Genomic DNA, 115,343 nt, shown 5'->3' with positions numbered 1-115,343 from the left:
CATCTAAATCATAGATTGCATGAATAATTTGACCGAATTGAGAATAGCACATATGCGTGTGAATTTGTGTTTCATCAGCGACTGAAGATGTTGAGAGTTTGAATGAACGAACGGCTTTATCTAGATAGTCTGCATGGTATTCTGAACGAAGTGGTAAGCCTTCTCTTAATGCTGGCTCATCAACTTGTATGATCTGAATACCTTCACTTTCAAGCGCTAATACTTCTTCATTAATTGCTAATGCAATTTGGTCTTGAACCTCTTCACGTGGTAAGTCAACACGTTCAAATGACCAGTTTAAAATAGTGACAGGACCAGTAAGCATACCTTTAACTGGTTTATCAGTTAAACTTTGTGCGTATAATGTTTCTTTGACAGTAAGTGGCTCTGTCCATTTAACATCACCATAAATAACAGGTGGTTTAACCGCACGTGAACCGTATGATTGTACCCAGCCATATTTTGTAACTAGGAAACCTTGAAGTTTTTCACCAAAGAACTCTACCATGTCGTTACGTTCAAATTCACCATGTACCAGAACATCTAAACCGATATCTTCTTGAATTTTTATCCAACGTGCAATTTCATTTTTTAGAAATGTTTTATATGCTTCATCAGTGATACGGTTATTTTTCCAATCAGCACGGTATTTACGTACTTCTTGAGATTGTGGGAATGAACCGATCGTAGTTGTTGGTAAATCAGGTAAATTTAGGCGTGCGTCTTGTGCTTTTTTACGTTCTTTAAATGCTGATTGTCTAGAAGTTCTGACGCTATCAAAGTCGTATTCAAGATTTTTAAATGATTGGTTTTGAAAGCGTTCATAGCGGGCTTTCAATTCATTGTATTTTTGATCATCGTCGTTGTTGAATAAACGTTTTAACGCATCGAGTTCATCTAGTTTTTCAGTAGCAAAACTTAATCCTTCTGCAATAGAAGTATCAAGTGTTTCATCATCAAGTGATACTGGAACGTGTAATAATGAAGATGAAGGTTGAATGACAAGGTCATCTGTATAATTTTGTAATGTTTCGATAAGCTCTTTTTTAGCTTCTATATCAGCAGCCCATACATTACGACCATCAATAATACCTGCATAGAGTGTCTTCGTACGATCAAATTGGCCGTCTTCAATTTGTTTAAGATTAAAGCCGTGGTCGTGTACGAAATCTAGACCGATACCTCTGATTGGTAGGCTGTTTAAGAATGATAAGTTTACGCGTTCAAAGTAAGTTTGAACGACTAGGTAATCACCTAAGTTTGCTTCAGAAAAATAATTATATGCCGTTTTTGTGATGTCTTCGTAATCTGCGCTATCGTCCGTAACAAGTGCAGGTTCATCAATTTGAATATACTCTGCGCCTGCATCAACGAGTGATTGTAAGACTTCTTTATATAATGGAAATAATGTTTGTACTTTTTCTTCAAATGATTGGTCGCCACCTTTAGATAACTTAACAAACGTAATTGGACCAACGATCACAGGGTGTGCGTTGACGTTTAATGATTTTGCATAGTTAAAGCGTTCTAATAATACATTTTTATTTAATTTTGGTTCAGCATTGTCCCATTCAGGTACAATATAATGATAATTTGTGTTGAACCATTTAATTAAGGCACTTGCAACATGTTCTTTGTTACCTCTGGCAATATCAAATAGTAAGTCATCATCGATATCTCTACCTTGGAAACGTTCAGGAATGATATTGAAAAGTAATGATGTATCAAGAATATGGTCATATAAAGAAAAATCGCCAACCGGAATACTAGATAAATTATAATTTTTTTGTAGTAATAAATTCTCTTTGTGCAAATCTGTTAATTGTTGATGTAATGTTTCTAAATCATATTTATTTGCCCAGTAGCCCTCGATGGCTTTTTTCCATTCTCTCTTTCTACCTAATCTCGGAAAACCTAAGTTTGATGTTTGAATTGTCATAATATTGCCTCCTGTTTAGTTGAAGTAATTGATTTTGAATAATTTGCAAGTTCCAGTGTATAATCGACCTTTTGGAATGGTGTAATTAAATACAAGCCATTAAAATATTCATGCACTGTGTCGATCAATGCTTTTGATAATTCAATGCTCAATGATTTTGTTTTTGCTCTATCATCTTTAACAGCTTCAAATTGTTCGAGAATGGCTTCTGACAATTTAATGCCTGGTACTTCATTGTGTAAAAATAATGCGTCGTTATAACTAGTGACAGGCATAATGCCAATAAACAATGGCACATCTAAATGTTTGGTTGCTTCATAGACTTCTTTAATTTTCTCTTTGCTATAGACCGGTTGGGTTATAAAGTAGTGGGTACCACTTTCTAATTTTTTCTCTAACCGTCGTACAGCCCCGTCTAATTTTCTTACATTTGGATCAAATGCCCCTGCGATGTTGAAGTTCGTCTGCGTCTTCAGCGCATCACCGTCTGTGTTAATACCTTGGTTGAAGCGTAAAGCAATTTCAGTTAACCCTTTAGAATTCACATCGTATACATTGGTTGCGCCTGGAAGGTGCCCAATCTTTGAAGGGTCACCTGTAATGGTCAAAATTTCATTAATACCTAAGAGTGATAGGCCAAGTAAATGTGATTGTAAGCCAATCAAATTGCGATCACGACAAGTGATATGGACTAAAGGTTCGATGTCATATTGTTGTTTAATGATACTCGCTGCGGCAACATTACTGATTCTTACTGTGGCTAACGAATTATCAGCTAAGGTTACGGCATCAATCTTGGCATCGTCGAGTTTTTTGATATTTCTGAAAAATAAGTCTGTGTCAAGATGTTTCGGTGTATCTAGTTCAACGATAATTGTAGGTCTGTGTTTAACCTTTGATGTTAGATTTTGTTTTTGTGTTGGTTTCTCCGAATGACCCGTATATTTAGCGATAGGAATGACATTTTTTTGGTTTACCGGTTTTAAATCTGAGACCGATGATTTGATGTATTGAATATGCTCAGGTGTCGTGCCACAACAGCCGCCAATTAAACGAACGCCTTCATTGATGAGTTGCTCAGCTACTTTTCCAAAATAAGCTGCATTATCACTATATTTAAATTGACTATTTTCAATATCTAATAAGCTTGCGTTTGGATAACATGATAGATAAGCACCATCGGGCAGTTCAATATGTGAAAACGATTGTTGCATATGGTGGGGACCGTGATGACAATTCAGTCCAACAATATCAGCACCGCTCTTAACAACTTGTTGCAAGGCTGTATTGATTTCAGTACCATTTCTTAAATAGTTTGTATTTAAAGCCGTGAGTTGAGCAATAATCGGAATATCATATTTACGTTTAGTAGCTTTGATAATGGTTGTAAGCTCTTCTAAATCGTAATATGTTTCAAATAGAATGCCATCAACACCTGCATCGATTAATGTCTCAATTTGTATTTCTGTATGATATTGAATCGATGATAATTCTAAATCTTCTTGTTTGATACCCCTGAATCCACCTACTGTGCCTAAAATAAAGGTGTCGTCGTTTGCAGCTTGTTTAGCAATTTCTACTGCTGCGTAGTGAATGTCTTTAACTTTATGCTCAAGACCAAAAGGTTTTAACTTTTCAAAATTAGCACCATACGTATTGGTTTGAATAATATCGGCACCAGCGTCTATATAAGAACGATGAATGCGCGCCACTTTATCTGGATGTGTAATATTATAGGCTTCTGGGCATGTATCTAGACCTTCTGAATATAGAATGGTTCCAATCGCACCATCAGCTACTAATATGTTGTGCTTTAGTTTGTCGAGTAGTTGACTCATTGAAGGCCTCCTTAAATGCATAATTTAGATCAGAGATTAATTCATCTGCAGTTTCTAATCCAACGCTTAATCTAAATAATCCAAAAGTGATATTTCTGGCTTCTCTTACTTCTTTAGGTACAGCTGCATGTGACATCGTAGCAGGGTGTGAAAGTATTGTTTCAACACCACCTAGGCTGACGGAAACTAAAGGTAAGGAAAGGGCATCTACAAAATCTTGCGCCTTTGTCTCATCTTTTAAGCGGAAACCTAATACAGCACCGCCATGACTTGCTTGAGATAAATGTAAATCGCTATTTCCTGGGTAATAGACTTCTGCAATTTCATCACGTTGTGCTAGATACTCATAAAGTTTTTTAGTGTTTTCAACTGATTGATTAAAACGTACAGGTAATGTTTTTAAGTGTTTAGCCAGTGTCCAACTATCTTGAGCAGATAGGGCAGTACCTGTACCGTTTTGTAATAAATATAATTCATCGGCAATCGTTTGATCGTTTGTTATTGCTACGCCTGCAATAATATCAGTATGTCCACTTAAGAATTTGGTAGCACTATGCACGACAATATCAGCGCCGAGAGCTAAGGGTGATTGTCCTAGTGGTGTCATAAACGTATTGTCTACGGCGAGTTTGAGATGATGTTTTTTAGCAATATCGGCTGCGCCTCTAATGTCTGTAATTTTAAACAATGGATTAGAAGGTGTTTCAATATATATCAGTTTAGTATTATCTTGAATAGCCTCTTCAATTTCATTTAAATGCGTCGTATCAATAGTTGAAAATTGTATATTAAAACGAGTTAGAATTTGTTCTGTTAATCTAAACGTACCTCCATAAACATCATCAGGTAAGATGACATGATCACCTGCATTTAAAGTTAATAACACAGCTGAAATGGCTGCGATACCTGATGCGTATGCAAAGGCATGACTTCCGCCTTCCAATTTAGCTAATTTTTCTTCTAATAAGGCACGGTTTGGATTACCACTTCTGGCATAATCATATTGTGCACCGCCGCCAAGCGTTTTTTGATGGAAAGTTGAAGAATCATATAAAGGAGGATTTGCAGAATCGTAATCTACACCTCTATGTGAATCGAATATTACTTCAGTTTCTTTTGATAAACTCATGAAATCACTCCTTGTTTAGATTTTTCTAATGCTTGAATAATGTCTTGTTCGATATCTTCATAGTCTTCGATACCGATGGATAACCTAATCAAATATTCATCGATGCCCCGTTTGTCTTTCTCTGCGTCTGGCATATCTACATGTGTTTGTGTATATGGAAATGTGATAAATGTTTCTGTACCGCCAAGACTTTCTGCAAAAATACAGACGTTTAAATGTTCTAAGAATTTATCCACTTTATAATCTTTATTTAAACGTAAACTCAACATACCTGTACGTCCGCTATAAAGCACTTTGTCGATGGCCTCTAAGTCACTACATCGTTCTGAGAGTAATTTCGCATTATATTCTGAACGATCCATTCTCAAATGGAGTGTCTTTAAACCACGTTGGAGTAGGTAGCTATCGAATGGTGACAAAGTAGCACCAATCATGTTGTGTAACTGTCCTAATTGTTCTGCAAGTAGATTATCTTTAACGGTTACCACACCAGCAAGTACGTCGTTATGTCCGCCAATATATTTTGTAGCTGAATGTAAGACGATATCTGCACCATCTTCTAATGGCGTAGAAAGGTATGGTGTTAAAAATGTATTATCTATAATAGTCAATAAATTAAATTTTTTGCTTAAGATATAGAACGGGTCTACATCTACTTCAATCATTTGTGGGTTTGAGATTGGTTCAATGAACAATGCTTTAGTATGTTCTGTAATACTTTGTTCCACTTCTTCATAATTGAGGAAGTCAACATATTTGAAATGGATACCATACTGTTGTTCATAAAAATCGAAAAGTCTAAAGGTACCACCATATAAATCGAAAGATACCAATATTTCGTCACCAGATTTGAACAGATTACATATTAATTGAATAGCAGACATGCCACTTGATGTTGCAAATGAAGCTGTGCCGTGTTCCAATTTGGCAAATGCCTCCTCAAATGCTGAGCGTGTTGGGTTCTTAGTTCGTGTGTAATCATATCCTGTTGACTCACCGAGATGTGGGTGTTGATATGCTGTTGATAAGTAAATTGGATTGGCTATGGCCCCTGTATGATCATGTGACAATGCGATTTGTGCTAGTTCAGTATTTTTCATAATTGTTAACCTCCTTGTAAAAATAAAAAAAGCTCCCGTCCTTTAAACCCGAAAATTCGGATGTAAAGGACGAAAGCTTAGCTCGCGGTACCACCTTTGTTTGTTACATTATCACTAAAGTAACCTTATCCAGTACGCTAAATTGTTGTATATGTAACGTTGACTGAATCGTGCTATCATTTTTCGTAAATAAAAAACCCATTCTATAAATAAAATGAGTATTAACGAGAAGATAACGTGTGGAATAATCCAGTACGCCATTTAACAAAATGTTAATACTGTAGCGCTATAACGGGCGCGCCCGTTGATACCTCATATTGGCATCAACACTCAAAGGCCATTTTCAAACTTTCTTTCTGTATCTTCTTTCAGCGTTACGAAGACTCTCTGTGTCAGCAGTGTAAGTTCTACTTTCCTTGTTACTGTGTTTCTGTTATTTCGAATTTGATATACCCAAGATTACACATTAAAATTACTTTTGTCAACAACTTATCTGAAAATTTCGATTAAACTAATTATTTGTCCTATATTCTTTGGTAGATGAGTGATGATATAATAGGCACATCTAATAATAAATCAAATTAAACGAGCTAGAGAAAATAGAAAGTAGGTGTTTGACAATCGAAAATCATCAAGATGAGCGATTAACCATAGAAGATAACGAAAATATTCAAAAAATATCTATGACTACCGTGAAGGCAAATCCATATCAACCACGTAAAACATTTGATGAGGAACGATTAAATGATCTTGCCAAATCAATTAAACTTCACGGCATATTACAACCCATCGTTTTGAGAAAAACGATTTCTGGCTATCATATCGTTGTCGGCGAAAGGCGATTTCGTGCTGCAACAATTGCGGGATTGACTGAAATACCTGCGATTGTTAAATCACTTACGGATGAAGATATGATGGAACTTGCAATCATTGAAAATTTACAGCGTGAGGATTTAAATGCAATTGAAGAAGCGGAAAGTTATCGTAAATTGATGGATGACTTAAATTTAACGCAGCAAGATGTTGCGCAACGTCTAAGTAAATCTAGACCTTACATTGCGAATATGTTGCGTTTATTAAACTTGCCACAGACTGTTTCAAATATGGTGAGAGATGGTGCGTTATCAAGCGCTCATGGCCGCACATTACTAAGTGTTAAGGACAAACAAAAAATGCAACAAATTGCCAAACAAGCTTCCCGTGAGGCATGGAGTGTAAGAGAATTAGAACATTATGTCACTACACATTATAGTGATAATAAAGATAAAGTAGAGGCTACACAAAAGGCAACAAAACCAAAGTTTATTAGACAACAAGAACGTCAACTTAAAGCGCAATATGGTGCAAATGTAGCTATTTCCACTAAAAATAAAAAAGGCCAAATTACGTTTGAATTTAAATCAGAGGATGAATTTAAACGATTAATTCATCAGTTAAATGCTAAATATCAGCATGACGAATAAAAATTTAAAAGAGGTATGACTATGATATTTGTTTTTGATATAGATGGCACAATTTGTTTTAATGGCAAATTTATAGAATCACGGTTAAATCAAGTGATACAGCAATTGAATCGGCAACACGATATCATATTTGCGTCAGCACGACCTATACGTGATTTGTTACCAGTTGTTAGAGATTACAGTAATCATTGGCTCATTGGTGGAAATGGCTCTATAATTTCAAAAGATGGAGAAATTCAAACCATGGCTTATATCCCGAATGATTTATTTGAAAAGATTGTGAAGTTAATCAGCGATTATGATTTAAAATATATTATCGATGGAGATTTTGACTATGCTGCTAACGTAAGTGAAAGCCATCCAATTTATAGACAATTAAATCCAGATGGTTTAGCAAAGAATGTGAAGGTTGCTCATATTCAACATCCAATTAAGGTGATTCTATTCGCGACTGAAGAAAAAACATTTAAAGCACTTAAACAATGGTTTCAAAGTTACGAGAATGTGTTATCAATCCATATACACGAAGTGGATCATAGCATAGATATTACAGCCAAAAACATTAATAAGTACTCGACCTTAAAGCACATGATTGGTGCACAAAACTATATTGCCTTTGGAAATGATGTGAACGATACGCAATTATTAAACCATGCCCAACAATCTTTTTATGAGACTAGTACATCAGGCTACTCTGAGGCTTATGATGTGTATATTCAAAATAATGCTGAATCCGTAGCAACAGTCATAGAAGATTTATACTTAAGTGAAAAATAAGAATAAAAACACGCTAAAAAGTAGTGAAGCACAGACTTTTTAGCGTGTTTTTAGTTGACTAATCATAGTGGATTAAAGTTTTAGATCATACAATATACGATTTCAATTTATAAAATGTGAGCAAATCAATACATACCAAAGAATTTGAATTTATATTTTTTTAATTAGTTAACATTTTGTGAACTATGCATTTAGAAAATGTTTGGATTAATTGTTAATGATTGTAAGTTATATTATTTCGTACAATAATAGTGGTGAGAAGTAATTAGGAGGTATAATATGTTAACAGAAAGAGAAATTCAAACAATTAGAGATACAGTGCCATTACTTAAAGAAAAAGGACAAACTATTACGGAAATTTTCTATAAAAGGTTATTTGAAGTGCATCCAGAATTAAAAAATGTATTTAACCAAACAAATCAAAAAAAGGGACTGCAATCATCAGCACTTGCTATGGCAGTACTGGCAGCAGCGGAAAACATTGAAGATTTAACACCTATCGTACCAGCAATAATGCCTGTAGTTTATAAACATTGTGCTTTACAAGTGCAACCGGAACATTATGATATTGTTGGAGAAAATTTAATTTGGGCAATCCAAGAAGTGACAGGTTTAGAAAATAATGATCCTATTATTCAAACATGGATAAAAGCTTATGGAGCTATCGCTGATGCCTTTATTGGCTTAGAAAAAGATATTTATAAACAAATGGCATGGGAAGGTTTTAAACCATTTGAAGTTACAAATATCACTGAGGAGACAGAACTTATTAAATCATTTACTGTCACATCAAATCGCATTGATTTAAGTCAATTTATACCAGGACAATATATAACTGTAGATATTTCTAGTGAAAAATTACCTTATCGTGCAAAAAGACACTATTCCATTGTTGATGGAGATGAAAGTTACTTAACATTTGGTGTAAGAAGAGATGTTACTGAAGCGCACGAAGGTGAAGTTTCTACTGTGTTACACGATGAAGTAACTGAAGGTGACATTTTAAATATATCTGCACCAGTAGGTGGATTTAAATTAGAAAATACAGAAAACAAACAATTATTTTTGGGTTCAGGTGTAGGGGTTACACCGCTTGTCTCAATGTTTAATGAAGCCGTTAACATAGGTACACCAGCTATTTTCTTACAATCAACATCTAACGCACAAAATGTTGCTTTTGAAGAAAAATTAACTACAATTGCAAATCAATCAGACCATGCCCAGTTTGATATTCATTTTCGTGATGAAGATGGTTTTATCGAATCAGAACAACTGCGTCAATATGTGGACAATGAGACGGAGATCTATGTGTGTGGCGGTAACTCATTCTTAAAAGCAATGATTGCTGAATTACAAACATTAGGTATTTCTATGAATCATGTTCATTTTGAAACATTTATACCAAGACTCAGTTTTTCAGTATAATATAAAAGGATTAAAGATTTAAGGTATTAGAGATTTAATCATTTTTGCAACGCAGGTATATAACATCAAATATTTAATTTGATGTTATATACCTGCGCTTTTTGTTTCTAGATTAGAATTATTATTAAAATTTAAAAAATTTTTAAAAAAAATTTAAAACATGATAACCATAGGCTTTAGGGCGATTTGAAAGTAACTAGATTATTATGACTATTTTGTGAAAATAATTATTATAAAACGTTTTAACTTCGCTTTTTAAAGCGGTTTCAAAGGTGTATTTTGTCAAAAAATTAATATATTTATTTTAATAAACACAAACTTGACATAAAAAATTTCAATGAGTAAAGTGTGTAGCATAATTATTTTCAAATAATTCAAAAAACGAAGTATAACTTGAATTTAAGTAAGCGTACATTAGAAGAAAAGGGGTGACCCGTTAATGTCAGAAACAAAAATTACGTATGATGATTTCAATCCACACGCTTTTGAAACACTGGATATCACTGATGAAACTAAAGGTGCACGTGAAGTGATTAGATGGGCTTACGATGTATATGGTGATTCTATTATTTATTCATGTAGTTTCGGTGCAGAAGGCATGATTTTAATTGATTTAATTTCTAGTGTGAAGAAAGATGCGGAAATTGTATTTTTAGATACGAACCTCCACTTTCAAGAGACATACGATTTGATAGACCGTGTTAAAGCACGTTATCCGGAATTAAACATTAAGCTTAAACAACCGAGTCTTACTTTAGAAGAACAAGCGGATCAAGTTGCGCCAGCTTTATGGAAACAAGATCCAAATCAATGTTGTTATATTCGTAAAATTAAACCGCTTGAAGAAGTATTATCTGGGGCGACAGCTTGGGTTTCAGGTTTAAGAAGAGAACAATCACCGAGTCGACAGGCAACTAATTTTATTAATAAAGATGAACGATTCAAATCAGTAAAAGTGTGTCCTCTGATTCATTGGACTTGGGATGATGTGTGGGATTATATTAAAACGCATGATTTACATTATAACGAACTACATGATTTCAATTTTCCAAGTATTGGTTGTATTCCATGTACTGAGGCCGTTTCTGGTAATGGTGATTCAAGAGCAGGTAGATGGACGAATTCTACTAAGACGGAATGTGGTCTACATACGACGAATAAACCATAAATTAAGTAGATTCTTTTTTTTACACTAATAACCTAGTATTCGTATCGGAAATGTAATGAATGTTGTGGAAGATATAAAATTCGATTGCTATATCGTTGATATGGCAAGAAATAAAATTGATTAAACCTACTTAGACAATAATTATAATTTATCAAATAAATATCGGGGTGAACGCATTGTGAATTTATCAGTATCAAATAGTCCTTTTGACCAAGAACAAGCAGCACAGTTAAATCAAATTTTTCAGACGTTAACTGCTGAACAGCAAATATGGTTAACCGGTTACCTTACAGCGCAACAAGGGTCTGTAGCACAAACAACTGAGGCGCCACAACAGGTGGCAGAATATGTTTTAAATAATGAATCCGAAAGCCAAAATAACAACGATCGTCACATTACCGTGGTTTATGGTTCAGAAACAGGTAATGCACAAAGTTTAGCTGAAATATTTGCAGATCGACTGGTCGAACATAATTACACTGTAAAGTTAACGGCGATGGACGAAATTAAACAAAAGGAATTTAAAAAAGTAGAGGATTTATTTGTCATTACTGCCACGCATGGTGAAGGTGATCCGCCAGACAACGCACTTACATTTCATGAATTTATACATAGTCGTAAGGCACCAAAATTAGAAAATGTAAGGTTCTCCGTGCTTGCATTAGGAGACGAGTCATACGAGTATTTCTGCCAAACAGGTAAAGACTTCGATGCAAAATTATTAGAATTAGGTGCTGAACGCCTTGCGGATAGACAAGATTGTGATTTAGATTTTGATGATTTAGCTGAAAAGTGGATGAATAAGAATATTGAAATTCTAAATCAATCTACAGGTCATGGTTCAACGCCGACTTCTACCGAAACAGTACAATCTGCCAAAGAAAAACGTTACTCAAAATCGAATCCCTACCAAGCCGAAGTATTAGAGAATATCAATTTGAATGGTCGAGGTTCTAACAAAGAAGTTAGACATGTTGAATTGCTATTAGATAATTACGGTGAATCATTTGAACCTGGAGACTGCGTGGTAGTCTTACCTCAAAATGAACCAGAAATTGTGACACTACTGATTGAGACACTGGGTTGGGATAAAGATATTGAAATTCCAATCAATGATGATGGCGATACATTGCCATTGGAAAAAGCGTTAACTGAACACTTTGAGATTACTAAGCTGACAAAACCATTACTTCAAAAAGCAGCGGAGTTATTTGGCAATACGGAGTTACTTAGTCAAATAGACAATGCAGAATGGATACAACAATATGTTGATGGTCGCGATGTCATAGATTTATTAACAGAATTTCCAACTTCAGAACTGAAGCCAGAAACATTTTATAAATTACTAAGGAAATTGCCAGCAAGAGAATATTCTATCGCTAGTAGTTATGAGGCCACACCAGATGAAGTGCATATAACCGTTGGCGCCGTTAGATATGAAGCGCACGAACGCACGCGTAAAGGTGTGTGCTCTGTCCAACTAGCAGAACGGATTCAACCTGGAGACACATTACCGATTTACCTTAAAAAAAATCCAAACTTTAAGTTTCCATTTGATGAAGAAACGCCAGTCATTATGATAGGGCCAGGCACAGGCGTAGCACCATTTAGATCTTATATGCAAGAACGTGAAGAGCTTGGGTTATCTGGCAATACGTGGTTGTTTTTCGGAGAACAACATTTTACTACAGACTTTTTATATCAAACAGAATGGCAGGCATGGCTGAAAGATGAAACATTAGCTAAACTGGATCTCGCTTTTTCACGAGATACAGAAGAAAAAATTTATGTTCAGCATCGTATTGCCCAACAAAGTGAGCTATTTTATGAATGGCTACAAGATGGTGCAGCAATATATGTTTGTGGTGATGAAAAACACATGGCAAAAGATGTGCATGACACCATTCGTAGTGTTATAGAGCAAGAAGGTGACATGTCAGAAGCAGATGCAGAAGCTTATCTTACTCAAATGAAACAAGAAAAACGTTACCAAAGAGATGTTTACTAAGAAAGGAATGATTACATGGCTGAAACAAAAGTCAATTTTTCAGACAAACTGGATGAAATGGAACGTATCAAAGCACATAGTGATTATCTTCGAGGATCGATTGTTCAAGGTTTGGCAGATAGAGTAACAGGCGCTATCGCAGAAGAAGATACAAAACTTTTAAAATTCCATGGTAGTTACATGCAAGATGATAGAGATATACGTGATGAACGTAGAAGACAAAAGCTAGAACCTGCGTATAGCTTCATGATTAGAGTGCGTGCGCCAGGAGGTGCATCAACAGCAGAGCAATGGATAGCAATGGATGATATTGCTAATACATATGCGAACGGCACAATCAAACTAACTACAAGACAGGCATTTCAATTTCACGGTATTTTAAAACGCAATTTAAAACAAACGATGAAAGATATTAACCAGTCCTTATTAGATACACTTGCGGCTTGTGGTGATGTGAATCGTAACGTTATGTGTAACCCTAATCCATATCAATCCGATGTGCACAGTGAAATCAATCAAATTGCTAGTGATATTAGTAGACATTTATCACCGAAAACGCAAGCCTATCATGAGATTTGGTTAGACGGAGAAAAAGTCTTAGATACCAGCGATGAAGAACCAGAGCCAATTTATGGCAAAACATATCTTCCGCGTAAATTTAAGATTGGTATCGCAGTACCCCCGTCCAATGATATAGATGTTTATTCTCAAGATATTGGATTAATCGCTATTTTAGAAAATGAACAACTTGTTGGCTTTAATGTCGCTGTAGGTGGCGGTATGGGTATGAAACATGGTAATACAGCAACCTATCCACAAGTTGGCAGATTGATTGGTTACATTCCTAAGGAAGAAGTCGTCGATGTATGTGAAAAGATTTTAACGGTTCAAAGAGATTATGGTAATCGTGAAGACCGTACGAATGCACGCTTTAAATATACAGTAGATAGACTTGGCGTTGATTGGATTAGAAATGAAATCAACAATCGCTTAGGTTGGCAATTAGAAAACAAGCGTCCTTATCATTTTGAACATAATGGTGATCGCTATGGGTGGACTGAAGGTAGTGGTAAATGGCACTATACACTCTTTGTTCAAAACGGACGTGTAAAAGATACGGAAGATTATAAATTAAAAACAGCATTAAGAACGATTGCAGAAGTTCACACAGGTGATTTTAGGTTAACACCGAATCAAAACCTTGTGATTGCGAATGTAGCTGCACATAAAAAGAATGAAATTGAAAAAATTATCACAGATTTTGGTATTACAGATGGTCAATATTATACAGGTTTAAGACGTAATTCTATGGCTTGTGTTGCTTTCCCAACATGCGGACTGGCGATGGCAGAGTCAGAGAGATATTTACCATCGTTGATTACGAAGATTGAAGATTTACTTGATGAAGCAGGTCTAAAAGAAGAAGAAATTACGATCAGAATGACAGGTTGTCCAAATGGCTGTGCAAGACCAGCGTTAGCAGAAGTTGCATTTATTGGAAAAGGCCCAGGTAAATACAATATGTATTTAGGCGGTGGCTTTATAGGTGATAGATTAAACAAAATCTACAAAGAAAATATCGGTGAAGCAGAAATTTTAGAAAGTTTAAGACCTATTTTATTACAGTATGCAAAAGAAAGAACAGAAGGCGAACATTTTGGTGATTTCGTTGTACGTGCTGGCATCGTTGAAGAAGTCAGAGATGGGCAAACATTCCATAGTTAAAAATTGAGAAAGTGGTGACAGGATGGGGAAAGTATTTTTAGTAGGCGCAGGGCCTGGAGACCCTGATCTAATTACAGTTAAAGGGTTAAAAGCAATTGAACAAGCAGATGTCATCTTATATGACCGATTGGTGAACAAGGCGTTGTTAAATCATGCATCGCCTTCAGCGAAATTTATGTATTGTGGGAAAGATCCGAATCGTCATTCATTACCACAAGAAGATACGAATAAATTACTCGTCAATCTAGCAAAGAAAGGACAAACCATCACAAGATTAAAGGGTGGAGATCCATTTATCTTTGGTAGAGGTGGAGAAGAAGCAGAAATATTAGCCGAACATCATATACCATTCGAAATCGTTCCTGGCATCACTTCAGGTGTTGCAGCACCAGCATATGCAGGTATTCCAGTGACACATCGTGACTATAGTTCATCTGTTGCGTTTGTAACAGGTGTGATTAATAAAAACATAGATAAAGAAAGTTACTGGAAACATCTTGCACTTGGACCGGAAACGTTATGTATTTATATGGGTGTTAAAAAATTACCTGAAATTAGTGAATTATTGATGAAACATGGTCGTTCATCTGAGACACCTGTCGCTTTAATTCATCTGGGAACATCTGAATTTCAAAAAACTGTGGTAGGCACATTGTCAAACATCGTCGAAGTAGCAAAGGATATTGAAAATCCAGCGATGATTGTTGTCGGAGAAGTAGTCAAACTAAGAGAACGTATTAGTTGGTTTGAAGAAATGCCTGTTGAATCAGCAGTAGCGAAATTAACATATCAATAGAAAGTAAAACAGGTGAGTTTATCGCTATAAATAAGGAGGGGTAACTATGCGAGGTGTCTTATATGTGAGTCATGGTAGTAGGGTTCCAGATGCAGTGAACGAAGCGACAGACTTTATTGATTTAGTCAAAGCGCAGGTCAATGTGCCATTACAGGAAACATGTTTTTTAGAATTAACCAGCCCGAATTTGGCACAAGGATTTCAGCGTCTAGTAGATAAAGGTGCGACAGAGATTTCAGTCGTGCCAGTGTTGTTATTAAGTGCAGGGCATTACTACAAAGATATTCCAGCAGAAATTGAACATAGTCAGCAAAGATACCCTAATGTACATGTGTCCTATGGCAGACCGTTAGGCGTACAACCGAGACTGACTGAGATATTAAAGCAGAGAATTGAAGAATCTGGCGTGACGCCTAATTCGGATGCAAAAGTGCTCATTATCGGTAGAGGCAGCTATAATCCCCAAACACAAAAAGATATTTCTACAATCAAGACACAGTTGTATGAACAAACTGAAATTGAAGATATCGAGACTTGCTACTTAGCAGCTTGTAAGCCTGCATTCAAAGATGCACTACACAGCGCAGTACAAACGGAATGTTCCCAAATATATATTGTGCCTTATTTATGGTTTACAGGTATTTTAGATCAACAAATCATTGATACGGTTACAGAATATCAAAATGATAAAGAGATTATATTGTGTAAACGATTGGGTAAACATCAACATTTACAAGATGCATTGAAAGCACGTGTTGAAGAGACTTTTGAATATGTGACACAGTAATTCATTTTAACAAGGAAGTGATGGTATGCCATTCATACCACTTATGATAGATATTTCTAATAAACGCGTCGTGATTGTGGGCGGTGGACAGGTTGCTGAACGTCGTATTGGCACATTAGTTAACTATACAACCCATATTAAAGTCATTAGTCCTTCGCTTACGGTTGCACTATATCATCGCTACGAACAGGGTGAGATGAGTTGGTGTGCTAAATCATTTGAAGTAACTGATATCGCGGAAGCAGATTTAATCATTGCTGCCACGAATGATAATCGCGTAAATCAACAAATCGCTGCTTCTAAACCGCAACACGCATTACTAAACATGACGACTAAAGCACATGCTGGTGATGTTGTATTTCCAAGCATATTAAGAAGAGGCCGATTAACGCTGAGTATTTCTACAAATGGTGCAAGTCCAACGCTCACTGCACAAATTTTAGAAGAGTTTAAAGCGCGCTTCGATCTCAGTTATGAAGCGTATGTGGATTTTTTATATGAATGCAGACAGCGTATCAAACGAAGTAATTTAACGACACAAGAAAAACAAGATTTTTTGAAACATGTGTTAGATCCATCCTATAGAGATAAAAATAAACAAATCAAAATGATAAAGAAACTTGAATCACTAAACTAAAGTCGGAAGGGGCACGACAAATGCATAAATTATTTATCTTTGCACTTGCAGGATTCCTTGCTCAGCTCATTGATGGATCACTAGGTATGGGTTTTGGTGCTTCATCATCATCAATATTACTCACATTTGGTATCGCACCAGCAATTGCATCCGCGACAATACATTTTTCAGAAATTGCAACAACGGCTGCTTCTGGTACCTCACATCTGAAATTTGAAAATGTACATAAACCTACCATGATTAAGTTAGCAATACCAGGTGCGATTACATCATTTATTGGCGCAGCGTTTTTAAGTCATATACATAGTGACTTGATTAAACCTTTTATAGCAATATTTCTATTAACAATGGGCATTTATATTTTATATCAATTTTTATATAAACGTAATCAAACAGTTGTTAAAGATCCTTCGACGATCGGGCGTTACGCCATGATTCCCCAAGGTGCAGTTGCAGGATTTTTAGATGCCATTGGTGGTGGCGGCTGGGGTCCAGTCAACACACCTTTATTATTAGCACAGAAAAAGCTAGAACCGAGATATGCCATAGGTACAGTATCTGCAAGTGAATTTTTTGTCACTATTTCAGCATCCATCAGTTTCATTATCTTCTTGGGATGGAGCCAGATTAACTGGGGGTTAGTGATTGCGCTAAGTATTGGTGGTTTGATTGCTGCACCTTTTGCAGCATGGTTAGTTAAAATTTTGCCGATGAATATATTAGCAGTCTGTGTTGGTGGGCTGATTATTTTTACAAATAGCAGTTCACTAATTAGTGTTTTTCAATTAAATGCAACAACTTCCATAGTGATAAAAATTGCAGTCATACTGCTTTGGATAGGCTTAATTATTTTCGCTTTATATCAAAATAAAAAGCTACCCATAGATTTTTCTAAAAAGAAAGTGAATGTTAACGCAAATGAGATAGATTAAAAGGAGTGAATCAATATGGCATTAACAAAAGAGATTATTGAAAATACGATTCAACCACATGGTGGTACATTAATTAATAGAGAAGTTAACGCTGAGCTTAAGGAAACAATGTTGGAAGTATCGCATTCCATGCCAGCCATTACACTGAACCCTTGGAGTTTATCAGATTTAGAACTGATTGGCATTGGTGGTTTTAGTCCACTTACAGGTTTTATGAATGAAGCGGATTATAATGAAGTCGTCGAAAATCTCCATTTGAAAAACGGTCTAGTGTGGAGTATACCGATTACGTTGCCGGTTACGGAAGATAAAGCAAATGAGCTTGAAATTGGTGAAAGCATTGCGTTATATGGTGAAGATAATCATTTATATGGTGTGCTTGAACTTGAGGAAAAATATACCTATGACAAGGAGAAAGAAGCAGCATTCGTTTATGGTACTACGGATATTGAACATCCAGGTGTATTGAAGGTATATGAAAAAGGCAGTGTCTATCTTGCTGGACCCATTCACCTAGTAGATCGACCGAAACATGATGAATTTGTCGATTATCATTTGGACCCATCTGAGACGAGACAATTGTTTTATGACTTAAATTGGAAAACGGTTGTTGGGTTTCAAACGCGTAATCCTGTACACCGTGCACATGAATATATTCAAAAAGCAGCTTTAGAATCTGTAGATGGTTTATTACTGAATCCTTTAGTAGGTGAAACAAAATCAGATGATATTCCTGCAGCCGTTCGCATGGAAAGTTATGAAGTGATATTAAAAAATTATTACCCGGAAAATAGAACGAGATTAGTTATTTATCCAGCTGCGATGCGTTATGCAGGTCCACGTGAAGCGATATTACATGCCACAGTACGAAAAAATTATGGTTGCACGCATTTTATTGTAGGACGTGATCACGCGGGTGTCGGTGATTATTATGGAACTTACGATGCGCAAACACTCATCGCACAATATGAAGATGAATTGGGCATACAAATTTTGAAATTTGAACATGCTTTTTACTGCAATGTTTGTGAAAATATGGCAACAGCCAAAACATGTCCACACGATGCTTCAGAACATTTACATTTGAGTGGCACGAAAGTTCGTGAAAAATTAAAAAACGGAGAGTCCTTGCCGAAAGCTTTTTCAAGACCAGAGGTAGCGGATGTACTTATCAAAGGATTACAAGAAAAATAAGATCAAAGGAGTTTGAACATGGCCACTTCAAATCATATTACATGGCATGAATCAGCAGTTACGAAAGTAGAAAGACAACAACGTAATCAACATCGCAGTGTTGTCATCTGGTTTACGGGTTTATCAGGTTCTGGTAAATCTACGATATCAGTAGCATTAGAAAAAGCATTATATCAACAACAAGTACATACGTACCGACTAGATGGAGATAATGTCAGACATGGCTTAAATAACAATCTTGGCTTTAGTCCGGAAGATCGAAAAGAGAATATACGTCGTATTGGCGAAGTAAGTAAACTCATGGTCGATGCAGGATTAATTACGATTACAGCGTTTATATCGCCCTATCAAGCTGACCGAGATGAAGTACGAAACTTATTAGACGACAAAGAATTTATCGAAATATACACGTCTTGTAGTATAGAAACGTGTGAATCTAGAGATCCTAAAGGATTGTATCAAAAAGCAAGAAACGGAGAAATTAAAGGATTTACTGGAATCAATGCGCCTTATGAAGAGCCTAATAATCCAGAAATTATTATAGATACAGAGCAAGACAGTATTGAAACAGTTGTTAATCAAATTATTGACTATTTAAAAGTACATGACTATCTTGATGTGAAACCAGTATAGGTTAAGCATTGATGTTTGGGAGAATGTGATAGAGATGTGCGAAATAACTGATGCATACAGAAGGTCAACATGTGAATCGTACGCAAAGGGGCATTGATATGGGCATTTTAAATATAATTGCATATTGTTTGATTATAATTTTTGTACTCGTCGTGGTTTTAGGTGTTTGGCATGTAAATAAAGGACAAGATAGAAAATATTTTTTGACTGAATTGAAAATTATTGTCACGCTACTCATTATGAGTTATGTTGGTTTAGGTATTTCCCTAGTCATATTAGGTTACTTAGGTGAAATATGATGTCTATTTTTAATCAATGTTATCAAGCTATGTAGATAATGTTTATTGTATAATAATGGGGAGTGATACATCAACCCCAGAAAAAGAAGCGCTCAGGTGATTTAATTCAATGGATCTGAGCGCTTCTTCTTTATTTAATTTTTCGTATGGTTGGCTCACTTTCTAAGGATCCAGCTTCAGTCTGAGGTCTTTAGCTTGTCCTGTTCCTTCAAGCGTCTCGCCCAAAATACATTGTATTTATATGACTATACATCATCAGACACTGCTTTTTGGTTATACTTAACTTAAAATGAGTTGATTAAAAATGATGGCTCAACGTTATGTCGACATGTAATTTGAGTCGTAGCAAAGTTAAATGCATCATGATATAGTAAATAGATAAATTTTAAACATAATCAAATGTAGGTAGAGGTAGGTTCTAAGCATGAATAAGTCCATAGAAGAAATTGCCAAGGTTGAATTACATTGTCACCTAGACGGTTCAACAAGTGTTGAATTGATTAGACAACTTGCAGATGAACAAGGCGTTAACTTAGATGAATCAAAATTATTTGTCAATAGTCAGTGTGATAGTTTAGATGACTATTTACAGTGTTTCGATGAAATATTAAAAGTACTTCAGACAAAAGATAGTTTGAAACGTGCGGTTGTAGATGTTGCCAAGCAAGCATATAACGATAATGTGAAATATATTGAAATTCGTTTCGCACCATTATTTCATATGGATCAAGGGTTAACGATGACAGAGGTGTTGGAAGCAGTAGAGTTAGGTGTTAATGAAGCGGTTAATACATTAGGGATAGGCGTTAATTTGTTAATATGTGCGATGCGCCAACATCATACTGAACAAAACCAAGCACTTTTTGATTTTATTCATCAACATCATCATGAAGCAATTTGCGGCATTGACTTTGCAGGTCCTGAAGTAGGATTTCCTACTGTAGCGATTGAAGATACAATAAAATATGGCTTAGATAAAGGTTTCAATCTTACGCTACACGCTGGAGAGTGCGGTTGTATGCATAATGTGATAGAAGGTATTAAATTAGGCTCGAAACGTATTGGACATGGTGTTGCTATAAATCAAGATAAACAATCATTGCAGTTTGTTAAAGAAAATGACGTACTCTTAGAGATGTGTCCAAAAAGTAATATTCAAACCAAAGCCATTACAGGGTTAGAAGCATTAAATTTACCTTATTTGCTAGAACAAGATATACCTTTTTTAATTAATACAGATAATAGAACCGTTACACAGACATCATTAAATGAAGAATATACTTTACTTATAGAAAATAAAATGATGACATTAGAACAAGTTCAATATATTAATGAAAGAGCAGTAGACTATGCATTTTTAAGTGACGAAGAGAGAAAGCAGTTACACTTAAAAATGTAAAAATTATTTAAAACCCGAAGCAATAAATACACTAGCATGTTGATTCATAAAAAGATGATCACCAGCATAAAATGTATAAGCCTGTGTTTGTGATAAACCTATTTGAGCAAAGGTTTCTAGAATATCAGATTGCTTAAAGCCATTGTAAACTTTTGGATGCTGAACATTTTCATTTTTATCAAAATCAACTAAAATCAGCATGCCTCCTGGATTGAGGTGCGTGTAAAGTTTATGCAATAAAGCTTTATAGTCACCACTATGAAGTAAGACTAAAGATAAGAAAATGGCATCATAGGTTGATTGGTTTAATGGATGATCATCAGCCAAAATATCGCCGACAAGTGTTTGAATAGAAGTCTTTTCTAATGCTGATATTTTTTCATCAAAAATATTTACCATTTGAGTTGAGGCATCCATAAGTGTGACTTGTTCAAAGTGATGATCTATATTTAATGTTACGAGTCCAGTGCCACCACCGTAATCTAATAACGAATGGTAAGTTGTATGATTGAGCAATTGATTTGTTGCTTGGGCAATGATTTGTGCTAGGTAAATTCTGTCAGGGTGGTCATACTTGTGAGCCATTTGTTCAAACTGGTCTTTATTCAAGGTAAAACTCCTTTAGTATTTAATGGTTATTATAGATACATTAAGTCTTTAATTGATTTTAGCATAAGACCATGCAAGGATACAAATCGTTTTATTCAAAATCATATACATTATAAATCTTATGATTTTATCATATTAACATTTATAAGCCTAAAGTAGGATTGAGTAAATTTAAAATACTTGGTTTACTATTATATATAGAAGAATGTGTAATGGAAGGAACAGTCAACGTGAATAATTATTTAAAAATGACGGTAGGCAGTCTGTGTCTCATCATGCTAATTATATGCATTGCGTTTAATTTAACGGAAAATATGGATGCCAGCATATATCAATTACTACATCGTACGATGTCTTCAGAGATAATCGTTCAATATTTAACAATGATTTCAACAGTATTTTCACCTATATCTTGTTTATGTATGGTGTTAATCATATTACTAGGTTTACTGATTTATGATAGATTTAAATGTGTTTGGTATGGATTTTGGTGTTTTAGTGTCTTTGCTATTGGAACTTTTTTAAAATATGCTATCCAACGTCCAAGACCGAGTGCGGCCATCGATGGTTATAGTTTTCCTAGTATGCATGTGTTAAGTGTATGTATCTTAGTTAGTTTGATTGTATTATTAGTGAAACATAAGTCTGTCATCTTTATAGGCGCGATATTAATCTTATCAATTATGATATCTAGAATTTATTTACAAGCACATTATTTCACAGATACGATAGCTAGTTTATGTGTATTGTATATATTAATACAAACACTATATATTGAATTTGAAACTAAAGGTATTTTTAGTGTGATTTTTAAAAAAAGTAATAACACTTGAATTTTAAATTGCTTGATATATAATAGAATTATAAGTAAATGAAAGCTATAACTCATTACTTTGTGAAGAAGGTGAGTCAAATAGAATCACATAAAAAAGAACAACAATTTTCAAATTTGATTCGTTCTTATCGTAAACAACATGTAGGTAAAGGGCCTGAGAAAGTACAAGTTTCGTTTAAAGGAAACTGGGCTATTGCCTATATGACGGGCGCGTTAAGTAAAGTTGAACAGTTTTATTTAGGCGATAAACAAAATGAAGTCATGCTTCACTATAACCGCACTGAAAAGATAAAACAGTTATACAGCGATATTAAATTAGATGAAATGGAAACGCTCGTTGGAGCTAAATTTGTTAAATTATTTACAGATATTGATTTAGCCGATGATGAGGTTGTATCAATATTTGTATTCGATAAATCAATTGAATAAATACGGAATGGTGTAAGGTACTCGGTGCTGTTTGCTAACTACGTTTTGAATGATTCATTCAAGGAGGTGGTATGTGCAAATCGTATCGAGTATTTTTTTGCTTCGAAGATGCACATAAGTTCAGTAACATTGCACAGTTTTAAAAATAAATTATTAGGAGAGATAAGCATGAAAATCGTAGCATTATTCCCAGAATCCGTAGCAGGCGAAGATAATCAATTATTAAATACTGAAAGAGCAATTGGTTTGAAACCATTTTTAGAAGAAAAAGGACACGAATTCGTTATATTAACAGATAATGAAGCTGATTTAGATAAACATTTAGCAGATATGGATATCGTTATTAGTGCGCCATTTTATCCAGCATATATGACGAAAGAACGTATTGAAAAAGCACCTAATTTAAAATTAGCAATCACTGCAGGAGTAGGTTCAGACCACGTCGATTTACAAGCGGCAAGTGAACACAATATTGGTGTAGTAGAAGTCACTGGTAGTAATACAATCAGTGTTGCAGAACATGCAGTTATGGATTTACTCATCTTATTGAGAAATTACGAAGAAGGTCATAGACAAGCTAAAGATGGCGAATGGAACTTATCAAAAGTTGGTAACCATGCGCATGAATTACAAAATAAAACAATTGGTATCTTTGGCTTCGGTAGAATTGGCCAACTTGTAGCCGAAAGATTGGCGCCATTTAATGTAACAATCCAACACTATGACCCAATCAATCAAAAAGATAATGAGCATTCTACTTTTGTTAATTTTGATGAATTAGTATCAACAAGTGATGCGGTTACAATCCATACGCCTTTAACACCTGAAACAGATAACTTATTTGATTATGATGTGTTAAGCCGTATGAAAGTTGGCAGCTATTTAGTAAATACTGCACGTGGTAAAATTGTAAACACAAACGATTTAGTGGAACTCTTAAATGCGAAACATATTCAAGGTTACGCAGGTGATGTTTGGTATCCACAACCAGCACCAGCAGATCACCCATGGAGAACGATGCCTAGAAATGGTATGACAGTGCATTATTCAGGTATGACTTTAGAAGCACAAGCGCGTATTGAAGAAGGCGTCAAAGATATCTTAACGCGTTTTTTCAATAACGAAGGTTATTTATGATTTTTCTAATCTTTTCTTTGTATGAATTATTTTCGCTTATCTTTAAACAACCTTGAATTGTCAATTTACTTGCTATATGAGAATTTTTTAACTTTATAAATAAGAAAGAGAAGTACTACTATTTCTTATTTATAAAACAATTTGAATAATCGCAATAATAATTAAAATACTGATGATCCACTTTTGTACAAAACTAGGGACTTTTTTACCTAATTTTAAACCTAACGGAGCGAAAATAATACTCCCTATTATTAAAAATAACGCATCTTCTAAAGGAATGTAACCTTGTATAAGTTTAATGATAAAGGCGCCAATTGAAGATATAAAAGCAATTACTATACTATTAGCAACTACCGTATTCATTGGTAATTTGAATAAAACTAGCAATATAGGAATAATAATAAAGGCGCCGCCTGCGCCTACTATACCCGAAATAATACCAACGAAAAGACCAACCATAACTAATAATGGTTTGTTAAAGGAAGACTGATTTAAATTCGGTTTTACGTTAATAAACATTAAAATTAATGCGATTAAAGCAATGATAATATATATTGCATTTACAAATTCAGCATTAAATAAATTTGCTAGGAGTGCGCCTAACATGCTCCCTGTAATCATACCTCCACTCATATAAATAACTAATGGTGGGGAGAATTCGGTTTTTTTTCGCGCTTTTAATGACCCACTTAAAGTACTGAAAAAGACTTGACTGGAAGTAAGTCCTGAAGCGATGTATGCACTGTATGCAGGAACACCAAATAGTGGCGGTAATAATAAAATAGCTGGATAAATAATGATAGCACCACCGATACCTACTAGACCCGAAATAAAGCCTCCGAATACCCCAATAAGTAACATCATAATAACATTTGAAATATCCATTATTTACTTTTTACCAATAAGTTAACGGCTTCATTAATCAATTCTTCAGAATTTTCACCATTATCCTCTGCTGTCTTTACACATTCTATTAAATTTTCACTAATGATAATCCCCATCAAACGTTGGATTGAACTTTTTGATGCACTGATTTGAGTAATGACATCTTTACAATCTTTTTCTTCTTCCATCATTTTAATAACGCCATTGAGTTGACCTTGTATTCTATTAATACGATTAATCATTTTTTTATCATAATGCATAGTTATTTCCTCCACTTTTAATTGAATAAAGTCATAATAATAGATAGAGCCAAAAATGTCAAATACCCCATTGGGTATTTGACATGCTATAAACAATCAGTTAACATACCCCTATAGGTATTTATAAGGAGGGTATTATGAAACAATATAACGAAAAGCATATCAACAAATTTAGTAAACAAGAATTAGAGAAATTAGGTGCACAAGGTCAACTGATTGACGTAAGAACAGAAGAAGAATATGAGCTAGCACACATAAATGGTGCGACATTACATCCTGTAGATAAGATTGAATCGTTCAATAAAGATAAAAACACAACCTATTTTGTACACTGTAAAAGTGGTACCAGAAGTGCTAAAGCGAGCGAATATTTAGCTAAACAAGGCTACGACATTGTTAATTTAGACGGTGGCTATAAAGCATATGAAGAAAAAAACGAAGATAATAATACATTAGAAGAAAATACAAATGTAGAAATTAAAGCAGAGCGTAAACAACTTAACTATAGTGGTCTTCAATGTCCAGGGCCAATTGTAAATATCAGTAAAGAAATGAAAAATATTGAAGTAGGCGAGCAAATTGAAGTTACAGTGACTGACCCTGGTTTCCTTAGCGACATTAAAAGCTGGGTGAAACAAACAGGACATACGTTAGTTGAATTGGATGAAAGTAATAATGGAATTAATGCTATCATTCAAAAAGAAAAACCAAAAGACTTACAAGTGAATCATACTGCTAAAGGTACGACAATTGTACTATTTAGTGGAGAGTTAGATAAAGCAGTGGCAGCAATGATTATTGCAAATGGCGCTAGAGCTGCAGGAAGAGATGTAACTATCTTCTTTACTTTTTGGGGACTTAACGCGTTAAAAAAAGAGCAAACAGTTAACGTTAAAAAGAAAGGCATTGCAAAAATGTTTGATTGGATGTTGCCGAAAACACCTTTACGCATGCCGCTTTCTAAAATGAATATGTTTGGTTTAGGTAATATCATGATGCGCTATGTAATGAAGAAGAAAAATGTTGATTCATTACCATCGCTTATCAATCAAGCTATCGAACAAGATATCAAATTAATCGCTTGCACGATGAGCATGGATGTTATGGGAATTCAGAAAGAAGAGCTCAGAGACGAAGTTGAGTACGGTGGAGTAGGTACTTATATTGGTGATACAGAAAATGCGAATCATAATTTATTCATCTAATTAAATCTATTAAAAAAGGAGTTTTATCATGTTTTTCAAACAATTTTACGATAATCATTTATCTCAAGCATCTTATTTAGTTGGCTGTCAACGTACAGGAGAGGCAATAGTAATTGATCCTGTTCGTGATTTAACAAAATATATGGAAGTTGCAGATAGCGAAGGTTTTAAAATTACACAAGCTGCAGAAACACATATTCACGCTGATTTTGCTTCTGGAATTCGGGACGTGGCAGAACGTTTAAACGCCAATATATATGTATCTGGCGAAGGTGATGAACAGTTAAGTTATAAAAATATGCCGGAACATACAAATTTTGTTAAAAATCAAGATATTATTCAAGTAGGTAATATTAAATTAGAAGTCTTGCATACACCTGGTCATACCCCAGAGAGTATTAGTTTCTTACTCACAGATGAAGGTGGCGGCTCAAGTGTTCCAATGGGTTTATTTAGTGGTGACTTTATTTTTGTTGGTGATATCGGTAGACCTGATTTACTAGAAAAATCAGTACAAATGGAAGGTACTACAGAGATTGGTGCAAAACAGATGTATCATTCTATAGAAGGTGTTAAAGATTTACCAGATTATATTCAAATATGGCCTGGACACGGTGCTGGCAGCCCATGTGGTAAAGCATTAGGTGCTATACCAATGTCTACGCTAGGTTACGAAAAAATAAATAACTGGGCATTTAATGTGACAGATGAATCTAAATTTGTTGAAACGTTAACATCAAATCAACCAGCGCCACCCCATCACTTTGCACAGATGAAAAAAATTAATCAGTTTGGTATGAACATGTATCAACCATACAATGTTTTTCCTAGTTTAGATAATGTAAGAATAGCCTTTGATCTTCGTAGTAAAGAAGACTTTCATGGCGGTCATACTGAAGGTACAATCAATATTCCTTACAACAAAAACTTCATTAACCAAATCGGTTGGTATTTAGACTATGAAAACAGTATAGATTTAATTGGTGATAAATCTACCGTTGAGCAAGCAACACATACTTTACAATTAATTGGCTTTGATAATGTAGCAGGTTATCGTTTACCAAAATCAGAAATTGTAACCCAATCCATCCATAGCATTGATATGACTGGTAAAGAAGAATATATACTTGACGTACGTAATGAAGAAGAGTGGAATAATGGGCACTTAGATCAAGCAGTCAATATTCCGCATGGTAAATTATTAAATGAAAATATTCCATTTAATAAAAAGGATAAAATATACGTACATTGTCAGTCAGGTGTTAGAAGTTCAATAGCAGTGGGTATATTAGAAAATAAAGGCTTTGAAAATGTTGTAAATATTAGAGAAGGCTATCAAGATTTCCTAGAATCATTAAAATAATTTAAAGATGTGGAAATGTAGTGAGCCCAAAAAGTTTTACTTTTTGGGCTCACTACATAATTAATGGTTTTTTACTATCTTTTACATTGAGATAAAGTACTATAATTATACGAAATCAATTATTTTAATTTATAATGGTTACTTTAATAACTATACTTATAAAATTTATTCTTTGATTATGAATGAGAAAGATTAGTAAAACATTATACCTATTATAATGCCTATTAGTACAATAGACCAGGAAGGTAATTTATAATACACCAGGAATACGAATAATGAGCTAGCTAAAGCAAAATCTAATTCTGATTTAATCGTTGAAGTCCAAATCGGGTTATAAAAAGCAGCAATAAGAATACCGACTACACCTGCACTTATTCCTTTTAAAAATCCTTCAGCATAAATATTAGATTTAATATTATCCCAGAATGGCAAAATTCCAAATAACAAAAGAAACGCTGGTAGGAAAATAGCAATAGTAGCCAGTATTGCTCCTCCAACACCTTCTATAGACATCCCAATATATGAAGCAAACGTAAATAACGGTCCGGGTACAGCTTGAGCAGCAGCATAACCTGTTATGAAGTTATCGGGTGATATTAATCCTGATGGTACAAACTCATTTTTCAATAAAGGCAAAACAACATGTCCTCCCCCAAAAACTAAAGAACCTGACCTATAAAAACTATCAAACATTTTTAACCATAGATTATTTGTCATAGAACTAGCTATAGGTAAAACAGTTAATAGTAAAAAGAATAATGATAAAGAAATAAAACCTAACTTTTTAGGTAACTTAAATGATTTGTTTTTTGTTTTAGTTCTATCTGTTGAAGTTTGTTTTAGAAAGATGAGACCATATATACCAGTTATTGATAGTGCAATGACTTGTATATAAAGATTATTTATTACTAATGATAATATAAGAACAAATAATGCCAATGCAATAGTGGTTTTAGTATTTGTTAATTTTTTTCCCATTCCTATAATTGCTTGGGCAACAATAGCAACAGCTACTAGTTTTAAACCTTGCATCCAAGTGAAATTCGCATCACTATTTGTAAATAACGTTGAAAAAATCATCAGTATAATTACAGAAGGGATTGTAAATCCGATAAATGAGATAATACCTCCGCCGATGCCTCCTCTTATAGTTCCTATACCAATACCAACTTGGCTACTAGCTGGCCCAGGTAAAAACTGACACAGTGCTACCAAATCAGAGTACTCTTTTTCATCAAGCCATTTTCTTTTTTTTACGTATTCATCATAAAAATAGCCTAAATGGGCTGTAGGTCCACCAAATGATAATAAACCAAGTTTTAATGCAACAAAAAAAATATTTATATATTTATACATAAAGATCTCCTTATATTTCGTTAGTTAACTCTTTTAATTTTTCTCTAGATTCTTCTAAAAACTTTTCACCTTCTGGAGTTATTGAATAGTATTTTCTACTTTTTCCATTTACAGTTTTCGTTGTACTTTTTAAAAAGTTCTCGTTTTCTAGTGTATGGAATATTGGATAAAGGGTACCAGGACTCATATCATATCCATGGTCTTCTAATTCTTTAATCATCCAAGCCCCATATATTTTATCTTCACTTGCATGATGTAATATATGGATATAGATAAATCCTAAAAATATTTTTCGTTGTATTTTACTTTTCAATATATCTCTCCTTAGTTAAAATCGAATTACGATATCGTAATTCGATTTTAATGTGTGTAAATATTCTTGTCAATTAATTTATTAAGTTTAAAAACAGTGAACTAGTAGTAAAAAACATCAAGTATCTACTTGATGTTTTTACTAAAATCTTTAATTGTATTACCTATTTCATTTCTAACACGTTGGAATTCTGACCATTCTTTACCTGCTGGATCATCAAAACCCCAATGCTCTTTTTTAACGTTTGGTGGTAAAATAGGACAATTATTGTCTGCATCGCTACATAACGTTACGACCAAATCTGATTGTTTTAAAATGTCATTATCAATTAAGTCTGACGTATGGTTTGATATATCAATATCTACTTCTTTCATAGCTTCTATTGCTTTAGGATTAACACCATGCGTTTCAATACCAGCAGAATAGACATTCCAATCTTCACCCAATATTTCCTTTCCCCAACCTTCAGCCATTTGGCTACGACAAGAGTTACCAGTACATATAAAATAAATTGTTTTCTTATCCATAATTAAAGCCTCTTTTCTTAAAATATGATTAGTGTAAGGTATAAACCTAAGAGTGTTACAAATAGGACTGGAATAGTAATGATAATTCCAGTTTTAAAGTATGTTCCCCACGAAATCTTCACACCTTTTTGTGTTAAGACATGTAGCCACAATAATGTTGCTAAAGAACCAATCGGTGTTATTTTAGGTCCTAAATCAGAACCTATGACATTCGCATAAACCATACCTTCTTTAATTGTTCCAACTACATTCGATTGTCCGATAGCAATTGCATCTATTAAAACTGTAGGCATATTATTCATAATTGATGATAACAAAGCAGATATAAAGCCCATGCCCATAACACTACTGAATAGTCCATAACTTGAAATATTGGATAATGCATCAGCTAAAATTGTGGTGATGCCTACGTTTTTCAAGCCGAATACGACTAAATACATACCAATTGAAAATAGGACAATATTCCATGGTGCACCTTTAATTACTTGTTTCGTATGCACAGCTTCGGAATTGCGAGCTAACAGTACAAAGATAATAGCAATAATACCAGCAATGATTGATACAGGTATTTGTATAAACTCACTAACAAGATAACCCACAAGTAGTATTGCTAATACAATCCATGAAATCTTAAATAATTTAGAATCTTTAATTGCATTTTTAGGATGTGAAAGATTTTCTGTATAGAACGTTTTAGGTATAGATTTTCTGAAATATAACCATAAAACGAGAATACTAGCAATCAGAGAGAATATATTAGGAATAATCATTCGACTAAAATATTCAATAAATCCAATATCGAAGTAATCTGCAGAAACGATATTAACTAAGTTACTTACAATTAAGGGTAGTGATGTAGTATCAGCGATAAAGCCACTGGCAATGATGAATGGGAAAATAACTTTTTTATTAAACCCTAGATTTCTTACCATCGCTAATACAATAGGAGTTAAGATTAAAGCTGCACCATCATTTGCGAAAAATGCTGCTACAATAGCGCCTAACAACATAATGTAGACAAACATTTTAAACCCATGACCATTTGAAGCTCTGACCATATGTATAGCTGCCCATTCGAAAAATCCAATTTCATCTAAAATTAATGAAATGAGTATAACAGCGACAAAGGTTAACGTCGCATTCCAAACAATCCCTGTAACTTCAATAACATCCGAGAGACTGACAACGCCTGTAATAATAGCGATGATAGCACCAAACAATGCTGTAATACCAATATCTAACCCCTTAGGTTGCCAAATAACAAACATGAGAGTTAAAAGAAAAATAATAATCGCTAGAATAGTCATTATGTACATTCACCTGTCTTTATCTTTTTACACATACATTGTTGAGTAGGAGAGCTAATATAAGTTAATTCATTGTTGATTGAATCTAAGGACTTATGATTAAGTCGGTACATGCGCTTAGTACCGTCTTTTCGTGTAGATACTAATTCATTATCTACTAGAATTTTCATATGATGACTTAATGTAGGTTGTGAAAATTGAAAATACGCTAATAAATCACAAGCACATAATTCACCGCAAGATAATAAGTCTAATATTTCTAATCGACTTGGATCCGATAAAATTTTTAATTGTAATGATAGTTCCTTATAAGACATATGGATGTCATCCCTCCTTTATTATAGATTATCATCTATATAGACAATTATCTATATAGATAATGCTTTTTGCAATAATACATTTAATTAAAACCTTGTTTTAAACATCGATGACAAGGTCTAATGTAGGACGTGGAGACATCATTTTCGGAATGATATAAATAAATCCATAAATGGAGATAAATCGAAAACATTTATACCCCTAGGAGGTATGTGTTATAGTATAAGTATAGCTAATATAATATTTTCATAAATAGGAGGGGTTAATTTGAATAATAATGGTGAAGAGCATAATCATCAAAATCACATGAATCATTCCAATCACATGCATCATGATAACCATGCCTCACATCATCATAGTGGCCATGCACATCATCATGGAAATTTTAAAGTTAAGTTTTTTGTTTCATTAATTTTTGCAATACCTATCATTCTTTTATCGCCAATGATGGGTGTTAACTTACCTTTTCAATTCACATTTCCAGGTTCTGAATGGGTAGTGTTAATATTAAGTACAATTTTATTCTTTTATGGTGGTAAACCGTTCTTGTCTGGTGGTAAAGATGAAATTGCTACAAAAAAACCAGGCATGATGACCTTAGTTGCCCTAGGTATTTCAGTAGCTTATATTTATAGCTTGTATGCTTTTTATATGAATAACTTTAGTAGTGCAACTGGTCATACAATGGACTTTTTTTGGGAATTAGCAACCTTAATTTTAATTATGCTATTAGGATATTGGATAGAAATGAATGCTGTCGGAAATGCTGGAGATGCTTTAAAGAAAATGGCAGAACTGTTACCTAATAGTGCTATTAAAGTTATGGATAATGGCCAACGCGAAGAAGTTAAAATATCAGACATCATGACTGATGATATCGTCGAAGTAAAAGCCGGAGAAAGCATTCCAACAGATGGTATTATCGTTCAAGGACAAACATCTATAGATGAATCCCTAGTCACTGGAGAATCTAAAAAAGTACAAAAAAATCAAAATGACAACGTCATCGGGGGTTCTATTAATGGGTCTGGAACAATACAAGTCAAGGTTACAGCTGTGGGAGAAGATGGATATCTTTCTCAAGTTATGGGACTTGTTAATCAAGCACAAAATGATAAATCTAGTGCTGAATTGTTATCTGATAAAGTGGCGGGTTATTTATTCTACTTTGCTGTAAGTGTTGGCGTGATTTCTTTTATTGTCTGGATGCTCATTCAAAATGATGTTGATTTTGCACTCGAACGTCTTGTAACTGTGTTAGTCATTGCTTGTCCACATGCTTTAGGCTTGGCAATACCTTTAGTCACTGCACGTTCTACTTCAATTGGTGCACATAATGGTTTAATTATTAAAAATAGAGAGTCTGTAGAAATAGCTCAACATATCGATTATGTAATGATGGACAAAACTGGTACTTTAACTGAGGGTAACTTTTCTGTGAATCATTATGAGAGCTTTAAAAATGATTTGAGTAATGATACAATATTAAGCCTTTTCGCCTCATTAGAAAGTCAATCTAATCACCCATTAGCTATAAGTATTGTTGATTTTGCGAAAAGTAAAAATGTTTCATTTACTAACCCACAAGACGTTAATAATATTCCAGGTGTCGGATTAGAAGGTCTAATTGATAATAAAACATATAAAATAACAAATGTCTCTTATCTTGATAAACATAAACTTAATTATGACGATGACTTGTTTACTAAATTAGCTCAACAAGGTAATTCAATCAGTTATTTAATTGAGGATCAACAAGTCATTGGCATGATTGCTCAAGGAGATCAAATTAAAGAAAGCTCAAAACAAATGGTAGCTGATTTACTATCAAGAAATATTACACCAGTCATGCTTACAGGTGACAATAATGAAGTGGCACACGCTGTCGCAAAAGAATTAGGTATTAGTGATGTCCACGCACAACTCATGCCAGAAGATAAGGAAAGCATTATAAAAGATTATCAAAGTGGCGGTAATAAAGTCATGATGGTCGGAGACGGTATCAACGATGCGCCGAGTCTTATAAGAGCGGATATTGGTATAGCAATTGGTGCAGGTACAGATGTAGCAGTTGAGTCAGCTGATATTATACTCGTTAAAAGTAATCCATCAGATATTATCCATTTCTTGACCCTCTCAAATAATACTATGAGAAAAATGGTGCAAAACTTATGGTGGGGTGCAGGTTATAATATTGTTGCTGTACCTTTAGCAGCTGGTATTTTAGCATTTATCGGCTTGATTTTATCACCTGCAATAGGTGCTATTTTAATGTCGCTAAGTACGGTTATTGTTGCAATTAATGCCTTTACATTAAAATTAAAATAAAAGATAGGAGTTTTATTATGATTAAAAAATTATTTTTTATGATATTAGGATCATTACTAATATTATCAGCTTGCTCCAATAATGATGAAAAAGATAAAGACACTAATGACCAAAAAAGTGAGAGCCATATGAAGCATAATGATGAAAGTAAAGTTCCTGAAGGTATGAAATCGACTAATGAGGGTGAATTTAAAGTAGGAGATAAAGTAACGATTACAGCAGGGCATATGCCAGGTATGAAAGGTGCAGAAGCTACTGTAAAAGGTGCGTATAAAACATATGCTTATGTTGTAAGTTATAAACCCACAAATGGAAATGAAAAAGTAAACAATCATAAATGGGTCGTAAACGAAGAGATCAAAGATGCACCTAAAGATGGATTTAGTAAGGGCGATACTGTTAAATTAGAAGCAAGTCATATGTCTGGTATGAAAGGTGCTACAGCCAATATAGATAACGTGAAAAAGACTACTGTTTACGTAGTTGATTACAAATCCAAAGATAATGGTAAAATCATTAAAAATCATAAATGGATGACAGGAAATGAACTGAAAGCACGATAAAAATCTAGTTCTAGATTGAGAAATAAATAGATATAAAGTTATCCTCCTTAATCAATAATTTAAATAACTTATTATTGTTAAGGAGGATATTTTTTAGTGTGTAAATTAAAAAGAATTTTAGAAGAATAACATTTATCAAAAAACTGTTCATTACCTTATTAAATGAAATTATATAATTAAAAACCGCATCATTAACCGATACGCAGAAGCATATCACAAGTGATGCGGTTTTTTCAGTGCCTCTGCTAATGGATTTTGAACGCATCATATAGTCTGCGGTTTTAATAAGAGTATTTATGTTTGCTTGAGAGTTATAATAAATAAAACTAAAATGATTTGTAAAGACCATGATAAAACTATTGAGGTTAAAATGAAATTTAAAGATATGAAAACCATAGACATTAAATCGATTCATGTTCTAATTTATTTTTGAATATAAAATTAAATCAATTGTTAGAAACTTAGCATATCATAATAATAGTATAACTTTATTATTTGTATCTTAAGAAATTTCTCTTGAGAATATAGAACAAAAACAAAGTATTGTGGCTTTGAGCATACTTTTACTTATGATAGAAACTAAAGAATTTCAATACCAATCATATGTTATGTTTGATTTAATAAAAGAAAATTTAAATTAGAAAACTAGCGTAATGATATTTATAGGGGGATAATTTAATGAAAAGTGCAATAGATATAACGTGGGTTGATTTTTATAAAGAATTGGCTGTAAAACTATTAGATTATCATGAAAATCGTAAGGAATTAATTGAAAAAGTTAAAAAAATATATAAAATGACTGAAATTAAACTACCCACTTTAGAGAGAAATAATGATTTAACAGATATAGACCCATTTACAGTGTTTGCTTTATTTAATAAAAGCAGTTTCAATTTATCAAATAAGATAAAAGTGTTGGAAGCAATAGCAGAACTTTTCGAAATTAAGGCAGATTTACCAAATAGTTTTGATAGTGTTCCAACTATTAATAATATGGGAGCTACATTTTATTATTTTAAAGGTGATCGCAATAAAAATGATATTGATGAACTATGGATGCTATTTAAGGCAGCATTAGAATTTGCTAAGGATCCTACATCTACTTCTCAAGAAAAATTCATAGAATATTTTGATAAAGTTATGTCCAAAAAAGGAATTCATAATAGTAAATTGACAAGTGGTTTATACTGGATTGCTCCAGAGAAATTTATCAATCTCGATTCTCGTTCTAGATGGTATATATATGAATCTGGTAAAATTACTGGTGAAACAATAAATAAGTTACCCAGAATAAATGGCAAATTATCAGGTGAAGAGTACATAGAAATAATTGATAACATACAAGATTATCTTTCAAATGAAGAAATTTTAATTGATAACTTTATTGAATTGAGTTACGATGCTTGGCTTTATTCTGAAAAAATTAATTTACAAAAAAAGAATAAAATTGAAACAACAGATGCAGATAAAGATGTTGAATCAATGAATTATTGGATATTTTCACCAGGGTCGCAAGCAATTAATTGGGATGCGTTTTATAAAAAAGGACTTATGGCGATAGGTTGGGAAGAATTAGAAGATTTTTCAAAGTATACAAGTAGAGGAGACATGAAAGAAAAATTACAAGAAATTAATGGAAATACAAACAACTATATTAATATTACGAATGCTATTTGGCAATTTACTAATGAAATGAAAATTGGAGATATTGTTTATGTTAAAAAAGGCCAAAAACAAATAATTGGCTGGGGAATAGTTACTTCTGAACATGAGTATCATCCAAATCAAGAATTTAAAAATATACGTACAGTCGATTGGAAAGATAAAGGAGAATGGATCACTTCTATAAAACCAGCCCCTAAAACTTTAACCAATATTACACCATATAATGATTTTGTTGAAAATCTTAAAAAATTATTTGAAGAAGATAAAATTGATATAGAAGATGAAACAGAAATAGTCTTACCAAATTATGATAGAAATCATTTTTTAAATGATGTATTTATGGAAGAAGAGGATTATCTTAAGTTAGTAAATTTAGTTAGAAGAAAGAAAAATGTTATTTTACAAGGCGCTCCAGGTGTTGGTAAGACTTTTGTAGCTAAACGACTAGCTTATTCAATGATGGGAGTAAAGGATAAAAAACGTGTTCAAATGGTTCAATTTCATCAAAATTATTCTTATGAAGATTTTGTTATGGGGTTTAGACCAACAGAATCAGGATTCGAACTCCGTAAAGGTACATTCTACAATTTTTGTAAACGAGCAGAAAATGATATAGAAAATGATTATTTCTTTATTATTGATGAAATTAACCGTGGAAATCTAAGTAAGATTTTAGGAGAACTATTCATGTTAATAGAGAATGATAAACGCGGAACAGAACTTCAGTTATTATACGCAGACGAAAAGTTTTCTGTCCCTCCAAATATTTATATTCTTGGAATGATGAATACAGCTGATCGCAGTTTAGCAATGTTAGATTATGCATTGCGTAGACGATTTGCCTTTTATAATATGACAACAGGATTTATGACAACAGGATTTAGGTTATATCAAGAAAAGCTAGCTAGTGCTAAATTTGATTCTCTTATTCAATGTATTTTAAATTTGAACTCTGAAATTAAAAGAGATGAGTCACTTGGTGAAGGATTTATTATTGGCCATAGTTATTTCTGCAACTTATCAAATGTTACTGACTATGAATTAGAGAATATAGTAGAATATGAAATTATTCCGTTAATAAATGAATATTGGTTTGATGAACCAGATAAGGTAGATTCATGGTCTGAAAAATTAAGAGGAGCTATTCAATGATAGCTATTAAGAATGTATATTATATGTTGTCATATGCATATAAAGTACTAAATGAAAAAGGTTACCGTAAAGTCGCGACGGAAGATTTTGAGAATGCAATTGATTTGTATGCAGCTATTTTAATTAAGGGTGTATCTATTCAACTAAAACGTGGCTTACATCATGAATACGTAGAAGAAAAAGAATCTTTGAAAATGGTTCGAGGCAAAATTAATATCACTGAATCTATTAAAAATCTAGATATCATGAATCAGAAGCTCAATTGTTCATATGATGAGTTTTCGATTAATATGTATATGAATAAGATAATAAAAACAACTATGATTTTGTTACTTAAAACTGAAATTTCAAATGAGAGAAAGAAAAAAATTAAAAAGTTATTATTATTTTTTGACAAAGTAGATACATTAGAAAAACATAATATCAATTGGAATTTACAATTTACTCGTAATAATCAAACATATAAAATGTTAACGTCTATATGTTATCTAATTATTAAAGGATTACTACAGTCAAAAAAAGATGGAAGTAATCAACTAATGGATTACTCAGATGAGCAACAACTTTCACGTTTATTTGAAAAATTCATCTTTGAGTATTACAAAAAAGAATTTCCACAATTAACAGTCACAGCGTCCTATATTCCTTGGATGGTGGATGATGGAATTAGGGATATGTTACCTGTGATGAAGACCGATATTATCCTATCATGTAATAATAAATATTTAATTATTGATACGAAGTATTATACTAAAACATTACAAAGTAACTATGGTGTTAATAAAATTCATTCAGGAAATCTATATCAAATTTTCACCTATGTTAAAAACCTAGATATTGGTTTAAAAGAAAAGTCAGCCAAAGTTTCAGGAATGTTACTTTATGCTAAAACTGATGAAAAAGTAGTTCCCGACAATAATTATCAAATGAGCGGAAATCATATTAGTGTGAAAACATTAGATCTAAATTGCGACTTTGTTCAAGTTTCAGAACAATTGAACCAAATAGTACTTGAATATTTTAAAATTTGATATACTGTTAGGCTAATTATGTTTTATAACTAGTACTATATTTATAGACTTCTACTTTTTAACAGTTTTGTGCTCACTTTTCCACGACTAATTTCTTAGTCTATAGTCTTCGTCTAGTGGATTTCTCGCAAGAGTTGACCAAATTTACTGCTAAGATTATATACCAACAGGACATAAGTAAAATTAGACAACCCCTACTCATTAAGTTGTGTAGGGGTTGTCTACGTGTTGATATAATATTAATGGATTCCATCTATTTCTTGTATAGTACCACCATTTTAGTTATATTTAATCAAAATACGAACATGAATTAGTATGTGTGTCATACTCTGAAATTCCATCGTTCATGCTGAAGCCAAAATATAGTGTGTAATTTCTAATTAAATCTTTCTCTATGCATTTTATCACTACATTAATACATTATATTTTCTTTTTGTATTTGATAACTTTAATTTTTATTATATAAAAGTTAAGTATTGTATCTATCTAATATATGAAAACTGAATTTAATGTCTTATAATTGTATTTACACGCTAAAGAATACAGTTATGTATTTTAATATAGAAAAGAAATAAGTGAGATATATTGATATGAGTGCCTATTAGAGAGGGGATTTATATATGGCTATTTTTTATGTTTTCCAAGGTGTAACATATGAATTAGAAAAAGAAGGTGGTTATGTATGGTCACCTCAGTTAACTAAAAATGGAAAAAAGAATTCTGGATATAGTAACATGAAGAAAATTAAAAAAGGTGATTTTATTCTAAATAATAAAAATGGCAAAGTAGTTGCCATAAGTGTTGCTAGGGATAATTATGAAATAGCTGATCGCCCAAGAGAGTTTGATCAAAGTGAAACAGGTGATTTATGGAATAAAGAAGGGTACATGGTCAAATTAGAGTATTATCCGTTTGACGAAGATTTAAATACAGCAGATTTTAGGCAATGGCTAATTGATAATTATAAAGATGACAGTGCATTTACTGTGAATGGTAGAGGTAAACAACAATACATGTGTAATTTAGCTGAAGAACATGCTGTATTTTTACTTGAAAAAGCAATCGAGATACAAAAGAATCCGGAAGTGTTGATGCATCTAAAAGGGGCATTGAGTGAAATCTTAGATGAAAAAAATTCAGAATATAATCAAGTGGAAAAAGATTTAATCAACAATGATTTAGAGACTAACATAGATGAGACTCAAGTTGATAGAAAAACGTCCAGCTTTGAATCGCAAATGACGATAGTATCTAAATCTACAGGAAGAACCATACCTAAAAGAAATCCTAAACGGGCAGTTGAAGCTTTGATATTAGCAGATTATAAGTGTGAATATAATACAAATGATAGAACGTTTACTAGAAAAAATGGCAATCAGTATACAGAACCTCATCACCTGATCCCAATCAGTAAATATCGAGATTTCGACAGAAGTCTTGACGTTAAAGAAAATATTGTGTCTTTATGTAGTCATTGCCATAACCTGCTTCATTATGGAAGAGATGATGAAAAAAAAGAAGTATTAGAAAAAATCTTACTTGATAGACAGGAACAGCTACAAGAATATGGTATTTCTATTAATTTAGAACAGCTATCAGAATATTATAAATAATTCTAATGTTTATTTAGAAATTCAAAAGATTATGTTACGAAAGCTTGAAATGTTTTGTATGCATGTAATTTATATGAATTTAGAGTATGATAATGAAAATTATTCAAGGGGGAATACGAGGGATGTATTTATTATCACAGAATAATCTGGAGGAAATCGAACCAGTTACCTTTGGAGAAATGAATATACAAGAAAAAGATATAGAAGAGATGTTACGACAAAACATCGAGATAATTACAGATGAAGAAGAATCTTTGTTAATTATTGGAGACCAAATAAAAAATAAAGAAAATGCCAGAAGTGATTTAACTGCTTTAGATCAAAATGGAAATATAGTTCTTATTGAAATTAAAAGGGATTTAAAAGATATTAAACAAAGAGTAGAAGCCTTTGAAATTCAAGCTATTAGATATGCAGCTAGTTAGGCAACAATTGAAACTATCTCTGATGCAGTGAACAAAATTTATGCCCAATATATAAATAAACATGAAGAAGAATTTTCAAAAGATTTAACTTATCTTAATAGCGATGAATTAGCCAAACGTAAAATAGTTCAATTTTTAGAAGTTAATAAAAGTTTAGGTAATTTTAATAAATCTCAAAGGATTATATTGGTAGCTTCTGATTTTGATGTTCAAACTTTATCGGCAGTAGCTTGGCTAAGTGAGAACGGTGTTCAAATAGAATGTTACAAACTAATACCTTATGTATTCAATGGGTCTTTTATAATTAATGCTGAAAAAATATTACCGGTAACTAAAAATCAAGCACATTTTATAGACATAGAGGATAAACAAACTTTAAATAGCAGAAAACAAGCAAAAAATAGAAGTCTCCCAAGACTTAAAGAAATGATTATTTGGGGAGTAGTTCAACCTGGAGATATAATAACACCTAAAAATACAGATATAAAAGGTACAGTATTAGAAAATGGGCTAATTAAATATGGTCAAGAGGAAAAATCACTTAGCTTATTTGTAAAAGAAGCATTGGGATGGTCGAGTGTTAAACCCTATATTTTAGCCATACATGAACAAACTAATAAATCATTGTCACAATTAAGGATTGAATATATGGAAAAAAATAATATGATTTAACTCAAAATTAAGCACTTAACAATATTATGTTGAGTGCTTTTTATCAATATCACTAAAAAGGGGAACCCTATAATAAATAAAGCTAAAAGTTGAGTTGTACAATATTTATTACTTTAAATGAGATAGTATTTCAATATTACTATTTGAATAAATTTATATAACCTATATAATGAGGATGAATAATTAGAAGAAAGGTGAATTTAATGAAAAAGTTAAGGTATAATAATTTAAATAATAAAACTAGATTAAATCATCAATTTAAATTTTCTAGTGTGGCCCTCATTATTAGCACTTCTTTAATGGGATATAGTGTGACTTCAACACCATCAGTAGAAGCAAAAGATAAGGCTGATTTAAATATTGAGACACATTCTAATAGTGAAAATACGCTAGAAAAACGCATTCAAGAAGGTAAAGAGAAAATTGATAAACTAAAAAACATTAAAGATAGTCAGAAAGATGCTTCTATTAATGAAATTATAAAAGCTAAAAGTACAGAAGAAGTTGAAGCAATATTGAAGAAAGCAAAAAAGGTTGATAATAAAATCATTGAACAGAATAAAGTGCAGAGTCATTTAATTGAAAATGACAAAAAGGAAGTATCTGAAGATAAGGAAAGTGTAAAAAGTGAGTTAGATGGTCAAAAAAATATAGCCTCTTCTGTCAAAGAAAAGTCTAACCATATTGAAGAACAAGATAGTAATGAATTGTTCGATCAAGAAGGTCTGCAAGATAATACGTTTGATGCTAATTTAAATCAAAGAGATACAAAGCAAGAAATATCTCATTTAGTTGATATGGGTAAACTAAATGAAGAAAGTAAAGATATAGCAGATATGAATGATAGTGAAGAAAATAAAAATACGGCTTCAGAAAAAGACGAAGGCGCTGTTAAAGAAAACAACCAAGACGGTTTAGCATTTAAAGATACATCTAATACTAAGAGTAATCAAATGCAACAATCAGACGAAATTAAAAAAGACATCGATAAAGTTACGACAAACCATTCAAAAGTAAAAGATAATTTAGATTATTATGTCGAAAATAAAGAAAATAATTTAAAGATATTGGATTCAAAGCTTTCTGAACGAGACTCAATATCTGCTAAAAACAAAGAAAAATTGAAAAAGGAAATAGAAAAAACGCAACAAAGTCTAAAAAAACAAAATGACGTTGTAGTAAATCATTTACAATCTGTAAATAATAAAGAACAAGCTGTAAAAGATATTGTTAGTGGTACTTTTGATGAAAAGAGTGCACAATCTATTTTAGAACGTATAGATACAAAAGGTAAAACAGATCAACAAATCGCGAGTCAAGTTGTTAGTGAGTTAGATAACTTATCTACTACTACGAGTGATGATATTTTAAAATCTATGTTTGATAAAACATCTGATAAGCAAGAACTTATTAAAACAATTCTATTAACTAAATTTGATCATATAGATACATCAAAAATCGTTGGTGAAATAATGCGTAAAAATCCGAGTAACGAACAAATTGTAGCTTTAATCAAACATCATTTTGGGGACAATGTTACAAGTGATGATATTTTAGAAAATATATTGGACCAATCTCATGATAAACGTAAAGCTTTAGAAACAATGCTAGCTACGAAATTAAATGATGCTAAAGCTAAAGCGCTTGCTGACGTTATTGCCAAAAAAGAAGATTCTAAGCATAACTTATTAAATCTAATGAAATCGGGAATTAATAATGAGTTGAATGATTTATTAAAGGCTGATAAAGACATAAGTAAATTTAAAGATGATATGCATGGTTTGTTTGAACCATTAAAATATACGCCAAGTTTATCTAATAAATTTGATGGGAGTTTGTTAGAGAGAGCTGAACAGATGCGAAAATTAAGTGGAAATTCAAAATTACTTGGTACACCAAGTCTATTTGACGATTTATTCAATAGAAACAGTATATTAGATGGAATTAAGGATATATCTAATCCTTCGCCTGGTCGTGCTTTATCTCTAGGTGATTCCTCGGGTAGCTTTTTAAGTGGTTTATTTGACAATAATGGTGATTTTTCTTTACCTGATACAGGAACAGTAGTAAAAAAATCAACGATTCCATTAGGGATTCTACTTTTCATTATAGGTGGTGGATTAATATGGTTCACCAAACGAAATAAATAGAAAAATTGTAAATATTAACTCATACTGTATTTTAGTATGAGTTAATTCATATAGTATATTTAAAATGCTCCATTCATAGTGAACACTAGTAAGTGGGACTTTGAATGGAGCATTTGTATTTTGAATGAATAAAAGCTAAATTAAACACTTTAATAAATAAAATAAAGGGAATATTTAAACATACTAGTTATTACCTGTAATGTAACTCAATTCAGTTGCAGCATCTGCATCAATTGTTCTGTAAGAAACGATACCAAGTCCTTTAATGTTTGATTCTGATATAACGATAGAACCATCATCGTTAACTTTTTCTACAAAAGCTACATGACCGTAAATCTGGTCTGCCCCTTGTTGACCTGCCTCAAATACAACGGCAGTGTGTGCTTTTGGTGTTGAAGAAACAGCATAATCTTTTCTTTCTGCTCGATTATTCCAGTTTCGTGCGTCGCCTAAATCACCACTCACATATTTGTCGAACTGTGCCATGCGATTATAAACATACCATGTACATTGCCCATGAGGATAAGGAGAGTCATTTGTTGTTTCTGAAAATGGTTTGAAAGCTGAATCATAATCATCGTTGTTCGCTTTGTAGTTATCTAAATCAGGCATTTTTTTATTATCAAACTGTGTTAAGTCATAGTGGTTGATAATACTATTTAATTTGTCCGCGTATTGTGAATCAGTCGCGTATGTGGTAGCCAAATGCATTGTTGCTGAACGGTAACTATAAGCTTCACTTTTCCATGTTGGTTTATAAATGTCCTGATTACCATCGATGCCCTGTTTGATTAAATTGGCATAATCTTCCAATGATTCTTTTTTGCTTGGATAGCTACGGAAGTTTGCTGAAATTTGGAACGTATGGTTGCCATTATCTTCGAGTGTATTAAATGTAGCCGACTGACCTTCATAAGCTCCTTTTATTCCAAATAAATTGAAATGTGGTGAACTAGCAAGATCGCTAGTGCCTGAGTCAGATTCTAATATGGCTTGGGCAATCATAACAGATGCATAAATATCTTCATCTTGACCTATGTCGTGAGCGTCTTGTGCAACTGTTTTAATAAAATCTCGTGTATTTTTACTTTCAGTAATTGTTATATCGTTAGAATTGTTATTATCATCCGATAAATTTGGCAATTGTTGGAAAATTGCAGTAGATCTGATGTTTGATTGGTTTATGTCGTTTTCAAATGATTGAGCTGGCTTTTCTTTTTTAGCTAATTGTGATTCAGAAGGTAATTGAGGGTTAGCATTTGTATTAGATGCCTGTTTCTCAGAATTATTTTCCTTACTTTTACTATTTCCATTTGATAAATCATCTTTTTTAGCATCATATTGTTTTTTATTATTTTTAGCATTTTCACTATACTCGTCTAAAATTGCATCTAATACTTTATCGTCAGATTTTGTATCTGATTTATCAGCATTTTCGTTATCACTGTTGGCATTATCGTTTTCAGTAGCAGGTGTGTCATTATCTTTGTTGTCTAGATCATCAGCATCATTATTTGCTTCTTCATAAGATTGATCTTGTTGGGAGGATTGTTTTGACTCACCATCATCTTTTTTTTGATTTTTATCAACTGGAAGTTTGTTTGATTCAGACTTATTATCTATATCATCGTTCTCTGACTTCTCAGATGACTGTACATCATCAATGTCATCTTGTAGTGAACCCTTATCACTATTTTTTTCTAAATTGTTAGTATTTGATTCGTCACTATCATCCGAATTTGTCGTATTTGGATTTATTTGATCTCTAGATGTATCATCATTTTTACTCTCATTCTTCTCGTTTTGTACATCGTTATTCTCTATAGTAGAAGTTTGTTTCATTTTATTATTAGAGAACAGTTGATTTAATAATTCAGATAGCCCATCATTGTCACTCTTAAAAGGTTCTGGCTTGAAAACATTCAAACTATCATAAGACGATGAATCATTAAATGAATTTTCAAATGAACTCGGTATTTTTTCGTTGGATGATTCATTATCAGAAGTTTTATGTCTTTTATTATTAATATCTTCTGTAGTCCTTTCATCTTTTGTACTATTTAACTTACTCTTGCGTTCACTATTTTCCTTTTCATCACTAGCTTTATTCTTTTCATCATTTCCATTTTTTGATGAATGTGATTGCTTAGCTTGCTCCTCATCTTTTTCCTTATACACGTCATTTGATTCAGAAGTTGTGGCACTTTTTTCTAAAGATTCGGCACTAACATCGTTGATAGAAAATGATGGAATAAGTAAAGAAGTTGAAAGCAAACAGACTAATAATTTTTGTTGCTTCATGAAAATACCTCTTTTCTAAAATATATTATTTTGCTATGTACAAACTATGGTTTGTCTTGGTACACTGTAAACAGACTTAGATTTAGTTGATTCGTATCAACTATAAAATGGATAGACTTTGTTAATGCATTCAGTATATCAACTTATATGAAATTAACAAATAGTAATTTTAAATTTATGTAAGAAAAATCAATAGATACAGTTTTAGAGGTGTATAAATGAAGAACGCAATAAAATTATTTGTAATGGATTTGAAAAAGATTGCTAAGACGCCTGCTGTTTTAGTGATTTTAGGAGGTTTAGCACTTCTTCCTTCTTTTTATGCTTGGTTTAACTTAGAAGCGACATGGGATCCATACGGTAATACTAAAAATATTAAAGTGGCTGTTGTAAATGAGGATAAGGGAGATACAGTTAAAGATAAAAATGTGAACGTGGGCAATAAAATTACCAATAAACTAAAGAAAGATGATAACTTTGATTGGCAATTTGTAAGTCGAAAAAAAGCCGATCATGATTTGAAGATGGGCGATTATTACGCGGCCATTTACATACCAGAGAAGTTTACACACCAAATTACCGGCACACTTCGAAAAAACCCACAGCAAGCAGATGTAGAATACAAAGTGAATCAAAAACTTAATGCGATTGCGCCTAAAATGACAAATGCAGGGACGAGTGCCATTGTTCAAAAAGCAAATGAACAATTTAATGAGACAGTAACAAAAGCATTATTAGATGAAGCAAATCGACTTGGCGTGAAACTTGAGGAAGAAATTCCAACCATAAATAAAATTGAAGATGCAGTATCTAAAGCTAATGATTCTATACCTAAAATTAATGATTTTGCTGATAAAATAATATATTTAGATGAAAATCAGGATGAGATTGACAATTATGCTGATGAATTTAGAGCGTTAGGAAATCATAAAGGTGAAGTTATAGATGCTGCAGATAAATTAAACCAAGTTAATGCGGCCATTCCGACATTAAATGAGCGAGCTAAATTGATATTGGCATTAAATGACTACATGCCAAATATTGAAAATGCCTTGAATGTTGCATCTAATGATGTACCAGAAGCTTTTCCAAAAATTAATCGTGGTGTAGACCTTGCAAGCGCAGGGGTTGACGCAGGGTTACAAGGCCTGAATGAAGCGCAAGGATATTTACCTGCAGTGCAACAGCGTGTCGAAGGCTATCAAGAAGTCGTTGATAATGCACAAGAAGCAAATCAAAATGCTAATAATCGATTACAAGAAAATGTTGAAACTGAGCAGCAAAGTTCTAAAGGGTCAGATAGTTATTCAAATATTAAAACTTCGCAAATAAGTAATAGTAATAGTAATAGCGACAATGCTGGAAATAATCAAAATGGAACAGCAATAAGTAGTGAAGATGTAAGCGCAATGGAAGCTTCACTATCAAAATCATTATTATCTTTATCCAATTATACCGACAAACAAGCGGAAAGTAGTCAAGAAGATATTAATGCGCTAAAAAATGTCACTTACGGTATTATATCTACAGATAAGCCAAAAGATTTCAAAGAAACTTTAGATAATATTAAATCTAGGCTTGAAGTAACAAGTAAGTCCAATCAAAAGTTTATAGATATATTATCAGAGCTTGAAGATAGAGAAAAGGTAGATCTTTCTGATGAGATTAAGGAATTAGAATCAGCAAATAATAGAATTAATAATTTAATTAAGACACAAAATCAACTTAGTGAAGCACTTTCGAATGGAAGTTCTGGTAAAGAAGAAGCAGTAGAATTACTTAAAGAAATTCCACGCGTGAATAGTAGCTTAGATGATTTAAGAAACTATATTAAGTCAGAACTAAACCAAAAATTATTAGATGTATCTAATGATGTGATGTCATTATTAGATGACGGCGATATAAAACTATCAACTGTTCAATCGAAATTAAACACAATTGATCAAGTTATAAATTCAGGAGAAAGTATTTTAACTACTGGTAAGGATAGAATTGAGACGATTCAAAGTGCACTACCAGTCATTGAGCAAAGATATATGGATGCAATGTCTATTGCTCAAAATTATTATCCACAATTTAAACAAAGTGTTTCTAACGCAGCATCATTTATTGAAAATGACTTGCCAGGTTTAGAACAACAGTTATCTGATACAACAGCAACTGTGAACAATACAATACCTACACTGTTTAATCGCTATGATAATTTGGTAGATATTTTAGATACAAATCAACCACGTGCAAAAGAAAGATTGCACAATTTGGCAGATTTTGCACGTAATCAATTACCAGATGTTGAAAAAGATCTGGCTAAAGCGAACAAACTATTTGATGAGATTGAAGACGACGATGCAGTGGATAAAATGGTAGACCTATTGAAAAATGATTTGAAAAAACAAGCTAATGTAATCGCAAATCCAATTAATATAGATCAAAAAGATATATTTCCTGTGAAAGACTACGGTTCAGCAAGCACACCATTTTACACAGCATTAGCAATATGGGTAGGAGCTTTATTACTAGTAAGTTTATTAACGACAGATAATAAACATAAATCATTAGAGCCACATCTAACGACAAGAGAAATTTATCTAGGAAAGAGTGGGTTGTTCTACACGTTGGGTATTATCCAAGCACTCATCGTATCAATTGGAGATATAATGATACTGAAAGCGCAAGTTGAATCTGTTGTATGGTTTATTGCTATATCAGTATTCTCATCACTTGTATTTATTTCAATTGTATATACTTTAGTGTCATTGTTAGGAAATCCAGGGAAAGCAATTGCAATCATCTTCCTTGTACTACAAATAGCAGGTGGTGGAGGAACCTTCCCTATCCAAGTTACACCAGAGTTCTTCCAAGTCATTCACCCTTATTTACCTTTCTCTTATTCAATAGATGCTTTAAGAGAAGCGGTTGGAGGACCTGTACCTGAAATTTTAACTAAAAAATTAGTAATACTTTCATTATTTGGTATAGGATTTTTATTAATTGGTGTTATCTTTAAACCAATTACTGATCCACTGATGAGAAAAGCAACTGAAAAAGCTGAAGAAAGTGATGTAATGGAATAAAGTTATTATGCTTATAATAAGTAATATTTAATTTTTAAAAAATCAATGATGGTTGAAAAACGATAGTTTAGTAAGGAAGGTTAATATGGAGCATAAAGAGGGAAACTTAGAAATAATAATTAACCAATTCTATGATGCTACAGCGAATATTAATAAAGCAATTACTAACATGGTTAAAGAATTGGAACCAGGTCGTTACTTATCTTATGAACAAATAGAAACAATGTATTTTATTCAGCATAATGAAAAAGTATCGATTAACGACTTAGCAAATAAGCAACGTACTTATAAGACAGCTGCATCAAAACGTGTTAAGAAGTTAGAATACAAAGGTTATGTGCAACGAGTTTATTCTAATGATAAACGTACTAAATTAGTGAGTTTGACGCATAATGGAGAACGCTTATTAAAAGAAATAAAAAACAACTTAACAAAAGAAATAAAATTACTTTTATTAAGCTGTTTTGTTAGAGAAGATTTTGAAAAATTTATGTATCAGCTCATGAATTTTGAAAAGACATTTTTAAAAAAGTACTACTAGAGTAAGTTAATTTCACTAAATTAAAGTATCCGCTGTAACTTAGATATTTAAAAAAATAAAAATTTAACGTTTATTAATCGTAATTATATTAGTAAGAACATTGAGTCATTTATTATAAGAAACCAACCGCTACATATTTGTATTATACATGTAGATTGCTATCAGTTAATTCATTCATCCTAAAATTACTGTTCATATTGCTAAAAGATTATTGTAGTTACTATCCCAATATATAAAAATCATAAAATTTGTTTAGCCGGTTTCATATTGAAACCGGCTATTTATTAACCAAAAACCGCATCATAAATCGATAAGCAGAAGCCTATCACAAATAAAACTAAAAAATAATTTGTTCATAACAAAAAGAAAAGAAGTATAATTTTGAAAATAGAAGAGTTCATTAAAGGGTATTTAAATCATCGGGTATTATTTATAGGTACTGGATTAAGCTTAAGGTACTTAAATAATAGCTATAGTTGGGAAAATCTACTGCAACATATCTGTTATCAGTTAACTGGAAATAAAGAAATATTTTATGATTATAAAGATGAATGTCAAAAAGAAGACGCTTCTTATGATTTTCCAGCATTAGGAGAAAAGATAGAAAATTTATTCAATGAAACTTTAAAAAATGAAAGGGAAGGTGACTTCAAAGAAATCAATGATGAGTATTATAATTTAATGGAAAAAGGAATAAATATTAGTAGGTTTAAAATTTATATATCAAAATTATTTAAGAAACTAGATTTTAAAATCAATTTTGAAGATGAATTTATTCATATGAAAAAGGCTAGAAAGAATATTGGATCAATTGTTACTACTAACTATGATAAATTGATAGAAAACTTATTCGAATTTAATCCTTTAATTGGTAATCAAATATTATTAAGTAATCCTTATGGATCAGTTTATAAAATACATGGCTGCATAAGTCAACCAAATAAAATTGTATTAACTAGTGAAGATTACAATAAATTCAATACTAGTTATGAACTAATTAGAGCACAGTTATTATCTTTATTTATTCATAATCCAATTATTTTTCTGGGTTATAGCATAAACGATGAAAACATAAGAGATATTTAAGAAACTATTTATAAATATGTATATATAAATAGTGATTTGTCTGAAAGAATTAGAAGTAACTTTTTACTGGTAGAGTTTGACGAAGGTTCTAAAAATAAAGAGGTTGTGGAACACGATATTCAACTAGAAAATAACAAAGTTATTAGAATTAATAAAATTAAAACTGAAGATTATAGTAGTATATATAAAGCATTAGGCAATTTAGAACTATCAGTTTCTGCCTTGGATATACGTAAGGTTCAGAATGTTGTTAAAGATATTTATAAAGGTGGTAAAACTAGAGTTGAAATAACAGAAGATATAGATGATTTAAATAATAGTGAAAAAATACTAGCTATTGGAACTTCAAAAACGATTAAATATGAGTTTCAAATTGTACCAGAACTTATGCAAAAATATTTTCAGATAGAAGAAGAAGAGAACAAACAAATTCTTGATGTAATTAATAAGCAAATAATTCAAAAAATCAATTTTTCCCAATTTATTGTTTTACAAAATTAATCCTAAAATTAATAATATAGAAAAATTTAAAAAACAACAAAACGAAAAAATTAAAAACATATTAGAAAATTTAGAAGATTGCTTTAAAATAGCTTGTTTTACAATAGAAGAAATAAGCGACAGTGAATACATAACACCAAGTAAAGAAGAAAATGTTCTTGTGTATAATGTAATAAAAGGTAATATTGTTTTAGAAGATTAAAAAAACATCTACTTGAATTCGAAAATAAAAATAATACATCATACAAAAAATTATTGTGTGCATATGATTTGAAAAAATATAGTTCAAATGGAGTAATGGATAATGTGTAATAGTAGCGACTTTAGAGAAAGCATTCAAAAAATGTATACAAAAAAAGATCTGAGAAAGCCTTAGGTCTTAAAAATAAGGCGCAGTTACAGAAAAGAATTGATAAACTAGTCGATATTTATAAGATTGATATGAAAAAATTTCAAAAAAACCCTGGAGAAAGTGAAAGAGCTGCATATAATTTTAATGGTATAGCTTTTGATATATTATGCGTCTTATTGAATAATATGTCAGACGATAAGTTACCTAATGCAATAATGGATGAAGATGTTAGGTTAAGAAAAGGGGCGATAGAGAACATAGATATTACCCAATATGCAAATTTTATTAAAAGTATTAAGAATGATATAGATAAAATTGAATTTAAACCATTAAGGTTACATATACATGCACAAAAAGCGTTCAAAATTATCGTACCCATACACGATGCGATTATGATTGAATGTGATGATAAAGAGACTGCACAGGATGTTGCCCAACTAATGAAAGATACAGCTAACCAATTGTTCAATGGTGAATTTGCGCATGTGACATTGGAAGAAATAGGAGGTGTTGACCATGAATAATGATAGAGGACAAAGCCTACACATTCCAAGTATTACACCACTTAAAGAAAATAATATATATGTAGCTACGTTACATTCTGTGATCCAAACAGATTTTTCAAATGAAGTAAAACACCAATTCACATATAAAATTAAAGTGAACAATCAAATTGTATATACGAATCATAATATTTCAACACAAGCGAGCACAAATCAGGTGTCATTCAATGATTGGCTTAAACGTTATAGTAACTATAGCGTGGGTTACAAAACGTATGAATCTTACATTGACGGAAAGCATTTAATCCATATTGATCAATATAATGGTAATTATTATGTACACGATGTAGCACTATTAAATGAAACTCGACGAATATTATAATGAACAGTATATTCGAAATGTTAACTAAAATAATAAGTGTGGCTAAGGAGGCAATTGACCGTCAAGGTCTGATTGCTATCCTAACTATTTCTGTTAATAATGACAATGAAATAGAAGAAACGGCTCAAGGTGAAATTGTGTATAACGAACTTATCGATCAGTTACGACTTAATATCCCAAAAGATACGGATTATCGACCTAACATCTATAGCTATTTTTGATATTAAGAAGAAACCCAATGACACCGTACTCATAGAAATGATGATAAAGGTTTTTCATATCAAACGCTTTAATTCAGAACGGTTTGTTTTCAAAGCTAACGGGTGGCAAAAGATAAATGGAGATGAATTACAAGGCATGATATCTAAAATGATATAAGTATTGCTTGTAGATTATAAGCCTTCATTAAGCATTCTAAGAAATGTCGTAGATGGATTGCAAAAACCCTCAGATACAGAAGAACTCAATGGGGATAAAGATTATATTGACTGTGGGAGAAACATGTTTAATCTAAAGACATTTAAAGTGGTTGAAAATGATACAAAAATATTCCCTAAGACACGATTAAATTTGAATCCAATATTACTTAACCATAGACAATGTAATACATACTTTTTCACAATGAAAAACCCCTCCAAAGGAAATGATTTTTCTCTCATTTGAAGGGGGTTTTGCTTATATTAAATTAGAAAAATAATGCTTTAACTACTCTGAAAAGAGAACTAAATAATTGAAAGATATCACCAGACATTAGATTAACCACCTTTCTCTAAATACCTATTAAAGACTAAGCTTTTTGAGTTTGAGTGAGCGTTTCACTTTGAACTAAATCATCGGCTAAATCGTACCAAAATTGTTGTAATTCTTCACGTGTACGTTTTGTATCTTTACTATCTTGTCCTACAAAATCGACATGATCCCAGTTATGTTTTGTAGATGTTACTTGCCAAATACCTTTTTGATTTGTATCTGTTGCTTCTGTGTAAGCTTGATTGAAAGGATGCTGGGATGAAATAACAGAAACTAAGCCATCATTTTCTCTCCATTCTTTTTCAGTAGCTTTACCAATGACATTTGCAGTAGCTGTGAATGGTAAGAAAAGATTATAGTCCGCTTTATATTTACCCGATAATGTAGAGTGTGTTGCTTCACCTGTATACGTTTTGTAAACGATATTAGGATTGAGTGATGTTTTACGGTTAAGATCTGTGGCACCATCGCGTGTTAAATCGTAAAAAGCATTATCTTTTGTTTGCCATAGTTTAGAAGTTTTAGCTCGTGAAAGGTATGATAAATAAGATTCTCCAGGTTGTTGTTTTAAACCCCATTGAGATAGACCGAAGTCTACACGAGAGTATTTATTACCAAGTTTTTTACCTAGATCAAACGCAATTTGACGAACAATGGCCTCATTACCCAATTTATCAGAGGCGTGTGTACCGTTGTGTGGTGTACCTAATGTGGTAATTGAAGAAACCATATTATCTTGACCACCTTGTAGTAAAGGAGAAATATCACCACCATGTGCTTTTTGATATTCAATTTCTTCTTGACTACCATTTCTTAATAATTCTTCTAATTGACGGACAGTTTGTCCTCCCATACTATGACCGACTAGATGTACTTTTTGGCCAGGTTGCCAATCTTTATAAACACCTTCGTATGTTTTACCGTAGCGTTCATGTCCATATCTTTCTGCATGTGCAGCACCATAATCTACAGTACCACCTTTAATATAGGAATAAAGTTCAACTGCACGGTCATAGTTACTACCAAACGCACTAATGCTTGCTTCATAAGCATTATAACCATTTTGTTCCAAGTCTTGACGAATGTTTAATTTATCTCCACCCCAATAATGTGATAAAATGCTAGGATTAATATCGTCAGTAAATCCATTAAAACCATGAACAAGAATAATTGGATCTTGATTTTTGTATTGACCTTGCTTAGCAGGTTTGTTTGTTTGGTCTTTTGTTTCCGTCGTACCTTGTTGTTGAGACGTATTATTTGTCGTGGCTACTGTATTGTTAGCTAACATCTCTAATTCTGCTGGTGAGTCTTTTTGATCTTTAGCACCTTTATTTCCAACAGTTTCATTTGCTGCATCATTGATTGAGATAGTTCCCTTTTTAATATTTAAAGTATTCTCTTTAGATGTAGTGGAATCTATTGATTGTTTAGTTGGTATTGTTTGTTTTGCTGCATTTGTATTTATGATACCATTGTTTTTTTCAGTAGACAGTGTTTCTACATCATTATTATCATTTTTTGTTGAATCGTGATTTACATTTGAATTATCTTCAGCTTTTGATGACGTGGATTGTAAAGTTTCTTCGGTTGGCTCTGATTGAATCTTTTCTGATGAATGATTGTCAGTTATTTTTGATGTATTATCTTTTGTAGATAGTGTTTTTGATTCATCAGTAGTAGTTGGTGTTATTGAAAGTTCTTGATTAGTCGCTTTCTCTGCTGTGGGATTTACATTTGTAGTTGTTTCTGTTGTGTTATCTTTTTTATCTGAAGTTTCTGTGTCTTTTTGAAGTGTGCTTTTAGTCGTTTCTTGTTTTTCAAGAGAAGGTGAATCCTCTCTAGTTAAGGCTGATTGAGAGTTATCGGAATGTGTTTCTGTAGTTGATGCTTCTGTAGCTTCAGTTGATTAATTTTTTGTAGTTTGATCAGTTAGGCGGTTTGTTGTTTCTTCATTAGTGTATGATTTATTCGTGTCATCATTAACTGAAGTTGAAGGTGTATTTTCATTATGTAAATTTTGTTGTTTTTCATTTTCATTAGTTACTGACTGCGATGTAGAGGCTGTTTGTTCGTTAGATTGAACTTTGTTTTGTTGTGTTTCCTGTTCATCAGCTTGTTTTTGATTATCACCAGTAGATTGCGCTAAAGTTGATTCAGAAGTACCCACTTTCTGATGTGTTTCTGTTGCCTGTGCAGCACCGCCGCCACCTCCCATAAATAGCAATGTCGCTACTAAAATGGATGATGCACCTACACTGAATTTACGAATACTGTATCTGTTTTCTCTATTTTTCATGAATAGCACCTCTATTAATTAGTTATTTAAATATATAAATTAGATAAAAATGTTGATAATTGCACGGGGTATAAATCCAAAGAACTTACTAAATACTGCTTTAACATTTTCCAAAACAATCACCCTTTCTTAAATCGATATTTTTAGGAAGCGCTTACAATTATAAAAAATTTCTATGTAAAAAGAAGTTACATACGAGACTTATAAATTACCGTTGGTGAGGGAATTTAAATATAGAGTAGCTCTAAATGAAAGCGCTGTCAATATTTTGTCACAATTTTATAAGTAAATATACGCTTTAAAAGCATATAGAGTTAAAATTTGTAAATAAATGATAAAACAAAAAGAACGGAAAACTAATGAAATAGTCTGCTTTTTGAAAATCGTTATTTTTATGTTTTCAAATGTAAATCCAAATTTTAAGCGAACGAGGTAGCGTAATACGTCTCCCTTTCCCAAGTAACATTTGAATAATCAAAACATTAACATCATCGAATTAAAAATAATCATAAGTAAAAAGACGGTATGATTAGCCTTAATCGAAATGTCTTTTGTACGCTTTATATAAACTAAAGATTTGTAATATTTTCTGTATAAACGGATGGCGGTGAATCCTAAGAATGGGAATTTAATAAAAATACAATGGTTCTAGGCTACTAATTCTCTGAATTTATAGAGGCTAAATCGCCTAGTTTTTGTTGAATTCGATTATTATTGCAATTTTTGCATGTGTTGCAGCTATTATAACTGCCATATATACAAGAAAAGCATATTTCACGCTTAACGCAGATAGTTTAAATGACCATTTGCATGAAATGTTCAATGGATTTCTTAAATATAAAGAAGAAATAGAAAAAGTAATGTTGATGTTTGAATATTAAATTAGTACGCTTTATCAAGATATTAATAAATTTTTTAGATTTGTTACCAATTAATATGAAAACAAACAGAACATTGAATTCACATATAGACAATACTTAAAAAGAATACAAGAAAATTATAATAATTCGTTGAGAAAAAAGGTGGTTTTTTACTAATATAGGTAATGATGAATAAAAAAATATAATGATAACAAAATGAATTAGCTATATTTAATTAGAAGTACAGTGATTTTATCTATTATACAATTTTAATAATATAAATTCATTTACTTAATGAGATTTTTTAGCTAAACCACTAACAAGGGGAACGCGTCAAGAGATGGCAGATAAGATAGTTTTAGTACTCTGTAATTTTAGGTATAAGGTATATTATAACCGTTTTAGTCTATCCATCCATCGCCCACTCATTCTATTCTAGCTTATCCACCCGACGCAATTTTCTGACTCATTCCAGCTTTGCCTATCCACCTATCGCCCTTTTCCTTCGTCACTCGGTCATGGCAGTTTGTATTTCTTGTTCAATTAAGTCGATATGTTTACTGATCAAATTCCGTTGTTCATTCAAGAATTCTAGGTGTGCGCGTAACACGCTTGGGACATCTGTTTGGTTTTGATAAAGCATGTCTGTGTTTTTTCGGATTTCTTTTAATGGCATATTCAAATTGCTTAGGCACTGGATAAATTTAATCATTTCGATATCGTCGTCTGTGTATAAACGCTTGTTATTGCTATCTCTGTCGATGTGTTTCAAGATATTCTTTTTCTCGTAATAACGCAGTTTGCTTTTAGGTATATTGCAATAATCTGAGACATATTCAATGTAATATTGTTTCATGTAAGCATATCCTTTCTCTTAAACCAAGGTTTAACTGATATTGTACTCTATATAAACATGAATGAGGAGGAAATACAATGAAAAAAGCTTTAATTGTTGTAACAAACATTGCGAAATACGATAATTTAGACAGACCTACGGGTGCGTGGTTCTCAGAGGTTACGCACTTTGCGAAAGATTTCTATGACGCAGGTTATGATGTTGATTTCGTAAGTCCGAATGGTGGATATGTGCCTCTTGATCCTGTCAGTCTTAGCCCTGAAATGATGCGAGCTGAGGACTGGGAATACTATACGGATCATGATTATATGAACAAATTTGGACAAACTTTATCTCCAAAAGAGGTTAATTCTAGCGACTATCAAGCCATTTACTTTGCAGGTGGACATGGTGCGATTTGGGATTTTAGAAATAACAAAGAACTTAACGACATTGCGTTAAGTATTTACAATAACCAAGGCGTTCTCTCTTCTGTATGTCATGGTGCGGCTGGTCTACTCGACATTAAAGAAAATGGCGATTACCTCGTTCGTCATAAAGACGTGACTGGTTTTACAAATAGTGAAGAACAAGCAAATGGTACAACTGAATACATGCCATATTTATTAGAAGACGAATTTATTAGTAACGGTGCACATTTTAAAAAAGAGGATGACTGGAGCAATTTCGCAGTCGTAGATGGTCGCATTGTGACTGGTCAAAATCCTCAATCAGGACATGCTGTTGCTGAACGTGCTTTAAAAATCTTAGCTAATCAATAATTTCATAAAGGAGCGATACACATGAAATCATTAATTATTGGCGCTAATGGTGGCGTCGGTCAACATCTCGTACGCAAACTCAAAGCACGAAACGTTGACTTTACTGCCGGTGTTAGAAAAGAAGAACAAGTTGAAGTTTTAAAAGCAGATGGTATTGATGCAACTTACATTGATGTTGCAAAACAATCTATTGATGAATTAATAGAATTATTTAAACCGTATGATCAAATCCTTTTTTCCGTCGGTTCTGGTGGAAGCACAGGTGACGATCAAACAATCATAGTAGATTTAGACGGTGCAGTGAAAGCAATTAAAGCAAGTGAACACGTCGGTCGTCAACACTTTGTTATGGTATCAACGTACGACTCACGTCGAGAAGCGTTTGATGCGTCAGGCGACTTGAAACCATATACCATTGCAAAACATTATGCGGATGACTACTTAAGACATTCAAATTTAAAATATACCATCGTGCATCCAGGCGCATTAACTAACGATCATGAAACGCAACAATTCAATATGAGTGCGCAATTTGAAAATGTACAAAATCCGTCTATTACAAGAGAAGATGTAGCAGAAGTGCTTGTTTCTGTGTTAACTGATGAAGCATTAAAAGGTCACGAATTCCAAATCATCAATGGTGATTTGTCATTATCAGACGCTACGACTAAATATCTGGAGGAATAATAAATGAATAATCAACAAGTTGTACTTGCAAAACGACCACAAAGTATCCCTCAAGACGATGTATTTGGATTTGAAACAATAGAAACTCGAGAACCACATGCAGGTGAGGTTCAAGTAGAATCCATTTATGTATCTGTAGATCCTTACATGAGAGGCAGAATGAATGATACAAAAAGTTATGTTCAACCTTTCCAAGTGAATGAGCCATTACAAGGTCATATTGTTGGAAAAGTCACACAATCGAACGATGAACGTCTATCTGTCGGCGATTATGTCACAGGCATATTACCATGGAAAAAGATAAATACAGTGAATGGAGACGATGTGACCCCTGTGCCATCAAAAGATGTACCATTACATTTATATTTGAGTGTTTTAGGCATGCCGGGAATGACGGCCTATACAGGATTGCTTCAAATTGGTCAACCACAATCTGGCGAGACGGTTGTCGTGTCAGCTGCATCAGGTGCAGTAGGCTCTGTCGTAGGACAAATTGCTAAGATTAAAGGCGCAAAAGTTGTCGGTATTGCTGGTGGTAAGCAGAAAACAACATATTTAACAGATGAATTAGGATTTGATGCGGCCATTGACTATAAACAAGATGATTTCGCACAGCAACTCGAAGCGGCTGTACCAGATGGTATTGATGTGTATTTTGAAAATGTAGGCGGCGCAATTTCTGATGAAGTGTTTAAACACTTAAATCGATTTGCACGCGTTCCGGTATGTGGTGCAATTTCAGCATATAATAATGAAAAAGACGATATTGGACCACGTATCCAAGGAACGTTGATTAAAAATCAAGCATTGATGCAAGGTTTTGTAGTAGCACAATTCGCTGATCATTTTAAAGAAGCAAGCGAACAACTCGCACAATGGGTGTCTGAAGGTAAAATTAAATTTGAAGTGACGATAGATGAAGGTTTTGACAATTTACCTTCTGCATTTAGAAAGTTATTCACAGGAGAGAATTTTGGTAAACAAGTTGTCAAAGTCGCTGAAGAATAGGGGAAGACTATGAAAAATATCATAGTAAGATTCATATTTAGTTTACTGTTTTATAAAAGTGGTGTTGCACACTTTAAAAATAAAGATATGTTTTTAAAAATCGTGCCGTCCTATTTACCTTTCAAACACGCAATAGTTAAGTATTCGGGCATATTAGAATTTATAATTGCTTTTTATGTACTCGGTGCTAAAAATAGATCACGCGTAAGAAAAGTAGTACAAGGATTCCTTTGGCTCGTATTTCCTGCAAATATTTACGCTGCACGTAAGAACATCTCTTACAAAGATGAAAGAGATGAAACGGATAGTGTTAAGCAGCATGTCCTTCGTTTACCATTACAATTTGTCATGGTCGCACTTGCGAAACTATTATAAGACTTATCATAGCCACGCCTGGAACATTACTTTTTGTTCCAGGCGATTTTTTAATATTTACACTTAAAATCGACGTATATCAAATGATTCTCTTGACAACGCTTATGTGCTCTTTGTTTAAATAAGCTCATATCAGACATTTACTTTTCAATTTTTCTATAGTGATAAGCTTCTAAATTAAGAAAAGCATAAGTTAATTTGCGTGTATGAGTGTAAGAAGAAATAAAAAATGTATTTTATCATGTGATACTATCGCAACATTGTAACATTAATATAATAACGTGACCTGTAAGACAAATATGAGGAGGGTTTTTATGAAAAAAGTTTCTAACTTTATTTTAGCTAGTAGTTTAGTTTTGGGATTTTTCGTAACGCCCGAATTATTTAATATCACTCAAGCACATGCGCAAGAATCTGTGAAACCTTATTATAGTTACAGTGGTTATACAGCAAATCAAAGTAATTTTATTCTAGATAAGAATTTTAAAACATCTCAAAAAGCTGATAACTTCAAGATTAATAATCACAAGATTACTAAAAATGCATTAGCTAAAAATAATAAAGATTTACACGATCCAACATATTACGGGGTTTCTAATCATAAAACGAATGGTGTTTTCTTCTTATTAGACGGTAAGTCAGTGAGCAAAAATAATTATTGAATCATTACGGTGAAGCAAAGTATACATCTACATCAGCCTGAGCCAAAGAATATATGTATAAAATTGGAAATGATGACTTTTAAAATATAAAGTTGTAGTAGATACATTGTAAAAATAAACTTAAATTGCTCAAATACTTTTCAATAATATCAAGATATATATTAAATCGAAAGTGATTATATAGTACCAAAGCAAATATGGTACGAATTCCAGATTATACAGGAAAAGATAAAGAATTTTTTATACTAGTGACATCATTAAAGCAAGTAAGATTATTCCTTTTTTAGTCAAATTCTTGTGGTTTGATAAATTTATTGATTAATTATTATAAATAAAGATTGAAAAGCTTTAAGAAGGGTATAATTTTAAATAAGAGACTTGGAGCTCTTGTCAATTAAGATAATGAGCAAGTGAGCTCGTTAAGTTAAAGATGAGCTGAGGTAAAGTTTACCTGCTCATCTTTTTCTATTTGGAGGCTAAATATATGAAAAAAATATTATTAACAGGCGCTTCGGGATATATCGGTAGTCACTTAATGAATAAATTAAAAGATAACTATGAAATTATAGCTATTTCTAGAAATATAGAAAATAAATCAAATGAACACAATGTTACTTGGAAGGCAGCTGACTTGTTTGATTTAAATGAAATCACTGAGGTAATGGAGGATATTGATATCGCTATATATCTTGTCCATTCTATGATGCCTTCAGCTAAGTTGACGCAGGCGAGCTTTGAAGATATGGATGCATTATTAGCTGATAATTTTGCTAAAGCCGCAAGTTATAACAAAGTTCAGCATATTGTATTTATGAGTGGTTTGATACCTAATACAAGTGAATTATCACCACATTTAAGAAGCCGTTTAGAGTGCGAACAGATTTTAGGATCATATGGTGTACCAGTAAGTACTTTAAGAGCGGGTTTGATTATAGGCTCTAAAGGAAGTTCTTACCCTATATTAAAAAAATTAGTGGATAGATTACCTGGCCTGTTACTGCCAAAATGGGCTTATAATACAACATTGCCAGTTGCAATAGACGACGTGATTGACGGTTTATATAAAATTGTAGAGCGTAATCCAAATGAGAACGAATCGATAGATATTGGTGGACCTAGTCATATGACTTATAAAGATCTATTCAAGCAAACTGCAGAGGTACTAGATAAACGATTACCTACGATAGATTTGCCTATTATTCCCATTTGGCTAAGTAAATATTGGGTGAAACTTATTTCAGGGGTTCCAAAAGAAATGGTCTATCCGTTAATGGATAGCTTAATTCATGATATGATTAGAAATGATGAAAATATTGTGAAGGACATTTCTATAGGCAAGATTGATTATAAGGAAAGTGTGCGTAATGCCTTGGAAGAAGAAACTAAGACACAAAAGAAAGGGAAGTCATCACGTAAGGGCGATATTAAAGATGTTAGAGCAATATCAAGGGTAGTCTTACCTAAAGATGTAAATATGATTCAATTGGCAGAATCATATGCAAATTTTTTAAATAGAATTACATTAAATGTCGTTAATAGTGATTTTAACGAAGATAACTTTACGATTAGTGTGCCGTGTTTAAATAAGGACTTATTATTATTAAGTAAAGATTTTAAAGCTTCTAATAACGAGAGAATTTTATATCGAATTGTTGGTGGAGATTTCGCTTTAGATTCAGATGGTGGTAATGCGAGATTAGAGTTTAGAAGATTACCTAATAGTGACGCATGTATCATAGCGTTACAAGAATATGAACCGACGTTACCTTGGTGGGTATATAAGTATACCCAAGCAAAAGTTCATAAAAGTGTAATGAATCTTTTTAAATTCAAGATTAATAGCCAAAAAACTAATAAAGGAGAATACTTTAATATGAAGAAGTTTATTTTGCCAATTGTTATTACAGGTGCAATTGTTTTGAAAGTATATGGATTGAAAAAGTATTTAGCTAGAAAAAATAACATGTCCAATGCCGAATTGTAACGGCTAAAATAAAGGCTAGTTACTTTTACAAAAAAAGAGGGGATCAACTATGAAAGCAAACGAGATAATTAAAACAATTATAAAAGTTATAACACCAATTACAGGTGGTAAATTTATAGGGAAATTTGCAGTGAAAAACGCGAGAAAAGATTATAAAAATAATGTTAAACCACCTTTTTCACCACCCGGCTATGTCTTTCCAATTGTGTGGCCAATACTTTATACAACGATGGGCGCAGCTTATGCATTAGTGACTAATAAATCTACTAGTAAGGCTTTGAAAGGTGCTTATTACTCACAATTAAGCCTGAATTATCTATGGTCGATATTATACTTCAAATATAAATTACGCTTTAGTGCGTTGATAGAGAGTGTTGTATTACTGGGCGCAGTAGTTACAACAACTGTAAAATTTTTCAATGTAAAAAAAGTTGCTGGCATTTTACTAGTTCCATATATGCTCTGGAGCGCTTTTGCTACTTATTTAACAGCTGGTAATTGGTATTTAAATAAAGATAACCCAAGCTATACAGCGAAATCTGAGCATTAAATTGATGAAAAAGATTATATATATTGCGCTATATTGGTTTATAGTTCAAATGATTATTGCTCAACTTGGTACTCGTATTAGTTATAAGTTCTTAGAAAAAGATAATAAGTATTTTCGAAGTTGGAATATTGAACAAGAGGGTCAATTATGGCAACAATTAGTTAAAGTGCAATATTGGAAAGATTATTTGCCAGACGGTCAAAATCTTAACCCTAATATCAGTAGTAAAGCGACTTTCGATTTATCTAAAAATATGAATGATATACAGCGATTTATATTAGAAACTAGACGTGCAGAGGTGGTTCATCTGCTATCCATATTTCCTGTTATTGCGTTTTTTAAAGCGTCAAAAAGCGTTAAAATAATTAATTTTATATATGTCATTATAGCTAATGTGCCTTGTATGATTGTTCAGCGCTATAATCGCCCTAAGTTAATACGTATTTATAATAAATTACAAAAAAGAAAAGGTGATTAAATGGGAAATAAGAAAGTGGTTGTCATAGGAGGTGGCTTGGGAGGGATTGCTAGCGCAATTTGTATGGCTCAAGCAGGCTATCAAGTGGATTTATATGAACAAAATAAGCATATCGGTGGAAAGGTAAATAGGTTAGACATAGATGACTATGGATTTGATCTCGGTCCATCAATTTTAACCATGCCTAAAGTATTTCAACGCTTATTTCAACGATGTGATGAAAGGCTAGAAGATTATGTTAGCATTCGTAAGTTAAGTTTACAGATTAGAAACGTTTATCCAGATGGCCAAATTTTAGATTTATATGAATCCATGGAAGATATGTTAACAAATAATGAATCGTTAACAGATAAAGATATAGAGCAACTTTCTTCGTTTTTTAGTTACGCACAAAAGATACATCAAGTTGCTGAAAAAAGCTACTTTGATAAGGGATTAGATACGATGTTTGCAATTATTCGTTATCATGGTCCATTTTCAGCTTTAAAGCAATTCGATTATTTTCATACAATGCAACAAGCCATTAATAAAAGGGTAGATAACCCATATTTAAGAGAAATGCTAGGTTATTTCATAAAATATGTCGGCTCCTCATCTTATGATGCTCCGGCTGTATTGAGTTTATTACCTCAAATGCAACATGAGGAAGGTTTGTGGTACGTAGATGGTGGCATTCATAAGTTAACTGAAGCGATGGAACAATTAGCGAGAAAATTAGGTGTGGGCATACATTTTAACACCCCTGTAAAACGTATCAATTATAATAGTCAAAATAAGGTGACAGGGATAACAATAGAAAGTAATAAGGAAATATATGCAGATTACGTTATATCTAATATGGAAGTAATCCCTGTTTATAAGTATTTATTGAATTTTGATGCAAACCAAATAAACAAATTGGAACGTAAATTTGAGCCAGCTAGTTCAGGTTATGTCATGCATCTTGGTGTGGACAAAAGTTATCCAGAGCTTCAACATCATAACTTTTTCTTTTCAAGTAATTCTAAAGTTAATTATGATCAAGTTTTTCACCAGTATGTTTTGCCTGAAGATCCGACTATTTATGTAGTGAATACAAATAAAACAGATAAGACACAGGCGCCAGAGGGACACGAGAATATAAAAATATTGCCACACATACCGTACATTCAGAGTAAGTCATTTAGTGAAGCAGAATATCTGCAATTCCAAGAACGTATATTGGATAAATTAGAGTCCATGGGCTTGAAAGATTTGAGAAAGCACATTGTATATGAAGACGTATGGACACCGCATGATATAGAAAATACATACAATTCTAATAAAGGAGCTATATATGGTGTAGTATCCAATAAGAAGAAAAATAAAGGTTTTAAATTTCCTAAAAAAAGTCAGTACTTCAAAAATTTGTACTTTGTAGGTGGTTCTGTAAATCCTGGCGCTGGTATGCCTATGGTTACTTTGAGTGGTATGCAAGTAGCAGAAGCTATTATTAATGGAGAAAGTAGTTGAGGCTGAATGATACTTTATATAATAGCAATAGTATTGACGATACTATCACTAATAAGTGGAATGTGTATGTATGCGTGTCGAGCGATTATAAATAACTCCGGAAAAGGAAGAGGTCAGACAGCCGTCAGTGTTATTGTACCTGCTAGAAATGAAGCGGAGAACTTACCTAAATTACTTAACAGTATAAGTAAAGAACAAGAAATAGAAGTAATTGTTATGGATGATGGTTCAACTGATGAGACACAAGTTGTCGCTAGATATTATGGTGCGAGCGTATATACTGTTGAAAATGATACTACATGGCAAGGTAAGTCACATGCTTGTTGGCAAGGTAGCAAATATGCAACGCATGATTTATTAATGTTTGTTGATGCTGATGTTCAGTTTGCTTGTGATGATAGTATTCAAAATATAGCCAATCAATATGATTTACAAGGAGGTAAAGGTTTGTTGTCAATACAACCTTATCACAAGATAAAAAAGCTATATGAAAATATATCGGCGATTTTTAATTTAATGACAATTGTAGGTATGAATCAATTTTCAATCACGAAATCAGCAAATAATGAGCAAGGCGCGTTTGGACCAGTCCTTGTGACAAATAAGCAAGATTATAAATTGACACAAGGACATTTGAAAGCTAAAAATCAAATCATTGAAGGCTTTGCAATAAGTAAAGCATATAATCAGCAAGGTTTGCCAGTTAGTTTGCATGAAGGCCAAGGCGTAGTGAATTTTAGAATGTATTCTCAAGGATATAAAGCGCTATTAGAGGGTTGGAGTAAACACTTTGCACTTGGCTCTCAAGTAACTAAAAAGTCTACGCTTACGTTTGTATTTTTATGGCTATTTGGTTCACTTACAACAGTTTTAGCGATAATTTTTTCAATTAATTTAGGCTCGTTATATATATTATTAGCTATTACTCTATATTTTATATATGCGATACAATTTCATATATTTATTCGAAGAACAGGAAATTTTAATATCGTTGCGAGTTTATGTCATCCACTGCTCTTCATATGCTTTGTCGTGATATTTTTTAAATCATGGTTAGATATCAATGTATTCAAACGTATATATTGGAAAGGTCGTAGAATAGATTTATAGCTTATTTTTTTATACAAATGTCAAGAAGTTCTAGGCTTACTGAGGAGGCCAATAAATGAATCAATTAGAGAGAGATTATAACCATTGTCACAATATAATGAAAGAACATTCAAAAACGTTCTCATATGCCTTTGATTTTTTGGATTTAAAAAGGAAAAAAGCAATTTGGTCTATTTATGCAGTTTGCAGAATTATAGATGACAGTATTGATAAATACAAAGACCTTGAGCAATTAAACGGCATAGCTAGAGATTTAGATGTGATTTATAGCGATTGTGATTATATTCAAGCGTATCAAAGTGATGCAGCTATTATGAATGCTTTAAGTAATACATTGAATACATATTCAATACCTAAAAAACCTTTTGAATCTTTAATTCAATATGTGAAGGAAGATTTAGTTTTAAAAGAAATGAAAACTGATTCAGATTTATATGAGTATTGCTATGGTGTGGCAGGTACTGTCGGTGAATTGTTAACTCCTATATTAACTTCATCAAATGAAAATAATTGCGAGCAAGCTGAAGAAGCTGCGATTGCTTTAGGCAAGGCAATGCAAATAACTAATATTTTAAGAGATGTCGGCGAAGATTTTCAAAATGGAAGAATTTATCTAAGTGTAGAAAAATTAGCTCAATATCGAGTTAATCTACATTCTATATATTATGAAGGAGTTACGCCAAATTATATAGAACTGTGGGAAAGTTACGCTACAGAGTCAGTTAGGTTATATGATATTGCATTAAACGGTATTAATTATTTTGACGAAGAGGTACGTTACATTATCGAATTAGCTGCGATAGCTTATCATGAAATACTTGTGGAAGTAAGGAAGGCAAACTATACGTTGCATAAGAAAGTATATGTAAGCAAATTGAAAAAAATGAAAATTTATCGTGAACTTAGTGCGAAATATAATAGGAGTGAAACATTATGAAGATTGCAGTTATAGGCGGCGGTGTTTCAGGTTTAGCTGCAGCTTCAAGATTAGCAGCAAACGGTCACCAAGTAGATTTATATGAAAAGAACCAACAAATAGGTGGCAGAATGAATCAGATCAAGCAAGATGGCTTTACATTTGATATGGGACCAACCATCGTAATGATGCCTGAGATTTATCGAGACGTTTTTAATTACGCTCAAAAAAATATGAATGATTACTTGGAAATTAAACAATTATCACATATATATGATGTTTATTTTAGTGAAACAGATCAAATTCGCGTTCCTACAGATCTTGCTCAATTAAGAAATATGCTTGAAGGTATTGAACCTAACTCTACATATGGTTTTATGTCCTTTTTAACAGATATATACGAAAGATACGAAATAGCACGAAAATATTTTCTAGAACGTACGTTTAGGAAACCTACGGATTTTTATAATCCTTTTACTATATATCAGGGTATGAAACTCAAAACATTTGATAAAGCAGATAATTTAATTGAAAAATATGTTGATAATGAAAAAATCCAAAAGATTTTAGCGTTTCAAACATTATATATAGGTATCGACCCTAAACGAAGCCCGTCATTGTATTCAATTATACCCATGATAGAGTTAATGTTTGGCGTTCACTTTATAAAAGGTGGTATGTATAGCTTTGTCAGAGCGCTTCAAACGCTAAATGAAGAATTAGGTACTCAAATTTATACCAACGCAAACGTTGAAGAAATTATCATTGATAGTAGGTATAAGCGTGCGGAGGGACTAAAAGTAAACGGACATATAGAAAAGTATGACAAAATAATTTGTACTGCTGATTTTCCATATGCTACTTCATCTTTAATTAAAAATGAACATCATCCTAAGAAGTATACGACACAGAAAATTGATAATATGGACTATTCTTGCTCAGCCTTTTTAATGTACATAGGGGTTGATAAAGATTTATCTGAAGATATCTTGTTACATAATGTTATATTTTCAAAGGATTTTGATAATAATATCAATGAAATATTTTCCGGGGAAATATCCCAAGATCCATCAATATATGTATACGCTCCTAGTGTGGAAGATCAGTCGTTAGCGCCAGAAGGTCAAACAGGTATTTATGTGCTGATGCCCGTTTCAGAATTGAAAACAGGTGATACGGATTGGTCTGATGAGTCAACAATCATACAAGTGAAAGATATTATTTACAATAAGCTTTCTACGATTAAAGCGTTAAAAGATTTGAAAAAGCAAGTTGTGACAGAAATTATTTATACGCCTAAGGATTTTGAAGGAGATTATAATGCTAAATTTGGAGCAGCCTTTGGTTTAATGCCTACTTTAGCGCAAAGTAACTATTACAGACCGCCTAATGTGAGCAGAGATTACAAAAATTTGTATTTTGCTGGAGCTAGTGTTCATCCAGGGGCAGGAGTGCCAATTGTACTGACGAGTGCTAAAATTACAGTTGATGCTATGTTAGAAGATATTAATAATGGTATATAAAAAACGGAAGTGGGACAGAAATCAAATTTTCTAATATAGATTTCGTAGTCCCACCCCGGCAAGGGTGACTAGGATTGAAAAAAGCTTGATATAATCGCATTTTCAATTCAGTCACCTACTGCCAAATTGAAAACGAGCCTGAGACATCTATTTATGTCCCAGGCTCGCCTTTTTAACTAATCGAACGTAATGGTTTGTGGTGCGTCTAATTTTTTATCGTTCATAATTTTTATGGATTTTGGTATTACTTTAATTACACACAAGTTTGGATCATCCTTAGAGTCAAAAAAGGACTTATCTTGTTTGTTCCAAATCCAATCAATAGTCTCTTGATCTTTCAGTATTTCAACATTAGCATCAATTTCTAGAAAACTACGATTATTCGTTTCATCGTAACCTATAAGTACGTGAGCTTTGGGATTATCTTTAAATTCAGCAATTTTTTTAGACTCAATGCTTGTCTTAGTATAAAGTGTGTGTCCATCATTATAAAATACCATGTATCTACTATTAGGTATATTGTTATGGGCAGTAGATAGGACACCTATTTTTGATGTATTTAATATATTTTCAATTTCATTTTGTAATTGTTTGTTATTCATAATTTAATCACCTCTGATAATAATATACCCTGAAGTTGCCTATAATATGTAAGGTATTAAAATTTATTTTATTTTTTAGTGAATTATACAAAAGTTAAAACGGGTATATGATTGAAAACACAATCTTAAGTTAAAGGACAATTATAAAGTGAATTTGTATGAAACAAGCTGGGAGGCAATAAAATGCATTTAGGAGTCATACTTAACAGAGTTTTTAGAACGAAAGATAATCCACTTTTTCAATATATAGTGAAGCATCAAAATGAGATAAATAAATTGTATTTTATCTTACCTTTAGAAGATTTAACTGACGCATCAGAAGTAAAACGTGACTATTACTATAAAGTTGTAAAAGGATTTGTAAATGCTTTAGATAAGCATGATATACAACCTTATATTGTCACATACGAAAAGCTAGGTGAATTAGCAGAAACATTGGCGTTATCTCACGTATTAGTAGCAAAAGATATTATGAGTTATCACAAAGAAATATATGACTATCCTCATGTAAAAAAGGCTTTTGAAAATCACCAAGTTACAGTAATTGGACAGCGCGTGAATCATTATTTTGAGCCAACAAAGACTTTTAATAAACAGCAACAGCCTTATAAAGTATTTACTAGTTTTTATAAAGCAAATCGTCAGGACTTAGTACACACCCCTAAAAAAAGTTATCAATTTAAGCAGTTGTCTCAAATTGCGGAAAAGGGTTCAAATCAAAGTGACTTAAAATTTGAAAATAATAAAGATATAGAAAAGTTAGCGCGTAAAGCTTGGGATGATTTTTTAAATGGTGACATAGCTCATTATGATAAATTGACTGACGATGTGTCGCAGGATTTTGTAAGTGGATTAGGTAAATATTTAGCATATGGACTACTCGATATTCGTGAAATTATAAATGATTTACTTGAAGATTATGAGAGCGATGAAAAAAATTTTGAAGCTTTTATAAGAGAGGTTCTATTCCGTGAATTTTATTATGTGTTAATGACACAGTATTCAGAAACGGCAACTAAATCTTTTTCTGAAAAATATCGAAACATGCAATGGTCGTATAATAAAACACATTTTGAAGTATGGAAAAAAGGTCAAACTGGTTACCCAATCGTTGATGCTGCAATGAAGAAGCTGAATCGTACAGGATATATGCATAATCGCTTACGAATGGTCGTATCACAATTTTTAACGAAAAATTTATTTATTGATTGGACTTGGGGGGAGGAGTACTTTAGACAGTATTTGATAGATTATGATAATGCATCTAATGTACATGGATGGCAGTGGTCAGCATCAACTGGAACAGATGCAGTGCCTTATTTCAGAATGTTTAATCCTATACGTCAAAGTGAGCGTTTTGATGCGCAAGGGTATTTTATTAAAACACAGCTAGAAATATTTAATGATGTGAGCAGTAAATACATTCATGATCCAACTAAATATAAAGACAAGTTACAAGAAATTTATCATATTGAAATTGGAAAAGATTATCCACAGACTATCGTGAATCATAAAAATAGTAGAGATTATGTTATGGATAAATTTAAGCAATTTTGACATATCATCCAATAAAAAGGAGTGATTCATTTGTTGAAAAATGAAATACATCGTATTTATTTAGACAAAAATAATAATGAGGTAACTATTAATAGATTTAATGTGACATATCACTATACTATATTAGAACAAATTAATGATTTGCCACAATATGGTTATGCAGTTTTAAACCATTTATATGCTAATCCTGGTTTAGAGGCAGACTTCGAGCGTGTGTTCTTAAATAGGGATAAACATCTAGAGAATACTGAAGGGTTTGAAAATCTATTATTTCTAAAGCCACATAGTACACATGAACATCATGTTATCATTACGTTTTGGCAAGACGAAGCAGCTTACAAACATTGGCAAGAGTCTCAGGAATATAAAGCATCCCATAAAAATAGAGGAACCAAGCAAGGTGCTGATAAATCTATTGTAAACAGAAACCTATCATTTAATATTAGTTTAGAATTTAAATAACATAATTTTTGAATTAAATGATATTTCTGCAAACATATAGGCGAGTTATTTAAATACTAACTTGCCTATTTTTTAAGCGATATAAAAATTTTAGCAAAATCACTGATAAGGGGAAGCATATCACAAATAATTTAGCTGAAGTTTTTACCATGTTTAAAAAGATATAGTAGTAGATTTATCAGTTCAAAAAACATGACTTAGTTGCTATTCAAGCGAATTTTTATAATGATAAAATTGTTGAATCAGAGATAAAAATTGTACTTTATTTATCTTAAAACTAAAGTTTTGAATGGAAATAACTATTGATTTTAGTTATTTCCATTTTTTTATATGAAAAAGGAAACTAATAATAATCTGACAATATGGTAATGTTACAGTAATAGATATAGATAAAGGTGGAAAATATTATGAGCGAATTATTAAAGAGAAAAGATTTAATGCAATTGCTTGAAAATAACGGGTATGTCTATCAATGATTTAAGAAAAATTATTACAATGACCGTGAATGGAGAAAAAGATTTTGACTCTAGGCGTAAAATTTTATTAGATCATAAGAAAGTTTTAGAACAGCAACAAGAAGCGTTAGACAAAGCATTTAATAAAGTAGACGTAAAACTTCAATATTTCAATGATTTAGAAAAGGAATATGAAAAGAACAGTCAAAACTAATTATTTGCTATAAAGTGCACTTTAACCTTTAGAATAAAAATATAAATATTAAATTAAAGGGAGCGTTTCAAATGGTTGAAAATAAAAAACTCGTATTGATAACAGGATCAAGTTCAGGATTAGGTTTTGAATTGGCAAAATTATTTGCAAAAGATGGTTATGATGTTGCAATGTCAGGCTCAAGTGATAGAATTTACGATTCTGCAAAAGAAATTGAAAAATTAGGTGTTGAAACGTATCCATTTCAAGCCGATGCGTCAACTTATGATGGGGTAGAAGATTTTTGGCGTTTTGTTGAAAATAAAAATCGTACTGTTGATGCGGCAGTTTTAAATGTTGGTATTAGTATTGGCGGAGCATTTTTAGAAAATGATTTAGATGAAGAGTTAAAACTGATTGATATTAATATTTCAGGTATGGTTCATATGGCTAAAAGGGTTTCACAGCATATGGCCAAAAATAAATCTGGTGATATTCTAATCGTTTCATCATTATCAGCTACGTTACCTACACCATATGAGACTGTTTATGGACCGTCCAAAGCATTTGGATTTATGTTTGCTGAAGCGTTAAGAGAAGAATTGAAAGAAAAAAATATTAATGTAACGGCTATGTTACCTGGGGCAACAAATACGGATTTTCATCATAATGCAGGTATGGATGCAACATATTTTGGAGATGAAAATCATAAAAATGATAAAGTGCTTGTTGCTGAACAAGGCTATGAAGCATTAAAAAATAAAATCGACCACGTGGTGTGTGGTGATGAAGCTACAAAAAAAGAGGCTGAAGAAAATAGAAAAACAGCTGAAGATGTTAAAGCAGCTAGACATGCAGCAAAAGCGAAACCACAATAACATTAATATACTTTTGGCATCTATTTGAAACAAATAGAGTAGGGCGTATCTTTAATAATAAAGCGATACGCCCTATTTTTATCATAAATTAGTTCATCCACCATGCCTATCTAGAAATGCGACTTATCCCATCACGCGCTCTAAACGACATGCCGCACAAATCATCATTCCCCAGTGCTTCACAGGCAATATAAATCAAACAAGTAAAATCGTGGCGCTATTTTATAGCTTTCAAGAGTTGGTTATAAACTGTTTTGGCTTGTGTCTGATTTTTAATACCGTATACGTGTGTACGTCCATCTTTAAAAATGGTCATCGTATAATCTCCGTAATGAGCTAATTTCACAAAATGATTACTTTTCGTTACGTTGAGTGGTAGATAGTCTACGTGTTCAAAGATTTGAGTGCCAAACCGAAACAAGAATGCATCTCCGCAAAGTGCTTCGATAGATTGTTTTTGCTGTGTATGGAGTAGCTCATAGTTATGACGTATACATGTAGGACATTGGGGATCCTTCAAATTTTCTGCGTTAAATGTGTTAAATTTTAAATTAAAGCAATCGAAGGTCATTATTTTTTGAGAAAAGCCTTCACCAGCGACCCATCGAATGAGTTCTGAGACTTGCATGCTTGTTACTTGAGATACGACGGGAGGTAAGACGCCATTAATAGCGCAACTTTCACCGGTCGTTGGTATGGTTTGGAGCATGCATTTTAAGCAAGGACCTGTATAATCTATGCCAAAGACTGTACCTTTACTCCCAACGGCGGCGCCATAAATCCACGGGATATGCAGTTTATGGCAAGCTTCATTAATGAGGTATCTGATTTCAAAATGATCCATACCATCTATAACGATATCGGGTTGTGCCTCTGTTAAAACGGCTTCAATATTGGAAGGTGTTAGTTCTTGATTTACATCGGTAATGGTTACCTCGCTATTGATAAGACTGAGGTGGGTCTTCAATGCTTCTACTTTAGGCAACCATACGGGCTGCGTCGGACTCATCGTAGGTTGCTTGTCTGTGCAAGTTGGATTCATCAACGATATCCATATCAATGATTGTTAACTGACCCACACCCATGCGCGCTAGCATTTCTGCGCTATGACTGCCTAATGCACCGGCACCCATAATCATCACATGAAGCTTTTGTAGTCGCTCCTGTCCTTCTTCGCCAAAATCGTGATAGCGTATTTGTCGACTATAGCGTTCATTCATAGAAATCCGATGCCTTCTTGTGGGCTAGATGCTTGAGCAGTGTATTTAACTGGAATGCGACCAGCTTCATAACTTAGTCTGCCTGCATGAATGCCTAATTTCATAGCTTGGGCCATTTTTACAGGGTCTTTGGCACTAGAGATGGCTGTATTTAGCAACACTGCATCTGCACCTAACTCCATTGCATGACAGGCGTCTTTAGGTGACCCGATGCCTGCGTCAACAATGATTGGTACGTTTGCACGTTCAATAATATAACGTAGATTCAATGGATTATTGATTCCGCGCCCCGTTCCAATTGGAGATGCTAAAGGCATAATCGCGTGTACGCCTAAATCCTCTAAACGTTTGGCTAATACCACGTCATTAGATACATATGGACAAACGGTATAGCCTTCGTTTAATAATATTTCACAAGCTTTATAGGTTTCTAATGGATCTGGCAACAATGTTTCGTCATCACCGATCACTTCAACTTTAATCATGTCACAGACACCGGCGTGATTGGCAATTTTGGCAATATGCACTGCTTCATCTGCTGTTTTTGCGCCTGCCGTATTTGGAAAAGTGATGAATTTTGATAAATCAACTTTTGCTAATGGATTAGGCAATGCTTTGTCGTATAAGTTCATACGTCTGACTGCAAAGGTTAATACTTCAGTTTCAGACGTCTCAATTGCTTTTGTTTGTATCGCTTCGTTGTCAAACTTACCTGTACCTAATAATAATCTCTCGTTTAATTCAAAGTCACCAATTTTAAACATTTTATCCGCCTCCTACAAATTCTAATAGTTCAAGACAATCTTGATCATTAATCTTTACTGCTTGAAAATCTGCTTGTTTTACTAAATTTTCATTATGCTGAACAATGACTCTGTCGGCATCCAACTCTAATTCTTGTAAAATAGCTTGGATACTGACTGCTTGATTAAAAGTAAAATAATCACCGTTTATAACGCATTTCATGTTTTACAGCTCCTTTCAATTGAAAAGTCTTCAAATTCAGTGGGTCTGCGTCCACTTTCAATCCATTCGCTCATTTTTAAACCGATCAGTGGTGATAACAGAATGCCGTTGCGATGATGACCGGTAACAACGAATAAATGATGGTCTACTTCATCCATAATGGGTTGACCGTTTGTTGAAGTCGGTCTGATACCAGACCATTGATGAATCAGTTTACTGTTTGCTAAGTTTGGTACGTAGTGTTGCGCTTGTTTGCACAGCCAATGTTTTCCGGGTTTCGTCACGCCGATAGAATAATCATCAACATAGCTCGTAGCACCGATTAAATAACGGTGATTCTTTTTTGGAACGATATAGCAACCATTTGTCATAAATAGGGTGGTCTGCAGGTTTAACGTGGGGTGTTCGACTAAGAGTACTTCACCTTTGACACCCGTGACAGGATTTTGGGAAAAATATTGATTTAATAATTGACCGCTCCAAGCACCAGCTGCAACGACAACCTTTTCGGCGCGGTACGTGTCTTTTTGCGTCATGACTGTATAGCCGTTATTTTGCTTTGTAATTGCTTGAACTTCACTATGATCAATCAATTGGATATGGCGTTTGGCTAAGGAAAGTAATAGGGCTTTGGTATATTGATTCGCGTTGACTTGATGATCTTTAGGTATCAGCATCGCGGTTAAAGTTTGAGATTGAACGTTATTGTCTGTAATGGCTTCAAGGGACTTGGAAGATAATAATTGTGTGTTCGAATCGTGCTGGTGTAGAAATTGGAATTGCTGTTCCACAATGGGATTATCTGTCTCATTTTTTGCCATTTTAACTAGGCCGCTTTTCAAATATTCAATATCTAGACCGACCTCAGACAGCAAACGATCTTTAAGGGAATGAAACATGGCTTGAGATTGTCTTGCTAAATGAAATAAACTACAAGATTCCGTAAATTCATTATGTGCACCTAACATACCTCCAGCTGCGTAAGAGGCATACATACCGCGAACATTGCGATCTATAATGGCTATCCGCAGGCCTTTTTGACTTAATTCTCTTGCAATCGACATACCTATTACACCGGATCCAATAATAATGACATCAAATTTCGTATTCATTCCATCGCTCCCTTAATAATTCCATCGTTTCTCTGTTTTTTCGTCTGAATAGCGTTATACCTGCAATCCCATCAAATCCTTTCGGCAAATCATTCAAGGTTTGTTCATTCACACCCCCAAGTGCTACGGTTGGTATAGAGTACTGTAATGCTTTATCAATTTCTGACTTTGTTCGTGGTGGTTGATTAGGCTTAGAATTTGTTCTGAAAATATGACTAAACAATATAAAATCTAAATTGAGTGCTTGTGCTTGTTTGACACTTTCCTCGTGGTGTGTCGACATACTGATTTGAATATGAGGGTGTGACTTTTTAAAATCCTTTATTCGTGTGTCAGCTTCTCTAAAATGGATTGCTGATAAATGGCATTGTTCTAAAACTGTAATAAGACTATGAATAATGATTTTATTTTTCGGAAACCCTGCCTGTATTAAGCGATTTATCCAATTTATCAGTTGCTGTTGTGACATAGGGGTACGTATCATTAAATAATCAATAACCGATGCTATGGTTGTGTAATGTTGAATATCGTCTGAATCTAAATTTTCAAATTCAGTAATGGCTATAAACATATAATTCACCTCATTAAAAAAACGTCACTTCTCCGGCTGGAAAAATGACGTTGAAATAACGAGTAATATACCTAAACGCCACTTTCCTACGCCAGTACAAACTGGATCAGGTTCAGGGAATTCCTAAGTTACTACTTCGGTCTCAGCCTTTTACAAGGCACTTCCAGTGGTTTCTCAAACTATTTAATTTTTTAATGATACGTTTCACTAATTTTCTGAATAATTATCTACAATCTAACGTATTCTATTCTTTTTTGCAAGTTTTACTTAAAAACAAATGTGTATATTACGATATTGAATTAACTGGTTGAACACTCTATGGCGCTCACTCCAGAAAAATATTTTTAGCGTTAATCAACGTCAGATATTTCGAGTAATTTACTTGTAATGGCTTGTGTTTGCTGATAAACGGCTTGATACAATTCAAAATAAGCCATATATTGTTCGTGTCTTTGGGCATCAGGTTCAAAGCTATGTTCATATTTTATAAAATGTTTTGTCATATGCGCTACATCCGGATACCATCCTAAACCTAAGACAGCGAGCATGGCTGCGCCCATACAAGGTCCTTCTTCATATTTCAATTTTTTAATTTTAGCATTAAAGATATCGGCTTGGAGTTGTAACCAAAAGTCACTTTTTGCGCCACCACCAATGGATATCACATGTTCAATATTGTTACCCATGTGACGTAGATAGTTAATGGATTCATATAAAGAAAACGTAATGCCTTCTATCACGGCACGCGCGATATCACTGCTATGATGCGACGTTTTTAGTCCTATGAAACTCCCTCGAATACTTGCGTCACCATGCGGGGTACGTTCCCCGGATAAGTAAGGTGTAAATAATAGACCATGACTGCCTAATGTGGATGATTCAGCTTGTGCAACAATTTGTTCATAGCTTAAATGCGGGAGCATATGATTTTTTAACCATGTCAAACTATCGCCAGCTGCAAGTGTGACGCCCATGACGTACGACATATCGTTTACGACGTGATTAAAATAATGCATATTGTGTTTATAGTCGTATTGCTTGTCAGATTCACTCGTTAAGATAACGCCAGAAGTACCAATGCTACACAGCGTTTGGTTTTCATAGACAACTCCTGAACCGAGCGCACCGCATGCATTATCTCCGCCACCTGCAAATACTGCAACATCATGATTTAGGCCTAATTGTCTAGCTATGTCTTTAGTGACGTAGCCTACAAAGGCATCAGAAGTCACGAGCTCAGGATAAATATGGTCAACACCAAATTGTCGGCCAATCTCTTTAGCCCAACATTTTTGTTGATTATCTAATAACAATGTACTAGATGCATCGGAATACTCCATATTTAATTTGCTTGTTAATTTAAAACGCACGTAGTCTTTAGGCAATAAAAACACGTTGGTTTTGAGCCAGTGCTCAGGTTCATTGTCCTTTATCCATAGTAATTTTGTGAGTGTAAAGCCTTCTAGGACGGGATTGTCTAATACATATTCGCCAAGTTGTGCTTTAATTAAATTACATTGTGACGTTGATCTTGTATCATTCCACAAAATCGCATCACGGATGGGTTGGTTTTCATCATCCAGAATAACCAAACTATGCATTTGTCCTGACAAAGATAAGCCCTTCACTTGATAATGTTTGAGTGCCTCACTGTGTACTAACTGTTGGATGCAATGGCATGTAGCCTCAAACCAGTCATCTGGATTTTGCTCACTATAACCGTTGGCCACATGCTTTGTTTGTAGTGGTGCATGAACACTTTGTAATACGTTGCCATACCTGGTTACAGCAATGACTTTAACAGCACTCGTGCCAATATCTATACCTAATACGATATCTTGCATATAACGACTCCTTTGTTTAGATATTTAGGGAGTGGGGACTGAAATCAAATTGTTTAATAGAGATTCCGTAGTGCTTCCCTAGTACTTCCCTGGCGAGGATGACTGGTATAAGAGTTTACCTGAGCTAACCCTCATGTATCAGTCTCACTAGAATTTTCATGTAAAATGCATAAGTGCATAAGAATGACTCATTTTCATGACATGAAAAAGGAGTGCTTTAAAGAAGTGAGATTTTAGATTTTCAGTCCAGCCCTCTACTGCCTAATTGAAAAAAGATTCTGAAACCATCGATGGATGTCCCAGACTCCCTATTTATAACACGATTTAATTTAAATTAAAAATTTGGGGGAATTTTATTATAGAAAAATGTTAAATATATGGGGGGTGATATAGATTGATATTTACTAAGGTGAATTAACCGTATGACCTGTTATAACAAACAAAGAAAAGGTGTGAGATAGTAAAAACATGGCTTAAATCATAATTAAGACACAAGTTAGTCGTCGACATAAAAAAAGTGTTAAGTTATTCAATGCTGAGTAACTTAACGCTTTTTATTTATACACAAATTTAGTTCGCTATTTCTTTTTTAATTTGTTTGGTTGCTTGAACTTGTTGTTGATGATTTAAATAGTCGTTTATTTCTTGTTGTGACGCTTCTGGATGTTGTTTTTTATAGTTACTTGCTAACTGTTGCATTGCTTTTTTCTGTTGTTGCTGCTTCGCTTAATTTCCTTCGCTGCTCTGTTTTTGCTGTGATTGTTGTAATTGTTTTGCTTGCTGAGCATCTAAAACGACCCACGTATCTTTAGGTACTGTCACAACGGTGGTTTTTTTGATTAATTCTTGATTGTCATGTCCAAAGCTAAATAATGATTTATAAACATCTGATTTCCAAACCCAAACTGTTTTTTTAGTTTGTGTTGTTGCTTTATCAGTATCTTTTACTTCATATGTCGCTTGGTGTTTAACCGATTCTGATAAATGATCTTTATCCATATTTGGTTTAAAATGTGTCTCGGCTTTTTGATCGTCTGAATGATTTTTATAAACCATAATATAATTATTACTATTCTTGCCCATCTCGTTAGCGATTAACATATTGACTGGACTGTCTTTAGAACCAGCGCTATAGATTTCTTTTTTATCAGAAGTGACTACTTTTTTCTCCATTCCCCAATGGTGTGTCATGTTAGCTGTGATACCAATGATCATAAGTAATAAGGCTACTGTGGAAATATAACCTAAAATATAGCGTGTAACCTTATGAGGAATTAATAACCAACTAACAAATACACATAGCGTTAAAATAATTGTTATGATCATATTATTTCTCCTCACTTTCAGATGAATTCATTTTCAAGAATGGTACGATGAGCACACCGACTAGCGCAAAGAAGATACCTATGATAAATGCTGTAATAAAGCCGTCAATTGACGCTTGTTGCGCCTGTTCAGCATATTTTAAAGGATCGATATCTTTAAGACTAGAAGCGGGCATATTGTTATTAATAATATTTTGTGTAACGGACGTTAATAGTGCTACAGCTATGGATGAAGCAACTTGTCTAGCTGTATTATTGACCGCTGTCCCGTGTGTGCCTTTTTCAACCGTTAATGCATCCATAGCGTTTGTAGTTAAAGGCATCATCAAAATGGCAATACCAAACATACGAATCGCGTAGAGTACAAGGATTAATGTAGGTGAAGTATGATCACTTAAAAATCCAAATGGTATGGATGATAAAGTTAAAATTGAAAATCCGACAAAGGCTAAACGCTTAATGTCCACTTTGTTATATAGCGTACCTGATATGGGTGAAATAAAGCCGAGCATTAAAGCACCAGCGAGCAAGGTCAAACCAGATTCAAAAGGTGAGAAACCATGAATATTTTGTAAATAAGTTGGTAACATCATTTCAACACCGTACATGGCCATAGTAACCACAATCAAACCAATCGTTGCGATAGTGAATCCTTTAGATTTGAATACGCGTAAATCTAGGAAAGGATCTTTGGATGTGAGCTGTCTGATTACGAATAGTGTTAAGACAATAACACTGATGATAATCGGTAAGATAACGTAGTTCACACTGTCCCAACCTTCACTTGAAACATTGGAGAATCCCCATAAAAAGAGACCGAAGCCAATACATGACAGAATCAGTGAATATACATCTAATTTCAATTTACGGTTCGGTATAACGTCTTTCATAAAAAAGAAACTCAATACAAATGCGATGGCTACAATAATAATTGGTAATACAAAAATATTTCTCCATGAATCAGAAATCGTAATACCTAATAAGACGTGGTCTTTATCTAAGATCCAGCCTGCAAATGTAGGACCCATAGCAGGTGCTAAACCTACAGCTAAGCCACTTAAGCCCATAGCAGTACCTCGTTTATTGATAGGGAACATATTGATAATAATAATTTGCATTAATGGCATCATCAGCCCTACTGCAATGGCTGTGACAATGCGTCCTGATAAGAAAATAATCCATGCATCGTGATGTGATGGTGCAATAGCCGTTAGTGTTAAGCCGATTAATAATAAACCGTATGCACAGACATGTAACCACTTAGTAGAAATTCTGGTTGCTAGAAAAGCAGATAAAGGCACCATAATACCGTTAGCCAGTAAAAACCAAGTCGTTGCTTGTTGCGCAGTACTAAAATCTATATCAAAGTCATTCATTAAAGTAGGTAAAGCTGTACCTAATGACGTTTGCATGAGTGCACCAGCAAATGTGGCTAGAAGAATAATACTCATAATGATTTTTGGTTTATATTGTTGTCCATGAATGTCTAAGTTCATATTTTTACTTGTTTGGGTAGACATAAACAAGCCTCCTAAAGTTCTTGATAATTAATACTTTGGAAATATAGCATCCTGTATGAATTTGTAAAAGAACAAAATATGATACAATGTATGAAATCGAACAACTTGTATGATTTTGTATTATATTTGAAAAATAGGAGTGATGATGTGGGATATCAAAGGAAGACTACTTTAACTCATAAGCGTATAACAAACAGTTTAGTAACTTTGTTAGAAACACATAAATTTGATTTAATTACCGTTAATCAAATTGTTGAAGAAGCGGAGATCACAAGAAGTACATTTTATAGATATTATGATGATAAATATAATTTGCTATCAGAGATAGAAGAAGAGATTTTGACGCATTTATACGAAGAACGTCAAAAGATAGATCAACAATTTGCGAAAGAAGATATGTTGAATGTTGAAGTATTTCAACAATTGTTTGAAGCATTAGAGCCATATTCAGAAACAATACGACTTTTATTAGGGCATAATGGAGACTCAAGTTTTGAAATGAAAATAAAGAATGAAATAGGTAAAAGGTTTATCAATTTAGGTGAGCTTCATCATGTATCCAAAGTACGTGAAGATTTAGTGAAAGAATATTTGTATGTTATTTTAATTAAAACATTTCAGTATTGGTCCGCTAATAAAGATAGCATTGACGTGAGAGAAGTGGCATCGACGATGAGAGATATTCAATTAAAAGGTATCAGAAAGACAATTGGGTTGTAAATTCAAGGAAAAGTAAATAGTAGAAAAGAGGGAAATAATATGAAAATTCAAATCTTGTTATTTGATCATATTATAAATAAAGGCGAATCCTAGTGGGTTCGCCTTTTTGCATCTATAAGTATTTTATTTATTACTGGCTATGTGTTATGACATCGCTTCAACTACAGGTTATAACTGTCGTTTTTAAATTTTACTGATTGATTTATTTTGATAGTTAGGACGTATCATTAAATCTATAATAAGGAGGATAAAAGTATCATTTCTTAATATAACCGAGATTTCCGTTAACAGTCTCATAAAAATCGAATTGCATACCTGATTTAATAGCAGCTCCATTTAAATCTTTATCAAGTACTGTCAGTGCTAATTTACCTTTTGAAAGTTCATTTGCTTTGAATTGAACTGTGTATTCTCCAGTTTTGAAAAGATGTTTTTTAATCTCTAGAACTGTATAGTTGGTTGGATCTTTTCTATTTTTTATTTCAAGATATTTTAATTCTGAGTTTTTAGAGTAGAGTTTTAAAAATATGTTTTCATCTTTTTTGATTATTTTTTGCAATATGATATGCATTCTTTTTTTATATTTATTTTCTTTATAGACGTAATAGTATTTATCGTTTGAAAGGTAAAGTGGCTTCTCGTCTTTCTTTAAATAAAAGTTAACAAAGTCTATAATCTCTTCTTTGTCACCATTTTTAATGAGCGTTAAGGCATGTTGATTCAATGTGTCATCTGCATAGTCCAAAGAATTAAAATCATTATCTATCGTATTTAAAATATCTTGAAAGACAGGAAGTAATGTATCAATATTTTTAATGAATCCTTTTTTATAAAATTTACCTTCTAAAATATCTTTGTTTATAATTCGGTATAATAAGTTAGCAAAAATTTTATTGTTTTTGTATTTTTTTGTTAAGTAACGGTAGGCTTCATTTTGCCATTTTATACGATTAAGCACGGTAGATGCTTCAGATTTTACTAAAGAAATATTTTCATCATAACGATTAGCACAATAGACAACGTCTTGTGTGGTACTGATATTTTTAGTGTTAAAAAATACTTCAGCGAAAAATTGTAAATCTTCTCCAAATATCATTTCTGGGAAACGAATATTATTTTTTTTGATAACACTAGATTTCATCATCCTACCAGCAGGCGCTAAATGATAAAATGATTTTCTAAAATTTTTCAAACCAACTTTATTATATGCAATTTTAGATAAGGCAACACCACTACGTGCAATACGATCACTATATACATATTTTGTAAGACCTGTAGCATAGTCAGTTTTATTTGATTTTAAAAGCGTATATAAATTTTCCAAGGCATCTGAAGGTAACCAATCATCTCCATCTACAAACATAATGTATTTACCTTTGCTTAAATCGATTGATAGATTACGAGGTTTGGCAGGTGTTCCTGAATTTTCATCTAATTGAACAAATTGATAATTAGAAAAACTTTCAATCTTTTTAGATATAATATCAAGCGTATTATCTGTGGAACAATCATCTACAATGATTAATTCAAAATCATTTTTATTCATTGTCTGTGCCAATATACTATTTAACGTATTTTCAATAAACTTCTCCTTATTGTATGTACTTATAAGTATACTTACTTTAAATTTATTTGTTACTTTATTACTTTTTATAACTTTCATTTCATATCCCTTTCTATGTTCATAAGATTTATAATTTGATGAAATTTTGTAATTAGCCTCTAGTTGTGTAAATATAAATAGTGATTTTTTTTTTTGTGATAACAATTAACTTTTGTTATTTATTATACTATTAAAACCAGTAATTATGGAATAGTTTTTAAAAGTTGTATAAATTGTGCAATTCTTTTTGGGGTGATTTTAAAAAAGCAGCTTGTGAATAGTAACTATTTTTATAGTAGTGGGGGCATAGCGCAACTTAATGTATTTTTCAGTAAATACGTCTTTTATGCGGTTTTCGTTCTCCTACAAAGTAAAAAAATAGCTTCCTTTACGTGTGGTGTCAAGGAAGCTATATTGCTTTTCGCTATATTAATAGTGAAATGAATTTGATTAGATGGAAAACAGTAAATTTATGATGATGGTTTACTTCTGAAATATTGAGTGGGATTACTTTTAAGTTTTGGTTTTCTAGGGACAGGTACGATATAGTTTCCATTTGGAATTTTAATAAGTAAATGAATAACTAGTACAGATAAACCGACGATAATGATATATGAAAGACCATATAACAGTATGCTATCTCTATTATCAAAAATTGAAATTTTTAATACAAGCCATTTTACTAAAGGATGTACTAAATATATTCCCATAGAGTAATTACCAATTAAAGTTAATGTTTTCATAAGTAATTTATTTTTTCTAATTAAAAAATAAAAATAAATCAAAAATATTAAGAAAAACGGTGTATATAATAAAAATGCTGGATGCGATGAGGTTACAAAATGATCTAAATCAATAAACAATAAAAAAGATATAAAGACGACAACAATGGCAGGTAAAAATAACTTGATATACTTTTTGATCAATGAATTGATTTCTTCATAATACTTAGCAAAAATAATACCCAATATAAAATAAGAAATCCAATTGAGTAAGAATGCCCTACTTGTTATAAAAGTACCGATAACTGGTATATCAATTGAAATGTGTTCATAGTTTAATTGCCATAAAATAGTGATGAATGTAAATAATAAGTAAGTTAGTAATAAGGGAATCCCTTTTTTAATTTTTTGTAAGAATGGAAATAATATGTAAAACTGCAACACGGTTAATATAAAATATAAATGGTAATTTCCAGTTCCAAATAAATAATAGCTAATAAAGTTTTTATTACTATCTAAATTCACTTCAACAACACCTAAATAATATAAATAAACGGTAGTCCAAATGATATAAGGCACAAATATTTTGGTGAATCGTGATTTAGCGAAATAGTTTAAATCAAAACCTCGTTTTAATACAGAATGGGTTAATAAAAAAGCGCTAATCACTGCAAAAACAGGCGTGTCAAGCCGACCAATTTGACTCAAATATCCTGCGAGAATGGTCATATTATGGTTGTTTTCGCTATTCGTATATGAAACTGATAGATGAACACATACGATAAATAGTGTAGCAATAGATCTAATAATAGGTATTTCTTCAAAATACTTCAACATGCTCCCCCTTAATGAAAATAACACACATCAGCTAATTATAACTGATAGGCGCAGTTTAAACTAGAGTTGAAATTATTTTGGATTTAAATCGATTTTATGTATAAACTCTATAACTTTTAATTTTTGTTGAGTGACATAGGGATAGACATTGAAAAATGACTAGTTAATGATTTAGATATTCTTTTTTATTATACATAAAGAGACTGAGACATTTATTTATGTCCCAGACTCCCAATTTATAACACGATTTAATATAAACTTTATGCTCCAATCAATTTTAGCATTATAAGTGCTTTGAATGGGGTTCCAATAAAACGGACAGCTCTGTTGTTAAAGTATCAATATCACATGGTTTTGATGCTTCAATCCACCATACAATAACGCCTACTACAGCTGATGATAAAAATTGAATTGTAATTCCATTATTTTCTTGATTCATGTTGTCGCGCATTTTCTTTGATAATGTTTGTTTAACTATATTAAGATCCGACCTTTTAAACAAAGTCTTTAAAATAGTGTACTGATCGTCAATGACATATAATATTTCACGTAATGCCTTTTCATTATCCTCTGATTTTGCCATGTAAAGATTGTATTGATTTACTGTTGCACTCAAAATAAAATCAATAGCATGGTCTAAAATGTCGTATTTATCTATGAAATTCAAATAAATGGTACCTCTATTTATATTGGCATGCTGAGTAATATCATTCATAGATATTTTATTAAAGTCTTTTTCTCTGATTAGTTCCACAAAACTACTAATAATCAGTTGTTGAGATTTTTCTTTTCGTTTAACCATTTTAACTCCTTTTAACATCAACATTTTCAAGTATTTGTTCATTAAGCGTCAATAAAGTTGTATTGTTCATTGAGTTTAAAGTTTAGTGATGATAATTTAAAGTTATTGAACAATTGTTCAATAACTAAACTAGAGTGATAAGAATATGAAAATTTTAATATATGGTGCTGGTGTACAGGGTCAATTTTTGTCTCACGCACTAAATACTAAAGAAAATACTGTTACAATGTTGGCACGAGGGAAAACTTTAGAACAATTGAATCAAAAAGGACTAAAACTTAAACATTTATTACAAAGAAAGACGACAATTGAATATATACCAACGATGAACACACTTTCAGAACAGGATATATATGACGTGATTTTTGTAACGATGAAGTATTCAGATTTTTATAATGTGGTTCCAACATTAGCTGAAAATAAAAGTCAAAATATTATCTTTGTTGGAAATAACATGAACCCTAAGTTACTTCAAAAAACATTAATGCAACAGAGTCATCATACTAAACATATCACATTCGGCTTTTTGATGACTGGTGGTTCAAGAGAAGATAACGATACTAAGATTTTAAGATTTAATGCTGGTGAACTCAAAGTGGGCAATATGTATGGAGATATTGCATTCGCACATGAACTAAACTCAATATTTAAAAATACGAAAATTAAATTAACATATGAGGCAAAATTTGAAGATTGGTTGATGTCACATGCTGCTTCAATTTTACCAATCAATATGCTTTTTATTCTAAAACAAAGTAAAAGACATCACACGAATGATTTAATAAAGGAAACAATAGCTGCTTTTAATGAAATGTATCAATTGTTGGAACATCAAGGTCATCGTATTAGACCGAAAGCACAGACTATTATTTTTAAAAATTTTAAAGGTTTATCCTATATATTATTGAAAGTAGTTATGAACATTGGACTTATTGATCAAACACAAGGTTCATTTAAAGAGCTTGAAGCAATTTATAACGATATTAAAGTGCTAAATCAAGATACTGCCTTGACTACACGTCATCTAGATAATCTATTTGAGAAAAGTAAATCTGTCAGTGAAAACAACTAAAATCACCGAAGCTAAAATGAAATGTATCCTAAGGTAACGTATGCTACTTCACTATTCTAAAACACACTCTTAGTAGTATTCGAAAATATAGCAAGTAAAAAAGGTAGTATAGAAAAATAAAGTCTAACCCTGCCAATCTATTTCAGATATTGCAGGGTTAGACTTTATTTTATATTTTTGATTACTTCTTGACGAAGTTTGCCTCTTAATTCTGCCATGGTATTAAGGTGATATTTTTTATAATCTCCTGAATCAATTCTGAAAGCATGTACTCCTAAAATTTCATTTTTGCTATTTAAAATTGATCCACCAGAAGACCCTGGTTCAGCCATCATTTGATAATAACCCATTGGATTTACATTTCGAGCCATGAGTGAATATTTACCTTTTGAATGATACATAGTACCCATTGGATCTTTTTTATATTTTCCAGTTGGTAAACCGTAATGATATAAGTGAATAGGTGTATTGGATTTGATATTTGTAATCGATTTTTCAGGAGCAATTTTACGTATCTTCATATATTTTGAAATATCTTCATTTGTATACACTAAAGCAACATCGCCATATTGTAACATTTTGACACCAGTTACTTGGAGAGAGCGCGCCACTTTTGAACCTTCTTGTAATAAGTTTATTCTTAAATTTTGTGTTGATGAAGGTGTCATCGGTTTATGTGCTTGTTGATTATTGATGACATGGTTCGCTGTTATTATTGTATGTTTGCCAATTGCAGTTCCAGTGCCATAAGTTAACGCTTTTGCTGTAGGATTCCAATTGAATACAGTTGCAATATTAGCTGCTTTTGCATTTGTATGTTCTAAAGTAACGCCTTTATTACCTGAAGCTTTCATAATTTTTAATGCATCATTGATACCAGAAGCACTGGTTGTTTGACCGAAGTCTCGAACATTATCACTACCAGGTATCTTGGATGACCATCGTTTTGGCGCTTGATTATAGTAGTTAAGGTTTGTCTGTTTTTTTTTGCTTGATTTTGGCGTAACTTTTACACTTTTAGATGCCTTTGCTTTTTTTATTTGTGTGTTTGATGGTTTGTTTTTTACAGTTGCTGATAATATTTGTGGTTTTTGAATTTTAGTTTGATTGTGTTTTGGTGATGGTTCCACTGGACTTTTCTTAAACTTCGTTACTTTACTAGAAGTTGATGGTACCTGCGGCTTCTTCGCTGTTACTTTGCTAGATTTTTGCCCGGTTTTATTAAGTTTAGTTGATTGAACTTGCGTTTTTACCTGCTTAAATTGTCTTGGTAAAGTATATTTTTTTTTCTTTTCACTTTTGATTGCTTTCACATTAGTATTTGTATTATTTTTGGTTATTGTATTCGATTGTACGAGTGTTTTGTGGTTTTGTATGGGTTGTGTTATTGTTTGTAGTTTTTTAGACTTTAGTATCTGTGATGCAGGTTGTGCTTTTTGATTTACAGTTTTTTTAGAAGATGAATAAATACTATTGTTTTTAACGATATTTTTGGCAACTTGTTTCTTATTGTTATGGTCCAATAAGTTATTTTGATTAAATTTGGTATCCTTTGTTTGAATTGAATTGTTTTTAGTTAATTTATAGTTGGCTGCATGGTACTCATTAGTAGTCGTTTCAGCTGCTTGTAATTTAGTCATATGAAATGTCATTATGAATACAATTGCCATTAATAATGATATAAAGTGGTAAACATATTTATATAAACTTTTGTTCACTTAACCTGTCCCCTTACTGTTATTTGTGTAAAAAGTTAACGCTAACGTATTTATTCAATATTATATACATGTGCTATTTAGTATAGCAATATATTTTTCAAGTAAAAACAAAGAAAATTTTTAAAGTTTTAGATTCACGGTATTTTTTAATAATAAAAATAATGATATATCAGAGATTAGGAGGATGAAATATGCAAAAGAGAAATGATTTTATAGTTAAATTATTAGAAAAAGCATCGATCCAAAACGGAATGCGCGTACTGGACGTAGGTTGCGCTACGGGCGAGGTTACTCAAATTGTTGCCAATAAAGTTGGTGACCAAGGTGAAGTGATTGGTGTGGATATGAACCAAGATATGCTTCATATGGCTGAGGAAAATAAACAATTTGAGAATGTAAAATATATTAAAGGTGATATTTATAATTTGCCTAAAGACATTGGCAAGTTTGATGCAATTGTGGGTAGAAGCGTTTTGATGTATTTACCAGGTGCATATGAAGCTTTAAATGTATTGAAAGGTCATTTGAAACCTAATGGTATATTCTGTTTTCAAGAAAGTGATGCTATTAATAGCGGTGTAGGCGCAGATAATTTACCAATGCATCAAAAAGCGATTCAACTAGTATGGAAAACTGTAGAAAGTGAAGGTGGCGATATTCATATTGGTCAAAAACTTTATACATTATTTCAAAAAGTAGGCGTAGTGCCTGTAGAATTTATCGCAGAAGCAGTGATTCAAACCTCAGACGATAATGATTTGAAGTGGCTTATAGATATCATGGCTACCAGAATGAAAGAACGTCAGGTAGTTAAATCATCTTTTTCTATTGAACAATTTTTAAATGATCTAACAAATGAATCTGAAAAGCATCACAGTGCTTTTATAAGAGATATGGCATTTGGTATTTGCGGTAGAATTTAATAAATCAGCACCTTAAATGATAAATGACAGGGAAAGTTTCTAAGAAAAATTAATAGCAACAGTAAGTATATTTGAAAAGTCTTTACAATAGATGAATGATAATAAGGAGCGGATCATTCACTGTAACTATAGACTTATACAAGCGTTAGGTAAGTATGCGGTTTGTCTGAAGTTAGACTGAACGTAGGATAATGTACAATAAAAAAAGCTAATTTCATACAAGGTGAAATTAGCATGTAAGTTATCATTCCATAAAGTTGATCAAACAATTTTTCGACATTAATTTCTTGTTGCGAGTAATATACAATGTTATAAATATCTTTCTTTTTAATTAGGTGATTTTTCATGCGATGAAATCCTTTCATGATGTCCAATTTTAAGCAAAAACAGTAATACAATTAATAAAATAAATGATGGTAACCAAACAAAATTTAAATTCAATATGCTTAAATAAATACATAGCGCAAGAATAGGGAGACCTAAAGCATTTCCCAGGGAATAAATGTGTTTTACGGTATGGCTCGCATAGGTTGTAACAATCATTTTTCTGAAAATAATTCTAGCACCACCAAAGGTTAAACCGAATAGTAACATTAAAACTAATTTAAATAAGAGTATATCTTCTAATACATACCATGAGATAGTGATTACAATACTGAGGATGAATAATAAATGCATCCACTTATTTGAAATAAATTTACTAAATAGTACACCAATGACAGCCATGCCTATACCTAAAACACTGTCTAATAGCGCGACTTCATGAACTTCACCGCCTTTATAAGTTGTAAGCGTAGGTAGCATAAAGTTAATTGTTCCCAATATTGGCCACATCAGCATGCTCATAAAATAATGTATTAATTTTACAGATGACTTGGGTGGAGATGATTCGTTTATAGAGGTAAGATGCATCATCTTATTTCTACTTCTAATTGCTAAGCAAAGAATTAGGTAGGCTAACAGATAAAACGGTATAATGCAGTAATTATTAAATAATTAGTCATGATGCGCATCATTACAATCAAAAATTTTAGATGCGAGTTCATTGGCTTTATGAATATGTTTGAAAGTTTTTGTAGTCGATAATTCAGGCCAGCTAAACTGCACAAGTCCTTCACGACTGCTCCAATTTTCAGGATCGGTTACATTGTCTCCAATCCCCTTTAATAAATTTACTTTTTTTATTTCAGAATCATTGGCTATATCAGGATAGTTAATATTTTGTATCTTACCTTTTTTAGCTTTCATAAAAGCGATAGCAGACGTACGTTTTGGTGTGAATATATCTGCTGATTTAACTTTATTATTAATGTACATAGAAATATGGAGTTGATAAGGATTCATATCATAAGCATTTTCAACTAAGTCCATTATAGCGTCACCACCAGGTCTAGCAGCAGCTTCTATGACATAGAGTTGGTCGCCTTTGATTTTTATTTCCACATGAGCAACGCCTCGCGTAATACCTAAAGTCTGACACGTGCGGATTGCAAGGTTTTTAATATCTTCATTTTTATATCTGTGACTTGGGACTAAATGACCCATTTCAGTAAACCATGGTCTGGGAGATAAATATTTTTCAGTAACTGTAATGACCTCATAGAAATGATGACCACACAACACTTCAACTGAAACTTCGTCATCACTATCAATAAATGTTTCAATCAGAAATTTATTTTTAAACACATGAAAGGTATCAGCATAAGTCTCCATAATTTGTTTCGATTTTCTATAGGCATCCATGCATTCTTTTTCGTTATTTGCTAAGTAAACCCCACCACTGCCTCCAAAATCCATTGGTTTTATAATTACTGGGAAAGTAAATTCTTTGATACATTCTTTCAATTCTGTTGCATCATTAAATTGTATCGACTTTGCTGTAGGAATGTCTGCTTTTTCAAATAAGGATTTCATGATGTGCTTGTTTCTGCAAGCTTTAATAACCTTTGGTTCAAGGTAAGGCAAACCGTAGTCTCGATTTAATTGATTAGCTACTTCTAATGTCCAATCATTTAAAGGGACGATGCTTTTTGGTTCGTACCCCTGAATTTGATAATATGCTATCTCTTTCTTTATCTCTTCATAGCTTAAAGGATTGGCATCAATGCAAAAATCAAAATACGCATTGTACTTATATTTTGCATTTTGAATTGTTGTCCATATTTGAGAATCACCGATTGCTTTGCCACCAGCGTAAGCACGTTCTCTTAAAAACTGATCTGCACCTAATAACAATAGGTATTCTGTCATATGAGCCTCCTAATTTTTATGTAATGATTAATATATATAAATAATACTATATAAAATTATATTTGGAATATAGTTGGAATGAATTTTGGGAAATATGAATTTTATTAATTTGAGTATTTTGAATTGGTTTGAGAGAAGTGTAATGAAATTCGAAGCATGATTAAGAAGATTGGAAATATAAAAAAAGACTAATTCGCTCAAGCGAATTAGTCTTTTTACAATTAAGAGTGGGGGTCGTTCTAAACTCTCAATTGAAGCCCTACAATTGTTAGTTGTTTTTAATATTCGATATTCGGTGCTTTATTCACGTGTTTTTGATAACGTTTTAAAGCGTAAAAACCGATAGCGCCGATTACTGAAACTACTAATAGTTTTTTCATTTTTTCACAATCCTTTAAAATTATTATGCATTAAACTACTATTTACTATAATAGTTTAGGTTTAAGCTTTTAGAAGTTTGTTGACGTGTACGTCTCATTAAATCAGGATCTTCAATTAATGATTGACCATAAGATGGAATCATTTTTTTGATTTTTGGTGTCCATTCTGATTTATATTCAGGGAAGTTTTTCTCTAATACTTCTAATGCAACTGATACTGAAGTAGAAGCCCCTGGAGATTCACCTAATAATGCAATTACAGTATGATCTTCAGAATTAACCACTTCTGTACCGAATTGGATAAAGCCTTTACCGTTTTCAGGTGTATCTTTGATTACTTGAACACGTTTACCAGCATTGTATAATTGCCAGTCTTCGTCACGTGCTTCTGGGTAGAATGTACGAAGATGGTTCATAGTACCTTCTTTAGTCATCAAGATTTGATCAATTGAATATTTAATTAATGGTAAGTTTTTAACTGCTGATGCTAATAAAGTTGTGATGTTATATGGTTTAACAGATTTAAATAAATCTAAATTAGAACCTTGTTTAAGGAATTTAGGTCCAATACTAGCGAATGGTCCAAATAGTAATGTACGTTCACCATCAATATAACGTGTATCTAAGTGAGGTACAGTCATTGGTGGTGTACCTTGAGGTTCTTTACCGTATACTTTAGCATCGTGTGCTTGTATAACATCTGGATTTGTACAGATTAAGAATTGACCAGTGATTGGGAATCCACCTAAGTGTTTACTTTCAGGAATTCCTGTTTTTTGTAATAGTGGAATTGCGCCACCACCTGCACCAATAAATACATAATCAGCTAGTTGTGTTTTTACACTACCACTGTTACGTTGACGTACTTTAACTTCCCATTTACCGTCTTTACGTTGGTTAAAGTCCATTACTTCGTGGTTGTATTGAACATCTACATTAGGTTCTTTTTCTAAGTTTTTGGCCATTTTACGAGTAAGTTCACCAAAGTTTACGTCAGAACCTTCATCAATTTTACTAGCTGCCATAATGTCACCTGCACTATGACCTTGCATCATTAATGGAATCCATTTTCTCATTTCTTCAATATCTTCTGTGTATTCAATATTGTCGAACATTGGGAATTCTTTCATAGCTTCATAACGATCTTTTAAAAATTGAACGTTATTTTTACCTCTTACAAAGCTAATGTGTGGTAGCGGACGAATAAATTCTTCAGGGTTACTGATTGTTTTGTTTTGAACTAAATGACTCCAAAATTGTTTTGATAATTCAAATTGTTCATTGATCTCTTTCGCTTGCTCAATGTTAATTGAACCATCTGGTTGTCTAACTGTATAATTCAATTCACATAAAGCAGCGTGTCCTGTACCAGCGTTATGACGCTCGTGAGAACTTTCATCACCTGGACGATCTAAACGCTCGTATAATTTAATATCCCATTCTGGTGCTAATTCATTAATCATTGTACCGAATGTAGTACTTAATACCCCAGCGCCGATTATTACAACGCTTTTTGACTCTTTGTTAGTAGCCATTATCTAATCACCTTTCCTTATCTCAACTTGCAACTATAGTATAATACTAAATCACCTATCATTAAAATACATATTTTTTATAGGTGCCATTCTAATATGGAATCTTTTTTATTTCTACTATTAAAACATAGAGAGAAATAAATTTTTTAAATATCTTTTTTGTTATTCGATTGATGTATAACTTCATTTAAACAAAAAATTTACAAACATTCCATAATATAGCATTGCTAATTAAATATAGAAAAATTATAGTTCTATGTAATTTTACCCCGATCAATCTTCAACAAACACGACTATCAAAATATTTGTACATTTATTTATTCACGCACGTGCGTATGTACACGTGTGTACATATTAAATAGGAAAGTTTAATTTTCTAATATCAACATTGAGCAACTGGAAAGATAACAGCTATTTTAAAAACTTCCTATATGATAGTTATCCATATACACACAAATTATCCAACTTTCACATGTTCTAACCATTACTTTTTTCTATGGGGTGGATAGATAATATGTATTTTATTTATATGTCGCAGCGTTTTATAATAAGTATGTAATCAATTTACAGCGCAAATCATTCGTTATGACATGCCATGGTATAGGACTAAATGTGAACGGCGCTAATTTAGAGTATTAAATATGAATTTTTCATAATAATATAATGAGATTAAATTTTTAATACATTGTTGAGTGAATAATTTAAATTGTTTGCAATGATTAATGATTTTTTGCATTAAATGTTGAAAGGAAATGAATGTAAAATGGCTGACAAAAATTATACAGCAGCAAATATGGTAATAAATACTTTGAAAAATAATGGTGTGGAATATGTATTCGGTATCCCAGGTGCTAAAATCGACTATTTATTCAATGCACTTGAAGATGATGGCCCAGAACTTATTGTAACGCGTCATGAGCAAAACGCGGCAATGATGGCACAAGGTATTGGACGCTTAACAGGTAAACCAGGTGTTGCCTTAGTAACAAGTGGCCCAGGGGTAAGTAATTTAACGACTGGACTTTTAACAGCGACATCAGAAGGAGACCCTGTATTAGCATTAGGTGGCCAAGTTAAACGTAACGATTTATTACGTCTAACACACCAAAGTATTGATAATGCAGCATTATTAAAATCTTCAACAAAATATAGTGAAGAAGTTCAAGATCCAGAGTCATTATCAGAAGTTATGACAAATGCGATGAGAACTGCAACTTCAGGTAAAAATGGCGCAAGTTTCATAAGCATACCGCAAGATGTTATTTCTGCACCGGTTGAATCACAAGCGATTGCACTTTGCCAAAAACCTAGCTTAGGTGTGCCAAGTGAACAAAATGTTAATGAAGTAATTGAAGCGATTAAAAACGCGAAATTCCCTGTATTATTAGCAGGTATGAGAAGTTCAAGTTCAGACGAAACGAATGCAATCCGTAAATTAGTTGAAAAAACAAATTTACCAGTTGTAGAAACATTCCAAGGTGCGGGTGTGATTAGTCGTGAACTAGAATCCCATTTCTTTGGTCGTGTTGGTTTATTCCGTAACCAAGTCGGTGACGAATTATTAAGAAAAAGTGACCTCGTTGTTACGATTGGTTATGATCCAATTGAATATGAAGCGAGCAATTGGAATAAAGAATTAGATACTAAAATTATTAATATAGATGAAATTCAAGCGGAAATTACAAATCATATGCAACCAGCAAAAGAATTGGTTGGTAATATTGCTGGCACAATCGAACTTATTTCTGACAAAGTCGATGAACCTTTTATCAGTCAAAAACATTTAGACGAATTAGAAACTTTAAGAGCGCATATACTTGAATCAACTGGTATCAAACCAACACATGAAGATGGCGTGTTACACCCAGTTGAAGTCATTGAGTCAATGCAAAAAGTATTATCAGATGATACAACAGTAACTGTAGACGTAGGTAGTCACTATATTTGGATGGCACGTAAATTTAGAAGTTACAATCCAAGACACTTGCTATTCAGTAATGGTATGCAAACGCTAGGTGTTGCGTTACCATGGGCTATTTCAGCTGCTTTAGTACGTCCTAATACACAAGTTGTATCCGTTGCTGGTGATGGTGGTTTCTTATTCTCAGCACAAGACTTAGAAACAGCTGTACGTAAAAATCTTAATATCATTCAATTAATTTGGAATGACGGTAAATATAACATGGTTGAATTCCAAGAAGAAATGAAATATGAACGTAGTTCAGGCGTAGACTTTGGTTCAGTAGACTTCGTTAAATATGCTGAATCATTTGGTGCTAAAGGCTTACGTGTAACAAATCAAGAAGAATTAGAAGCGGCAATTAAAGAGGGATACGAAACTGAAGGACCAGTATTAATTGATATCCCAGTGAATTACAAAGATAATGTCAAACTTTCAACAAATATGTTACCTGACACTTTTAACTAATATCGAATCAAACGGCGAAAATGATTAATTATTTATCAAAATAGGAGTGAATAAAGTTATGACTAACGTACTATATCAACACGGCACACTAGGTACATTGATGGCAGGCCTTTTACAAGGTACTGCTTCAATCAATAATTTATTAGAACATGGAGACATTGGTATTGCGACTTTAACAGGTTCAGATGGTGAAGTGATTATCGTTGATGGTAAAGCTTATCATGCCAATGAACATAAAGAATTTGTAGAATTGAAAGGTGACGAATTATCACCATATGCAACCGTATCAAGATTTACACCTGATAAAACGTATAGCACGAGCAATAAATCTTCAACAGAAGTTTATGATGAAGTTAAAGAAAAAATGTTAAGTGAAAATTTATTCTCTGCTGTTAAAATTTCAGGAACATTTAAAAAAATGCATGTACGTATGATGCCAGGACAAGAGCCACCATATACAAGATTGATTAACTCAGCGAATAGACAACCTGAACAAATTGAAGAAAATATCAAAGGTTCTATTGTAGGCTTCTTTACACCAGAATTATTCCATGGCATTGGTTCAGCAGGTTTCCATGTTCATTTCGCTAATGATGACCGTAATTTTGGCGGACACGTATTGGATTTTGAAGTTTCAGATGTTACGGTAGAAATTCAAAACTTTGAAACATTTGAACAACATTTTGCAGTCGATGATGAAGCATTTACAAATACAGATATTGACTACAAAGATATTGCAAAAGAAATAAGACAAGCAGAATAAAGGAGTAGCGAGCAAATATGTTAGTTGAAAGTTTTAACCCTTTTAATAATTTGCTACTTTCAAGTATTGTAGCCGCAATACCAATTATATTATTTTTATTATGTTTGACTGTATTTAAAATGAAAGGTGTTTATGCAGCAATTACAACGTTAATCGTTACAATTATTGTTGCTATGGCTTTCTTTAAATTACCAGGAAGTATTGCAGGCGGCGCTACTTTAGAGGGCTTTTATCAAGGGATTATCCCAATAGGCTTTATTGTAATCATGGCAGTTTGGTTATATAAAATTGCTACAAAAAGCGGCCAATTTGCTATTGTGCAAGATAGTATCGCGAGTGTCTCACGGGACCAACGTGTTCAATTATTATTGATTGGCTTTGTATTTAATGGATTTTTAGAAGGTGCTGCAGGCTTTGGCGTACCTATTGCCATTTGTGCGGTACTATTAACACAATTAGGTTTTAAACCGTTGCAAGCTGCGATGTATTGTTTAGTAGGTAATGCAGCAGCAGGTGCTTATGGTGCGGTAGGTATACCGATTGCTATCGTGGATACTTTGAATTTGCCAGGTGGTGTAACAACATCTCAAGTAGCGTTAATTGGTAATTTAACGTTAGGCTTTATTAGTTTCGTTGTGCCATTTTTATTAATGTATATTATGGATGGCTTTAAAGGTGTGAAAGAAACTTTCCCAGCTACTTTAGTTGTGGCAGTTACTTTCACAGTTTTACAAGTGCTTATTGCAGCTTTTGCTGGACCAGAGTTGGCTGATATTATCCCTGGCCTTGTAGCAATGATTGCATTAGCATTGTTCTCAAGAAAATGGCAACCTAAAAATATTTTCAGAATTAATAAAGATGAAAAAGCAGATGCCGTGCCTAAACATTCTATTGGACACATCACTTATGCATGGAGCCCGTTTATCATTTTAACGATTGTTGTGATGATCTGGAGCTTACCAGCATTTAAAGGTTTATTTGAAAAAGGTGGTGCCCTAAGCGCACTTGTTGTGAACTTTAATGTGCCGGGTACGATGAATGCTGTGACTAATAAACCGAATGAACTGACATTCAATTTCTTTGCTCAAACAGGTACAGCGATTTTAATTACAGCAATCATTACAATTATTATTGCGAAAAATATGAGCTTTAAAACGGCTGGTCATTTACTGGGTCTCACAGTTAAAGAATTATGGATTTCAGTGTTAACCATTTGTTTCATTTTAGCAGTATCTAAAATTACAACATATGGTGGATTAAGTAATGCTATGGGACAAGGCATATCTAAAACAGGCGCTGCCTTCCCATTATTGTCACCACTACTTGGTTGGATTGGTGTATTTATGACGGGATCCGTCGTAAACAATAATTCATTGTTTGCGCCAATTCAAGCCTCTGTTGCTGAACAAATTGGTACAAAAGGTTCATTACTTGTTGCAGCTAACGTAGCTGGTGGTGTAACTGCTAAGATTGTATCACCACAATCTATTGCTATCGCTACAGCAGCAGTTAATAAAGTAGGTAAGGAATCAGAACTGATGAAAATGGCAATGCGTTTCAGTATCGGATTGTTAATTCTCGTTTGTATTTGGACATTTATTTGTAGTTTATTTATTTCATAAAATGAATTTAAAAAGACCGAAATTAAAGCATATCATGCTCGCTACTTAGCTATATGAGCATGTATGATAAGTTAAAAAGTTAGTGGAAATACCGCATAGATTATTTCCTGGAAAATATTTATTATAAAACCAATTAAAAAACACTAAAGTCGATGGCGTTTTGTCATACGACTTTAGTGTTTTTTGTGTTCCTCAAAGTTTTGCTGTATATAAAGTTTTATTTATGCTAAAGATTCCCCCAATCAATTCTATACACATTTTCAATTTTATTTGGACAAAAATGCTAACTGCGATACACCAACTCTAACTATAAAAATTGTGTTAGTTATCGCTTTTTAAAATTAAATATAGGTGTGGCTAGCAGTGGTTTAGTTAAATTGTTTAAGTGTTAAGTCAATGAATTGATCACTTGCTTTTGTTAAATTTTCTAATTTGTTATAACCAATCACTACTGTGTTTGTAAATGATTGATTTAATTCAACGTAAATGGCGTCACTATTATGTTCAGTAGAACTACTTGGTATAAATGTGAGGACGCCTGTAGAAATTGCAAGGCGATCGGCATTGTCTACGTTTGAAGTTTCTAAAATAATATTAGGGTAAATGTTGTATGTTTCTAGAACTTTATTGATGATCTGTTTAAGTCCGTATCTATCTTTTAGAATGATAAAGTGATCGTGAGATATGAGTGACATGATTTCATTGGAATTTAATTCATTTTGTTGGATTCTTTTATATAAATGGTGCTGAGGTGGCACAACTAAATATATCGGTTCCGTATAGATTTGAGTGTATTGAATATTTTTATTCCATAATGGTAGTGTATTTAGACATAAATCGACTTTACCCTCTAGTACTTGTTTTTCAATGTCTTGGGAATTACCTTCGATTAAGTTAATTTTAATATTAGGAAAAAGATTCATAAATTTAGGCAGAATTTTATGTAGTATATGGAACGCTAATGTAGGTGTAACACCTATATTTAAAAAACCGGAATTCAAGTTTGAAATATTAGTGATTTTTCGCGTTACATCATGATAAAGTCGCTCTTGTTCTTGTAGATATTTATAATAAAGTTGGCCTTGGGGCGTAAAGGTAATGGGATGTTTTTTACGATTAAAAATAATGATGTTCCACTCAGCTTCAATATTTTTGATAAAACTACTGAGATAGGGCTGGGAAACATAGAGTTTATTGGCTGCCTTGGTTATTGTTCCTTCATTGATGATCGTTTCAATATATTTATAGTTACGGTTAATAAGGCTCCCTCCTTAATGACATAAGTAATTACTTATATGTTATATATACTAAAAACTATTTTACATTTAGTCAATATGAGCAGACAATATATATGTTGCGTTTAATTTTTAAGGGGAAGGCACTGTAACTAGAAAAGAAGTCAATTTTTTATGGAAAATAGTACAATAGATATGGAACGAATTTGGACAAAAAATTTCACGATGAATTTTGTAGTTAACTTTTTGGTTAATTTGAATATGTATTTACTGATTGTTTTAATTGCAGGCTATGCGCAGTCTCAATTTAATACCTCAGATAGTTCGGCTGGACTGGTAGCAGGTTTATTTATAGTCGGGTCACTGATGGGTAGATTTTTTATGGGGAAATATATCAATAGTTTAGGACCTAGAAAGGTACTCTTAATTGGAACTGTATTATTTACAATTACCAGTGTTTTTTATTTTGTAGAATCTTCATTATTATTTTTAATTATTGTTAGAATCATTAATGGATTTTCATTTGGGATTTGTACAACTTCAACTGGATCAATAGCAGGGTATATAACACCGGAAACTAAAAAAGGTGAAGGTATCAGCTTTTTAGTTTGAGTATGGTGCTTGGTGCAGCCATTGGCCCATTTTTAGGTTTATTGTTAATGCAACAATATTCAATAGAAGTCATCTTTGGACTTAATCTTGTATTGAGTTTTATTTCATTGATTTTGGCAATATTTATGAAAGTACCTTTTGAAACAATTGCTAGAACAGCAGAGGATAAAGGGTTTAAGGTTTCAGATTTTATCGCGAAAGAAGCCATTCCAATTGCCATTATCGTGTTTATAGCTGGTCTTTCTTATTCTTCTATTCTTAATTATATTAAAGTTTTTGCGCAAGAGAGAGACTTAATTACAGCTTCAAGTTACTTTTTCGTTGTCTATGCAATCGTCTCAATTTTTTCAAGACCAGTTTGTGGTAGATTAATGGATGCAAAAATGAAAATATAGTTATATACACTAGTATTATATTTCAGGCTATCTATTTCTTAGTTATTGCATTTTCACATTCAGCAAGGATGTTATTAATTGGTGGTGCTTTATTAGGATTAGGTTATGGTAATATCACGTCTACGTCTCAATCGGTATCTGTCAAAGTCGTACCAAAAGAAAAAATTGCGCGAGCAACCTCAACATTCTTTATCGGTTTAGATTTAGGCTTAGGATTTGGGCCCTATATACTAGGTTTGTTTACTAATCAGATCGGGTTAGGCAATAGGTATATAGTAATGGCTGTATTATTAATTGTCACTTTCTTTATCTATCACTTCATACATGGTAGAAAAGTGAGTGTGTCAAAAGCATAATCATGCCCCTCGTGAAATATTGAATCCATTTTCAAGAATTTGAATTATTTAATTAACATATGCCCCTTTCAATGATGGCACATATAAGTGCAAACTTGAGAGGGGATTTTTATATATTTTAAATGGTTACACATAATACAGCTGCTAACAAATTGATTAAAGCCTGAGCATCTATTTATGTTATACAAGCGCAATCAGTTTACGATATGTACAAAGCTGTAATTTTAGTTGTTTAGTTGGTACACTGAATATACCGTAGTTGTTAATACAAATACATAAAAATTATAAGATAAATGAAAGGAGGTTGTTTATGTTTTTAGCATGGAATGAAATAAAGCGTAACAAATTGAAATTTAGTCTGATTATCGGTGTCTTAATTATGATTAGTTATTTGCTGTTCCTATTATCAGGTTTGGCAAGTGGTTTAATGAATATGAATAGAGAAGGTATTGATAAATGGCAAGCAGACGCCATCATTTTAAACAAAGATGCGAATCAAACGGTTGAACAATCAATGTTTGATAAAAAGGATGTTGCAGATACATATAAAAAACAAACAACGCTAAAGCAATCCGGTGTCATTGTATCTAATGGAGATAATGAAGAAAATGCATTAATGTTCGGTGTTACAGATGATTCTTTTCTCGTACCGAATATGATTGATGGAAAGAAATTTAATGCAGATAATGAAGTCGTTGCTGATGAAACGTTAAAAGAAAAAGGATTTAAACTAGGTGATACATTATCGCTATCACAATCCAACGAAAAGTTAAAAATAGTTGGGTTTAGTGAAAGTGCTAAATATAATGCTTCTCCGGTACTTTTTTCAAATAACAAAACCATTCAAAATATTAATCCGTCATTAACTGAAGATAAGACGAATGCGGTTGTTGTAAAAGATAAAGATTGGCAGTCTAAAGATTTAAATCATAATTTAGAAGCGATTGGTATCGAAAGTTTCGTTAAAAACTTACCAGGTTATACAGCGCAAAACTTAACGTTAAACTTTATGATTTCATTTTTATTTATCATCTCTGCTACAGTTATTGGCATCTTTTTATATGTTATTACATTACAAAAAACGAATTTATTTGGTGTATTAAAAGCACAAGGCTTTTCAAATGGTTATTTAGCCAAAGTAGTGTTGTCGCAAACGTTTATCATTGCCTTGATTGGTACGGTCATTGGACTGGTATTGACCTTAATTACAGGAGCGTTCTTGCCGAGTGCGGTACCGATTAAATTTAGCGCCACAACATTATTAATTTATGGGGTTGTCCTTATCGCTGTTTCATTAATAGGTAGTCTATTCTCCATATTAACGATAAGAAAAGTTGATCCACTGAAAGCGATAGGGTAAATGAGGAGTGTATAACAAATGCTAGAATTTAAAAATGTCACGAAATATTTCCAAGATGGAAACCAAAAAATAGAAGCTGTGAAGCCTACCTCACTAAAATTTAATCAAACTGAACTCATTGCAATTATAGGACCTTCAGGATCTGGGAAAAGTACTTTCCTAACTATGGCGGGCGCACTTCAAACACCGACGTCTGGAGAGATTCTCATTAATGGTAAGGAAGTCTCCCAGATGTCTCAGAAAGCATTAGCAAACACACGGATGCAGGAGATTGGCTTTATACTTCAAGCAACTAACTTGGTGCCTTTTTTAACGGTGAAACAGCAGTTTAAATTATTGGTTAAACAAAAGAAAGATGTATTAAGTCAAACTGAATACAAGCAGTTGATGTCACAACTCAATCTCGAAGCAATTGAAAATAAACTGCCGAGTGAAATTTCTGGTGGGCAAAAGCAGCGTGTAGCCATTGCTAAAGCGCTATATACACAACCTTCGATTATTTTAGCGGATGAACCAACGGCTTCGCTTGATACACAAAATGCGATGGAAGTCATGGAAATTTTAAAAGCACAAACATCAGAAAAAAATAAAACGTGTATTGTGGTTACACATGATGAACGACTTACATCCTATTGTGACAAGGTTTATCATATGGAAGATGGCGTGTTAACACATACTTAAATAACGGTTTAATATGGGTACGGTGATATTAAATTATTGTGAAAGTTAAAGTTATAATCTCTAAATAAGGGGATGAGCATAATCAAACATAGGCATGAAATGGAATTGTTATGGAAAGCATATAAATATGAGGTCATGTGGCATAGTCAACAAAGCTATAATGAGATTAGAGAAATGCTTAAAGGGCAATGTGAATATAGAGATGTTGAAGAAGCAATTGATCATGCACTGTCCATACAGCCTAGCAAAGGTTCGGTAATCAATACATTTAGCCATATATGGGGTTATTTTAAAAAGTTTTGTAGCGCCTCAGAGAAAGCATTATTTAAAAAGCTGAAGGCACAATACTTACTAGATCGAATCGATACACATACGCTCATTTTCTTTATCTATTGTATGACAAGATATTATGATGTTACGTATCTCAAGGAATCCACATTAATCAAAAATTTTTCAATCGCAAATAGATCATTTAAATAGGATGATTTGCTAACGCGATGGTTGATTCAAGTTTATGATATACGCTGTGTGATTTAGTCGATGGTATGGGCGATAATTTTAATGTCATTACAATATAAAGTTTCTTAATCATAACGGTTGATGCATATGAAGCATCAATCGTTATTTTTGTTTTAAATTTAAAAAAAGTTGTTTCATATGCGGTTTATATAACTAATTGACTCTATAATAATGGAATGGTAATATTATCCCTATTAATCAAATCGGAATAATAAGTGTGTGGAGGGATAAAGATGAAAAGAATGAAATTAGGATATTTTTTAACTGGTTTTGGTCACCATGTTGCGAGTAGTAGACACCCAGATGCATTAGAACGTGGGGGTATGAATTTAACGAAAACCATTGAACAAGCAAAAACGTTAGAGCAAGCTAAATTTGATTTTCTATTTGTGTCTGATAGTTTATATCTTGATAACAAGACGCATCCAGATATGTTTACGATGTTTGAGCCAATTTCTTTAATGTCTATTGTAGCTAGAGAAACTCAAAATCTTGGATTGATTGTGACAGGATCTACTTCATTTTCAGAACCATTTAGCCTTGCGAGAATCTTTTCGTCTTTAGATCATTACAGCAATGGCAGAGCGGGTTGGAATATTGTTACATCAGGTATTAATCATACAGCGAAGAATTTTAATGGCACTACGAATGCAAATCATGATTTACGCTATGATCAAGCCGAAGAATTTGTGAATATTTCTAAGCAATTATGGGATTCTTGGCGTGGCGTTAATACGGAACATCTTCATGCTGCAGGAGGCTTTTTTAGCGAAAAAGAGCCAGAACCAATTAATTATCAGGGGGAATTTTACAGTGTAAAAGGCCCATTAAATATTGAAGCATCACCTCAAGGTTATCCATTACTTGTACAAGCAGGTTCTTCAGAAAAAGGTACAGAATTTGCGTCGAAACATGCAGAAGTTGTATTTACAGCGCAAAATGATATCAACGATGCAATCACGTTTGCACATAATTTGAAAAATAAAGTTGAACAAAAGCACGGAAATGCACATGAAATTGTTATTATGCCAGGTATTTTTCCATTTATTGGAGAAACACGCGAGGCAGCGGAAGCGCAATTCCAAGAATTACAAGATCTCATTGTGCCAGAGATGGGAATAGAGTTATTATCTTCTTATTTAGGTGATACAGATTTAAGTCATTACGATTTAAATACACCGTTTGAAAATATTGAAGTAGAAAAAGGAAACAATATACAAAGTCGTGTAGACTTAATCAAAGATACAGCGAAGAAGAATGAATATACTTTAGAAGATGTAATGAAGCACGTTGCTGGTGCAAGAGGGCATCATATCGTCGTTGGTACTGCTGAAGATGTAGCGGATAGAATGGAAGCATGGTTTACAAGTGGTGCAGCAGATGGATTCAATATTATGCCACCGCTCAATCCGACGCAGTTTGATTTATTTGTCGATAAAGTGATTCCGATTTTAAAAGAAAGAGGTTTGATTCAAGCGGCTTATAGTGAAGGGACTTTACGTGAAAAGTTGGGATTAAATCAAAAAATACATAGTTAATATGGATAGATAAAAAGCTAGAAAAAGTGACGACATCGCATCCATTTCGATATTAATTAGAAGGTATTTGCATATAAAAAATAAACAAAAAGAGAACGCACCGTTTAAAAGCGCGTTCTCTTTTTTATATGTGCAAACGCAACATATAGCCTTTAGTCAACTTCATTACTCACGAATCGCGTTAACTACATCAACCATGTCATCGTGAATAACAACATCTGCATCTCGATCATAGGGCGTTGCATCCTTATTAATGATAATAAGGTGTTGACCTTCAAAATAAGAAATGAGACCTGCTGCAGGTTGAACTACAAGAGAGGAACCTAAGACGACTAAGGTGTCAGCTTCTTGAATTTTTTGAATCGCATTAGAAATAGTCTGTTGATCTAACATTTCACCGTAAAGTACAATATCGGGTCTGATTGGACTACCACATGTTTCGCAATGGCGTAAATGCTTTGCCATCACTGTGGCTTTATCATATTTATGTTCGCATTGGATACAATAGAAGCGGTTTAAGGTTCCATGAAGTTCGTCAACATTCGCGCTTCCAGCATCTGTATGCAGTCCATCGATATTTTGAGTAATAACACCTAATGAACGTTGATGGTGTTCAAGTTGAGCAATCCATTCGTGTACGACATTAGGTTGCTTGTCTGCCAATAGTAGGCGCTTATGATAAAAATCAACAAATCCTTCTGGATCATTTTGTAAGTATTCAGCGCTTAGTAAATATTCTGGAGCGTAGCCTTCCTTTGAAATCTCATCAAACAAGCCGCCCATAGATCGAAAATCAGGCACGCCACTTGCGACAGAGACGCCAGCACCTGTGAAAAATGTAATCTGATTCGCATCTTTAATAATCTTTTTTAAGTGTTCAATATTTTGATTCATTTATCTCACTCCATTGGAAATTTTAAATAATATGATGCAAATACGAGTAATATGCGTTGCGCTTTTAATATAATTTTAAATTTTAGAAAGTATTTTAGCAAATATAAGAGAATTTAAATGATGTTCAAAAGAGGTTCGTCAGATACAAGACAATTTTATGAAGCATGCTTTATAATGGGTTTAAAACGAGAACCGAGGTTATTTTAGTGAAGAAATTGTGGATTTGGGGAGCAAGTATCATAGCGATAGTTATTGTAGTAGGGATTGTGATGGCAGTCTTTGTAAGTCAAAAGCCATCAAAACAGGTAACACACTCAAAATTCGTGAATCATCCGATACCTACATTATTTTTACATGGGTATGGTGGCAGTGCCAATTCAGAGAAGTTCCTGGTGCAACAAGCTGAAAACAAAGGCGTCACTCACGATGTCATCACCGCAGTGGTATCTGAAAATGGTAACGTCACGTTTAAAGGTCAGTTAAACAAAAATGCCATCAATCCTATAGTGAAAGTTGAATTGGAAAATAATAAAGACGGTGACTACGATAAAAATGCAAAATGGTTTAAAAATGTTCTGGTAGCCCTACAAAAGGAATATCAATTCAAACAATTCAATTTTGTAGGTCACTCTATGGGAAATTTATCATTTGCGACGTATATGCTGAATTATGGTAACGATGCCTCTCTACCACGTTTGAATAAACAAGTAAATATTGCGGGGACATTTAATGGTGTCTTAAATATGAATGAACAAGTTAACGAAATCAGTGTGGATAAAGAAGGGAAACCAAGTCGCATGAATCCACCGTATCAGCAATTGCGTGAATTGAAAGCAATTTATCAAGGCAAACAGATTAAAGTGTTGAATATTTATGGTGATCTTGAAGACGGCACGCACTCTGACGGTCGTGTATCGAACAGTTCTTCAAAGTCATTGAAAGATTTATTGAGCAGTAGTCCGGAAAGTTATCAAGAATCAAAATATCATGGTAAGCAGGCACAACATAGCCAATTACACGAGAATAGAGATGTCGCTAATGAAATTATTAAGTATTTATGGGGAACGTCATAAAATTAAACATTTAAGGGTTAGAATTGAAAATTTATAAAGCGTGAATTGGTTTATTGTTATGGATAAATTATACAGTATAAAAGACCTGGAAATGCATGGAAAGTGCGTTGCCTAGGTCTTTTATATTTTGTCGTATTATCATTGTTAAGCTTCAAAGTAGAGATAGCGAGGTCGAAGTGTTTAACTTTTCATTATGTCGTTAAAGGTGTTCACGTAATGTATTTTTATGTTTAGGCTGTGTAATGAGTTGGTTGCTATTAGCTTAGCAACATATTTAATATAAGTTGTTAAGGATCAGACAATTTTATTGTTCTGAGCCTATGTTCGGGTCAGTAATGATTTGCATTAACTTAGAAACTTCGGAAATTAATGTTTCTTGGTATGGTGAGTCTGCACTGAGGTATAAATCGATAAGGCGCACCATGCCGTTACTAATAAATGTAAGGTATACATAGTCATCTATTTTTGATTTAAGCCTTCTTCATAAGGAATTTTTTTCTCGAATTCTTTTTCCATAAAAGTACGCAAATTTTTCTTATATTTATCAGAATATTGGATACTGAAAAGTTTTGTGAAAAACGCTTTGTTTTCTTCAAAAAACGCAAACCAAATTTTAACTCCCTGTTGCATACCGAGTTCTTTTTTGGCTTCACAAATTTCTTCGAGCGCTTCGAATTTTTTATCGACAATACGGTCTAATAAGTCATATTTATCAATATAATGTAGATAAAATGTTTTTCTCCCGATTTGCGCGTGTTCTGTAATATCCTTTACTGTAATTTTATCAAAATCTTTCTGTTCAAAAAGCTCATAAAAACTATCATTAATGGTCTTTCTTGTTTTTACAATACGTCAATCCATCGTGATTACACCTTTCTTATAACCCACTTTCAATAAAATAAGTATTATTTCTCATATTGTACTACTTATGAATTGTATAATTGATTCTATTTGTTATGATTCAATTATACACACATGATACATAATTAGTTGTCAAAAATCTTTTTATTGTGATAATTTATGCATAATACATTTATTATTAAACAAATTTCTTGAACAATAATTACTCTAGCTAATAAATTAAATATTAGTAAAGAATAATTTGATTTAAAAAGGCGTCATAGGGATGTCTGATCACAAGGAGAAGAAAGTGCTTCAAGAATTAAACGATTTTATAAAACATTATATCAGTCGCTAGGAGATGCTCACTTCAATGTTATCATTATAGTGTTTTACACAAAATCATATTTTAAATAATTGCTTTTAATATATAAAGGGCAAACAAGCTTATATACAAATGACGCACCTCAATTTAAAAGTGGTTAGTCTTTTTTATTGGATATATCTTTCGTAAAACACCAATTTAAGGTAGAAAACAACTAAAAAATAATTTAATATTAATCTAAGGAATAATATGACCTGGCTTATATATTATAGAGATGCATACGGACACATATACCTTAAGTAATGAATCATTGTGGAGGTTTGTAATGTCAACAGAGATTAAGGGAATTACATTTTTTACAGATAATTTAGTGGATACATCATCGCATGCTTGTAATACATTCAACGTCAATCCAACATACAAGGAACTCTTTTTTGATAATAATGTTTATACCATGTCGAGTGCGCAAGGAAAATTCAGGTTGTCAAATAACCACCCATTAAAAGTAGCAAATTATGCACAAATTGAACAATATGCAATATTTTTTGTAGGAAATGTGTTTCATACTATGGGTGCTTTTAGTTCAACGAATAGTCAATTACCAGCTAATACAATCGTTGGTCGCTATAGCTCAATCGCTGCTCAAGTTAGAAGAATGGCTGGCAATCACCCGATGGAACGTTTTACAACGTCAATGTTAACTTACAGTAAAAATACTTGTGCATTTAATGACTATCTTGATGCGGCAGGCGTTGAATTCGATCATCGCCCCTCAACAGTCGGTGGCATGGAACCGATAGTTATTGGGAATGATGTATGGATTGGACAAGATGTATTGTTTTCTTCAAAAGGTATCGCTGTCGGTGATGGTGCGATAGTAGCAGCTGGTTCAGTGGTTACCAAAAATGTGCCACCTTATGCAATTGTGGGTGGTAATCCCGCTAAAGTAATAAGATATCGATTTGAAGCACATATTATTGAAAGATTACTTAAATTAAAATGGTGGCAATATGGATTTGCAGATTTCAAAGGCGTGACTGCAGACGATTCGATTGAGGTATTTTTAGAAAAAGTAGAAAAACTTGTGTCTACAAATCAAATTCAGCCATTTCGTCCTACAACCATATCAGTAAAAGACTTTTTAGATATTGAAAAAAGTTCAGAGGAATAATTTCAAATATGGATGTATGAATTGTATAAAAGTGAAGTTGGTACACGGAGTCCTATTAATTGGTTTCGTGTACCATTTTTATTTGTTAATATGCGAGTTAACAAAGGGGAATCAAGGTCAATTATGAATGTTATAATTAGTTGCTAATTTTATACATATAATACTTTACTTAATAAAAAACGGGACAGCAGCTGAATTAAATCAGGTTTGCTGTCCCGTTTCGGGCTGGAAAGGATTAAGTTTAGAATGGATTGGTTATAGTGTGTGTATTGAAGTTTTAGCTAAATTTTAATTATAATTCTATTAGTTTTGTTCGTTACTACCTTCAAACAATGCAATCAGTACATAGGGTGCATCTTGACCTAAGCACAAGTCTAATAATTCATGAGATTCTTCGGCCTCTGCGGCACTACGTTTAAATAGGGCTTGTTCATAGTTTTCAAGTGCAAGTTCAATATCATTTGGATATTCAACAATTAACTTGCCAAGCTCTGCTGCATCATAAATTGCTAGGTTTGCGCCTTCTCCAGATGGTGCCATTAAATGCGCAGCATCACCGAGTAGCGTAACACCAGGTGTACGTTGCCAACGATGTTCATCAGGTAAGGCATAAATTTTACGTGGAATTAAATTCGATGATCCTTCTGTAATTAAAGCAGTAAGTTCAGGTGCCCAACCTTCAAATTGTTCAGCAATTACCTGCGTAGATGCGCTCAAATTAGTAAAATCGATATTAGAAATCCAATCTAAATCACATTTAAGTTGAATATATGTGTGTAGGACATCTCCTGCTTCACGATGTGCGACAATACCTTTATCTGGTGTGAGGGCGTACATTGCACAATATCTTCTGGTAAGGAGTCCAATAACATCTGGCGTAAATCGCCACGTAATACTTCGGGACGTGCATTTGATGCGTCACTAGGTATATCTAATAAAGTGCTAGCATTTGAGTCGACAATTTTTGTTGCGTCTGCGCCTTCATGAATAATGTCATGTAATTGTTCGGTTAGGCTAATTGCTTCAAGCGCAATTTGTCCATTGTGTTCGTGAATGTCCAATTGACCACCTTGAGTTCGTGTATGACGATCATGTTCAGCTTAATAAACAGTGACAGGTATATCATGAATATATAACATACGTGCAAGCGTTAATCCGCCAATACCGCCACCAATTATTGTGACGGGAGTGTTTAAATTATGATGTTGTGTTTCTGTTGCGTTATCGATTGGCATAAATTGTCGCATCCTTATCAGAGTGATTATCGTTTAAGTAATGTTGCTGCATTGCTAAATAGAAATTTCTCTTTTTGTGATTCTGATAAAATGTCGGAAGTCTCGATTTCATCCGAAAGTAATTTGACTACTTGGTCTGTAGTATAGGGCGCATCCGCACCGTAGACAATTTTATTTTCATCAACCATGGCTAGTAATGTGGGTAATTGATAAGGCAATCCTTTACCAGCTAAATCAAAATAGAGTTGCTGCATCACTGTAGCAATGTCATTCGGTTTATCGCCCACATTAAACATTTGATTCCCCATGCTAACACGTTGCGCAATAACTGGTAACAGTGCGCCACTGTGAGGGACAATCTATTGAATGTTTGGATATTTACTAAATACATTATTTTGACTCATAAAGACAATTGCACGGGTTGTATCAAAGTAGAATTCCATTAGTGGTGCAAGTACTTTTTCTTTAATCGCATCATTGACGGGCTTTGGCTCATTTGGGTGTATGCCAACTGTAGCGTGACGTTCATCAAGCTTTGCCAATACAGCATCTAAACGAGCGTCTCCTAAATAGATGCCACGTGCATTCGTTGGTAGGGTGAACCCTAATGCGCCTTGTTTATCTAGAGATTGGTCGATGGTTGCAATACTTTCATCTACAAGTGGTAATGGTAACGATGCAAAATAACCCAGTTTCGTTGGATGTTGTTGCACCATAGTTGATGCGTAATCATTCACTTCTTCTGTAAGACGCAGCATTGCTTCATCTGGTGCGGCGCTAAGGTGAGGACTAGAAATAGAGAGTACACCATAGTCTATTTCGAGATCAGCCATTAACTGAAGGTAACCTTCAATAGAGAATTCAGGTGTTGGGACGCCATCACCTTTACCATCAAAATAATCATCTAAAAATTTAGCAAACCCTGGTGAGATATAGTGTGAATGTAAATCAATCTTTTTCAAAAGAGCCATCTTCTTTCTGTAAGGAATTCGTTTGATAGGTTAACCATGCATCTAGTTGAACATAGTAATGATTGAGTGCTTCAGGACGATCAATACCTTGTAATTCATGATTTACCTCGTAGCCTAGAAAGTTTAAACAATAGGATAGACAGGCATAACTAGTACGATAAGATGCTATATCAGATGATGGAATCGTCACTGTACTAGGCACAACTGGGATTAAGGTATCCTTTTCATAAACGCATTCTAGATTTTTAATGTACCAAACTCCGTTTAATTGTTCGACACAGTATATGATTTTAGCGTCTGAATTCAGTTGCATTTCGAGGTTATCTATATTAATCCGTGTTTGAATCGTAGCTTGCATGATTGCTACGGATCGATGTTGATTCATCCAAATTTGGGTGTTGTAAATTTGATGTGGTGCATAACGATTCATTGCTTTTGAAGATTCAACAAATTCTTCACCAGTACCATCAAACCATGAAATGTTGACACGTGAATCTTTGGAAAAGCATTGAAGCATGCCTTCCCATAAATAATTATCACGACAAAAACGTTCGAATTGAATCAATTCTTGAATGTCTGCTTTGTTGCGCAAGGCTTCGTCATTATAAGGTGCATTACGTTCGAATAAAATCATGTTAGCTCCTTAGTTACCAATGTTAAGTCCATAAATTTAATAAGACTTCAGCAAAGCCTTCAGGTTTTTGTACGTAACCTAAATGACCACCAGGAATATCAACGATGTTAATACCAGTCTGTTCTGAAATATAAAAGTTAACATCTTGAGGGAATGAGCCTTTAGAATCTGTGCCATTTAATAAAGTCACTTTATCTTTATATTGCGCTAAGTCAGCCAATGTAATATCAGAATGTGTATATTGTCTGATTTCATAAGCTGCCCAGAACATCATACGTTCATATTGTTCTTTTTGTGCTGTATCATCTTCAGAAACGGGTTGCGACATACTTTTTGCATCAATTGGTGCAATATGAAGTGTTTGTGCAAAAGTTTTCATTCCTGCTTGTAGTCCTTCAGTTAATACTTGATTAACGATCGCATCATTTTTTTCTTTCCAATACGTACTGTCCGGTAAAAACGTATTAATTGGAGGTTCGTGGAAAGCAATCTCTTTTATAATTTCTGGATAATCTTTTAAGACATGCATTGTTACAATTGCACCAGAACTAGAACCTAATAAATAAATCGGTTCATCGCTTAAGTGTTTTGCTAATTCAGCAACGTCTTGTGCATCGCGTTTAATACGATAGTCATCATCTGGTTGTTTTGCACGTTCAGGAAGCGGTTCAGTCAACTTGCTATGACCATAATCACGACGATCAATTGCTACAACTGTAAAATGATTTTTTAATTGCTCTATCAAGGGTAAGAAAATATCGCCTGTACCGTTTGCGCCTGGAACTAAAATTAATACCGGGCCTTGTCCTTCTTTATAATAATTTATTGTTGCGCCATCTAATGCTAATGTATGTGTCATAAATGCCTCCGTTATTTTGGAATTTTAATATTTAATAATTGTTCAGCGTTACTATAATTAATTTTACTTTTTTCTTCATTTGTTAAACCAAGCTCATCTAAGAAGCTACCTAAATTATCTGGTTGTACATAAGGGTAATCCGCTGAGTATAGTATGTGCTCAATACCTACAGCATTTTTGACCATTTCAAATTGTGGTTTGGTTAACATGCCACTTGGTGTGATGTAGAAATTATTTTTGAAATAGTCACTGGGTTTGTGGTTAAGATGAGGCGCATAAATCATGTCATCCATACGTTCATAGAAGAAGGGGGTGAATTCTCCCCAGTGTCCAATAATCATTTTTAAATTTGGATAACGATCAAATACACCACTGAGTACCAAACGCATCGTATGAATCCCGACATCTATGTGCCAACCGTAACCATAGCACGCAAAAGAGCCAGCCGTTGAATCTGGATAGTTATCACTTTGATAGTAAGTTTGATAGGCCTCATCACTAATTGGTGCAGGATGTAAGTAGATAGGCACATCTAGCGCTTCAGCTGTTTGAAAGATGACATCATAGTCTGGATGGTCTAAAAATTGTCCTTTAGGATGGCCAAAAATAAGTGCCCCTTTAAATCCAAGTTCATTGACACAGCGTTTGAATCCTTCCACGGCCGCTTGAGGTTCGTTCATAGGTAAAGTCGCAAACCCTAAGAAACGGTCTGGATAATGATCGATATAAGCTTTAAGTCTATCATTGGTATAACGACAGAGCTCAATCACTTTTTCGCCGGAAATTAGGGAAGGTGAACCATTACCATAAGATAACACTTGCATCTGTTCATCCTATTGATTCATGAATTGAATACGTGCATCATGTTCACTAATTTCATCTTGGTTTGTAAATCCAGTTTGTTGTTCAAGTGCTTCTAACATTGCTTTAAGTGGCACGCCATTTGGAGAAGGTGAAGTTAAATGCGTCATTTGATCTTGAACTTCTTTTAAGACGAAGTGTTCTTCGAAATTAATGCTTTTCATTGTATAAAAACCTCCATTTTGGATTTTCAGTCTTATGAACTTATTGGCATAGAGTAGTAACAGCAACGTGCAAAATATTTTATAAACTCCGCCGCTACAATACATGTAAATATCATCAAATTGACCTCACAATAGAAGTTTGATTGATCAATCGAATATCTTAAAAATAACTTCACATATATCATATTGACCATCTACCACGGCATAGGGCCATCGCCATCAATAAAAGTACCGGTTGGACCATCTTTGTCAATCGTAGCAAGTGTAACGATAGGTTTAATGCCTTCAGTTGCTGGTTTAGAATTATTGCTTGCATCACCTACCAAATCTGTATTCGTTGAGCCAGGGTCTGCAGCATTGACTTGCATATTAGGTAATGCTTTTGCATATTGAACGGTAGCCATCGTGACGGCAGATTTTGAAGAACAGTAAGCGAGGGAGTTGACTTTAGACTCCATTGTTTCAGGATTGGTCACCATACCAAATGAACCTAAGCCACTGCTGACATTCACGATAACAGGCTGTGTTGATTGTTCTAATAATGGAATGCATTGATTCGTTACGCGCACAAGACCAAAGACATTCGTTTGATAGACCTTCTCCATATCTTCTGGTGTAAGTGCTTGTGGTTGTGTGAAACCACCTGAAATACCTGCATTATTGACAAGGACGTCTAAGTGGCCCTCTTGTTCTTTAATAAACTGCACAGCTTGAGACACGGAGTCATCGTCTGTTACATCGAGTTGCACGAAATTAACGCCGAGTGATTCAGCTGCTTGTTGTCCACGTGATACATTTCTTGAACCGATATAGACGTTGTGGCCTTCCGCTTTTAGGCTTCGTGCCGTTTCAAATCCTAGACCTTTATTACCACCAGTAATTAATGTAACTTTCATAATCATTTGCCTCCTAATTGTCATTGAAAAATAATGATACAAGTTGTTCGCGTATTTGTAGATTTGATAAAGCTCTTTGTTCAGTTAGAAATTGATAATGTTGCGTTGTTAATGTGTTCATTAAGACATCTACTTTAAAAGTAAGATCTGTTTGGCTATTCCCGTTGTTCATATTAAGTATGTGACAATAATAACCATGTAA

General features: G+C 33.0%; 99 protein-coding genes, 10 pseudogenes, 1 riboswitch and 1 other annotated feature (2 of these 111 running past the window's edge). Of the genes and pseudogenes, 65 read left to right on the top strand and 44 right to left on the bottom strand.

Annotated elements, in window-relative coordinates; all coding sequences use genetic code 11:
• The 4 genes in view from metE to KA893_RS07720 are tightly spaced (each overlapping or abutting the next) and all read right to left on the bottom strand, a layout consistent with a single transcriptional unit that may run on beyond the window.
• On the bottom strand, positions 1 to 1,942 hold the 5' portion of the coding sequence (gene metE / locus KA893_RS07735; RefSeq protein WP_194440941.1) for a 5-methyltetrahydropteroyltriglutamate--homocysteine S-methyltransferase. Its footprint begins 305 nt before the window's first position; only the first 1,942 of its 2,247 coding nucleotides appear in the window; its start codon is at positions 1,940 to 1,942; its stop codon lies off the left edge, out of view.
• Positions 1,936 to 3,777, bottom strand: coding sequence for a bifunctional homocysteine S-methyltransferase/methylenetetrahydrofolate reductase (locus KA893_RS07730; RefSeq protein ID WP_210125666.1), 1,842 nt, complete (start codon positions 3,775 to 3,777; stop codon positions 1,936 to 1,938). The genes metE and KA893_RS07730 overlap by 7 nt, the downstream gene beginning before the upstream one ends.
• A complete protein-coding gene (gene metC / locus KA893_RS07725) occupies positions 3,731 to 4,906 on the bottom strand; it encodes a cystathionine beta-lyase MetC (RefSeq protein WP_069826049.1) in 1,176 nt (391 codons plus the stop codon). Before metC ends, KA893_RS07730 begins: the two co-directional genes overlap by 47 nt.
• Positions 4,903 to 6,006, bottom strand: a complete 1,104-nt coding sequence (locus tag KA893_RS07720; RefSeq protein ID WP_069826050.1) for a PLP-dependent transferase — start codon at positions 6,004 to 6,006, stop codon at positions 4,903 to 4,905. The genes metC and KA893_RS07720 overlap by 4 nt, the downstream gene beginning before the upstream one ends.
• Before the next feature lie 62 nt (positions 6,007 to 6,068).
• Positions 6,069 to 6,438 (bottom strand) — a binding site (T-box leader).
• Positions 6,439 to 6,620: 182 nt separating this feature from the next.
• On the opposite strand from KA893_RS07720, the gene KA893_RS07715 reads away from it, so the two are divergent.
• The 14 genes from KA893_RS07715 (at position 6,621) to add (ending at position 21,249) form a co-directional block, all read left to right on the top strand.
• A complete protein-coding gene (locus KA893_RS07715) occupies positions 6,621 to 7,469 on the top strand; it encodes a ParB/RepB/Spo0J family partition protein (protein ID WP_002484346.1) in 849 nt (282 codons plus the stop codon).
• A 21-nt stretch (positions 7,470 to 7,490) separates the two neighbouring features.
• Complete coding sequence (locus KA893_RS07710; protein ID WP_002484345.1) at positions 7,491 to 8,246, top strand: HAD hydrolase family protein; 756 nt, start codon at positions 7,491 to 7,493, stop codon at positions 8,244 to 8,246.
• 279 nt (positions 8,247 to 8,525) lie between these two features.
• Complete coding sequence (locus KA893_RS07705) at positions 8,526 to 9,671, top strand: globin domain-containing protein (protein ID WP_075340086.1); 1,146 nt, start codon at positions 8,526 to 8,528, stop codon at positions 9,669 to 9,671.
• Between the two features lie 439 nt (positions 9,672 to 10,110).
• Complete coding sequence (locus tag KA893_RS07700; RefSeq protein ID WP_069822144.1) at positions 10,111 to 10,839, top strand: phosphoadenylyl-sulfate reductase; 729 nt, start codon at positions 10,111 to 10,113, stop codon at positions 10,837 to 10,839.
• A 178-nt stretch (positions 10,840 to 11,017) separates the two neighbouring features.
• On the top strand, positions 11,018 to 12,847 hold the full coding sequence (locus tag KA893_RS07695) for an assimilatory sulfite reductase (NADPH) flavoprotein subunit (protein ID WP_069822145.1): 1,830 nt from the start codon (positions 11,018 to 11,020) through the stop codon (positions 12,845 to 12,847).
• Positions 12,848 to 12,862: 15 nt separating this feature from the next.
• On the top strand, positions 12,863 to 14,572 hold the full coding sequence (locus KA893_RS07690) for an NADPH-dependent assimilatory sulfite reductase hemoprotein subunit (RefSeq protein ID WP_210125664.1): 1,710 nt from the start codon (positions 12,863 to 12,865) through the stop codon (positions 14,570 to 14,572).
• A gap of 22 nt (positions 14,573 to 14,594) precedes the next feature.
• Entirely contained in the window at positions 14,595 to 15,368 is a 774-nt protein-coding gene (gene cobA / locus KA893_RS07685; protein ID WP_002484340.1) for a uroporphyrinogen-III C-methyltransferase, read from the top strand.
• 46 nt (positions 15,369 to 15,414) lie between these two features.
• Complete coding sequence (locus KA893_RS07680; RefSeq protein WP_041080308.1) at positions 15,415 to 16,155, top strand: sirohydrochlorin chelatase; 741 nt, start codon at positions 15,415 to 15,417, stop codon at positions 16,153 to 16,155.
• Positions 16,156 to 16,180: 25 nt separating this feature from the next.
• A complete protein-coding gene (locus KA893_RS07675; RefSeq protein WP_037539164.1) occupies positions 16,181 to 16,792 on the top strand; it encodes an NAD(P)-binding protein in 612 nt (203 codons plus the stop codon).
• 20 nt (positions 16,793 to 16,812) lie between these two features.
• On the top strand, positions 16,813 to 17,724 hold the full coding sequence (locus KA893_RS07670) for a sulfite exporter TauE/SafE family protein (RefSeq protein WP_037539163.1): 912 nt from the start codon (positions 16,813 to 16,815) through the stop codon (positions 17,722 to 17,724).
• Positions 17,725 to 17,739: 15 nt separating this feature from the next.
• Positions 17,740 to 18,918 (top strand): sulfate adenylyltransferase, encoded by a 1,179-nt coding sequence (sat, locus tag KA893_RS07665; RefSeq protein WP_011303993.1) that lies wholly within the window; start codon positions 17,740 to 17,742, stop codon positions 18,916 to 18,918.
• Positions 18,919 to 18,936: 18 nt separating this feature from the next.
• Positions 18,937 to 19,551, top strand: coding sequence for an adenylyl-sulfate kinase (cysC, locus tag KA893_RS07660; RefSeq protein ID WP_002484334.1), 615 nt, complete (start codon positions 18,937 to 18,939; stop codon positions 19,549 to 19,551).
• Positions 19,552 to 19,601: 50 nt separating this feature from the next.
• The gene (locus KA893_RS07655) at positions 19,602 to 19,850 is read left to right on the top strand and encodes a hypothetical protein (protein ID WP_002484333.1); all 249 of its coding nucleotides are present in this window, start codon (positions 19,602 to 19,604) and stop codon (positions 19,848 to 19,850) included.
• A 424-nt stretch (positions 19,851 to 20,274) separates the two neighbouring features.
• A complete protein-coding gene (add, locus tag KA893_RS07650) occupies positions 20,275 to 21,249 on the top strand; it encodes an adenosine deaminase (RefSeq protein ID WP_194379005.1) in 975 nt (324 codons plus the stop codon).
• Between the two features lie 3 nt (positions 21,250 to 21,252).
• Here add and KA893_RS07645 read toward each other — a convergent pair whose 3' ends face one another.
• Positions 21,253 to 21,858: a class I SAM-dependent methyltransferase gene (locus KA893_RS07645; RefSeq protein ID WP_210125663.1), complete on the bottom strand. Its 606-nt coding sequence runs from the start codon at positions 21,856 to 21,858 to the stop codon at positions 21,253 to 21,255.
• A gap of 212 nt (positions 21,859 to 22,070) precedes the next feature.
• Between KA893_RS07645 and KA893_RS07640 the strand changes: the two genes are divergently transcribed.
• The 3 genes from KA893_RS07640 (at position 22,071) to KA893_RS07630 (ending at position 24,259) form a co-directional block, all read left to right on the top strand.
• Positions 22,071 to 22,691 (top strand): phosphatase PAP2 family protein, encoded by a 621-nt coding sequence (locus KA893_RS07640; RefSeq protein WP_210125661.1) that lies wholly within the window; start codon positions 22,071 to 22,073, stop codon positions 22,689 to 22,691.
• A 38-nt stretch (positions 22,692 to 22,729) separates the two neighbouring features.
• Positions 22,730 to 23,122: a Na-translocating system protein MpsC family protein gene (locus tag KA893_RS07635; RefSeq protein WP_228482819.1), complete on the top strand. Its 393-nt coding sequence runs from the start codon at positions 22,730 to 22,732 to the stop codon at positions 23,120 to 23,122.
• 168 nt (positions 23,123 to 23,290) lie between these two features.
• A complete protein-coding gene (locus tag KA893_RS07630; protein WP_210125659.1) occupies positions 23,291 to 24,259 on the top strand; it encodes an NAD-dependent formate dehydrogenase in 969 nt (322 codons plus the stop codon).
• 129 nt (positions 24,260 to 24,388) lie between these two features.
• Here KA893_RS07630 and KA893_RS07625 read toward each other — a convergent pair whose 3' ends face one another.
• Together KA893_RS07625 and cstR are read right to left on the bottom strand one after the other, a co-directional pair.
• Positions 24,389 to 25,144 (bottom strand): sulfite exporter TauE/SafE family protein, encoded by a 756-nt coding sequence (locus KA893_RS07625; protein ID WP_210125657.1) that lies wholly within the window; start codon positions 25,142 to 25,144, stop codon positions 24,389 to 24,391.
• Positions 25,144 to 25,404, bottom strand: a complete 261-nt coding sequence (gene cstR / locus KA893_RS07620; RefSeq protein WP_012816717.1) for a persulfide-sensing transcriptional repressor CstR — start codon at positions 25,402 to 25,404, stop codon at positions 25,144 to 25,146. Before cstR ends, KA893_RS07625 begins: the two co-directional genes overlap by 1 nt.
• Before the next feature lie 137 nt (positions 25,405 to 25,541).
• Here cstR and cstA point away from each other — a divergent pair, with 137 nt between their 5' ends.
• Positions 25,542 to 26,609, top strand: coding sequence for a persulfide response sulfurtransferase CstA (gene cstA, locus KA893_RS07615; RefSeq protein ID WP_210125655.1), 1,068 nt, complete (start codon positions 25,542 to 25,544; stop codon positions 26,607 to 26,609).
• Positions 26,610 to 26,637: 28 nt separating this feature from the next.
• Complete coding sequence (gene cstB / locus KA893_RS07610) at positions 26,638 to 27,972, top strand: MBL fold metallo-hydrolase (RefSeq protein ID WP_204977079.1); 1,335 nt, start codon at positions 26,638 to 26,640, stop codon at positions 27,970 to 27,972.
• A 192-nt stretch (positions 27,973 to 28,164) separates the two neighbouring features.
• On the opposite strand, the gene chrA is transcribed toward cstB, so the two are convergent.
• The 5 genes from chrA to KA893_RS07585 form a co-directional block, all read right to left on the bottom strand.
• Positions 28,165 to 29,328, bottom strand: coding sequence for a chromate efflux transporter (gene chrA / locus KA893_RS07605; RefSeq protein ID WP_107577481.1), 1,164 nt, complete (start codon positions 29,326 to 29,328; stop codon positions 28,165 to 28,167).
• 10 nt (positions 29,329 to 29,338) lie between these two features.
• On the bottom strand, positions 29,339 to 29,641 hold the full coding sequence (locus KA893_RS07600) for a PadR family transcriptional regulator (protein ID WP_107577482.1): 303 nt from the start codon (positions 29,639 to 29,641) through the stop codon (positions 29,339 to 29,341).
• A 125-nt stretch (positions 29,642 to 29,766) separates the two neighbouring features.
• Positions 29,767 to 30,168, bottom strand: coding sequence for an arsenate reductase (thioredoxin) (gene arsC, locus KA893_RS07595; RefSeq protein WP_107577483.1), 402 nt, complete (start codon positions 30,166 to 30,168; stop codon positions 29,767 to 29,769).
• A 17-nt stretch (positions 30,169 to 30,185) separates the two neighbouring features.
• The gene (gene arsB / locus KA893_RS07590; RefSeq protein ID WP_194375889.1) at positions 30,186 to 31,478 is read right to left on the bottom strand and encodes an arsenite efflux transporter membrane subunit ArsB; all 1,293 of its coding nucleotides are present in this window, start codon (positions 31,476 to 31,478) and stop codon (positions 30,186 to 30,188) included.
• Positions 31,475 to 31,792 carry an ArsR/SmtB family transcription factor gene (locus KA893_RS07585; protein ID WP_011274435.1) on the bottom strand — a complete coding sequence of 106 codons (318 nt, stop codon included), beginning with the start codon at positions 31,790 to 31,792 and terminating at the stop codon, positions 31,475 to 31,477. The genes arsB and KA893_RS07585 overlap by 4 nt, the downstream gene beginning before the upstream one ends.
• 268 nt (positions 31,793 to 32,060) lie before the next feature.
• Between KA893_RS07585 and KA893_RS07580 the strand changes: the two genes are divergently transcribed.
• The 8 genes from KA893_RS07580 (at position 32,061) to KA893_RS07550 (ending at position 43,392) form a co-directional block, all read left to right on the top strand.
• Positions 32,061 to 34,121: a heavy metal translocating P-type ATPase gene (locus KA893_RS07580; RefSeq protein WP_210125653.1), complete on the top strand. Its 2,061-nt coding sequence runs from the start codon at positions 32,061 to 32,063 to the stop codon at positions 34,119 to 34,121.
• Positions 34,122 to 34,138: 17 nt separating this feature from the next.
• The gene (locus tag KA893_RS07575) at positions 34,139 to 34,684 is read left to right on the top strand and encodes a YdhK family protein (protein ID WP_037537668.1); all 546 of its coding nucleotides are present in this window, start codon (positions 34,139 to 34,141) and stop codon (positions 34,682 to 34,684) included.
• 678 nt (positions 34,685 to 35,362) lie between these two features.
• Complete coding sequence (locus tag KA893_RS07570) at positions 35,363 to 37,501, top strand: AAA family ATPase (RefSeq protein WP_194375884.1); 2,139 nt, start codon at positions 35,363 to 35,365, stop codon at positions 37,499 to 37,501.
• On the top strand, positions 37,498 to 38,532 hold the full coding sequence (gene mcrC / locus KA893_RS07565; protein ID WP_069794993.1) for a 5-methylcytosine-specific restriction endonuclease system specificity protein McrC: 1,035 nt from the start codon (positions 37,498 to 37,500) through the stop codon (positions 38,530 to 38,532). Before KA893_RS07570 ends, mcrC begins: the two co-directional genes overlap by 4 nt.
• 620 nt (positions 38,533 to 39,152) lie before the next feature.
• A complete protein-coding gene (locus KA893_RS07560; protein ID WP_115347140.1) occupies positions 39,153 to 40,145 on the top strand; it encodes an HNH endonuclease in 993 nt (330 codons plus the stop codon).
• A gap of 92 nt (positions 40,146 to 40,237) precedes the next feature.
• A complete protein-coding gene (locus tag KA893_RS14005) occupies positions 40,238 to 40,570 on the top strand; it encodes a PDDEXK family nuclease (protein WP_228481153.1) in 333 nt (110 codons plus the stop codon).
• 27 nt (positions 40,571 to 40,597) lie between these two features.
• Positions 40,598 to 41,242 (top strand): hypothetical protein, encoded by a 645-nt coding sequence (locus KA893_RS14165; RefSeq protein WP_232334974.1) that lies wholly within the window; start codon positions 40,598 to 40,600, stop codon positions 41,240 to 41,242.
• 203 nt (positions 41,243 to 41,445) lie between these two features.
• Positions 41,446 to 43,392: a GA module-containing protein gene (locus KA893_RS07550; protein WP_194375883.1), complete on the top strand. Its 1,947-nt coding sequence runs from the start codon at positions 41,446 to 41,448 to the stop codon at positions 43,390 to 43,392.
• Positions 43,393 to 43,575: 183 nt separating this feature from the next.
• On the opposite strand, the gene KA893_RS07545 is transcribed toward KA893_RS07550, so the two are convergent.
• The gene (locus tag KA893_RS07545) at positions 43,576 to 45,693 is read right to left on the bottom strand and encodes an amidase domain-containing protein (RefSeq protein ID WP_115347142.1); all 2,118 of its coding nucleotides are present in this window, start codon (positions 45,691 to 45,693) and stop codon (positions 43,576 to 43,578) included.
• A gap of 218 nt (positions 45,694 to 45,911) precedes the next feature.
• On the opposite strand from KA893_RS07545, the gene KA893_RS07540 reads away from it, so the two are divergent.
• From KA893_RS07540 to KA893_RS07505, 8 genes and pseudogenes are all read left to right on the top strand, one after another.
• The gene (locus KA893_RS07540) at positions 45,912 to 48,767 is read left to right on the top strand and encodes a YhgE/Pip domain-containing protein (RefSeq protein WP_210125651.1); all 2,856 of its coding nucleotides are present in this window, start codon (positions 45,912 to 45,914) and stop codon (positions 48,765 to 48,767) included.
• Positions 48,768 to 48,852: 85 nt separating this feature from the next.
• The gene (locus KA893_RS07535; RefSeq protein WP_002483600.1) at positions 48,853 to 49,308 is read left to right on the top strand and encodes a MarR family winged helix-turn-helix transcriptional regulator; all 456 of its coding nucleotides are present in this window, start codon (positions 48,853 to 48,855) and stop codon (positions 49,306 to 49,308) included.
• Positions 49,309 to 49,689: 381 nt separating this feature from the next.
• On the top strand, positions 49,690 to 50,394 hold the full coding sequence (locus KA893_RS07530; protein WP_069838137.1) for an SIR2 family protein: 705 nt from the start codon (positions 49,690 to 49,692) through the stop codon (positions 50,392 to 50,394).
• A 36-nt stretch (positions 50,395 to 50,430) separates the two neighbouring features.
• Positions 50,431 to 50,895, top strand: coding sequence for a hypothetical protein (locus KA893_RS07525; protein ID WP_194375881.1), 465 nt, complete (start codon positions 50,431 to 50,433; stop codon positions 50,893 to 50,895).
• Positions 50,879 to 51,097, top strand: a complete 219-nt coding sequence (locus KA893_RS07520; RefSeq protein WP_194375880.1) for a hypothetical protein — start codon at positions 50,879 to 50,881, stop codon at positions 51,095 to 51,097. Before KA893_RS07525 ends, KA893_RS07520 begins: the two co-directional genes overlap by 17 nt.
• Before the next feature lie 179 nt (positions 51,098 to 51,276).
• Positions 51,277 to 51,771, top strand: a pseudogene (locus KA893_RS14160) (DUF6038 family protein); the annotation flags it as partial.
• Entirely contained in the window at positions 51,764 to 52,132 is a 369-nt protein-coding gene (locus tag KA893_RS07510) for a phage major tail tube protein (protein ID WP_041080249.1), read from the top strand. The pseudogene KA893_RS14160 and the gene KA893_RS07510, both read left to right, overlap by 8 nt.
• Positions 52,132 to 52,705: pseudogene (locus KA893_RS07505) on the top strand (DUF5906 domain-containing protein); the annotation flags it as partial. The gene KA893_RS07510 and the pseudogene KA893_RS07505, both read left to right, overlap by 1 nt.
• A gap of 214 nt (positions 52,706 to 52,919) precedes the next feature.
• Here KA893_RS07505 and lip read toward each other — a convergent pair.
• Positions 52,920 to 55,181, bottom strand: a pseudogene (lip, locus tag KA893_RS07500) (YSIRK-targeted triacylglycerol lipase).
• Between the two features lie 695 nt (positions 55,182 to 55,876).
• Here lip and KA893_RS07495 point away from each other — a divergent pair.
• Positions 55,877 to 56,062 (top strand): hypothetical protein, encoded by a 186-nt coding sequence (locus tag KA893_RS07495; protein ID WP_041080245.1) that lies wholly within the window; start codon positions 55,877 to 55,879, stop codon positions 56,060 to 56,062.
• A gap of 487 nt (positions 56,063 to 56,549) precedes the next feature.
• Here KA893_RS07495 and KA893_RS07490 read toward each other — a convergent pair whose 3' ends face one another.
• Complete coding sequence (locus tag KA893_RS07490) at positions 56,550 to 56,897, bottom strand: MerR family transcriptional regulator (RefSeq protein WP_037538708.1); 348 nt, start codon at positions 56,895 to 56,897, stop codon at positions 56,550 to 56,552.
• Positions 56,898 to 56,974: 77 nt separating this feature from the next.
• Here KA893_RS07490 and KA893_RS07485 point away from each other — a divergent pair, with 77 nt between their 5' ends.
• The 12 genes and pseudogenes from KA893_RS07485 (at position 56,975) to KA893_RS07430 (ending at position 68,442) form a co-directional block, all read left to right on the top strand.
• Positions 56,975 to 57,658: a type 1 glutamine amidotransferase domain-containing protein gene (locus KA893_RS07485; RefSeq protein ID WP_002483588.1), complete on the top strand. Its 684-nt coding sequence runs from the start codon at positions 56,975 to 56,977 to the stop codon at positions 57,656 to 57,658.
• A 21-nt stretch (positions 57,659 to 57,679) separates the two neighbouring features.
• Positions 57,680 to 58,345 (top strand): SDR family oxidoreductase, encoded by a 666-nt coding sequence (locus KA893_RS07480; RefSeq protein ID WP_002483587.1) that lies wholly within the window; start codon positions 57,680 to 57,682, stop codon positions 58,343 to 58,345.
• Positions 58,346 to 58,348: 3 nt separating this feature from the next.
• Entirely contained in the window at positions 58,349 to 59,353 is a 1,005-nt protein-coding gene (locus KA893_RS07475; protein WP_194375879.1) for an NADP-dependent oxidoreductase, read from the top strand.
• A 9-nt stretch (positions 59,354 to 59,362) separates the two neighbouring features.
• Positions 59,363 to 59,728, top strand: a complete 366-nt coding sequence (locus tag KA893_RS07470) for a DoxX family protein (protein ID WP_037538703.1) — start codon at positions 59,363 to 59,365, stop codon at positions 59,726 to 59,728.
• Between the two features lie 314 nt (positions 59,729 to 60,042).
• A pseudogene (gene isaB / locus KA893_RS07465) lies at positions 60,043 to 60,428 on the top strand (immunodominant staphylococcal antigen IsaB family protein); the annotation flags it as partial.
• Between the two features lie 446 nt (positions 60,429 to 60,874).
• Complete coding sequence (locus tag KA893_RS07460) at positions 60,875 to 62,374, top strand: NAD-dependent epimerase/dehydratase family protein (protein ID WP_002483583.1); 1,500 nt, start codon at positions 60,875 to 60,877, stop codon at positions 62,372 to 62,374.
• 49 nt (positions 62,375 to 62,423) lie between these two features.
• Entirely contained in the window at positions 62,424 to 62,924 is a 501-nt protein-coding gene (locus tag KA893_RS07455) for a TspO/MBR family protein (protein WP_069838134.1), read from the top strand.
• Between the two features lie 4 nt (positions 62,925 to 62,928).
• Positions 62,929 to 63,402 carry a glycosyl-4,4'-diaponeurosporenoate acyltransferase CrtO family protein gene (locus KA893_RS07450; protein ID WP_046207820.1) on the top strand — a complete coding sequence of 158 codons (474 nt, stop codon included), beginning with the start codon at positions 62,929 to 62,931 and terminating at the stop codon, positions 63,400 to 63,402.
• Entirely contained in the window at positions 63,403 to 64,893 is a 1,491-nt protein-coding gene (locus KA893_RS07445; RefSeq protein WP_194375878.1) for a phytoene desaturase family protein, read from the top strand.
• A gap of 66 nt (positions 64,894 to 64,959) precedes the next feature.
• Entirely contained in the window at positions 64,960 to 66,003 is a 1,044-nt protein-coding gene (locus KA893_RS07440; RefSeq protein WP_228481150.1) for a glycosyltransferase family 2 protein, read from the top strand.
• A 55-nt stretch (positions 66,004 to 66,058) separates the two neighbouring features.
• Positions 66,059 to 66,940 carry a phytoene/squalene synthase family protein gene (locus KA893_RS07435; protein ID WP_194375876.1) on the top strand — a complete coding sequence of 294 codons (882 nt, stop codon included), beginning with the start codon at positions 66,059 to 66,061 and terminating at the stop codon, positions 66,938 to 66,940.
• Positions 66,937 to 68,442: a phytoene desaturase family protein gene (locus KA893_RS07430; RefSeq protein ID WP_069821804.1), complete on the top strand. Its 1,506-nt coding sequence runs from the start codon at positions 66,937 to 66,939 to the stop codon at positions 68,440 to 68,442. Before KA893_RS07435 ends, KA893_RS07430 begins: the two co-directional genes overlap by 4 nt.
• Positions 68,443 to 68,618: 176 nt before the next feature.
• Here KA893_RS07430 and KA893_RS07425 read toward each other — a convergent pair whose 3' ends face one another.
• Positions 68,619 to 69,044, bottom strand: a complete 426-nt coding sequence (locus KA893_RS07425; RefSeq protein ID WP_037537388.1) for a pyridoxamine 5'-phosphate oxidase family protein — start codon at positions 69,042 to 69,044, stop codon at positions 68,619 to 68,621.
• A 183-nt stretch (positions 69,045 to 69,227) separates the two neighbouring features.
• Between KA893_RS07425 and KA893_RS07420 the strand changes: the two genes are divergently transcribed.
• The 4 genes from KA893_RS07420 to KA893_RS07405 all read left to right on the top strand — a co-directional run bounded on the left by KA893_RS07420 (position 69,228) and on the right by KA893_RS07405 (position 72,589).
• Positions 69,228 to 70,601, top strand: a complete 1,374-nt coding sequence (locus KA893_RS07420) for a cryptochrome/photolyase family protein (RefSeq protein WP_069821805.1) — start codon at positions 69,228 to 69,230, stop codon at positions 70,599 to 70,601.
• A 30-nt stretch (positions 70,602 to 70,631) separates the two neighbouring features.
• A complete protein-coding gene (locus KA893_RS07415; protein ID WP_016911012.1) occupies positions 70,632 to 71,063 on the top strand; it encodes an antibiotic biosynthesis monooxygenase family protein in 432 nt (143 codons plus the stop codon).
• Positions 71,064 to 71,510: 447 nt separating this feature from the next.
• Complete coding sequence (locus KA893_RS07410; protein WP_129303654.1) at positions 71,511 to 71,732, top strand: hypothetical protein; 222 nt, start codon at positions 71,511 to 71,513, stop codon at positions 71,730 to 71,732.
• 71 nt (positions 71,733 to 71,803) lie between these two features.
• The gene (locus KA893_RS07405) at positions 71,804 to 72,589 is read left to right on the top strand and encodes an SDR family NAD(P)-dependent oxidoreductase (protein ID WP_002482015.1); all 786 of its coding nucleotides are present in this window, start codon (positions 71,804 to 71,806) and stop codon (positions 72,587 to 72,589) included.
• Positions 72,590 to 72,806: 217 nt separating this feature from the next.
• On the opposite strand, the pseudogene KA893_RS07400 reads toward KA893_RS07405, so the two are convergent.
• The 9 genes and pseudogenes from KA893_RS07400 to KA893_RS07365 form a co-directional block, all read right to left on the bottom strand.
• Positions 72,807 to 73,809 (bottom strand): annotated as a pseudogene (locus KA893_RS07400) (HesA/MoeB/ThiF family protein).
• Positions 73,806 to 74,573, bottom strand: coding sequence for a thiazole synthase (locus KA893_RS07395; protein WP_069825985.1), 768 nt, complete (start codon positions 74,571 to 74,573; stop codon positions 73,806 to 73,808). The pseudogene KA893_RS07400 and the gene KA893_RS07395 overlap by 4 nt, the downstream one beginning before the upstream one ends.
• 1 nt (position 74,574) lies before the next feature.
• The gene (gene thiS / locus KA893_RS07390) at positions 74,575 to 74,775 is read right to left on the bottom strand and encodes a sulfur carrier protein ThiS (protein ID WP_002482018.1); all 201 of its coding nucleotides are present in this window, start codon (positions 74,773 to 74,775) and stop codon (positions 74,575 to 74,577) included.
• Positions 74,772 to 75,887 (bottom strand): glycine oxidase ThiO, encoded by a 1,116-nt coding sequence (thiO, locus tag KA893_RS07385; RefSeq protein WP_048787132.1) that lies wholly within the window; start codon positions 75,885 to 75,887, stop codon positions 74,772 to 74,774. Before thiO ends, thiS begins: the two co-directional genes overlap by 4 nt.
• Positions 75,871 to 76,458, bottom strand: coding sequence for a thiamine phosphate synthase (locus KA893_RS07380; protein ID WP_194375874.1), 588 nt, complete (start codon positions 76,456 to 76,458; stop codon positions 75,871 to 75,873). The genes thiO and KA893_RS07380 overlap by 17 nt, the downstream gene beginning before the upstream one ends.
• A 66-nt stretch (positions 76,459 to 76,524) precedes the next feature.
• A riboswitch (TPP riboswitch) is annotated at positions 76,525 to 76,633 on the bottom strand.
• 175 nt (positions 76,634 to 76,808) lie between these two features.
• Positions 76,809 to 78,302: a xylulokinase gene (gene xylB, locus KA893_RS07375; RefSeq protein WP_194375873.1), complete on the bottom strand. Its 1,494-nt coding sequence runs from the start codon at positions 78,300 to 78,302 to the stop codon at positions 76,809 to 76,811.
• A 570-nt stretch (positions 78,303 to 78,872) separates the two neighbouring features.
• Positions 78,873 to 79,001, bottom strand: a complete 129-nt coding sequence (locus tag KA893_RS14155) for a hypothetical protein (protein WP_256106430.1) — start codon at positions 78,999 to 79,001, stop codon at positions 78,873 to 78,875.
• 27 nt (positions 79,002 to 79,028) lie between these two features.
• Positions 79,029 to 79,628: a DUF4811 domain-containing protein gene (locus tag KA893_RS07370; RefSeq protein ID WP_069821811.1), complete on the bottom strand. Its 600-nt coding sequence runs from the start codon at positions 79,626 to 79,628 to the stop codon at positions 79,029 to 79,031.
• A 1-nt stretch (position 79,629) separates the two neighbouring features.
• Entirely contained in the window at positions 79,630 to 81,147 is a 1,518-nt protein-coding gene (locus tag KA893_RS07365; RefSeq protein ID WP_194375872.1) for an MDR family MFS transporter, read from the bottom strand.
• A 147-nt stretch (positions 81,148 to 81,294) separates the two neighbouring features.
• Here KA893_RS07365 and KA893_RS07360 point away from each other — a divergent pair, with 147 nt between their 5' ends.
• Positions 81,295 to 81,867: a TetR/AcrR family transcriptional regulator gene (locus tag KA893_RS07360; protein WP_069821813.1), complete on the top strand. Its 573-nt coding sequence runs from the start codon at positions 81,295 to 81,297 to the stop codon at positions 81,865 to 81,867.
• A 256-nt stretch (positions 81,868 to 82,123) separates the two neighbouring features.
• Here the strand turns inward: KA893_RS07360 and KA893_RS07355 are convergent, their stop codons facing one another.
• The 3 genes from KA893_RS07355 to KA893_RS07345 all read right to left on the bottom strand — a co-directional run bounded on the left by KA893_RS07355 (position 82,124) and on the right by KA893_RS07345 (position 85,849).
• Complete coding sequence (locus tag KA893_RS07355; RefSeq protein WP_041080211.1) at positions 82,124 to 83,530, bottom strand: glycosyltransferase family 2 protein; 1,407 nt, start codon at positions 83,528 to 83,530, stop codon at positions 82,124 to 82,126.
• A 410-nt stretch (positions 83,531 to 83,940) separates the two neighbouring features.
• Positions 83,941 to 85,029 (bottom strand): acyltransferase family protein, encoded by a 1,089-nt coding sequence (locus KA893_RS07350; RefSeq protein WP_194375871.1) that lies wholly within the window; start codon positions 85,027 to 85,029, stop codon positions 83,941 to 83,943.
• 283 nt (positions 85,030 to 85,312) lie between these two features.
• Complete coding sequence (locus tag KA893_RS07345; RefSeq protein ID WP_228481147.1) at positions 85,313 to 85,849, bottom strand: TetR/AcrR family transcriptional regulator; 537 nt, start codon at positions 85,847 to 85,849, stop codon at positions 85,313 to 85,315.
• Between the two features lie 127 nt (positions 85,850 to 85,976).
• Here KA893_RS07345 and KA893_RS07340 point away from each other — a divergent pair, with 127 nt between their 5' ends.
• Positions 85,977 to 86,903 (top strand): ketopantoate reductase family protein, encoded by a 927-nt coding sequence (locus tag KA893_RS07340; protein WP_069821816.1) that lies wholly within the window; start codon positions 85,977 to 85,979, stop codon positions 86,901 to 86,903.
• Between the two features lie 164 nt (positions 86,904 to 87,067).
• Here KA893_RS07340 and KA893_RS07335 read toward each other — a convergent pair whose 3' ends face one another.
• Complete coding sequence (locus KA893_RS07335; RefSeq protein ID WP_115343968.1) at positions 87,068 to 88,543, bottom strand: trypsin-like serine peptidase; 1,476 nt, start codon at positions 88,541 to 88,543, stop codon at positions 87,068 to 87,070.
• Positions 88,544 to 88,812: 269 nt separating this feature from the next.
• Here KA893_RS07335 and KA893_RS07330 point away from each other — a divergent pair, with 269 nt between their 5' ends.
• Positions 88,813 to 89,544: a class I SAM-dependent methyltransferase gene (locus KA893_RS07330; RefSeq protein WP_002482030.1), complete on the top strand. Its 732-nt coding sequence runs from the start codon at positions 88,813 to 88,815 to the stop codon at positions 89,542 to 89,544.
• Positions 89,545 to 89,871: 327 nt separating this feature from the next.
• Here the strand turns inward: KA893_RS07330 and KA893_RS07325 are convergent, their stop codons facing one another.
• From KA893_RS07325 to lqo, 4 genes are all read right to left on the bottom strand, one after another.
• Positions 89,872 to 90,378: a hypothetical protein gene (locus KA893_RS07325; protein WP_181876279.1), complete on the bottom strand. Its 507-nt coding sequence runs from the start codon at positions 90,376 to 90,378 to the stop codon at positions 89,872 to 89,874.
• 162 nt (positions 90,379 to 90,540) lie between these two features.
• Positions 90,541 to 91,794 carry an ATP-grasp domain-containing protein gene (locus KA893_RS07320; RefSeq protein ID WP_194375870.1) on the bottom strand — a complete coding sequence of 418 codons (1,254 nt, stop codon included), beginning with the start codon at positions 91,792 to 91,794 and terminating at the stop codon, positions 90,541 to 90,543.
• Between the two features lie 278 nt (positions 91,795 to 92,072).
• Complete coding sequence (locus tag KA893_RS07315; RefSeq protein ID WP_075340018.1) at positions 92,073 to 92,174, bottom strand: SE2200 family small protein; 102 nt, start codon at positions 92,172 to 92,174, stop codon at positions 92,073 to 92,075.
• Positions 92,175 to 92,212: 38 nt separating this feature from the next.
• Complete coding sequence (gene lqo, locus KA893_RS07310; RefSeq protein WP_002482034.1) at positions 92,213 to 93,709, bottom strand: L-lactate dehydrogenase (quinone); 1,497 nt, start codon at positions 93,707 to 93,709, stop codon at positions 92,213 to 92,215.
• A 763-nt stretch (positions 93,710 to 94,472) separates the two neighbouring features.
• Here lqo and alsS point away from each other — a divergent pair.
• The 3 genes from alsS to KA893_RS07295 are packed head-to-tail and all read left to right on the top strand — an operon-like array spanning position 94,473 to position 98,522.
• Positions 94,473 to 96,137 (top strand): acetolactate synthase AlsS, encoded by a 1,665-nt coding sequence (gene alsS / locus KA893_RS07305; protein ID WP_041080201.1) that lies wholly within the window; start codon positions 94,473 to 94,475, stop codon positions 96,135 to 96,137.
• A gap of 58 nt (positions 96,138 to 96,195) precedes the next feature.
• Positions 96,196 to 96,900, top strand: coding sequence for an acetolactate decarboxylase (gene budA / locus KA893_RS07300; RefSeq protein ID WP_041080199.1), 705 nt, complete (start codon positions 96,196 to 96,198; stop codon positions 96,898 to 96,900).
• A 17-nt stretch (positions 96,901 to 96,917) separates the two neighbouring features.
• Entirely contained in the window at positions 96,918 to 98,522 is a 1,605-nt protein-coding gene (locus KA893_RS07295) for an L-lactate permease (RefSeq protein ID WP_037537400.1), read from the top strand.
• 368 nt (positions 98,523 to 98,890) lie between these two features.
• On the opposite strand, the gene KA893_RS07290 is transcribed toward KA893_RS07295, so the two are convergent.
• Positions 98,891 to 99,523, bottom strand: coding sequence for a LysR family transcriptional regulator substrate-binding protein (locus KA893_RS07290; RefSeq protein ID WP_011302086.1), 633 nt, complete (start codon positions 99,521 to 99,523; stop codon positions 98,891 to 98,893).
• An 87-nt stretch (positions 99,524 to 99,610) separates the two neighbouring features.
• Positions 99,611 to 99,760 (bottom strand): annotated as a pseudogene (locus tag KA893_RS14230) (LysR family transcriptional regulator); the annotation flags it as partial.
• A gap of 171 nt (positions 99,761 to 99,931) precedes the next feature.
• On the opposite strand from KA893_RS14230, the pseudogene KA893_RS07280 reads away from it, so the two are divergent.
• The 5 genes and pseudogenes from KA893_RS07280 (at position 99,932) to KA893_RS07260 (ending at position 105,218) form a co-directional block, all read left to right on the top strand.
• A pseudogene (locus tag KA893_RS07280) lies at positions 99,932 to 101,120 on the top strand (MFS transporter).
• Between the two features lie 310 nt (positions 101,121 to 101,430).
• Positions 101,431 to 102,480, top strand: coding sequence for an ABC transporter permease (locus KA893_RS07275; protein ID WP_194375868.1), 1,050 nt, complete (start codon positions 101,431 to 101,433; stop codon positions 102,478 to 102,480).
• An 18-nt stretch (positions 102,481 to 102,498) separates the two neighbouring features.
• Positions 102,499 to 103,161: an ABC transporter ATP-binding protein gene (locus tag KA893_RS07270; protein WP_194375867.1), complete on the top strand. Its 663-nt coding sequence runs from the start codon at positions 102,499 to 102,501 to the stop codon at positions 103,159 to 103,161.
• Positions 103,162 to 103,260: 99 nt separating this feature from the next.
• A complete protein-coding gene (locus tag KA893_RS07265; RefSeq protein ID WP_228481142.1) occupies positions 103,261 to 103,641 on the top strand; it encodes a YbgA family protein in 381 nt (126 codons plus the stop codon).
• A gap of 272 nt (positions 103,642 to 103,913) precedes the next feature.
• Positions 103,914 to 105,218, top strand: coding sequence for an LLM class flavin-dependent oxidoreductase (locus tag KA893_RS07260; RefSeq protein ID WP_011302092.1), 1,305 nt, complete (start codon positions 103,914 to 103,916; stop codon positions 105,216 to 105,218).
• 165 nt (positions 105,219 to 105,383) lie between these two features.
• On the opposite strand, the gene KA893_RS07255 is transcribed toward KA893_RS07260, so the two are convergent.
• Entirely contained in the window at positions 105,384 to 106,112 is a 729-nt protein-coding gene (locus KA893_RS07255; RefSeq protein ID WP_041080192.1) for an NAD-dependent protein deacylase, read from the bottom strand.
• Positions 106,113 to 106,381: 269 nt separating this feature from the next.
• Between KA893_RS07255 and KA893_RS07250 the strand changes: the two genes are divergently transcribed.
• On the top strand, positions 106,382 to 107,185 hold the full coding sequence (locus KA893_RS07250; protein WP_410467896.1) for an alpha/beta hydrolase: 804 nt from the start codon (positions 106,382 to 106,384) through the stop codon (positions 107,183 to 107,185).
• Positions 107,186 to 107,644: 459 nt separating this feature from the next.
• On the opposite strand, the gene KA893_RS13990 is transcribed toward KA893_RS07250, so the two are convergent.
• Positions 107,645 to 107,815, bottom strand: a complete 171-nt coding sequence (locus KA893_RS13990) for a hypothetical protein (protein ID WP_228482893.1) — start codon at positions 107,813 to 107,815, stop codon at positions 107,645 to 107,647.
• Positions 107,816 to 108,675: 860 nt separating this feature from the next.
• Between KA893_RS13990 and KA893_RS14150 the strand changes: the two genes are divergently transcribed.
• Positions 108,676 to 109,521, top strand: coding sequence for a CatB-related O-acetyltransferase (locus KA893_RS14150; protein WP_041080191.1), 846 nt, complete (start codon positions 108,676 to 108,678; stop codon positions 109,519 to 109,521).
• A gap of 303 nt (positions 109,522 to 109,824) precedes the next feature.
• Here the strand turns inward: KA893_RS14150 and KA893_RS07235 are convergent.
• The 7 genes and pseudogenes from KA893_RS07235 to KA893_RS07205 form a co-directional block, all read right to left on the bottom strand.
• Positions 109,825 to 110,756 (bottom strand): annotated as a pseudogene (locus KA893_RS07235) (FAD-dependent oxidoreductase).
• A 26-nt stretch (positions 110,757 to 110,782) separates the two neighbouring features.
• Positions 110,783 to 111,718, bottom strand: a pseudogene (locus KA893_RS07230) (amidohydrolase family protein).
• Positions 111,705 to 112,358 carry a bile acid 7-alpha dehydratase gene (locus KA893_RS07225; protein WP_194375887.1) on the bottom strand — a complete coding sequence of 218 codons (654 nt, stop codon included), beginning with the start codon at positions 112,356 to 112,358 and terminating at the stop codon, positions 111,705 to 111,707. The pseudogene KA893_RS07230 and the gene KA893_RS07225 overlap by 14 nt, the downstream one beginning before the upstream one ends.
• A gap of 25 nt (positions 112,359 to 112,383) precedes the next feature.
• Positions 112,384 to 113,220, bottom strand: coding sequence for an alpha/beta fold hydrolase (locus KA893_RS07220; RefSeq protein ID WP_041080187.1), 837 nt, complete (start codon positions 113,218 to 113,220; stop codon positions 112,384 to 112,386).
• Positions 113,221 to 113,231: 11 nt separating this feature from the next.
• Positions 113,232 to 114,245: pseudogene (locus KA893_RS07215) on the bottom strand (amidohydrolase family protein).
• Between the two features lie 194 nt (positions 114,246 to 114,439).
• Positions 114,440 to 115,144: an SDR family NAD(P)-dependent oxidoreductase gene (locus tag KA893_RS07210; protein ID WP_194375886.1), complete on the bottom strand. Its 705-nt coding sequence runs from the start codon at positions 115,142 to 115,144 to the stop codon at positions 114,440 to 114,442.
• Between the two features lie 10 nt (positions 115,145 to 115,154).
• Positions 115,155 to 115,343, bottom strand: the 3' end of a protein-coding gene (locus tag KA893_RS07205) for a TetR/AcrR family transcriptional regulator (protein ID WP_041080186.1). 366 nt of this gene lie beyond the right edge of the window; the window shows 189 of its 555 coding nt (coding positions 367–555); the start codon falls outside the window, past its right edge — the gene reads right to left on this strand; the stop codon is at positions 115,155 to 115,157.

This window comes from Staphylococcus sp. GDY8P126P (genome assembly GCF_017891965.1).
Classification (GTDB): domain Bacteria; phylum Bacillota; class Bacilli; order Staphylococcales; family Staphylococcaceae; genus Staphylococcus; species Staphylococcus saprophyticus.
This window is presented reverse-complemented; position numbering and strand designations above follow the sequence as displayed.

What these genes read in the sequence shown, in the direction of transcription:
- KA893_RS07670 (WP_037539163.1), top strand. Translation starts at nt 16,813, where the DNA reads ATGCATAAATTATTTATCTTTGCACTTGCAGGATTCCTTGCTCAGCTC.
- KA893_RS07455 (WP_069838134.1), top strand. Translation starts at nt 62,424, where the DNA reads ATGAAAGCAAACGAGATAATTAAAACAATTATAAAAGTTATAACACCA.
- KA893_RS07365 (WP_194375872.1), bottom strand. Translation starts at nt 81,147, where the DNA reads ATGTCTACCCAAACAAGTAAAAATATGAACTTAGACATTCATGGACAA.
- thiS (WP_002482018.1), bottom strand. Translation starts at nt 74,775, where the DNA reads ATGAAATGCGTTATAAACGGTGATTATTTTACTTTTAATCAAGCAGTC.
- KA893_RS07655 (WP_002484333.1), top strand. Translation starts at nt 19,602, where the DNA reads ATGCATACAGAAGGTCAACATGTGAATCGTACGCAAAGGGGCATTGAT.
- KA893_RS07275 (WP_194375868.1), top strand. Translation starts at nt 101,431, where the DNA reads ATGTTTTTAGCATGGAATGAAATAAAGCGTAACAAATTGAAATTTAGT.
- KA893_RS14150 (WP_041080191.1), top strand. Translation starts at nt 108,676, where the DNA reads ATGTCAACAGAGATTAAGGGAATTACATTTTTTACAGATAATTTAGTG.
- KA893_RS07430 (WP_069821804.1), top strand. Translation starts at nt 66,937, where the DNA reads ATGAAGATTGCAGTTATAGGCGGCGGTGTTTCAGGTTTAGCTGCAGCT.
- KA893_RS07545 (WP_115347142.1), bottom strand. Translation starts at nt 45,693, where the DNA reads ATGAAGCAACAAAAATTATTAGTCTGTTTGCTTTCAACTTCTTTACTT.
- chrA (WP_107577481.1), bottom strand. Translation starts at nt 29,328, where the DNA reads ATGTATAAATATATAAATATTTTTTTTGTTGCATTAAAACTTGGTTTA.
- cstA (WP_210125655.1), top strand. Translation starts at nt 25,542, where the DNA reads ATGAAACAATATAACGAAAAGCATATCAACAAATTTAGTAAACAAGAA.
- KA893_RS07315 (WP_075340018.1), bottom strand. Translation starts at nt 92,174, where the DNA reads ATGAAAAAACTATTAGTAGTTTCAGTAATCGGCGCTATCGGTTTTTAC.
- lqo (WP_002482034.1), bottom strand. Translation starts at nt 93,709, where the DNA reads ATGGCTACTAACAAAGAGTCAAAAAGCGTTGTAATAATCGGCGCTGGG.
- KA893_RS07435 (WP_194375876.1), top strand. Translation starts at nt 66,059, where the DNA reads ATGAATCAATTAGAGAGAGATTATAACCATTGTCACAATATAATGAAA.
- KA893_RS07255 (WP_041080192.1), bottom strand. Translation starts at nt 106,112, where the DNA reads ATGAATCAAAATATTGAACACTTAAAAAAGATTATTAAAGATGCGAAT.
- KA893_RS07320 (WP_194375870.1), bottom strand. Translation starts at nt 91,794, where the DNA reads ATGACAGAATACCTATTGTTATTAGGTGCAGATCAGTTTTTAAGAGAA.
- alsS (WP_041080201.1), top strand. Translation starts at nt 94,473, where the DNA reads ATGGCTGACAAAAATTATACAGCAGCAAATATGGTAATAAATACTTTG.
- KA893_RS14155 (WP_256106430.1), bottom strand. Translation starts at nt 79,001, where the DNA reads ATGCAACAGTTAGCAAGTAACTATAAAAAACAACATCCAGAAGCGTCA.
- KA893_RS07250 (WP_410467896.1), top strand. Translation starts at nt 106,382, where the DNA reads ATGGCAGTCTTTGTAAGTCAAAAGCCATCAAAACAGGTAACACACTCA.
- KA893_RS07730 (WP_210125666.1), bottom strand. Translation starts at nt 3,777, where the DNA reads ATGAGTCAACTACTCGACAAACTAAAGCACAACATATTAGTAGCTGAT.
- KA893_RS07720 (WP_069826050.1), bottom strand. Translation starts at nt 6,006, where the DNA reads ATGAAAAATACTGAACTAGCACAAATCGCATTGTCACATGATCATACA.
- KA893_RS07420 (WP_069821805.1), top strand. Translation starts at nt 69,228, where the DNA reads ATGCATTTAGGAGTCATACTTAACAGAGTTTTTAGAACGAAAGATAAT.
- KA893_RS07705 (WP_075340086.1), top strand. Translation starts at nt 8,526, where the DNA reads ATGTTAACAGAAAGAGAAATTCAAACAATTAGAGATACAGTGCCATTA.
- KA893_RS07350 (WP_194375871.1), bottom strand. Translation starts at nt 85,029, where the DNA reads ATGTTGAAGTATTTTGAAGAAATACCTATTATTAGATCTATTGCTACA.
- KA893_RS07325 (WP_181876279.1), bottom strand. Translation starts at nt 90,378, where the DNA reads ATGTGGCCAATATTGGGAACAATTAACTTTATGCTACCTACGCTTACA.
- KA893_RS07265 (WP_228481142.1), top strand. Translation starts at nt 103,261, where the DNA reads ATGGAATTGTTATGGAAAGCATATAAATATGAGGTCATGTGGCATAGT.
- arsC (WP_107577483.1), bottom strand. Translation starts at nt 30,168, where the DNA reads ATGGATAAGAAAACAATTTATTTTATATGTACTGGTAACTCTTGTCGT.
- KA893_RS07355 (WP_041080211.1), bottom strand. Translation starts at nt 83,530, where the DNA reads ATGAAAGTTATAAAAAGTAATAAAGTAACAAATAAATTTAAAGTAAGT.
- KA893_RS07480 (WP_002483587.1), top strand. Translation starts at nt 57,680, where the DNA reads ATGAAATCATTAATTATTGGCGCTAATGGTGGCGTCGGTCAACATCTC.
- KA893_RS07625 (WP_210125657.1), bottom strand. Translation starts at nt 25,144, where the DNA reads ATGGATATTTCAAATGTTATTATGATGTTACTTATTGGGGTATTCGGA.
- KA893_RS07510 (WP_041080249.1), top strand. Translation starts at nt 51,764, where the DNA reads ATGAATAATGATAGAGGACAAAGCCTACACATTCCAAGTATTACACCA.
- KA893_RS07585 (WP_011274435.1), bottom strand. Translation starts at nt 31,792, where the DNA reads ATGTCTTATAAGGAACTATCATTACAATTAAAAATTTTATCGGATCCA.
- cstR (WP_012816717.1), bottom strand. Translation starts at nt 25,404, where the DNA reads ATGCATTATGATAAAAAAATGATTAATCGTATTAATAGAATACAAGGT.
- KA893_RS07470 (WP_037538703.1), top strand. Translation starts at nt 59,363, where the DNA reads ATGAAAAATATCATAGTAAGATTCATATTTAGTTTACTGTTTTATAAA.
- KA893_RS07560 (WP_115347140.1), top strand. Translation starts at nt 39,153, where the DNA reads ATGGCTATTTTTTATGTTTTCCAAGGTGTAACATATGAATTAGAAAAA.
- KA893_RS07675 (WP_037539164.1), top strand. Translation starts at nt 16,181, where the DNA reads ATGCCATTCATACCACTTATGATAGATATTTCTAATAAACGCGTCGTG.
- KA893_RS07485 (WP_002483588.1), top strand. Translation starts at nt 56,975, where the DNA reads ATGAAAAAAGCTTTAATTGTTGTAACAAACATTGCGAAATACGATAAT.
- cobA (WP_002484340.1), top strand. Translation starts at nt 14,595, where the DNA reads ATGGGGAAAGTATTTTTAGTAGGCGCAGGGCCTGGAGACCCTGATCTA.
- KA893_RS07570 (WP_194375884.1), top strand. Translation starts at nt 35,363, where the DNA reads ATGAAAAGTGCAATAGATATAACGTGGGTTGATTTTTATAAAGAATTG.
- KA893_RS07540 (WP_210125651.1), top strand. Translation starts at nt 45,912, where the DNA reads ATGAAGAACGCAATAAAATTATTTGTAATGGATTTGAAAAAGATTGCT.
- budA (WP_041080199.1), top strand. Translation starts at nt 96,196, where the DNA reads ATGACTAACGTACTATATCAACACGGCACACTAGGTACATTGATGGCA.
- KA893_RS07395 (WP_069825985.1), bottom strand. Translation starts at nt 74,573, where the DNA reads ATGTTTAAAATTGGTGACTTTGAATTAAACGAGAGATTATTATTAGGT.
- KA893_RS07635 (WP_228482819.1), top strand. Translation starts at nt 22,730, where the DNA reads ATGAAAGCTATAACTCATTACTTTGTGAAGAAGGTGAGTCAAATAGAA.
- cysC (WP_002484334.1), top strand. Translation starts at nt 18,937, where the DNA reads ATGGCCACTTCAAATCATATTACATGGCATGAATCAGCAGTTACGAAA.
- KA893_RS07490 (WP_037538708.1), bottom strand. Translation starts at nt 56,897, where the DNA reads ATGAAACAATATTACATTGAATATGTCTCAGATTATTGCAATATACCT.
- KA893_RS07475 (WP_194375879.1), top strand. Translation starts at nt 58,349, where the DNA reads ATGAATAATCAACAAGTTGTACTTGCAAAACGACCACAAAGTATCCCT.
- KA893_RS14005 (WP_228481153.1), top strand. Translation starts at nt 40,238, where the DNA reads ATGAAAATTATTCAAGGGGGAATACGAGGGATGTATTTATTATCACAG.
- sat (WP_011303993.1), top strand. Translation starts at nt 17,740, where the DNA reads ATGGCATTAACAAAAGAGATTATTGAAAATACGATTCAACCACATGGT.
- KA893_RS07370 (WP_069821811.1), bottom strand. Translation starts at nt 79,628, where the DNA reads ATGATCATAACAATTATTTTAACGCTATGTGTATTTGTTAGTTGGTTA.
- KA893_RS07640 (WP_210125661.1), top strand. Translation starts at nt 22,071, where the DNA reads ATGGAAGGAACAGTCAACGTGAATAATTATTTAAAAATGACGGTAGGC.
- KA893_RS07690 (WP_210125664.1), top strand. Translation starts at nt 12,863, where the DNA reads ATGGCTGAAACAAAAGTCAATTTTTCAGACAAACTGGATGAAATGGAA.
- mcrC (WP_069794993.1), top strand. Translation starts at nt 37,498, where the DNA reads ATGATAGCTATTAAGAATGTATATTATATGTTGTCATATGCATATAAA.
- KA893_RS07380 (WP_194375874.1), bottom strand. Translation starts at nt 76,458, where the DNA reads ATGTTTATAGCCATTACTGAATTTGAAAATTTAGATTCAGACGATATT.
- metC (WP_069826049.1), bottom strand. Translation starts at nt 4,906, where the DNA reads ATGAGTTTATCAAAAGAAACTGAAGTAATATTCGATTCACATAGAGGT.
- KA893_RS07405 (WP_002482015.1), top strand. Translation starts at nt 71,804, where the DNA reads ATGGTTGAAAATAAAAAACTCGTATTGATAACAGGATCAAGTTCAGGA.
- KA893_RS07330 (WP_002482030.1), top strand. Translation starts at nt 88,813, where the DNA reads ATGCAAAAGAGAAATGATTTTATAGTTAAATTATTAGAAAAAGCATCG.
- KA893_RS07680 (WP_041080308.1), top strand. Translation starts at nt 15,415, where the DNA reads ATGCGAGGTGTCTTATATGTGAGTCATGGTAGTAGGGTTCCAGATGCA.
- KA893_RS13990 (WP_228482893.1), bottom strand. Translation starts at nt 107,815, where the DNA reads ATGCAACAGGGAGTTAAAATTTGGTTTGCGTTTTTTGAAGAAAACAAA.
- KA893_RS07575 (WP_037537668.1), top strand. Translation starts at nt 34,139, where the DNA reads ATGATTAAAAAATTATTTTTTATGATATTAGGATCATTACTAATATTA.
- xylB (WP_194375873.1), bottom strand. Translation starts at nt 78,302, where the DNA reads ATGCAAGATATCGTATTAGGTATAGATATTGGCACGAGTGCTGTTAAA.
- KA893_RS07345 (WP_228481147.1), bottom strand. Translation starts at nt 85,849, where the DNA reads ATGTTAAAAGGAGTTAAAATGGTTAAACGAAAAGAAAAATCTCAACAA.
- KA893_RS07535 (WP_002483600.1), top strand. Translation starts at nt 48,853, where the DNA reads ATGGAGCATAAAGAGGGAAACTTAGAAATAATAATTAACCAATTCTAT.
- KA893_RS07450 (WP_046207820.1), top strand. Translation starts at nt 62,929, where the DNA reads ATGAAAAAGATTATATATATTGCGCTATATTGGTTTATAGTTCAAATG.
- KA893_RS07335 (WP_115343968.1), bottom strand. Translation starts at nt 88,543, where the DNA reads ATGACTAAATTACAAGCAGCTGAAACGACTACTAATGAGTACCATGCA.
- KA893_RS07295 (WP_037537400.1), top strand. Translation starts at nt 96,918, where the DNA reads ATGTTAGTTGAAAGTTTTAACCCTTTTAATAATTTGCTACTTTCAAGT.
- KA893_RS07445 (WP_194375878.1), top strand. Translation starts at nt 63,403, where the DNA reads ATGGGAAATAAGAAAGTGGTTGTCATAGGAGGTGGCTTGGGAGGGATT.
- KA893_RS07710 (WP_002484345.1), top strand. Translation starts at nt 7,491, where the DNA reads ATGATATTTGTTTTTGATATAGATGGCACAATTTGTTTTAATGGCAAA.
- KA893_RS07550 (WP_194375883.1), top strand. Translation starts at nt 41,446, where the DNA reads ATGAAAAAGTTAAGGTATAATAATTTAAATAATAAAACTAGATTAAAT.
- KA893_RS07425 (WP_037537388.1), bottom strand. Translation starts at nt 69,044, where the DNA reads ATGAATAACAAACAATTACAAAATGAAATTGAAAATATATTAAATACA.
- KA893_RS07260 (WP_011302092.1), top strand. Translation starts at nt 103,914, where the DNA reads ATGAAAAGAATGAAATTAGGATATTTTTTAACTGGTTTTGGTCACCAT.
- KA893_RS07340 (WP_069821816.1), top strand. Translation starts at nt 85,977, where the DNA reads ATGAAAATTTTAATATATGGTGCTGGTGTACAGGGTCAATTTTTGTCT.
- cstB (WP_204977079.1), top strand. Translation starts at nt 26,638, where the DNA reads ATGTTTTTCAAACAATTTTACGATAATCATTTATCTCAAGCATCTTAT.
- KA893_RS07630 (WP_210125659.1), top strand. Translation starts at nt 23,291, where the DNA reads ATGAAAATCGTAGCATTATTCCCAGAATCCGTAGCAGGCGAAGATAAT.
- KA893_RS07460 (WP_002483583.1), top strand. Translation starts at nt 60,875, where the DNA reads ATGAAAAAAATATTATTAACAGGCGCTTCGGGATATATCGGTAGTCAC.
- KA893_RS07440 (WP_228481150.1), top strand. Translation starts at nt 64,960, where the DNA reads ATGTATGCGTGTCGAGCGATTATAAATAACTCCGGAAAAGGAAGAGGT.
- add (WP_194379005.1), top strand. Translation starts at nt 20,275, where the DNA reads ATGAATAAGTCCATAGAAGAAATTGCCAAGGTTGAATTACATTGTCAC.
- thiO (WP_048787132.1), bottom strand. Translation starts at nt 75,887, where the DNA reads ATGAATACGAAATTTGATGTCATTATTATTGGATCCGGTGTAATAGGT.
- KA893_RS07220 (WP_041080187.1), bottom strand. Translation starts at nt 113,220, where the DNA reads ATGACACATACATTAGCATTAGATGGCGCAACAATAAATTATTATAAA.
- KA893_RS07270 (WP_194375867.1), top strand. Translation starts at nt 102,499, where the DNA reads ATGCTAGAATTTAAAAATGTCACGAAATATTTCCAAGATGGAAACCAA.
- KA893_RS07700 (WP_069822144.1), top strand. Translation starts at nt 10,111, where the DNA reads ATGTCAGAAACAAAAATTACGTATGATGATTTCAATCCACACGCTTTT.